Origin of the sequence: Shewanella sp. SW1 (assembly GCF_025653545.1) — a bacterium.
In the GTDB taxonomy this organism is placed as follows: domain Bacteria; phylum Pseudomonadota; class Gammaproteobacteria; order Enterobacterales; family Shewanellaceae; genus Shewanella; species Shewanella oncorhynchi.
In genome coordinates this window covers 1-106,432 of sequence record NZ_JAKKSG010000019.1, presented here as the reverse complement: position 1 = coordinate 106,432, position 106,432 = coordinate 1, and the positions used below count along the sequence as shown (strand labels likewise).

Genomic DNA, 106,432 nt, shown 5'->3' with positions numbered 1-106,432 from the left:
ATAAAGCGTTTGCGTAAGACGTTAAGCATCACGTAAAAGTTTACATGCACTGATGAATAAACGGTCAACCGTACCTATTAGAGCCTGACTTGACCAAGGCATTAAATGCCGATGTAGTGATAAGGTAATAGGTTTCGGATTTACATCATGGCGCGGGTAAAAAGCCTATTTAGACGCCGAATATATGGTAGTGAACCAATCATTCAAAAGTGTTGTAAAAGCTGAGGCGTCCATATATGGTCAAGTAAACTTTCGAGCGAGCCCTGTTTGCTTATTTCAGTCGCTTTTTGTACTTGTGTGGCTTCAGGGAGGATTACCCAGGTTTGGGGGCTTTTTCTTTTTTTCTTTAGTCACCCTCTGCCTTTAATCTGGCGTGTGCAGTGGTCTTAGATAAAAATTGACTCAATACGAACAATCTAGGATCAGTCTTTTGAACAAGTGACTTCCTGGGTAAAGCGGAAACGATTCACCTGCTTGCCTTAACACTCCAGATTCTAACCATGCACCAATGATTTCCTTATAAATTGGAGGCAATTGTTCTATTGGCGTGCTATCAGCGGTTCCCATTCCAGCATAGTAACCTAAGTGTAAGGTGCAATCTTCCTGGGAAATTAACAAGTAAGGGGAGCTAATCTCTTCGTTAGTCCAACTTCTAATTTTATCAATTTCAAATTGACTCATAGACCACTCATCCAACTAAAATTCAATAAAATGTACAAACATTTAAAAACTACGTGTGATGTTTACTTATTGCTACTTTCAACGTCTCGTAAGGTCTTTTGAAACACATCCATGACACTTGGGTTGGTTTTGCCAATGCTGGATAACTTTTGAATGAAAGCTTGAAGTTTGCCAATCTCTGAGCTTGCTACCGCAAGCTGTGCTTCGAGTTGGATCACCTTCTGCGCTAATTCCACGTCTTTCTGTAAATAAGAAATCAGTTCCTTATTATCAGGCGAAACAGGCTTACCCCTTAAACCTTGCTTTTTTTGCTTGTATTCGTGCTTGATATTAGCGTACTTGTCGAGCGTTTGTCTCGTGGTGGCAATACCTAAACTGGATTCAATTTTTGTGACTAAAAAGTCCCAGGTTAATTTACCTTCCCAGCTTCGAATGAGTGCCTGTATGGAAATTTGCTGTTCAGTTTCGAGTGATTTAAGTGCCATATCACCTCCCTAGAGTGAACCTAGAAAGCCTAAGAAATTATTCGTGGCTTCATCTTTGCTTTTAGCGTTTTTGGACTCAAGCGCGGCTTGAATGGCATGCTCGACATCAGGCAGCGCCAACTTGTGTTCTCCCACGGTTTTTGTCTCTAAGTTAGTGATTCTTATGCTGTTTGAACGAGTGAGCAAACGCACCATACTGCCTTTTTCGATGGTGTTATCGGATAGCACTTCAATGAGGTGCTTTAGCATGCACGTGTTGCGATAATGGGTTTTGTACCACATCTGCATGCTTTGACTGGTGACAAAGTTAATGGCTTCCTGAACCCTTTCCAAGTTATGCGTCTGTACTTCTAGATCCTTCATAAGCAAGGCGATTGCCTCACTATCATGAGCGATATGGCAAGACGATGAACACAGCGTACATTGTGTTTCAAACTCCGACATGTAAGTACAAGGTGATAGGGCTAGGTTCTGAGTGCAAAACCCTGTTTCATGAGCAAAAGTCGGCGTTTCATTATCGATTGCATCATTGTATTGGTTCATGGTTCTAATACGAAGGCTTACCTTCTCTTGAATGTAGCTTTCTAGCTCATTAGAGTAAGAGATATCCCCAATCACCGAGGCGTTCTCGGCGTCCGAGGTGTGGATATACGTCAGGGTCTGCTCTGCGCTCTGTCGACCTGACAGCAGGGTAATGAGGTGATGAGGCAACCCTTTTTTCGCAAGATAATCATTTTGCCAATGGCGCAGTTGGTGCGGCTTGAGCGTGAAGTCGGAGGCAAAGCCATGTCGCTCAAAAATAGTCAGTCTGTTTTTTAGGCGTTTAATTATTTCATCAGCAAAGAACTTAGCGAGCGTACCTATCGGAACCAAAAGAAAAGGGTGCGTTAACCTGCCGCCCATTTGCTTTTCTGTATACATAAACAAGGCGTATTCAACATCGACAGACTTCGTTTGATAATAATTATAGCCGCTCAGTTGAGATTGATTTATCTCGATGGTGTGATTTTGAAAGGTTGCCACGGTAAGCGCTTGTTGACCTGCGGTATATTTTTGGTATTGAGATTGTGATGTGAAGCAAGATCCTGTAAGCGCCCGAGCGTAAGGGCAGTGAGACTTAAACACTAGTGTGTCGAACGGCTCAAGTTGGGCGATGGGTTTGATGAACTTCGTTTGATGTGGATTTTGTATACCTGTTTTGTCGGTTGCCCCTTTTGTGTCGGGTGAAACTCGCACGCATTTGTCACTGCCGTCAAAAAAGCCCAGCAGCAAGCCAAGATGCAATAGTTGGGTGGGTTTGTTCATGGATGGCTTTAGCAGGGCGATGTTCTCATCGCTAGGCTTAACGTCACCCAGCACTTCTTTCAGTGGGCGATTTGGCTGTCGATAGAACCGAGCTAGCGCTCTGGCAGGCTCCGTCGCTAGGATGGTGAAGTGCAAGGCCCGGTCTAGACTCTCAACCATTTCGGCATTGATGTGATTTTGATTGTCCTTGTACCCCTTTGAGCCCCGCCAGTTGAGATAATGCACCGTTTTTTCTTGTCCATCGACAACTTCTGTATGTGGCTTTATTCTCTGCACGGTTAAAAGCGGTTGCTCTGCGCCGATCCGATTGGGTGACGCCATGCCTAGCGCTGCCATGGTACAAATAAAGCTGTCTCGCAGCGTTTGAGTCGAAGCGATAAGCGGTTGCCAAGCATCAATATCATTTTGGTCATCATCCATATAGGGGGGGATGACATCATGAAAGATAGCGCCGAGCGCCAACAGCGCTTTTTCCGAAGGCAGTTTGCTTTTCTCCGCCGCCAGTGCTTCATCACCACTTTTCTTTCGTATTGTATCTTGGGTGTTGTTTATGTAGGGCAGGCAGCTTTGGGGCAGCATTTTATGATGGTGTAGCCAGTTGATGAATCCCGTTAGGTAGCCTGAGTATGTCAGCGAGTCGATGGCGTGTTGAATTTTATCAAGGGAGGCAGAGGCGACATTCTCACCTAAGTGGCAAAGGAAGCGTCTTGCAGTTGTGATTTTTTGTCGCTTGTGATGTGTGCCTACGTTTTCCTTTAATACATCAAGCGTATAGGCAAACAATAAATCGTGTGTTTCAGGCGCTAATCGATCATCTTCTGTGAAGAGTGTGCCTATTTTTGGTTTGTGTTTATCCAGATTACAAAAGAGAATGTTTATGGTTTTACTGTCGCTGTCGGTGAATGTCATCGCCATGTCATACCATGAAGCAGGCTCCCCCTGAGCGTTAGTAAAGCCCATTAGTGGCTGCGTTTTCTTTTTGGCTGCATAAGCACGTTGATTATCAATGTAGCGATTTATCGTGCTCATATCTGCGCACCTACTTTCAGGTTTTTTCGCTCTTCACACAGCGCAATCGTCACTCGGATATAGGTGATGATGGTTTGCAGCCGTTTGAGCGTGGCGGGATGCGCTGATTGACTGTTAATCGCCAGTTTACGCTCGGCTTTATCCAAATACGGCTGATGGTTGGCGGTTTCTAGAGGTCGAAAGTTATCACAGGGATAGCACCCCATCGGGGCGGCCCCTTTTGACTGACAACTGGCGCAATTGGCGGGGTTCAGTTTGTGCCCCATTTCCTCATCAAAAGGACTTTTAACCACAAAATCAGGGTGTTGCTGTAACTCTTTCGAAGAGATGCTATCAAAGCGCTGTATAACACTGTTCCCCGCAAAGGCTTGGTCAATTTTGACCCGTTCCGGCGCTTTTAAATCAAGATAGGATTGGATGGACTGCACGGTGACACCGGTAATGGCGGCAACCTGTGCGGGGCTTAATCCCATCCAAGCAGCAAGGGTTAACTGGGTGTGACGCCAGCGATTATTTTTAAAGGCAAGGGGCTGATGGGCGATGCGGTCACTTTTAATGTCGAGCTTTTGATTGAAGAGGTAATCAATATTACTTAGAAGATTCACAGAAGATAGATGAAACGCCTCGGATGTATCGCTCACTGAGCGAAAGAGGCTCGCTTTCGACTCGAATTTTGCTGAAAATAAACTTTGGTCTGGAAGCAGTGGCAGTCGTTGCATTAGTGCTTTGGTGTCACTCTCGGAAAGCGTAATGTTGCACTGGCTTAAGCAGGTACATAGATAGTTTTCATACGCTTGGTAATATTGGAGTAGCAATTCAGACAGGTTTGGAGCGAGTCGATGTGAGCGTGATTCGGCATTGCATCTAAATCCTCCGTCTTTTCCTTTAAAGGTTCGCAAGTGCAATTGCTCCACATCAGAAAAGTGATGCTGTGTCAGAGGCTGCCAATCACGGTTATGCTCCTTGTGTGAGGTAAACGCCTGACCCACTCGCAAGAGGTCACACCATTTGAGTTGAACTAATTGTGTAGGTCTTCTTACTATGGCGACAATCAACTGACAAGCCAGAACATTTCTCAGGCGGATAAAAGGGTGTGTGGTGATGAACTCATTATCGAGAGCATGGAGCGTTTCGATTCTAAGGGCTTCTAGAAGGTTGTCACGCTCGATTTCACTGTACGCACCTATTTTTTCATCAAGGATGCCTTTATGAAAATTGGTTCTCCCTAGGTTTTCTTCCTTAACGAGGTTATAGAGTGGAGTCAGGATAGGGCTACGGTACTCATGGCTTCTCTGACAAAATGCGTATAGCGCATCTCTTGTACTCCTTTTATAGTCCGTCAGTGTTAGCCACCACGCTTCAAAGGTCGCTGGCTCTATATACTGGCAAAGCGTTTTTAAGATGCTGACAAAACCATTTAGACTTGTATAAGCATAATGTTTAGCTGCGTGAGCGATAGCCAATCGCAAGTCGAGAAAAACGTCGCTGTCTAACGTGTGCATCCAGCCAAGGTAAAGGGTTTTCTTGTAACCGAGCACCCACTCATCTGAAAAGAGGTCGAAATCATAGCCCTCAATTTTTGACTGAAAGGTACTTGTTCCTTCAAAACGATTAATTAAATCATTTAATTCAAGGCTGTTCATTGGTCACCTCTCAGGTTGGGCACGGATCGTCTCAGGTTTTTCGATGAGATTTCCGCCACCGTCACGGCTAATTGGAATTCGTTGTAGACGGAGGCCATTTTTGAATCTTCCACCCAACCCATCGCATATTTACGAAGGTCTTCAATTTTATCTGCCGAAAATCCTTTCTCTTTTGCTTTATCTTCAAAGATTTCATTCCATTTATGACGAAGTAAATGGGGGTGCAGTGCTATCTCAGTGGCATCCCCAAAGGTCTTAATGACCTTGTGAATGGCGTTGTAAGATATAGGCTTTCCGATGGTTTTCCCTTTTTCCGAGATGAACACAAAATCATGCTCATGAGCGTTTGGGGTACTATTACGCACGGTTTCAATGTAGAGCTTAATGAGCTTTATCAAGTCGCGAGAGATAGAAACTGAGAGTGCTTTTGTTTTGTTCGCGGCGGGAAGCCGCCTTGTGTCCGTAGGGTCATTAGGTGTTCGGGTCAGTCGGAATCTAGGGGTGCCCCAATCATCCACTAAATCACTCACCTTCAATTTCAATACAGCACCCACACGAACGCCAGTATCAATCAATATTTGGGCGATGATTTGATTTCGAAGCTTGCTCGACTTGAATGGGTTATTTGGCGAGCGCTCTTTAATAATTTCTAATAAATCAAAGAACTTATTCGCTGAAATCACGGATTCAAAGGGATCTTTAACAACTGTGTTGTCTTTTCTAGAGTGAGATATCACCGAGCTTATGTAGAGTTTAAATTTATTAAATTGAGCATCCGTACTGATTTGCTGATCAGTTTCAGCTCTATCGTAGTGATGGCACACATATAGGAATTCAATGTAGGCTTTCAGGCGATTGAGGCGTTGATTAAACGTATGCGCTGACACTTCTGGCTGACTGTTGGATGTCGCATGTATCGCATCTCTGATCCTTTTATCAGTCAGGCTGACTACCGTGCTGTCTTTGTTATCGTCTTTTGTGTCCAAATAGAATTTACCAGCACGAATGTAGTCATCAATTTCCTCGATCGATAAAAACGATCCACATGCTACACGCCCAACAAGGTCAATACCGTTCTCCATGAAGAAGGAATATAAAAACTTCAACTCATAGGCATATTTCTTTCGGGTGTAGAATGAAAGTGACTGTTTTGAGGTGCGTGATCTCGTTTTGGAAAGTGGGGAGTTATGATTGTCGTTTAGGTAAGCATTCAGGTACAAGCAGCATGGGAGGCAGCCGTTCCTAACCACGACTGGAAACGAAGCGCCTTTTATATCCTTATATATCCTAACCTGAACATTATCCTTTAAATTATTCATTACATAATTTAATGTCGATTATACATAAATATACTATGATGGGTCTTTGTGGTTTTGTAAAGATAAAAAACAGATTATCTAAGGAATATGTGATACAAACTAAATCTGATTCTTTACTTTATTTTTGGTGGAGAGTACTCACACAAGTCTTCAATGATACAGCTGCCACAGCGGGGTTTGCGCGCAAGGCAAGTGTAGCGGCCATGCAGGATAAACCAGTGGTGCACATCGACTTTAAATTCTGCCGGCACGACTTTTAGCATTTTCTCTTCCACTTCGACTACGTTCTTGCCGGGCGCGAATTTAGTGCGATTGGCGAGGCGGAAAATATGGGTGTCGACGGCTATGGTTGGCCAACCAAACGCAGTGTTTAGTACCACGTTAGCCGTCTTGCGGCCAACGCCGGGCAGAGACTCTAGGGCTTCGCGGTTTTCTGGTACTTCGCCATTGTACTTTTCAATCAAGATCTCACAGGCTTTGATCACATTGATGGCTTTGTTGTTATATAAGCCTATGGTTTTTATGTATTGCTTTAAACCTTCTACGCCAAGGGCATAAATGCTGTGGGCCGTGTTTGCCACAGGAAAGAGTTTATCCGTTGCCTTGTTGACACTCACATCTGTTGCTTGTGCCGATAACGTCACTGCCACTAGCAGTTCGAAGGGACTTGAGAAATTGAGTTCGGTTTCAGGTTTGGGATTGTTATCGCGAAGACGAGTGAGGATCTGGATACGTTTTTCTTGATTCATGTACGATTCCTGCGCTGTGGTGGGTGTCAACTCTCAACCGTTCATTATCACTATCTTATTAATGATGATTGATGAGTTTACAACCCACGTTCGCTGCTTTTCTTATGCTTTGAGTTTTGCCGCTCATCATGTGCTAGGCACACATTAAACGCGTTAACACGAGCGCCATAATGCCTATCGTTACTTGAAAGCCTAACCTACCTTAGTGATCCGTGCGCGGGTAACGCTCGGTTCTGCGGCGACTTGAGGTTGGCGTTCTTTGACTTTTTTATCAATCACATTTTTCAATGCGATCAATAATCCCATCACAATAAATGCACCGGGTGGCAGCATAGCAAGGAGAAATGGGGTATCGACTTGCCATAGATGCATGGTTAACGATTTAGCCCATGGGCCGAGCAGTTGATCCGCACCATCAAACAGTGTGCCTTGACCTAAGATTTCCCGCGTTGCGCCCAGCACTGTAAGCACTAAAGTAAAACCAAGGCCCATCATTAGACCATCGAAGGCGGCACTAAACGCATTATTACGCGAGGCAAAGGCTTCGGCGCGGCCGATGATGATGCAGTTCGTCACAATTAATGGCAGGAAGATCCCAAGGGATAAATACAGGCCGTAGGCATAGGCATTGATGAGCAGTTGCACTGTGGTGACTAGCGCGGCGATGATCATCACAAACACAGGAATACGAATTTCTTTGGGTACATAGTCGCGCACCAGTGACACCAAAATGTTAGAGCCAATTAGCACCAGCATAGTGGCTAGACCAAGGCCAAGGGCGTTAGTGATCGTTGCAGTAACCGCGAGTAGCGGACATAAACCTAACAGTTGCACTAGGCCTGGGTTGTTTTTCCACAGTCCTTGCCACGCAATTTCGCGATAATTAGTCATGGTTGGCCTCACAATTTAGCGGCTGGCTGAAAATTTGTGCTTGGTTAGTGCTGAAATACCATACCGCGTTTTTGACTGCTTTAACATAAGCGCGCGGGGTGATGGTTGCACCGGTAAATTGGTCAAAATCACCGCCATCTTTTTTAACTAACCATTGCTTATCATCTGCAGAGCCCAGCACTTTACCAACAAACTGAGTGACCCAATTCGATTTACGTAGTTCAATTTTGTCACCCAGCCCAGGGGTTTCTTGGTGGGACAAGGTACGTACGCCTAAGACTTCACCTTGGATATTAATCCCAACAATTAATTTAATATTACCGCTATAGCCATCGGGTGCGATGGCTTCCATGGCGATAGCGACAGGCTTGCCTGCATGGGTAGCAATATAGGCCGGCATTGGACTATCCGTGCCTAATGCTTCTTTGTTTAATAGCAAGGTACACTGAGCGGTAAGCTCGTTATCATGAATTTCATCAGGGATTAATTGTTGCAATACTCGCATCAATTCCTGTTGTTCTTGCTGCTTAATCTTGTCAAAGGTTTGTTGATTGACCGCGGCGACGAGACCCGTGCAAATCAAGGCAAACAGTGCCAATAAAAAACCATTTTTAATCATCGGATTTTTCAACTCTTTTTCCTTAAGCTCTCGTAACCAGCAGAATGACATTATCTTGTAGCATGACTAGTCCGCCCAATGGCCTTAGCTAGCTGAATGACCATAGGTGCGTGGCCGCACATAGTAGTCAATAAAGGGAGCGCAGAGGTTAGCCAATAACACAGCAAAGGCAAAGGCGTCAGGGTAACCGCCTTTAATGCGGATGATATACACCAACACACCAATTAACGCGCCGAAGATAATGCGACCACGGGGGCTGGTTGCAGCTGTGACGGGATCGGTTGCGATAAAAAATGCCGCTAACATGGTCGCGCCAGAAAACAAATGTAATAGGGGACTGCCTTGGGTATCGGGCGACAGTAAGAAACCGATACTCGATGCAACAAAGAGCCCCAATAACACGCCAGTACTGATGTGCCAACGAATGGCTTTCAGTTTAAGTAACACTAAACCGCCAGCCAGATAAGCCAAATTCACCCAGAACCAACCTACGCCTGTGCTGCCATCAAAAATGGCTTTAGTCAGGCTTTCTGTGGTGGTTAATCCAAGGGATAAATCGGTTTTAAGGGTATCGAGTGGCGTCGCCATTGCGATGCCATCTATCCCTAAACGAAACTGTTCCAAGTTAACGTGGGCGTCAATGTTGAAGATAAGTTGCAAGCTCTCAGCTAGGCTAGGTGAATGCAGCGCAACGGTACTCGGTGCTATCCAAGTGGTCATTTGCACTGGGAATGAGATTAACAGCAATACATACGCCGCCATTGCAGGGTTAAACAGGTTATGGCCTAAACCGCCGTAAAGGTGCTTAACGATAACGATCGCAAAGGCGGTGCCCATCACTATCATCCACCAAGGTGCTAGGGGAGGAATGGCGACACCAATCAAGATTGCGGTCAGCATGGCGCTGTTATCGCTAAGGCTGGCTTTGATATTACGATTGCGAAGTTTCATCACCGCGGCCTCACAGCTTAAGGCAACTATAATCGCAAGCAACACTTGAACAAGCGTGCCCCAGCCAAAAAAGGCGCATTGCACCACAAGGCCCGGCAGTAAACATAAAATCACCCTTTGCATCACAGTTGAGGTATGCAAATTACGTGTGACATGGGGTGATGAGGCTATTTTAAACGCCATTGTGTTCCCTTTTTATCATTCTGTTCTTAATCATTAGCAACATTTGAATCGCTCGAAGCTTCGGTTTTTTGAGCGAGTGCCGCTTTTTTGGCTTTTGCCTTGGCAATGGTCGCAGCAATCCGTGCTTTTTTAAGCTCATCGCCTGATAAGGCTGCCGTTTCAATGGGTTCTGCGGATGGTAAAACGGCTTCGGGTTTAGCTGCGACGGTGTCAAGTGCTGCTATCGACGGCGATGCCACGTTCGCTTTAGTTTGAATGTCGTCAACTGACGTGGACTCTGCCTCTAAATCAGACTTAGGCTCAACAATTGACGCCGCTGCTTTTTTCGCTTTGGCACGAGCAACTGCGGCAGCCACTTTCGCCTTTTTAATTGCTTCAGCGTTGTTAACGTCAGTAGCGGCTGCTTCTGTATCATCATTCACATCTGCTTGAACGCTAGCTGCGGAATCAACTGCTGGAGTCGCGGTCTGAGTTAAATCATTGTCAGCATTTGTCTCAGCTTGCTGCGCGGCTTTTTTCGCTTTAGCACGGGCAACCGCGGCGGCTACTTTGGCTTTCTTAATCGCTTCTGAATCATTAACGATAATTTCAGTATTGCTAACTTCAATATCACTAGCGGCGGTCTCTACTTGCAGCGCCGCTTTCTTGGCCTTTGCCCGCGCGACTGCGGCAGCCACTTTGGCCTTTTTATCATCGGCAGCGCTGGCTTCTGGTGTGCTGTCAGCCGTTTCAGTCGTTTCAAGCGGCGCGGTATCGGCTTGCTGAGCCGCCTTTTTAGCTTTGGCGCGAGCAATGGCCGCGGCGACTTTGTCCTTCTGAGATAATGGCGCTTCTTGCGCGATTGCATCTGTTGCTAAGAAGGATTCATCACTGGCATCAACATTCACCACATTGTTTGTGTCTGCGCCATTTGTATCAGCACCATTGGCATTCACTTGGGCGGCTTTCTTCACCTTAGCGCGGGCGATAGCTGCGGCAACGGCAGCTTTACCCTTGGGCGCGTCTGTCGTATCAGTGCTTATTACGTTTGATTGATGATTCAATGATTCTTCAGTCGACAACTCTTCAGTTGCTGATTGTGCCGCTGCGGCTTTTTTCGCGGCGATCCGTGCCATGGCTTCAGCGACGGCATTTTTATCCGTGCCAGTCATAGTCGCTTGTCTGCGCTCTGCGGCTTCTTTGGCTTTAGCTTCACGGGCAAGCTTTTCTTCTTCAAGACGCGCTAAACGGGCATCGAAACGCTGTTTAGCGCGCTCCGCTTGCTGCTTTTCATCGGCGGCTTGTTTAAGTGCGGACTTGGCAATGCGGTAATACTCGACTAAGGGAATATCACTCGGGCAGACGTAACTACAACAACCGCATTCAATACAATCCTTTAGATTGTAACTGGCTGCTTTGTCATATTCTTCGGCCTTGGCGTGCCAAAAGAGTTGCTGTGGCAATAAGAGTGCAGGGCAGGCATTGGCGCATTCGCCGCAGCGGATACAGGCTTTTTCTTCTGGCGTAGTTCCTATTTCTTGGCTGCTTGGCACCAGAATACAGTTAGTACCTTTTAAAATAGGCACTTGGATATTCGCCAATGCATGGCCCATCATAGGCCCGCCAATAATCACCTTTTGTTCAGGCTCTGGCGTGAACTCAGTCGCAGCTAGCACATGCTCAACAGGTGTGCCTATCGGTAACCAGTAGTTCCCCGGTTTACCGACATTTTTGCCCGTCACAGTCACAACGCGCTCAATCAGCGGTTTACCTTGGGTAACCGCTTGATGAATTGCAAAGGCAGTGCCGACGTTATGCACGACGATACCGAGTTTGGCGGGAATAGCGCCCGAGGGCACTTCGCGGCCAGTAATGATTTGAATTAACTGCTTTTCACCACCAGAAGGATATTTTGTCGGAATGACCGTTACCCGAATACTATCCGCTGGGAGCCCACATTGGACGACTGCAGCTTGCATGGCTTTGGCCGCTTCTGGCTTATTATCTTCAATGGCGATAACAATGCGTTTTGGCGTTAATAACCGATGAATAATGCCAATACCCGCGAGGATATCTTGGCTGTATTCGCGCATTAATCTGTCATCGGCGCTGATATAAGGTTCGCACTCGACGCCGTTGATGATGACTAAATCAATTTCACTGACCGGATTAAGCTTAATATGAGTTGGAAACGCCGCGCCGCCCATGCCTGCAATGCCAGCAGCACGGATCTTATCGATCATCTGTTGATGGCTTAAGTCATCAAGATCATTTTGCACCAGCTCACACCAAGTGTCTTTGCCATCGGCCTGGATAACGCAAGTGTTAACTGGCAATGCTGAAGCATGGTTACTGGCCCTTGGCTCAATGGCAACGATAGTGCCTGATGTCGGTGCATGCACAGGTAAATGCCAAATGGAGGTGCCTTGCGTTAACGGCGTGCCTTTTAATACGCTATCGCCGATGTTTACCGCAAGTGTGCAGTTTTCACCGACTTGAGGAATGGGCACTAAGTACGTAGCGGCTAAGGGCAGTTGGCTAATCGGCGTCGCGTTCGAGAGGAATTTGACTTCGGGTGGATGTATACCACCGGGTGAGCGCCAAAGGGTTCCTTTATCTAATTGATCTAATAAAGTTAACACCGCTTTTCCTCTTCTAACTGTGGGTCTTGATTCTGAATCTCTTGAATGAGAGTCACTGGGATGGCATTTAAGCGCCAGTTCCAATTTTTAAGATTCTGGGTGACTGGGATCATATCAATACAATCGACGGGACAAGGCTCAACACAGAGATCGCAACCCGTGCAATCGGTTGTCAGCACAGTATGCATAAGCTTACCTGCACCGATAATCGCATCCACGGGGCAGGCTTGAATACACTTAGTGCAGCCAATACATTCGTCTTCACGTATGTAGGCGACCTTTTTCACTTGAGATTGTGCTTCGGCATTCAGCGGCTCTGGCTCGACGCCCATCAGGGTCGCCAGTTTTTCCATGGTGGCAGTGCCGCCGGGAGGGCATTTGTTGACTTTATCGCCGTTGGCAATCGCTTCAGCATAAGGGCGACAGCCAGGGTAACCACATTGACCACATTGGGTTTGTGGCAGAATCGCTTCGAGTTCATCGACAATCGGATTGCCTTCAACCTTAAATTTAACGGCGGCAAAACCGAGTAATAGTCCAAAGACTAATGCCAATAGGGTCAACAATATGACTGCAATTAAAATTCCGGACATCTTACTTAACCAATCCTGTGAATCCCATAAAGGCGAGGGACATAAGACCTGCGGTGATCATCGCTATGGCGCCGCCTTTGAAAGGTAAGGGGACATCTGCGGCAGCTAAACGTTCGCGCATCGCCGAGAAGAGAATTAACACTAATGAGAAGCCTAACGCAGCACCAAAGCCATAGATAGCCGATTGGATAAAATCGTGCTTCTCGTTAACGTTCAATAGGGCAACACCCAACACAGCACAGTTAGTTGTGATCAGCGGCAGGTAAATCCCTAAAGCCCGATGCAGTGCAGCACTGGTTTTTTGCACCACCATTTCAGTAAATTGCACCACAACCGCAATCACTAAAATGAAGCTCATGGTTCGCAGGTAGCTCAGATCAAAGGGTAATAATAGATACTGGTTGACGAGGTAACTGAGAATAGAGGCTAACGTCAGCACAAAAGTGGTCGCCATAGACATGCCAATAGCGGACTCCAGTTTACTGGAGACCCCCATGAAAGGACACAAGCCTAAGAATTTCACTAAAACGAAATTGTTGACCAGTACTGTACTGATCAACAAGAGGAGATATTCAGTCATCTCAATACTTTTCTAAACGGATCTTGGCCGTATTATCGACTTTTCCGTTTGCATAAACAACATATAGAATGCAGGGTTAACCATCTTTACTGTAAATTTTGGCGACGAATTAACCCGTTAAAGTATTAAATTTGATCTGTAATCGCCATGGCTTGGGGCTGTGCTATGTAATAGCCTTGCAATCCATCAACTAAGAGTTTTTCGAGGGTGAGTTTTTCTTCTTGGCGTTCGACGCTGGTCGCAATAACCCGAATGCCTATCCGTCTTGCAACATCCACCATCATACGGACGAAGAACTTATTATTGCTGTCTTCATCAATGTTCGATGTGTAGCTGCCATCAAGCTTTATGTAGTCTGGGCGCACTTCACTGAAGAATTTGAAGGACGTAAAGCTCATGCCAAAACGCTCTATCGACACCCGTGAACCAACGCTATGTATTTCGCGAACGAACTTATAGCTTGCCCCTAAGTTAGACTGCATACCTGACTCATTGATCTCAAATACTAAGCGCGAGGCGATGTATTTTTGCTTGCCTAAAATGTCCTTTAGCCAAGCGACAAACATATCTTGATGCGCAGAAAATGCGCTGATATTGATGCCAAAGTTACCCGAAATGGTCGGGTTTTCCTTAAGCATTCTTAATGCACTTATCACCACCAGTTTATCTAATTCAGAACTCATACCGTGACGTTCTGCCATAGCGATCACTGTGGTGGTGGGTAAGAACTTGCCTTCGCTATTGTAAAAGCGCGCCAACAACTCACGGTAAACCTCTACATCGGTACGACACGGCTGAATTGGCTGTTGGTAGAATTTTAATGCTTGGCGAGTGACTAAATCATTGATCGCCATTTTCCAGCGATCATCGCCAAACTGCTCGTCACCATTGAGTTTTTCTTGGATATGATAACTATTAGGCCCAAGGGTCTGCGCTATGCTGACTGCGGTATCCGCAATCGTCAGTAAATTAACCGCATCGGTACCTTGGTGATAGGGAACTAAACCGATATGGGCAACAGATTCCGCTTTTGTCATCTGCAAATATTCATCGAGATAAATTTTTAATTGATCTAAAAATTTTGGCGCATCCTTCAGCATGACATCAGGAATAAAGATGGCAAAATCAGCGCTCGATACCCTGAAACATTCTGCATCTGAATACTTACTACAGGCCTTGCGGATACAATTTGCCACCCTTGAAAGATAATCATCCCCCGCTGTTCGCCCTTGTTTTTGATTGATTTGCGAAAGCTCCGTGGCCTTAACCATTGCCATCAGCCCCAATTGAGGAATATCGGGATTACTTATGGTTTCTAATTTTTGGGTAAAGCGCTGGCGACTACCAAAACCCGTCACTGTGTCTTGATAGGCTGCTTTATGCAGCTTTTCATTCTCTTGATTGAGTTTATCGATTTGGGCTTTAAGTTGAAGACGACACTCTTCAAGGGATATTCCAATGGGGTTGAGCTCACCTGTGAGTTTTGATGATGCGACAGCAGAAAACCCTAACTCAGGTATTTTTGAAATATAATCAGCAGCATAATGTATCGCCGCCCTATGTTTTGACATTAACAGAATAAACACTAACAGCAAGATAAGGTAAGCCACCAGTAACATGACACCGAGCTTTTGAGTATGACTAATCGAAGTTTCAATCGCTTGGTTTGCACTGAGTTTGACTTGTAAACGACCGGTTGCCAATTTTTGTGTATGACTGAGCTCGATAGAAAATAAACGGGCTAAAGGATGAGGATGTTGGCTGTCTAAACGACCTTCTGTATGACTCCGTTGGCCATCGGTATCATCAATATATTGGAAAAATTGGAATGGGTAATTTTCAGAAAGCTTTTTGAAGAGTTCGGCGCCATCACCTTGCCATTGTTGGTAGCGGGTTAAACTGGTTTTAAAGCTATCCAGTTCTTGCTGTTGTTGGATTTGTAATTGGCTATTTTCGCTTTGATATACCCAAGCAAAAAGACCTAAGAAAATAAGCAGTAAAAAAATTGGATATGATTTTGACATGGCCATAAAAATCCGCTCTATTTTTTTGGGTGAGCTCAAACAGGATAAGTTTAAGTCAAGAATACTTAACTGCAGCTATCTGTGTGATGACACTCATAAATTTTTATTAATAAGCTGATAACAGTGTAACTGCATTTGCTTAAAAACAAAACGGAAAAGAATAGGGTAACTAGAAGCCGGAAGAGGCAAAGGCACGGGAACAAAACGAAGAATAAATTGGCTCCCCTGACTGGACTTGAACCAGTGACATACGGATTAACAGTCCGCCGTTCTACCGACTGAACTACAGGGGAGTAGAGGGTGCGATATTGCTATCGACTTTACAGAAATAACACTTTTTAAATGGCTCCCCTGACTGGACTTGAACCAGTGACATACGGATTAACAGTCCGCCGTTCTACCGACTGAACTACAGGGGAATCGAGGTGCGATATTACTATCGACTTTTTAGCTTGCTTAAATTGGCTCCCCTGACTGGACTTGAACCAGTGACATACGGATTAACAGTCCGCCGTTCTACCGACTGAACTACAGGGGAATCATTTTAATGCATCAGCTTGATAATGTAATTGGCTCCCCTGACTGGACTTGAACCAGTGACATACGGATTAACAGTCCGCCGTTCTACCGACTGAACTACAGGGGAATTGTTTACAACTTATCTTACTGCTTGTTCTAACTCATTTTTATCATGTGCTTAAAGTGGCTCCCCTGACTGGACTTGAACCAGTGACATACGGATTAACAGTCCGCCGTTCTACCGACTGAACTACAGGGGAATCGTTTCACACAATCGTAGCGACTCGTTGAGAACGGAGCGCATAGTAAAACGCTCTGTTGGATGAGTCAACTCGAGTTACTAAAAAAAGTGTAATTATGCTGTTAAGTGCTCATCTAATGTGCATCGTGGTGCAGAATTCGACATTTTTCGTGAAAAACCACTTAACAATTCGCAATATAGCCATAATTGAGTCCATCGTTTTTAAGCGGTGATTCTATGAAATTGAAATCATTCGCTAAATAATCGACACCGTTTTCGGTACTTGGTCGAGTACTTAAGACTCAAACCACTCAAAAAAGGATCTCAGGTGGGGTAATGTGAATTTACTCAGTTCTTTATGCCGATAGAAAACGTGGGTTATCTTTTCGTCGTTAAAGTCCGTTTTTCTGTTTTAACAAGTTTGCTGTTGTTGATGGAGGTGTTAATTGAGGCTTTATCGAATTAGCGTGAGCTGTTTTTCAAATTAAGTGATGCACTTCACTATAAGTTGTGGCACCAGATGCGCTACTACAGCTCGCGTTAATTACAGTTAGTGAAATTGTGTAACCAGTCAAATGGATTGACAATAAGTGAGAACAGCCGAGATTAGTTGAAACTAGGCGGGAGGCCTTGGTGTACAAGAGTTGTACGAGTGGTGAGTTAAGTCGGAAGTGATTCACTAGGATTGATAAAAACAAAGCTGGCGCCAAAATGGTTCGCCAGCTTTGAAAAATAATCACAGTTCATCAAGATTGATAAACTCGGAACTTTTAAAGATTTAATCGAGGTTTTTACCCATCCAAACGACTTTGCCAATAATTTGCAGCATTGGCAGTTCACCCGCAGAGACAATCTGAGATTTATACTCCTTGTTGTCACTGAGTATCTCTATGCCGCCATCAAATAGTTTCTGTAAGCGCTTGGCGTAAAGATCGTCGCCCAGGCGTAATACGAAGATACAGCCGTCTTCTAGCGTCGTCTTACTGATATCAACCAGTAAGCTATCTCCGCTGTGTATGGCGGGCTCCATCGAATTGCCTTTGGCATAGACGACTTTAAGATTCTCGGGCTTTAAACTACGGTATTTAAGCCAGTTCTTTCTAAACGGCAGCCGTCTGCGTACACCTGTTTCATCATTAAACGCACCATGCCCAGTGCTTACCACCACGTCATAGCCTTCAATCAAGAAATACTCTTCATTGAATTGGTCTTGGTGGACGTAAACAATACCTTCCTGGGAAATTTCATCGCGTTGGCGATTCGGGTATTTAGGGCCATTGCCAGTTGCAAGCCAACGAATGCTCACGCCAGCCTCTTCTGCTATACGTATTGCTGTATCTAACTTAGGTTCACCACCTTTGATTAGATTACGTAGGGTACCTTCAGATACGCCAATTTTAATGGCGAACTCTCTAATACTGTTTTTTCCAATTGCTTCCGAAATACGGTCAGCAAGAGTGCCGACTTCAGTTGTGGAAGTCGGATCTAAAGTTGGATCTGAGTGTAAGGCTTCCGACTTCATTATTTTCCTCGAACCAAAATCTATTTAACGCTCAAGAGAGCAATAGTTATTACTTAAAAACTACCGAATAAGTAATGGTTTACTGAATATTCAACCGAAACTACATCAATCTTTTGCGCACTAAAATAACTTTAGTGCGTAATTTTCTGCGCAAAAAATCAGAAAGCTGTTGATTTGTGCCTAACTCGGATCTATATTCGCAATACGTTACGCACTGCGTAACGTATTGTAGTTAAACTGCGTTCGTTCGCAATGCGAACGTAATCAAAATATTAGCACGGTAATTCTTATGAAGATAGAAAGCGCTCGTCATATACATGCAGCCTTGCTCGCAAATGGACAAAGCTGCCGTGCGTGGGCGATTACGCATGGATATAACCCAAGGACGGTTCAGAAGTGCGTTCAATGGTTTGCACCCAATACAGGTCGTAAACCTAAACGCTTAAAAGCCATCAAGATCATGGCTGCTTTATCTGAATACCTTGGTGTTGATTTAGTGGGAGAGCACCATGACTAAGGAATGGTTTAGCACTGTAGAAATTGCAGAGCTATTGGATGTCGGGGATAGACGCGTCCGTGATAGGGCAAAACATGAAAACTGGCAAAAGCAAAGGCGACAAGGGCTAGGTGGAGGATTTGAATATCACCTAAATAGTTTACCCCTTGAGGCTCGTCAGAAGCTGGCAAAACAGGAAGCGGAGAAGATAGCAAAATCTCCAACGTCCCTGATGCGTGCGGGATCTGCTGTTGCCAAACTGCAAATCCCTGCAGTGAGTCAAACAGAAAAAGCCAAGAGCATTCAGCAGTTTATAAATCTACCTGATAAAGCGCAAAAGCGGGCTGATGCAAAGATGCTGATCGTCAATGCCAAGGCTAAATTCTGCATGCCTTACCTTGAGGTTCGCAAGCTCGTTGATGGTGAAAAAGCATTCTGCAAAGCGTATGCCCAGCGTTCGATTGCACTACCGGACTGGGTATTCTCAATTATTAGCAGTGTTTCTATTGTAACGATCCGCCGTTGGGAAAAGGTCTTAGCAAAAGATGGCGTTAGCGCACTCGCTGGTAAATATAAAATTGAGCGTCCTTGTCTACTGAATGACGAGCCCGACTTAGCCGACTTCCTAAAGGGGCTGATCACCGCTAAACCGCATCTGGCGGGCAAGGCAAAGCAGCTTAAAAAGCTAGCCGAGATCTATGCGATAAAAACCGACATGCCTTGGCAGATCCCAAGCATCTCCAGCATTCGCCGATGGGTGAATAAATGGATAAGTCAGAATCAAGCGGCCTTTACTTTCACTACAAACCCTAAAAAATTCAACGATAAATACCGGACTGCGGTTGAGCAAACCTATCCATGGATGGCAGCGCCAAACGATGTATGGGAATTTGACTCAACCCCAGTCGATGCCATGTTGAAAGAAGGGCGACACACCATTATTGCGGTGATCGATTGCTTCACTCGTCGCGTCAAACTGCTTGTTTCGCCCACTTCATCAAGCGAAGGTATTTGCCTTTTAATGCGTAAAACCTTGCTGGCTTGGGGAGTCCCAAACCAAGGCGGCTTAATGCGTACCGATAACGGCAGCGATTATGTCAGCCAGCGAACCACGAGCATCTATCACTTACTCGACTTAGAACAAAGCCGTGCTAACCCATACTCAGGTTGGGAAAAGCCCTTTATCGAACGTTTCTTTAAGACGCTCAGCCATGATCTTATTGAGTTACTGCCAGGCTACATTGGCCATAACGTCAATGATCGCGAGGCTATCGAGGCTCGAAAAGAATTTGCGGTACGCCTTAAAGAGCGCAACAAGAAAGAGAACGAAAAGGCTGATTACGATCTCCGTATGACGCAACCGGAATTACAACAACTTCTTGATAATTGGGTAGATGCCTATTATCACCTCCGCGCACACGATGGCTTAAAGGGTAAAACACCCAATGAAGTCTATCGCGCAGCTCAATATCAAGTGCGGGCGGTCGAACATCCAGAAGCCTTAGATCTCCTGCTTAACCACGTTGGCGAGTACACCATCCTTAAGGGCTTTATTAAAGCGGGAGGATTGCGTTATACGGCTCCTGAAATGTTGGAGCATGAGTGGAAAGGGCAACGAGTCCGTGTATTTCTCGATCCAACAGATGTCGCTCGTGCGTTTATTTACCCGATCAATAATTGGGAAACCCGAATCGAAGCAGTTGATAGTCGTCTTTTAGGCCAAGAGATCAGCCCTGCGGCTTATCGTCAAACCAAAAAAGAAGAAGCTAAGGCGCTGCGTAGTTTCAGGGCCGAAATGAAGCAACTCGCTAAAACGTTCAACATAGGCGAGATCCATCAAACAGTCATCGAGCACTATGCCAAGCAGGCTAAGTCACTAGTCGAGTTTCCAACCCAGCCAATAGCCCACCAAAACCCCAGTTTAATGGCATTAACTGAGGCTGCAGAGCAGCTCGTTAAAACCAATAAGCCTGCTTATAGCGACCAACAAATTGAGCATTTACGCCAGAAGCGTAAAGCGATTGAAGAACGTAAAAACACCATTAATCAACAGCATGCAACCTTAGTGCGTAATGAGCACGAAAAGGCACGTTTGCTTGCCGCTGAATCTCTCAACCGTGAATTAACGCCAAAGGAGGATGCATTCCTAAAGGATTACAAAAAGCACAACAAGTTAGGGGCAAAACGCATTGATGAAATCATGGGCCATAAGCGCAGAGCGACCAACTGAGCACTTATGACCCACAACGGCCATGAAGGCCATAAAACTAAAGCAAATGGAGTATACAAAATGAAAGCAGTGATCGCACCTGTAAAAAATGTCCTGACAGCCCAAGACGCCTTCGACAACCTTTGTACCCGAGGCATAGGTGTACCAGGTCTCGGTTTGTACCATGGCCCAAGTGGCTTTGGTAAAACAACTGCAACCACTTATCTGTTTAACCAAGTGAACGGTATCTATGTTCGGGCTATGGCCACAGACAGTGCCAGTACGCTAATGAACCGCATTGTCGGCGAACTCGGATCGAGCGGCATGTGGCGCATCAATAAGATGGTCGATTTCACTATTGAGCAAATGAGCATGTACGAACGCCCACTGTTTATTGATGAAGCCGACTACCTAATGTCGGACGTTCGTATGCTTGAAACAGTGCGCGATCTCTACGACAACACCGAAGTCCCTGTGATCCTCATTGGTATGGACCAAATCGCCCGCCGTATCAGCACACGCAAACAGTTCTTTAACCGTATTTCAGAGTGGGTTGAGTTTCGACCAGCCGACTTAGATGACGTCATGGTGATGGCCGATTCCCTCTTAGACAACGACATCAAAGTCGAACCTGAACTCCTTGATGAACTGCGTAAAGCCAGCAGTGGTGAGGCTCGTCGCATTGTCATTGGCCTTAATCAAATCGAACGTCTCGCCAAAATGAACGAACTTGATTACGTCACAGCAGAACACTGGGGGGCACAGCCATTCCATGGTGTTCGACGTCCAAGTCTTGTGGGTTAAGCGTTATGGCACAAGTCAAACGTTCAACCCCGTTAAGGCACAGCGCATGGTTGTTTATGTGCTGCTGTCGCAATCGAAAAGTCAGTTTTAGTGCTGAACAAGTTGGCGATGCATCGGGAATGCCCAAGTGCCTCGCGAATCGCTTTTTGCGTGATTTGTATCGAGAAGGGCGCTTAACACTCGAATGGAAAGGGCGTACAGGGCTGACAAACCGCTACTGGTTAAACGATGACAGCCCGTTAAAGCGCCAGTCTCAGTTCGCCAAGATTAAAGCGAATCAGCGGATCTGGAACAGCTGCCGCATCATGCGCAATTTCTCGATTGAAGAAATCATGGTCACAGCTAGGGTGGCGCGCTCAACGGTAAAGCGTTACCTCAATGCTCTGCAACGGGCAGGCTTGATCCGCATCAGAGCTATCGAAGAGGAAATGGTCATTTATCACCTCAACGTTGACTGTGGCGCTTTAGCACCAGAGCTAATCGATGACGGTATTTATGCACCAACCAAATCGAAGTTTTATCCCTATAGGGAGGCGCTATGAACAAGGACAAATGGTTCCAAGTGCTTGAGTTAAAAGTTAGTGAAAGCAGCCAAGCGCAGATTGCCAGAGAGCTAGGTGTCAGTCCGACCATGCTTAATCAGGTCCTGCTGAATAAATACAAAGGCAATATCGACACCATTAAAAATCGTGTCGAAGGGCGCTATCTACGTCACCACGTGCAGTGCCCCGTTGCAGGACAAATCAGCGTTGATACCTGCCGCGACAACCAAGAACGGCCTTTTAGCTCTACCAATCCGCAACGCGTCCGACTCTATCGCGCCTGTCGCGGTGGCTGCCCACATTCGCAGTTAAAGCAGTCTGCAGTAACACAGAGGATCGATGTGCAATCAGCGACAGACAGTCGTTACAACGTAGAGGAACAGCTCGCGTTCTGTCGCCGACTCGCCCAGGGCGATCAACTACAGCATATCGAACTACTCGAAAGGGAATTGCAAAAGGTGGCTAACCGCCTAAATAGCGCCCTTTGGGATAACAAATGGAAAGGTAAATAACATGCAAAAAAAAGCTATCAATGTGATTGCCGCCTTAAGGCTTCGTGGGATGAAGGTCGTTAGCCAGCATCGCGGTGTTATCCAAATTGACGTTCCAAGCCGTGATTTTAAACGCATGGCAGTTGAGATTATCGAGAACATAAAAGGCATTCGTCGCCGTTGTATGGCGGTGTAATTTCATGGCGTGACAGTGCGCTGGAATGAGGACAAATAAGATGAACACACAAGAACAAACCCACAACCAAGCTGCTATTCCACAGGGCTATCGCAAAAACGCGGTAGGCGATTTAGTGCATGAAGATCGTATCAAGCCCGTGGACAAACTGCGCGATGAAGTCGTGCTGGCTATTGTCAGTTCAGCCAAAGAACTGCGTGCACAGATGTTCAACTTCAAGCTGAGGACGATGGCAAAAATTGATGATTTTGCCGAACTATCTGCCAGTGAATATGGCGTTAAGGTTGGTGGTTGTAAGGGCAATATTTTGCTTACTAGCTTTGATGGCAAGTACCAAGTGCGCCGTGCAGTGGGTGAACACCGCGTATTTGATGAACGCATTCAAACCGCTAAAACCTTGATTGATGATTGCATTAAAAGCTGGAGCGGTGGCGCGGATACTCGCTTGATGGCCATGGTTGAGCATGCCTTTCGGGTAAACCAGCAAGGCCGAATCGACGTTAACCAAGTGCTCAGCCTGCGCCAGCTTGATATCGATGATGCCAACTGGAAACGGGCCATGGACGCCATAGCCGACGCGATTCAAATCACAGGCACTAGCCAGTACCTGCGCCTATATGAGCGTCAGCCTAATGGCAAATACACCCAACTACCACTGGATATCAGCACCCTTTAGGGTGGGCAAGGAGCACATCATGACACTCAGTACACAATCGGGCATTCAACACCTATTCGATGACAACCAAGCCGCACTCGATCGGGTGGCGTTTCAATTACGCCAAGCGACCTTACTTGAAGCTAGCTTTGACAATCTGCGCAGCGAACTCAGTGGCCTAGCTTCTGAAAGGCCGCATTACTGCTTGATGATGTGCGCCGCTCTGCTCAATGCACTTAAGGAGTTAAGCAAAGAGTTTGCGGGCGAGCGCCGCGCTGTGATCGCCTTTTTTATGGAGAAATCACTCAATAATTTAGAACTGCTAGAACCAAAGCCTGCAATGCGTTAACCCTGCGAAACCCGCTCCATTCATTGGGGCGAGGTCTATCCAACGTAGTGGCTGGGTACTGATGAGCAGCTAACAAAAGGAGCAAAGATGAATGACACCCTATGCTAAACGCTTACTCAAATATGCCATTGCGAACTGCCCAGTTAGGCCCGTTCGTAAGGGGAAAATTAAGGCTGAACTGCTCGCCGATCGTGAGCTTTGGGCTGTTAACTTTTTAAATGCAGCAACGCCGAATTGGCAGCAGCTTAAGAGTCAGCCTAAAGCCATCAAGATAGTATCCAGTGCGACAACCGATGAGGATGACGAATGTTAGACACTAATCAAAAAGCCCCTGTGCATGCTAATGCGAAGGCGCACCCAGTCGCTCAGCATAAGAAGCGCCTGATTACTTTAATCAATGTTGCTAAGGGATCATTACAGCTCGATGAAGTCATCTACCGCGCCATGCTGAAAAATGCCACGGGTAAAGACTCCTTGCGGGCAATGAACTTGCCAGAGCTTGAACAGGCGCTAGAAGTGTTTAAACAAAAGGGCTTTAAACCTATAGGCTCTAAACAAGGGACAACCAACAATAAAACAGCGGTTAAACGCCGTTTAAGTCCTGCTGCGGGTAAAAGTAAATTGGCCAGCATAGATAAAATACGTGCCATTTGGATCACCATGGGCCATCACTTAGTTATCCAGGATAACAGTGAGTCAGCGCTCGATGCCTATGTGCGCCGCATGACGCTACGTAGTAAAAGTGAAGGCGTGGATGCCACCGCTTGGATGACAGAACAGCAAGCCTACAAAGTATTAGAAAGCCTGAAAAACTGGCATAAGCGCGTACTTATCGAGCGCATTATTGCCCGAGGTGAGCGGCTAAAGATGAATAGAGTTGGTACACGTCCCGCAAACTATGAAGTGATCGTCGCGCAATACGAGGGGCATGGCCATGAGTAAGCACATCCTAAACGCGGTTAGCATTCCCGAAAACCAGTTGGATTTATTGTCCACCAGCGCCGCCGAGCTGGAACAAGCCCTCGAAACCTTAGCCACGCTTAAGCCCGATGAACGTGAGGACTTCATTCGCCGCTGGCCCTCAACTCTACAAAGCTTGTGCGATGTGATGCGCCAAACCCTAAAGCAATACGATATTGATAACGCAGATAATGTGAGCGAAGCCTTAGCCACTAGTCTAAGCGCCTATCTCGGTGGGCGTGATATCTACATCCCCAATGGCGAACGCCTCAAGGATGCGCTGCGGGATATCCGCATTTGGCGCGAGTTTAAGGGAAATAACCTAGAGCAGTTAAGCCGTGATTATGGTCTTACCGAACGCCGGATCAGTCAGATAGTCGCGGAGCAAAGGGCGGCATTTGTGGCGAGGAAGCAGAGGAGATTGTTTTAGCGGGTAAATTTACGATTCAGCGAACAAAAGTATTTAACAAATTATTTTTGGGGTTATCATGTATGAGTTAATTACTTGGGGAAAAAAATGTCAATACATATAGATAATTGCCCTCGCTGCAAAGCTAAAAAGACCACATTTGATGTGCTCTATGTTGCATTTAGGATAACTTTACAATCATACCCAGAATTATATTTACTTGAGGCGCCACTACAATGCCGAAATTGTAAAGGTATATCTGTTATAGAATTAGTAGCTAGAAAAAAAACAATAGTTAATGATGCTAATGAGTCTAATAGACAGCGTGCTTCACTCTCTGATTTTTTAGAAGTTCGTAATTTTATAACATTAGCAGATATTGAAGTCACTCCACCACCTGAACATTTACCACCGCACGTCCACAGCGCCTTCACAGAGGGGACTAAGTGCTATGCAACTGGTTGCTATAACGCTGCTGGTGCGATGTTCAGATTAAGTTTAGATCTAGCCTCAAAGTCTCAATTACCAACAGACGATACCCTAACAACTCATCGACAAAAGAATATTCTTGCCGAGAGATTGGAGTGGCTTTTTGATAACAAACACTGGCCAGCCTCGTTAAAGGACATGGTGACTTGCATTCGACAAGACGGTAATGATGGTGCGCATGATGGTGAATTAGGTAAAGATGAAGCATACGATATTATGGACTTTAGCTTTATGGTGTTGGAAAAAATTTATACCGAACCAGAACGAATTAGAATCAGTCAAGAACGGCGTTTAAGTCGAAAGCAACAAGCCTAGATATTGTTTCATCGAGTTAGCCACATCTAAGGGTATAAAATGAAATGGATTTTATTTGCTGCTATGTGCTTCGCATGTAGTGCCGAGGCTGAAATGTATAGATGCACAGTAAATGGGGTGGATACCTACAGCCAAGTCCCCTGTGCTGAAGATGCCATACCAATCTTAGTAACTCCTCCACCGAAAATATCTTCTGTTGTCGATACAGCTAACGAATCAATCCTTGTAGAGCAGTGTGTGGCTTACTTTAAACGTGCTGGTGATTTTAAAGATCCTGATTCCATCAAGGTTGAAGGGCATTTCTTTGATTGGCTTCAGGATGACAGTGGGGCTAGGCGTGTTTTACAGATAAAAATTAATGCTAAAAATAGCTATGGTGCTTATGCTGGCGGTGAGTTCTACCCCTGTTTTTTGAACTACATAGGGACGAAACTAAGCGATCACCAGTTCAGGATATTTAAATAATTTTCGTTTAAGTGATACCTCATTTTAAGGAGCATTAATGGCAAGAGAATCTGGATTTAAGGCTCCTACGATAAAATTATTGAAAGAGCGTGTAGCTCATCGGTGTTCAAAACCTGATTGTAGGGTTTCCACTATAGGACCAATTCTTGGGGAACTTAAATCTGGTTGTATCGGTGAAGCTGCACATATTTTCGCTGCTTCTCCTGGTGCTGCGAGATATGATCCTAATATGACTTCTGATGAGAGAATGCATTTCGATAATGGAATTTGGTTATGTACAAATTGCCATACCGAAATTGATAGGGATCCTGCTCTATATCCGGCTAGTCTGCTGCAATCTTGGAAATCAAATGCAGAGGCTCAAGCATTACAAGAACGGGGAGAGAAGCTACCATCAAAAACAGATGCCATAGATCAGCTGTGTATGGCAATGACAAGGCAGCCGCAAGTTTTTATTCCTAATGCTATAGAAAATGTCCATATAGCTAGCGGGTTAGCATTAGAGCAAATTGATCCAAGGTTTTTTGTAGAAACGGGATATGAACGTGGTGTGCAGTCTTACATACTTAATGCTAAAGAAAATATACCTTTGAGCTTAACAATTGAAAACATAGATGAAAACAAGAACCGTTGGCATTCATTTCTTGAGCACGGTGAGGATTTTGTTTCAAGTACACAGGAAATAAGTCTAAAAGGTTCGGATCTTTTCAATGTACTTGTTAATAGTAGAGAAGGACGATTCGAGATCAAGGGGCAGAAAATACCCGCTAGTGTTAGATTAGAGGTTATTGGGCCGACCACTAGTGAGCGTTATTTTTTTTGTGAAGTAAATGGTTCCATCTCTAGTGGGATGAAGACTTTTACATTCACAGGTGAGGCTTGTAATGGCATATTTAGTATGACACTAAGAAAATCACATGACCTCACAGATGTTCAAGCTCAAATAGATTTTTCTGTAAATATGACGAAATGGGAGCAAATAAATATTATTAAACTTCCATATTTTGAACGTGTATATGATTTTTATACGAAACTTTCTAATGGAAAGTTATCGCTCTCGTTAGAGGTGGAAGGTAGAATTGCTTTAAAATCAAAATCCTCTATTAATTGGGGACAGGGTGATATTTATGACACGGCATTTTTGCTCACATACATTGATAAATGTCGAAGGCTTTCTGCGAAACTGAATTTAGAAATTTATTATCCAGTTAAATATAGTTATAGCCAATTAGATCTAAATAATATTGATGAGGCTTTAGATATTTTTGATGGTAAAGCTGTATTTAAGTACAGCCAGTTCACCAAAAGACCATCTATATGCATGTCAATATCGTTGAGTAAAGCAAAACAAACATTAAAGTTGCTGAATAAAAAAAATGGTGTTTTGAGGTGGGAATCTAGCGATGTGAAATCAGTATGTTTGTTTAACGAGAAGATTGAATTACCGAGATTGATGCACGTACTTCAAGGGTATTATTTATCAACAATCAGCAAGTTAGTGATGGATGATGATTCTATTAGTTATGAGTTTGAAATTTTGCCGAAAGATAATTTTAAACTCAGTCATGTATTTGATAGTGATCCGAAGTTACTTACCTAATCCCGAAACCTTTCCAATCCGCTCCAAACCCTTAAGCCGAGACAATGAACCCATGTTCACTGTCTCGGTTTTTTTATGGCCTCTGTCACCCACAATCACTTTCGTAGTAACAAAAGCTGCAGCGGCGTTAACAGTATGCCGATTGCGAATGCGCAGCCCAAACGCATACAAAACCGAGTCTATCGCCAGTGCGCCAAAGACGGTTTTAATGCCCGTATCAAGGCGGAGTTATCAGGCAATGTACCTACCGTCATGCCTTTGTATAGCAACAGTCTCACCCGTCAAAGCTACTTTGAACAAGGCTGGCATGCCGTCACTCACCTCCATGTTTTAAAAGCCAGCGAGCAACGCAAGGCACAAGCTATGGCGGTGCCTAATGAACAGTAAACTCAAGGCGATTTTACTGGCCGCTGGCTTAAGTTCGGCGGCCATCACTGGCGCACAGCTTACCGATAAATGGGAAGGGAATAGCCTGAGCGTCTATGTCGATGCGGTGGGAGTTCTTACCGCCTGTCGTGGCCATACGAGCAAAGACTTAAAGCTTGATCAAACCTTCACCGAGCAGCAATGCATGGAGATCTTTGCTAAGGATATCGCCAAGGAAGATAAGCAGCTGCTCAGTCTCACCGCGCCAGTAACGCTCACCCACAGCGAGCACGCCGCTTACTTATCGTTTTTGCACTGGGCGGGATACGGCAACTTTGCCAGCTCAACCCTGCGTAAAAAGCTGTTAGCGGGCGACAGAGTGGGCGCGTGCAAAGAGCTAACCCAAGCCTGTTCAACCAATAAGCAAACGGGTGAGCGCGTCTGTAATGGCTGGACCTATGGCACCGACCTATTCGGTAACAAGGTGCGCCTAAATGGGCTGATTAAACGCCGCGCCGAAGAGCAAGCGCTATGTCTTAAACAACTGGGCTTAAGCGAACTGGGCCTCTTGCAATCAAAGGGGGGCGCGCAATGAATCCCTCTCAAATCATTAGCACTGTGCAGTGGCTATTTTTGTCATTGGCATTAGTCACCATTGGGCTGATGTACCACCAACAGCAGAGCACTAAGAGCCTGCTCACCCAAGCGTTAACTGACAATGCTGCCCTGCAACAGAGTGCCGACACGCTAGCGGTATGGCTTCAAGACGCCAACCTTGAACGCTTTGCCCTAAAAGACGAAGGCGAAACCCTCGCTCTGCAGGTGCAAACCGTCGAACAGCAAAAGGCCGCGTTAGCCAACCGCAATCAAGATCTTAACCATCAACTCACCCAGTTACTTGAGGACGCCGAGGATGAACAAACACAAACATGGCGTGTGGCTAGCGTGCCTAACGATGTTGTGCGCGTGTACGACAACGCCGCCCGCTGTGCGTTACGTTCCCATTTACAAGACCCAATATGTGTTGCCGCCCGAAGTACTGATGCGCGAGTGCAACGTCACTCAGGTTTCACAACAGGTATTGCAGTGCCTGCAAACCCAGAAGGAACAGTGCCTATCCAACCCGCCGCTCAACAATCAAGAGTTAGCGGGGCTAATGCTCTCGCTACTCACTGACTTAGGGCAATGCAACCTCGACTGGCAAGCGCTGCACGATTGGCGGCAACGCCATCAAACAGACCAAACAAAATAAGCCATAAATAAGGGATAGGCATGGACGAAAACGATTGGGCTAGCAATATGGAAACCCGCGAGCGAGCTGCCTGTGTTGATGCAGTACGGGATGCCGCCAGGCACAAACAACACAGCACTGGCAATGGCATCTGTATTGATTGCTTAGAGCCAAATGAGCCACAGCGGCTTAACGAGTTACGCTGTATCAGTTGCCAAGAAGATGATGATAAGCGCCAGAAGATGCGCTATGGGAAGCGTTTATGATCGAATCGCTATTTGAATATTTTGGTAAGTATTGGGGCTTCATTGGCAGCGTGATTAGCGTTTTGTGTGCACTGCTGATGGCGTGGTTTAGCACGCGATTTACTCCACGGATTGAGCATGAAAAAGTGATCCAAAAGGTGGCGGAAATCGACAAGCGCCTTAGCGAAACTGAAATGCAATTGGAGTACATGCCGACCCGTGACGAACTGCATGCGCTCGATAAAACCCTCACAGGTTTAGGTGAGCGCTTTGGCGCAATGGAACAAGGCATTAGGCGCTTAGAAACCAAGACCGACATGCTTCTCGAAAACGAACTGAAAGGAGGCCACCAATAATGGCGATGCAGCAAATTATCAATGAGCACCAACGCCTTGTGGTGCTTCGATTACTGACAGAGGCGGGAGCCTTCGCACTCAATGAGTCCATCTTACAAGATGGCTTAAATGCCTACGGCCTCGACATTAGCCGCGATGCCTTGCTGGTGCAGCTCGCTTGGCTTAATGAGCAAGGGCTGATTAAAACCGAGTTAGTGGGCAAAGTGACCACGGCAACGCTAACAGGTCGCGGCCAAGATGTGGCGACAGGCCGCGCGGTAGTACCAGGGGTTAAACGCCCAAGAGCGGGAGAATAGCCATGGCCGTTAAACCGTTAACCGCTGGACAAAAAAACGTGCTTTATCACTTAGCTCTCGCTTTGGTTACCGCTGATGTAGAAAACCAAGTCATTAAACCAATGATGAAAAAAGAAGGTAAGCGGTATATCGAAGGTGAGTTCCGCAAGATGTATTTCGCCAAAGTGCCCCAAGTTGCACAGGCCGAAAGAGCTTTGCAAAAAGCCATGGCTCAAGCGCAGAAGGACATTGCTGCGTCGATAAAGTCTTCTAAAGGAGCTGACAATGGCGAGTGAAACCCGAGGCCGCCGCTCTAAGGTGGATTTACTGCCTGATCCTATTCGCAAGAAGCTCGATGCGGGGCTGCGTAATGGCTCGATTCAGCAGATTGATTTGCTCGATGAAATCAATGCGCTGATTAAAGCCGCAGGGCTACCAGAAGAACAGCAGCTTTCCCGCGCAGGCATCAACCGCTATGCAACCAAGATGGAGGCAGTGGGTAAATCCCTGCGAGAAATGCGTGAGATCACCCAAGTGTGGACTGCAGAACTGGGTGACAAGCCCACGGGTGAAGTGACTAAACTCATTCTCGAAATGGCGCGTTCGCAGCTGTTTAAAGCCCTATTAAACCAAGATGAAACGGGTGAAGGTGCCGACGTGGGCATGATTAAAGATGCCATGTTAGCGGTGCAGCGTTTGGAGTCTGCTGCCATGGCCAGCCATAAGCGGGAGAAAGAGATCCGCACTGCGTTCGCGGCCGAAGCAGCTAATGCTGCCGAGAAGGTCGCGAAAACCGCAGGCTTAACCAGTGATGCAGTTGCCTTGCTTAAACGTGAAATCTTGGGGATTGCATGATGAGCTGCCTCATTAAACCCGTCTTTGATCCTGCGCTTGAGGCCAGTTATCTCAGCATCTTTGATCCTAAAGAGGTGCTGCTCGGTTATCAGAAACGCTGGATAGCCGACGAGTCACCGCTGAAAATTGCCGAAAAGTCGCGCCGAACTGGACTCACTTGGGCCGAAGCTGCCGATGCTTCTTTAACTGCAGGCGCTGCCCGTGGCCAAGGCGGAACTAACCATTTTTATGTGGGCAGTAACAAGGAGATGGCGCGGGAATTTATCGACGCTGCGGCCATGTGGGCCAAAGTATTTGATAAGGCCGCAGGCGAAATCCAAGAAGAAGTGTTTGTTGATGAAGGCCAAGACGGTAAAGAGATCCTGACCTTTGCCATTTACTTTGCCTCAGGTTTCAAGGTGCAGGCGCTATCGAGTAATCCCTCGAACCTGCGCGGTATGCAAGGCAATGTGACCATTGATGAAGCCGCGTTTCACGAGCGCTTGGCCGAAGTGCTAAAAGCGGCATTGGCGCTGACCATGTGGGGCGCGAAGGTACGCTTGATCTCCACCCATAATGGCATTGATAACCAGTTCAATGAGCTGATTAATGATTCCCGTGCGGGTAAAAAAGATTACTCCATTCACCGTGTCACCTTAGATGATGCCTGTAATGAGGGGCTGTATAAGCGTATTTGCCAAGTGCGCGGCATCGAATGGAGCCAAGCGGCCGAGGATGACTGGAAAGCAAAATTACTCAAAGCCACTGCCACTGAAGAGGACGCGTTAGAAGAATACTTTTGCGTGCCTAAGTCTGGCGGTGGTTCTTATCTTAACCGCGCGTTAATCGAAGCCCGCATGGCCAGCGTGACAGATAGCGGCCCCGTTATTCGCCTTAAAAAAGACGATGCTTTTGGACAATGGCCAGAGGGTTTACGGGCGGCGGAGATCCTTAAGTGGTGTGAGGATGAACTAAAGCCGGTTCTCGATAGCTTAGACCCTGCACGCCCCCATTGCTTTGGTGAAGACTTTGCCCGTAGTGGTGACTTAACTGTGATTGACGTGGGGGAAATCGCCCAAGATCTCCACATCAAAACCAAGTTACAGGTCGAGCTTAAAAACATTCCCTTTCGCCAGCAAGAGCAGATCCTGTTTTACATTGTGGACCGCTTGCCACGGCTGAGGGGCGGCGCGATGGATGCACGCGGTAACGGCCAAGCGCTAGCTGAATACGCCCAGGATAAATACGGTAGTGAAGTGATCGCCTGCGTGATGCTGTCTGAGTCCTTTTACCGCGAGCAAATGCCACGTTTTAAAAGTCACTTTGAAGACGGCTTAATCACTATCCCAAGGGATGACGACACCAGTACTGACCTGCGGGCCTTAAGCATTAACCGTCGAGGTACGCCATGCCTTGGAGATGTACGCACAGGCCAAGAAAAAGAACGCCATGGGGATGCCGCGATCAGCCTGTTCTTGATGGTATACGCCTCCACCTTAGACGGTGCCCCCATAGAGTTCACCCCCATTCCTAGAAGTGATCACCGTAATCCGAATGCCCATGCAAGTGCCCATGAGGATGATGATCATCAAACGCAGCGAGGTTGCTGGTAATGCAAGAAAAAACAACTGAATCACGTATTTTGGACGCCAGTGGTCGGCCGTTTAAACAGCGTGAAGCCAAAGCACTGCAGACCGACGATGTGCGTTTAATTGGCCTTCAACGTACCTTTAGCCAGCACCCAAGTAGCGGCTTGACGCCCGCCAGTGCAGCCAATATTTTGCAGGCCGCCGAGCAAGGCGATCTCATTGCCCAATGTGAACTGGCTGAAGATATCGAAGAGAAAGACGGCCACCTATATGCCGAGTTAGACAAGCGCAAACGGGCGTTGATCGGCGTGGACTATTACTTAGTGCCACCCCGTAATCCGACGCCACAGGAAAAGGTCGACACTGAATATCTGCAAGAAATGCTTGAGGAAGGTAACTGGATAAAGACGCTCATTAAGTCAATGAGTGATGCCATTCTCAAGGGCTTTAGCATGCACGAGTTAGCCTGGACGCGAGAGCTAGGCGAATGGTTTATTGAAGTGCCAGAGTATCGCGATCCGTCTTGGTTTATGACTAATCCTGAGCGGCGCAACGAACTGCGCCTGCGTGATGCCACGGTCAATGGCGCAGACCTGTGGCCCTTTGGTTGGATCAAACATATTCATCCTGCCAAGTCGGGCTATGTCAGCCGCAGTGGTTTAGTGCGTCAGTTAATCTGGCCGTTTATTTTTAAAAACTACAGTGTGCGCGACTTAGCCGAGTTCCTTGAGATATACGGTTTGCCGCTGCGTATTGGTCAGTATCCAGCGGGTGCCAGCGATGAGGAAAAGCGCGCCCTGTTAAATGCAGTGATGAGCATTGGCCATAACGCGGGTGGCATTATGCCCAAGGGCATGGTGATGGATTTTGAGAGTGCCGCCACAGGTCAAGCCGATCCCTTTGATTTGATGATTAGCTGGGCTGAAAAGACCATGAGCAAGGTGATTTTAGGCGGCACCTTGACCAGCCAAGCCGATGGCAAAAGCTCCACCAATGCATTGGGTAATGTGCATAACGAAGTGCGCCAAGAGCTACGTGATGCCGACCTTAGCCTGATTGCCGAAACCTTAACCCGCGACTTAGTAGCCCCCTTATATGCGCTTAACTGCAAGAGTTATCAAAGCCACCGTCGTCATCCACGTTTAGTCTTTGATACCACAGAGGCCGAAGACTTACGGGCCTTAGCGTATCCGCTGCGTGCGTTCGTCAGCATGGGCATGCAGATCCCACAAAACTGGCTGCATGAAAAGACCCGTATCCCTAAGCCCGCTAATGGCGAAGCCGTGCTGGTGATCCAGCAAGAAGACCCCAATGCCAGCGCTGCAGGCGGTAATGACAATCAGCAGACGGCATTGGCGGCTTTAGCCGCGAAGCAGCCGGATGCCCCGTTGAGTGAACCGAGCAAAACCGCCTTAGATAAGGCATTGGATGCACTCACTCAAGGTCAAATGAGCGAAGTCTATATGGCGATGGTAGAGCCATTACTGGCACAACTGCAGAGCGAGCCGGAGCAGCTGCGTGCGCAACTGGAACAGGACTATCCCGCCATGGATACCGAGCAGCTTACCGAAATGCTCGCGCGGTTAATGTTTGTCGCTGAACTGTGGGGCATGACTAATGCCTAAACCCCAAGTGCTTAAACCCAAAGTGCCTAAAACCGTTGATTTAAGCATTGCCATTAACCAAGCCCCCGCCGATGCGGTGGCCTATTTTCGTGCCAAAGGCTTTGCCATCAGTGACGATTGGCAAGACGTGTGGACTCGCACCCACGCCCGAGCCTTTACTGTGGCCAAGGCGGTACAGATGGATGTGCTCACGGCGATCCGTAATGAAGTGGATGCAGCCCTAAGCCAAGGGTTAACCGCTAAGCAGTTTCAGGCAAACCTTAAACCGCAGCTCGAAAAGCTCGGATGGTGGGGTAAAAAGGACGTCGATGGCCGCGAGGTACAGCTGGGGAGTCCCTACCGCTTAAACACTATCTATCGTCAAAACCTGCAAACCGCTTACATGGCTGGGCGCTATCGGCGCATGTTATCGCGCACTAAAACCCACCCCTATTGGCAGTATGTGGCGATAGATGACGGCCAAACACGGCCAGCCCATGCGCGGCTTAGGGGTAAAGTGTTCCGCTTTGACGATCCAATATGGGACATCATTTATCCTCCCAATGGCTGGGGCTGTCGTTGCCGCGTTCGGGCGCTCACCGAGGCGCAAGTGAAGGCGATGGGGATCACAGTGGAAAATGGCGAAGGTTATATCCAGCGCTTTGACACTGAGACAGTCGCGCGCGGAACGGGTGAAGTGTTAACCGTGCCCCATGCGCGTATCGATCTGCCCGATGGCAGCAGCATGAGCCCCGATTTAGGCTGGGCCTATAGTCCAGGCGAAGCCGCCTTTGGTACCGACGTGGCCGTCGCTAAAAAGCTTGGCACTATTCAATCCCTCGATACCCGCGCGCAGTTTATTCAAGCACTCAATAATAGCCCACTGCGCCACGCCCAGTTTGCCCAATGGACGGATGAAGTCCTTGCCGCCAATCCAGGGCAGAAACGACGACCAGGCTTAGGCGTACAGGCTTTAGGTTTTATGACGCCCTCGATTCAAACCGCAGTGAGAGCGCGTTTAGGGCGAGAACCCAGCGCATTACTTGCGATAAGGGAACGTGAACTGATATCGAAAAGCGCATCGAATAAGTCACTTAGCCGCGAGGCGTTAACCCAATTGCCGCTGATGTTAGCAGAGCCAGAAGCGGTGCTGTGGGACAGCGAGAATCAACACTTGCTGTATGTGTATCCCGCTGTTGATGGCACCGAGGGTAATGGCAGCAAGAATAAAGTAATCATCAATAGCGCATGGCAGCTAACGCGCCAGCCTAATGAGGGCCAAGTGCAGTTGCTGACGTTATCTCTGGCACAATTACAGCAAGCCCAATACCAAGTGCTTGAAGGTAAGTTAAGAGGGTAGGGACATGAGCAAGATTGATATCACCCTCAGCAATGACACAGTCATGAAGGTGCTGACTAGCTTGATGGATAAGCTCGACAACTTAAACGAGCCGATGAACGATATCGCTGCCGTGCTCGAATCGGCCACCGAATCAGCATTTGAAGCAGAGGCCGATCCCACCACAGGTCAAGCTTGGGCATCCTTAAGTGATACTTACCTTAAGACAAACCCTAAACGCCAGGGCGGTAAGATACTGCAAGCCAGTGCTGGCGGGCTAGCTGCCAGCGTGACTGCCGACAGCGGCGAATTTTGGGCAGCCATTGGTAGCAATAAAATCTATGCCGCCATTCACCAGTTCGGCGGCACCGACGATATGCCCGCAGGCCCAGCGGGTATTCCGGCACGACCATACCTCGGCGTAAGCCGTGAAGATGAGCAGTCTATGTTAGGGATCTTGGGCGGGTATTTGGTTTTGAATTAGCGCAGAAAATAATTAGGCCCGGTAACAGGGCCGTTAGAATATCAAAGAAATTTAACTAGTTCAGGTTCAGGTTCAAATTCGAATTCAAAGCCAAGATCATTCATTGTTTGAATCAGCTGTTCGCTTCTTAAGGTTTCACAAAGAGGGGCTAGGTAGTCGTAAGCCTCATAAATGTAAACAGAATTAAATTCATCACTTGGGCTTATTTCATCGTATTTAATAACTAAATTGCAAAAAACAATCACTACCCGCTCTAGTTCACTCCATCCTTGTAGGTTAGGGTTGTGTATAACTTGTTGGAACATACCTTTCTGTTGTTCACGTTGAGAGCATCTAATGTACCAATATTCATTTTTGTATGATGAGGGAAGTTGATTACTTAATATTGTTGCATAAGTCGAAATTTCGTCGGGTAGATTCAGTTCCCTTCCTCCTTTAGCTAAAAAAACATGTGGTACAAATTTTCCTGAGAGTCGATTGTTTATTGTTGTTTTGAGATCATTCAATAGGCGAATTAACTCATTTAGTTTTGCTTCTTTTTGTAGATGTTCAACCTGAGCTTCCATTGCTTTACGACTCAGTGCTGTTTCTTCTTTAGTTTCTTTCAATTCTTGTCGAGTTAAAGCGAGTTGCTGATTAGAAAGTGCCAGCTCTTTGACCTGCATTTTCAGCGACCAGATGAGTAAAAAAACAGTTGCAAAGCCTAAGATAGGATTGAGCACTCCACCTAGAAAGTCACCAAATGTGCCAAAGTCGCCTTGATTACCGAATGATCCATTGAAATTTAAAAAATAAGTGCTTAGTAAAGCTAAGGCAATGCTCGCTATGATCGCAATCATAGTTAAGATCCATTTTGGAAGTTCGTATTTTTCTGTTTGATCATCAAGAATAATAACTTTTTCATGTATGGCTGTTGGGGAAGATATTACCGTAGATTTTGGTCTGTTCATGTGCCTTCCTAAGCGATTAAACTGAGACCGCGATTCTAAGTGAAGGCGCTTTTAACTCAAAGCGCTAAAACGCATTTTAAGCGGCTTGGTTCTCAATTTGTTACAACGGCTTATCTCAAAACCACTTAAACGCTTTAACAATGATTTAAACGGTTTTTAAACTGGGTTATGCTCGAACTTACATTACTTAATGGATCGCCTTCATGGAAAAGGAATTAATCGGATTACTAGGTGTGGTTGTTGGTTTTGTACTGAATCTAGTCTATGGAGCTTGGGTGAAGCGAAGCCAGCGAAAACAAGAGCAGTATTATCTTGCCGTTGTAGTAACGATGCAGCTAGATCGATTTTTTGATGAAGCAGTTTTATTATGTGGTGATAACGGGAAACCTGATCAAGACGGTTTTTATATTTCCATAATCCCTTATCCCAAGTTTGAACTGCCCACTAAGGACGTAGACTGGCGAAGTCTCCCACAGGATTTGATGAGGGATATTTTGTGGTTACCAGAGTGTATACGTAGTGCGCAAGAGTTAATCTCAAGTGTATCTAAATACGTAACAAGCCCTCCATATTTCGAGGAGTACTTTGAAACGAGGCAGTATGAATTTGCTAAGTTGGCACTTACGGCAAACAAGGTATCTATTCGATTGAGGAAAGTGGCTAATTTGCCGATGAGAAAAATTAGTGATCAGTATTATGACCCTATCAGTGATTTGATAACGATAGTGGCCAAGTTTGATAAAATGCGAGATGAAAGACACCTAGATCAACTTAGGATCATGAAAGAGATGCGCGTAAAACAAACGGCACCTAACTAATTCCTATTTTTCCAATACCGAGTTAGCTCTTCCTTGTAATGTGAAACACTCCAATGTGATTTGGTGTGTCATCATGACCGATGAGCTAATCTCAAAATATTAGACATCCGTTCTGTATTGTCTTTGTGCAGATAACCCGCATTTAAAGCAACGTACGTCTAAACTTGTGATAAAGGTTTATTGCAAAACTACTTTAACAATCTAACAAGGATTTAAACGGGTTTTAAACTGGGTTATGCTCAATGCTGCGTTTGTTTATCATAAACTAAGGTGAAACAAGTTGAGTGAGCAATTCAAAAAAACTTTTGTTGAAACGATTCGGGAGTTGGATTTTCCGAAGTTTATGGAGCGTCAGCTTGCCACCAGCAAGATTATAAACGAGATGCTTTCACCTCAGTATATGGAGCGTCAGCTTGCCACCAGCAAGATGATAAACGAGATGCTTTCACCTCAGTATATGGAGCGTCAGCTTGCCACCAGCAAGATGATAAACGAGATGCTTTCACCTCAGTATATGGAGCGTCAGCTTGCCACTAGTAAGATGATAAGTGAGATGCTTTCACCTAAGTTTATGGAGTATCAGCTTGCCACCAGTAAAATGATGAGTGAGATGTCTTCACCTAAGTTTATGGAGCGTCAGCTTGCCACCAGCAAGATGTTCAGTGAGATTTTTTCACCTAAGTTTATGGAGCGTCAGCTTGCCTCCAGCAAGATGTTCAGTGAGATTTTTTCACCTAAGTTTATGGAGCGTCAGCTTAATAATCCTGCTTCGAAAATGATTCAAGAACTGAGTAACTCAGTTAACTTACAGAATTTCGTCGGTCGTCTCACAACAGATAGTTTTTCTCACTTAATGAGACAAGCTGAAATTGTTGATATAACTTTGTTGGATGATTTTGATGAATCAGACATTCAAGCATTTAAAGACTATTCACAAAACGAATTAAGTCAAAAACCTGAGCAATTCATTGCGACCCAAACAACTGAACCATCAAAATATGGGCAGTTAATTATTTCAATTATTTTAGAATTATTGAAAGTTTTTATATACCCTTATTTGTTCGCTATATTGCAGGCTCAAGTAGCTTTACCATTCTTAAGCACTGATAAAACTGCTACGGAGAAACAAGTCATTATTGCTGCAAAGAGAGACTTTTGCGAAGAACAGCTTTCAGTCTGCCGCTTTGTTAAATCTACGAAACTGAATGTCCGAGCTTCAGCTGGACAAAAGTATCAAGTCATAGACACTTTGAATTTTGGCCAAGGTGTAATCATTGATACATTTGAAGTTAACGAAAAAGATAGAGATTGGGTATTTGTCAGTTATTACGATAAGACTAGTGAAAGTTACAAAAACGGCTGGGTATTTAGGCGTTATCTAAGACGCTACGTTCCGTAATCCCGAAACCTTTCCAATCCGCTAGCGAGTCAAGCGAGATCATCATAGGCACTCCAATGTTATTGAGAGTGCCTTTTTTATGCCTGCAACCACCACCGCTTTGGGTTTTGCCGCCTTAAGCAGCCAGTTAAACGTCAATCCAGAAGCCGCCTTTGTGGTGGGTGAAGATGGCTACATTCAGGCGCTGCCTGATGGCCACTTTGCTGCCGTAGATGGTCGCCCTGATGATGTAGCTGGTGGCAAGTGGTTGATGGATAGCGTTGCGTTCGCGGCCCTGCAAGCAAATACCCCCCATAAAGCCGGTGATCTGGTTATTGACTACGAACACCAAACCCTCAACAAAGAGAAGAATGGCCAGCCTGCACCCGCTGCGGGTTGGTTCAACATCGATGACGTGCAATATCGACAAGGGCAGGGCTTGTTCATTAAGCCGCGCTTTACCGATAACGCCATCGCTTATCTTACAGCCAAAGAATACAAGTACTTCAGCCTAGTGTTTGGTTACGACACCAGCACTGGCCGCCCGCAATTTATCCACTCAGCTGCGTTAACTAATCGCCCTGGTGTCGATGGCATGCTTCCACTCGCATCGTTGGCTGCACTGGCTGCTCTTAATACAAGCCTCAATCCACACGAACCTATCCAATCTACCGACACGGAGGAACTCCATGTGAACTCATTACTTAAAAAAATCTTAGCTGCCTTGGGCGTTGAAATTCCCGATGACGTGACAGCTTTAACCGCTGAGCAAGAGGTCGCGGCGCTATCTGCACTTAATACGCTAACCACGGCAGCAAATAGCGCTGATGGCCTAAAGCAACAGCTTACCGCGCTGAGTGCTACATCGCCATCGGTTGATCTAAGCCAGTACGTTCCTGTGGCCACGGTCGCGGCCCTGCGCGCGCAGCTGGTTGCGCTAACTGCTGAAAACGGTGTGCTTACCGTTGAGCAAACCGTGAAGGCGGCGATAGATGAAGGCAAAGCTTTTGAGTGTGAACGTGATTACCTAACCAAGTTAGGCAAGCAATCCATGGCGGCGCTTACAGCCAACTTGGGTGAGCGTGTGGCTATTGCCGCATTAACGGCCAAGCAAACCACCACAGTTCCCGATCCTATCAAGGACAAGGAAACCAAACTCGCGGCACTGACTGCCGACCACATCAAAATGGCCGATTCTTGGGGCATGTCGCACGCTGACTTTGCTAAAGCTATCGCCGCTGATCAGGAGCAAAAATAATGGCTGCTATTAACGCCCCAGTATTACAAGCCCTGCGCACTATGGTGCGTAGCGAGTTTCAAAATGCTTTAGCTAAGACTGAGCCACTGTATTTAAAAATTGCCTCAGTCGTGCCAAGCAATACTAAGTCCAATACTTACGGCTGGTTAGGCTCAATGCCGACCATGCGCGAATGGATTGGTGCGCGGGTGATCAACTCCATCAAAGAGCATGGTTATTCAATCACTAACCGTACCTTTGAAACCACCATTGGTATTAGTCGTGATGATGTGGAAGATGACACTTTAGGGATTTACAAACCTATGGTGCAGGCATTGGCGCAGGAAGGTGAAGAGTTTCCCGACGATCTGGTGTTCGAGCTATTAGCCGAAGGCTTTGGCACTTTGTGTTATGACGGGCAGAACTTTTTCGACACTGACCATCCCGTTAACGAGAAGCACGATGGAACGGGTGCTGACGTATCGGTGGCCAACATGGTGGTTGATGGCGCTTATACGGGGGAACCTTGGTTTTTGCTCGATACCACGCGCCCATTAAAGCCACTCATCTTCCAAGAGCGTCGCAAGCTGGATTTAAACACCCTGTTTAATCCAACTGACCCTGCAGTTTGGACCAATAACGAGTTCCAGTTCGGCACCGATATGCGCTGTGAAGCGGGCTTTGGCTTCTGGCAAATGGCCTTCGCCAACAAGCGTACTCTCAATGCCACCAACCTATGGAGCGCTTACAAAGCCATGCAAGCTTTTACCAGCGATGGCGGTAAGAAGCTCAAGATACGCCCCAATTTGTTGGTGATCCCAGCTTCTCTTGAAGACGTCGCGCTCAAGTTAATGACCCGTGAGCGCATTGATGAAGGTGGCGTGACCGTGGATAACGAACTGAAAGGCAAGTTCGAGATCCTTGTGGTGCCACAGCTTTAGGTGTTCACCCCTTAAGTTTGAGCAGCGAATCGCAGGCACAAGGATGCGCCTGCACCCCAACATCGAGTGAGGTAACAATGAAATGGCGAATCCTTCTAAGAACATTCAAGTCCTGTTGGTTATCTGTCTTGCGCGCACTGGCTACCGCCGTGCGGGCATGGCGCTTACCAAAGGCGAAAACCTTATACCGCTGGCCGAGCTGTCGGATGAGCAAGTTGCAGCGTTTGAAGCTGACCAGCGCCTTAAAGTATCCGTGCGTGATATGGCACCAGCGTCGGGGAGTGTGGACATTCCAGACGGTGATCAGACATTAGGCACCGATATCACAGGCAAGCTCACTGGTGTGAAAGAGCCTAGCGGTGAAGAGAAAGTCTTAAACCAACTGACAGTAGATGAACTGTTAGATCAGCTCACGGTAAAAGATCTTAAGGCGCTAGCAAAAGACTTGGAGATCACCGGCTTTAACTCGATGAATAAACCTGACTTAGTCAATGCTATTCGGGCGGTAAGAGTCACAGTGCCAGGTGCGAGTGAAACGGCTAATCCAAGCGCTGAAACGAAAGACACTGAAACATCGTGCACCGTCACCAACGAAGCAGGTGAATAGCCATGGCCGACTTAGCCATCACAAGAGCCATGTACGCCACCCCTGACAACATGCTGAGTCGCTTTGGTGTACAGGACTTAATGCTGCTCACCGAGCGTGAAGACAGTGTGCCAGGGGAAATAAATACCGTCGTGCTTGAGCAAGCGCTGAGTGATGCGTCGGCCGAGATTGATGGCTATATCGTGGGCCGTTACACCTTGCCGTTAACCACTGTTCCCGCCGTATTGGAGCGTAACTGCTGCGATATCGCCCGTTACTTCTTGTATGGCGATAAAGCCCCTGAACAAGTCGAGAAACGCTATACCGCTGTGGTGAAGTTTTTAACCGCTGTGAGCAAAGGCGATATCAGTTTGGGGCTAGCTGATACGGGAGAAGTCGCTAGCCAAAGTGAGCTAGTAGTCAGTATCGAAAGTGCAGGCAGCGTGTTTGGCCGTGCATCGTCTAAAGGGTTTATCTGATGTTTGAGATTAAAGATAACTACCTTGCTGCAGGTGATGCGCTGACTCAAATACTTGAGCCATTAGTGACGAGCCAGAAGCTGAAAAAGGTCTATCAAGCCAATGAGCTAAGCGAAGTGGATGAGCGCAGCCAAATCACCCCCGCCGCCCATGTGCTGTATATGGGCGATACGCTGGCGGATACCGCGCAAGGCGGCAACACCAGCCAAATTAAGCAGACTTGGCTTGTGGTATTGGCTTGCCGTTTATCTATCCACGAAGGCCAAGCAGGTGAGCTATTAGTCAGCCTGTTAAACGCGATTGTGGGTAAGTCCATTGCGGTGGATGGTCAGATGCTTGGCCCCTTTGTGCGCGTTAACAGTCCCGTTAAACCCCGTTTCACTAAAAGCCACGGTTATTACCCCGTGGCGTTAAGTGTGATTTTGAGATTCAAACCTTAACAACCTAAGAGGAACTCACCATGAGTGGATTATTAGTCGCAGGCAACTTCTTTGTTGACCGCTTAAATGCCCAAGGGCAATCAACGGGGATCATTGGTCCCATCAACACCACTAAGCTCGCCATTAAAACCGATGCCGATGAAAAGGTACGTCCAAGTAAAAAGAAAGACAGCTACGGCCAAGCCTTAAGCGTGGTGAAAATTGCAAAACCTGTTGAGGTGGAATGGTCGTTTGACGATCAACCTGCCGAACTGATTGCTATGGCACTGCTGGGTGATACCCAAGTGCTGAACACGGGCAGCGGCAACTTAACCGATGAAGCCGTGACCTTACCAACCAATCAACGTTGGATACAGCTACCTGAAAGTAACTTTGCCGCCCTCGGTTTTGTGGTGAAGAAAGACGCTACCACCTTAGTGCTGGGCACTGACTATGAGGTGAACTATGCCCTAGGGCTAGTGCGTGCCGTAAAAGGCGGCGCAATTGAAGCGGGCGGCGCGGTGACGGTGACAGGCCAACATAACGCCATTTCCGGCACGCTAGTTCGTGGTGGCATTAGTGCCCAAACCCGCGCGCGGCTCTTCGGTGAAGGTAAAAACCTCGAAACAGGCAAGCCGATTAAGCTCGAAATTTTCGACGCCAGCTTATCGCCAACAGCGGCGCTCGATTTTGCCGCCAGCGAGTTTGTGAGTGCGACCTTAGCAGGCAAAGCACAGTTGGTGACGGGGAAAGATCATCCGTTCGAGTACTTAGAGCTGGATGCGTAAGCGGTTTTGCTTAACCCAAGGGCATTGCCGTACTCAATTGCCATGCCCTTTAATCCCCATTTAACCGCCGTTTAAACACCGATTATTTAGAGACTAACGAGAGCATTAACGAGATAGCCATGGCTGATAAAACCTTAGAACTCGCCCTGCGGATCGTGGCAGAAGCCACGGGCAAGCAACACATTGCGGCTTTAGTCGATGAGCTTAAGCGCATCGGCACTGAGTCTGATGCGGCGAATCCTAAGACGCAGGCGCTCGCTGATAAACTCGATGGCGTGAGTGATGCCAGCCAAGCGGGTGCGAACCAAGTTGATGAACTCAAAAACAGCCTTGACCCGTTAAGCGACCAGTTAGACCAAGTGGCCCAAAGCGGCCGCAACACCAGCAACCAAACAGAGCAGCTCACTAATGACCTCAAGCCTTTAGCAACAGGGCTTGATGACGTAGGCGATAGCAGCCAATCGACCAGCCAAAAAGCCAATACCTTAGCCAATAAGCTCGATGAACTGGCTAACCAGCAAGACCTGATCAACACCTTTAAGCGGTCACGCAATGAGCTTGAACAACAAGAGCTTGCTGTCACTGCTGCCGCCTTAGCTCTGCAGGACTTAAAGCAACGTGCCAGCCAAACGGATGCGCCTTTTGTGCAACTGGCACGCTCTATTGATGTGGCAGAAAAAGAGCTGGAGCAAATGCAGCGCGAGTTAGCGCAGCAATCATCCAGCCACACTAAGCTGCAAAATGCCCTGTCAAAATCGGGCATTGACTACAACAACCTGACTACAGCGCAGCGCAAGTTAAGTGCTGAATTTGACGGCACTGGCCGCAATGTCGATAAGTTTGCTAATCAGTTAGATAAGGGCAATGCCAGCGCCCGTGATCATGCCAGTTCCCTGCGTGGCGTGATCGGCCAAGTGACCGCCTTAGCGGGGGCCTATTTGGGCTTTGACCGCGTGGCCCAAGCGGTGAAAGATATTTTTGCCACGGGCGATCAATTTGAGCGCCTGGGCGTGCAAATGAATGCTGTGATGGGCAGCTTTGAATCCGGTAAACAAGCGACCGCTTGGGTAAAGCAATTCGCCATCGATGTGCCGCTACAACTGAACGAAGTTAATCAAGCGTTTGTGAAGGCCAAAGCCTTTGGCCTCGATCCTATGAACGGCACTATGAAGGCGATTGTGGATCAAGCCTTTAAACTCGGTGGCGGTTTTCAAGAGGTCGAGGGGATCACCTTGGCACTCGGCCAAGCCTGGGCAAAACAAAAGCTACAGGGCGAAGAGATCCTGCAATTGATTGAGCGCGGCGTGCCCGTATGGGACATGCTGGCTAAGGTCACGGGCAAGAACACCACCGAACTGCAAAAACTCAGTGAGCAAGGCAAGCTTGGTCGCGATGTTATCCAAGGCTTGATTGATGAAATGGGGCGAGCCGCTAATGGCAGCGCAGCGGCGCAGATGGCTTTGCTCAGTGGCCAAGTATCAAACCTCAAAGATAACCTTTCATCCTTCTATGATCTCGTGGCTCAGTCCGGTGCACTTGATTGGCTTAAGGGCCAGATCAGTGAGTTGAATCTTGAGTTTGCCGCCATGGCCGCTGATGACCGTTTAAAGGAATGGGCGCAGCAAGTCAGCGACACCATCGTGAGCATAGGCTCAGCGGTGCAAGATGGCGCGGCTATGCTGTACTACTACCGTGATGAAATTGGTTTTGTGGCTAAGGCATTTCTCGCGTTAAAAGTCGGTAGCTATTTTAGTGATGTGATCACCGGAGCCAATGCCGCCATCGGCGTGATGCGCCTATACACTGGCGCGATCACGGGGACTACTGCGGCTAGTGAAGGTGCGGCCTTAGCCGCAGGCAAGCTTAAAACCGCCTTGGCAGCAGCGGCTAAGGCGGGTTTGTACTTAGCCCTGATTAGCGAGTTGATCGAGGTTGCTCGGGTATACCAAGAGTTATTGATCGCTGAAGAAGCACTGGAAAAATCTAAACGCGCTGCCGCGTCTAGCGCCAAACAGTTGGAGTATTCACTTAAGGATCTCAGTGAGCAAACGGGCGTTGCCTTTACCACTATGGCCGAGTTCAACAAGGCGGTAGACGAAGGCAAACTGATTTATGACGACGCCACTGGTAAGTGGAAGAACGCTGCTAAAGCCATGGAAGAAGTTAAACAGGCAGCTGTTGAAGTCGTTGAGCCGATTAAATTAACGGTTGAAGAAGCGCTGCGCCTGACCTTTACCTTAAGCGAACAAACTAAAACGCTCGATGGCGTTAAAGGTGGTATGGGCGGTTTCATTCGCCAAATTGATGCCGCCTTAGTGCCGTTAAAGGCGGCGGGGGATCAATACGAAGGCCACGTTAAGTTACTCACAATATTGCGCGCCAAGTTTGAAGAGCAGCAAACCTATCTTGATGCCACGGCTAAGGGCACAGAGGCATTGGAGCAAGCCTATAAGGACTTAGGGCTGACCAGTAGCCATGCCTTAGAGCAGGTGAATACCAAAGCCGAAGCGGCCTTTAATCTGATTAAGAATAACCGTGAACCGATTGAACAACAAAAGGATGCGTTTTTAGCCTGGGCGAAAGCGGCATTAACGGCCGCCGAAGCAACGGGCGCTGCGGTACCCGAAACCTTGAAAGCGCAAGCCGCCACCCTTGGGCTAACCAAGGAACTGAGCGAGCTGACTGCGAAGCAATACGGCTATACAGACAGCGTGAAGGAACTTTCACCCGAGCAAGCCAAGCTAAGCCGCGCGGTTGCTGACACCGAAGCCCGATTGAAGCAATGCCGCGATGTGATGAACAGCTCGACGGTATCGAGTAAAGCCAAAGCAAAAGCTCAACAAGATCTGATTAGTTTACAGGGCAAGTTAAGTGACCAAACTAAGCAGCTCAGTGAGGTTCAAGCGCTCGAAGCCGCTAACTATGAACAAATAAAAAGCAAGTATGCCGCTGTATCTGACGAGATGTTAAGGCTCGAACAAGCCTATAAAGACGGCGGTATTACGGCGGAAGAATACCTGCGACAAAAAGAGCGCCTGGTCGAAGTGCTCAGAATATTGCAACGCTTAATGGGCGGCTTGGAAGATGGTGAGCAAGAGACTGACGAACAGGTAAAAAAGACCACTAAAACCTTAATTGAGCAACGCCAAGAACTTGAACAGTTAGAGGAAACCACTGGCCGCGCCACTGAGTATGTCAACCTGTTTGCGGGTGCCTATGCCCACTTAAACAAACAGTTCAATTTTAACGAAGATAGCACCGAAAAACTCAACGCCCGCGTCGATCAGTTGACTAACAGCATCATGAACAATATGCGGGTGAATACCGGCTTTTGGGGTGTGCTGGCGCAGCTCAGTAACCAAGCCTTTATCCGCGAAAAGCAGATCATCAATGAAACCTTACTGACCCGTAAATGGACTGAAGAACTCGAAAGCTCAAGCATTAGCCTCGATCGCGTCAATCAAATTAGCCGAGAGGCTAAGTGGAATATACGCGAGCTAGGCGACGAAGATCTTAAGCCACTGCAAGCGGCCATTGATGCTACACGCGATCGTATTCTCGGCCTGCGTGACGATATCAACGCGACCTTGGGCAGTCTCAAAGATGAGATGGATCAGCTTAATAATAACCAAGCCGCTATTGAGAAGCGTCGCTATGAGCAGCAACAGGCTGAGCTTAAGGCGCAGCTCGAAGCTGCCCGCACGGCCCAGGATAAAGAGTCCATCGCCAGTGCCCAAGAAGCACTGCAACTGAGTCAGCAAATCTACAGCACTAAGCTGAAACAAATCGAAGCAGAGGCGGCAGAACGCAGCGCGCAGGCGAACGAGCGCGCATCAAGTAGTACAAGCACTGCGACTAATCCCACTCGCAGTCCCGCAAGACAAACCGCTTCGGCATCGGTGAGTAATCAGAGCACAGGCGGCAGCGTACAAATTTTTCGGCTAGAGCTGGCAATGCCGTCAGGGAATGTGGTGAAAGCCGATTTGCTTGATGAGTTTAAGCAGCTGTTTTTGCACGAACTAGAACAGATTAAGGCCACCTCATGATCACCTTAGACACGCTTCAATTACCGCATTTTATTTGGCTTAACCGCTTTGGTTATACGCCCTTTGTGAGTAGCACTGAGTTTGCACTCGATGGCTCACAGCATGTTGAAGTCGCCGCCAAACAAGCGGGCCGCCCTGTGGTGTTATTCAGCGATGCAGAAGCCTTATCTGTGTTTAACGCCCTTGAGGCCCACGTCAATTCAAAGGGCGCGAACAGCTTTAACCTGGATATCAATGGCACTGCATTAACTGTGATGTGGGACTACAGCGAACAGCCCATTAGCGGCACGCCAGCGATCAATTACAGCGATACCGACCCCGACGAAATCGAGGCTATAACCTTGAAGTTAATCACTGTTTAAAGGCCGTTTAATATGACAATTTCCCGTGTAGATTTAAAAGTATTTAAGCCTGAGTTACTGGGTTCAAGTAATGAGGCTGGCGGCCAACGGACTAAGAACGCTGTGCAGTCAGGTCAGCTTAATGAGCTATTTTCAGCGATATCCGATATCGACCATGCCCAATCCAGTATCGACATTGTAAAAGCGTTCCCTGCGCTCGATACGCCAGACACCAGCACTTTGATTGATGCCCATGTGTTTATCAGTGAGCCACCCATAGACCCATTAGTTAACGTATTCATGATCGAGTCTGCCGCGCTGGATGATGAGTCTCGCATGACAGATATGAAAGAGATCATTGAGTCGTCAGTCACTGCAGGGGAATTAATCCGTGAAGGTGGTCCCGGTTTCCTTGTGAACCAAAACTCGTTTTCCTCAGATTACCTGCAGTCGTCCTATCGCTTTAATGACCGAGACTATTGGAAAACCACTTATTTGCAGGTTGGCCAAGTGATCTGTATTACCGTGGAATATCCTGGCATTGAAAACGTGGCATGGCCACGCAAAACCCATTTTTGCAAAGTCACTCGTACCAGCATAGTGAACGGTGCAGTGGGTACCGTAGTATTCGACCCGCCGATCCCTTTTGCGACACCAGAACCAGGTTTGCAAATCAATGGCCAGAGTAAGTGCACTCGCTTGCGATTATCTAACACTGCATCCCCATTAAAATTCCACGGGGTAACGAAGCTGACTGCCGCAGCCAGCGGGGTAAGTTTAGCTGTGGCGGCAACTCAATTGTCGTTACTGCCTGCGATCACCACCTTAGCGCCAAAGCCAGGTAACACCATCACGGGTGGCAGTGATAACGGCGATGCCACTGTTAGCCAAGTGATCCGCAAAGTAATTAGTCAGCCAAGTGCTGAAGGGACGTACAGCTATACCTTCACCACAGCGGATTTACTTATAGACACTGATGTTGTCACTGCAGTCTCTACCGATCCTTATGGCGTTTTCGGTGGGAGTAATTCATTAGTTCAGTCGATTACTGTTGGAACGGGTAACGTGACCGTTACGCTGCGGCCTGATGTGCACTTTTTCTATAACCCCACAGTCTCGCTCTATTATGTTTCTGCGTATAAATACAGCATTTACTCAAACGTTAATGCATTCCCAGCGAATAAGCAGCTAACGGTCGGCAGTATCAAAGGCCGTGTGGTGTTTGCTGATAGTAACTATGTGCCTCAGGACGTATTTGAAAATGTGAATAGCGGTATCGGTAAGTTGTATGACACCACTGAGTTGCTGGCGACCATTGATTATTTTACTGGGGTGGTGGCTAAGCAAACGGTAAGCCGTGGTGATTTTACACTGACCTATTCAGGTTTAGTTGAATCAACCACTGCAGCGGCAGCAGGCGATACTACGGCTAAATTTGCCCTGAGTGTGGCTAATCCATTGTTAGAGAGCTTTTACGTGCAGGTTGAACGGATATCCGACCATGCCATTATCAGCGCCTCATCTGACAACCAAGGGGTGATAACTGGCAGTGGTATTAGCGGCACTATCGTAGATGGTTTGGTTGAACTGTTATTTACCAATCCGGTTGATTTAACCACGCTGCGCTATGACATTACCGACCAATTGCGCCAGCTACCCCCCGCCGAGATTTACGGGCTAAACCCACTGCGTATCCCCAATGACGGCATTGTCGATATGTTCAGACGATGGGGCACTGTCGCGCTTTCTCATACTCAAGTGCAGCAAGTCACAGGCTCTGTCGGCACTGTGTTTACTATTCGTGAAAATGCCCAGTTTGTTGATATTACCGATGCCAATGGCGCAAGCCTATGGACCACTAATAATGACCATTTTACGGTAAACAAGGTGGCAGGAACGGTCACGATTAGCAGTGATTTTACTGGGTTTGCTGCGCCGTTTGTGCTGAGCGATACCATTATGGAACTCGGTCTAGTTTCATCGTTTTCAGGCAATAGCGTTGTGTTGGCCAAGCCTTTGTCCCGTGAATATCCAGCAGGTACCACATTAGCCAGTGTGCAAATCCTTGGTGACCTGCAGGCGCGTGTTGGCAGAGTGCGGGATATGACGGCATGGGCCAACAATTGGGACCTCGATGGCGACCCAGCTACGGGCAACGTGAATGCGGTTGACTATCCGTTTGAAGTCAAAAACACCACTGCAGTGAATGAAGATTGGGTATTGATTATGACATCAGCTACGGCTTTTCGTTGTGTTGGTCGCCGTCTTGGCCAAATTGCCACAGGTGACACACTCAATGATTTTGCACCGATTAACCCACTGACAAATGCCCCTTATTTCATCATTCGCTCAGGTGCATTTGGTGGCGGTTGGCAGCAAGGCGAAGCGATTCGTTTCGCCACGTTCGCGGCCTCAAATCCGATTATGCTGCTGCGAAATGTGCAGGTTGGCCACAGCCAAATCACTAAAGATAACGCCGTGTTGTCATTTTTTGGCAACGAATCATAGGAGCAATTGCAATGGGCTTACCAGTTACTGTTTATCGTTGGGATGATGCGGGTGCACCGCAACTGTCAAAGGGCATCAAGCCATCAGAATTGATTAACGTACTCAAGAAATGTTTAGTGGATGGTTATGGTTCAAAGCAGGGGGCTGGCTGGTCAGTGCCATTTATGGACTTGGCCTCCAATCAAATTGTTTTTCGTAATTCTACCCTACAGGGTTCGGGCAGTTTTGTTAAGTTTTGGCCAAGGTCTGCAGGGGACGTATTATCAGGAGTTTTCTATTTTCAGTCAGCCCCATTTTTAGCATCACTTAATCCTGATTGGGCGAACACCAATGGTGCTGGATGGCGATGTTTTGCAAGTGGTTCTCCGCATCCTTATAAGTGGATATTGATTGCCACTGCTGCAGCGTTCATTTTTTTTACTTTTGGCGATTCACCTTTCGATAGAACTCAGTTGGGTACTGCTCATTTTCCTAGTTTTTTTATCGGCGATATTGACAGTGTGGTACCTAATGATGCGACACGTTTTATCACTATGGTATATGGCTCAGTTGCAGATTCATCACTGACCGCATCGCCGTCTTGGACTGAAGGTATTACCTATCTATCGCAGAATGCTACTGTGGCTAAAATGCATGAAACTGATGGCAGCCATAATCCTAAGCAAATGGTAGTAAAGATGGCTTGGTCAACATATAACACCACGGCCATTAAAACCTTGCCCATAGATGGGTTGAATATGTTTTTTGCTCCAGTGCAAATAGAACAACAAACCTACGCGCCAAATCAGCCAGCTTCTCAGTACCTTGATTCAGCTGGGAATAATTGCACCAACAGTATGTTGCATCCCGCAGTTAGAGGGACAGTACCTGGATTATTTCAATCCTCATTTACGGGGTTTACTGATGCACTTTTACCCATTACCCGTAATGTGAATGGCACCCTTTTTTATCTTTTACCGACTGGTCATGTGGGTGCTTCAAATCTTTGGATAGGAACAGGGGAATGGTATGCCTGATAAGTTTGCACCACGTTTACGTGAAAAATCGAATTATCCTATGGGTTTGCTTGAAGTTGATATTGACCCTGCTGCCGAGCGTTTCGCCATCTTAGAAAGGGTGAGTTTAAGATTACTATGGCAAAGCGATATTCCAGCAGATAACCAAGTCAAGCATCTTATTCGTAAGGACCACTCATTAGCAGGGGTAATTTTTATTATGTTTGATGCTGATGAGCAGTTTAATGCCAGAATTATCGATGGGTTTAAACTGCCATTGGTTGACAGCCATAGCGTTAATTTAGGCTATTAAAGTGATGACTGAATCCACTTTGACATTGCAGGTGAGATTTAATGAGCCATGGCTAAATGCTGTCTCACCGTTGAGTCTGCGTTTTGAAAATGTGTTAATCCCAGATGTTCCTATTAGGGCCGGAAGTATTGGCATGGCTTGTGGGCTTGTAATGATGACAGGCAAACATATTGAGCAGCAAATTACCCTCAGTACTCGCAGTCAATCGCATGCCGCTAATGCCGTTTTTGCATGGGGTAGCATCAGCTTAAAACAGCAAATCGTAATCGTATGGAATACGCCTCCATTAGCTGGGGAAGTGTTCGCTGTTGAGTGGCGACGAAATGCGTTGGTACCTATTCAACTCGATATGAATTGGTTGGTACCTGAGTCTCATGGTCATCGCGCTGCGAGTCATTGGAACGTGTCAGAATCGCAGCAATATATGCTTGATATACCTTGGTCACAAGCTGCAGCCAAGAGCCAACAAATTGCCGTTAAATTGCATTTAGGTGAACAAATCGCCACAGGGGTTATCCTGAGTTATACCGATATTCACAGCCAAGGCGATAGCAAGTTTGTTGTATGGGCTCCACACGCCGCGCGGTGGGTATGCTCCAGTAAATACTTACCGCCAGTAGGTAAAGTTACACTGCGCTTTAGTGAACCTTGGACGAACGCTATCAGCCCGATACAGCTTAGATTTATGGCCTCGCCGAACGTTTGTTACTGGGATGATGGCGGCGGCTTGATAGGCACAAATCCATCGTTACCTACCATTGATTTTAAGATCCCCATCGAACCGCAAATCAGAAGGAGTTACCTCATGCTGCCTCAAATCAGTTGTGTTCGTGTGAGTGACGGCGTTTCTGTGGTGCTCAAATCAGTATCTATTTCCCAGTCCCGTTCACAATGGGCCAGTAGCGGAAGCTTAGCGTTTTCATCCCGTATTGATGCCGAGCGTGCCGCCAATGAATTACTGAAAATAAGCATTAACGGCTATGACTTTTACCTGCTTTGTGAGTCTCCCAGCGAATCCAAAGCCTTCGGCAAAACCAGTTATAGCGCGACAGGTCGAGGCCGCTTAGCCACACTCGCCAGCCCGAACCGAAAGGCCATCAACTATGTGAATGTGGTAGCCCGCAGCTTTATTGGCTTAATAGCCGATATTGTTGCCAATACTGGGTGGACTGTCGCCAGTAAAATTAGTGATTACCCTGTACCCGCAAACGCCTTTAGCTATGCTGCTAAAACACCCGCCGAAGCGATTAACATGATGGCCAACAGCATTGGGGCCATGCTCGATGTGAACGATGAAACTCAGACTATAACGGTGATCCCACAGTGGCCAGTCGTGCCTTGGAATACCGCAAGCGCAATTCCCGATGTGATTTTGCATGATGGAGTGATCCTCGAATTTAACGAGCGTATCGACATTCGTCCCGATGCTAATGCGGTGTTTATACGTGGTGAACAGCAGGGCGTAGCAGCGAAAGTGAAACGTTTCGGGACCGCTGGTGACAACTTTGCTGCTGATATAGTGGATAAGTTAATCACTGATAATCAAGCTGCGAGAATGCGCGCAACGGCCGAATTAGCCAACGCAGGTAATAAGGTGCAAAACAGCATTCGCGCAAAGGTCATGGCGGATTTACCACCCATGCGCCCAGGCATGTTAATTGGGGTTCGTAAAGGTGCCGAGGTGTTTAAGTCAGTGTGTGAAAGCTTCAGCATTAGTGGCAGCGTTAATGAGTCAACGGGGATGGTTACAGTGAATCAGACCGTGACGCTATTGCGTAATGAGGTGGCAGCATGAGCAACATCTATCAACGCTTAGCGAACTTAAACCCTAAGTCCCAGCGTAGTGTTGCCACTGTGATTAGCGTGACAAATGGCACCACGACAGTACAGCACGCCGATGGCAGTTATCAGACTGTTTTGGGTGACTCAGTTGCAAGCGGGAAAGTGTATATCGTCGATGGTCAGATCCAAGGCCAAGCCGCCGACCTGATATATGTAGAATTAGAGATTTGATAAAAGAGAGCGGTCTAGCAATGCTACCAACACTGCTAGACCGTCAACACACAGGATAAGACCCTGTGAGCCAACCAAGGCTCCCTCACCGCGTCGACACGGCGAACCGAGCCTAGCATAAAAAATCCTAAAAAAGGAGGCTCACATGCCAAAACCGATTATCCCTTGGATGGGCGGTAAGCGTAGATTAGTTAAGCAGATTTTACCGATATTCCCTGAACACCATACCTATGTCGAACCCTTCTGCGGCGGCGCTGCAATGTTCTTTAGCAAGGATGAGGCGAGGGTGGAAGTGGTCAACGATATGAATGGTGATCTCGTTAATCTTTATCGAGTGATTAAACATCATTTAGAAGAGTTTATAAGGCACTTTAAATGGGCTTTAATTAGCCGTGAAGAGTTCCTATGGCAGAAGAATACTAACCCTGAGACCTTAACCGATATTCAACGAGCGAGTCGCTTCTACTATCTTCAAAAGCTGGCGTTTGGCGGGAAAGTATCAGGTCAGAATTTTGGGTGTTCAGCGTCTCGACCAGCTGGTTTGAACTTGTTAAGGATTGAGGAAGATCTCAGCGTTGCTCACCTACGCTTGGCAAGAACCTATATCGAGCGGTTGGACTGGGCAGAGTGCGTAAGACGATACGATAAGCCAGAAACCTTGTTCTATTTAGACCCACCTTACTGGAGTACCGCAGGTTATGGTGTAGATTTTGGACTAGAGCAATATGCCTTGATGGCCGAGCTCGCGAAGACAATCAAAGGCAAGATGGTGATCAGTGTGAATGACATACCAGAGATGCGCGAGGCATTCGCTGGACTACAAATGAAGACGCTTGGAATACGTTACACGGTAGGAGGCTCAAAACGCTCTGGAGAGCAGCAAGAACTGCTCATTTGGAACTGGTAGACCAACGTATTAACTAAGTAGAAAAGACTCAATAGCCCTCGATTTAGGGGGCTTATTGAGAAGTTTATCAAATTGAGTGAACCCATATTTATCAAACTAAGTGAACCAACGAGTAATTGATTAATCACTAATTTTCAATTTAGGTGAATTCGTTTATCAAATCTCGTGGCGCGCTACAAATTGATACAAGTAGCAACATTTATCAAATGTAATTAAATTACTAAATGCCGAGAGACGGTTGTTAAGACACATGACAGCCTCCAATCCCGCGTGGTTTCTAGGTTATTTCGACTTATCAACAAAATCTGTGGATAACCCTGTGAGTTGTCCTGAAAAATGGCCGCCAAAGCCTTGGGGTATGGGCGGCGGACTTAAAATGCACTATTTTGGGGTTCAAAAATAAATTTAAGCATTATCAAATGCATACTAAAAGCAAGTGGTTTTTGTTGAGGGTAAAAACAAGGTTGCAATTTTGTAATCGAACGAAATTGATTTCTTGTGTATTAAATTGGCATTTTTGCTTAGTTTGCGGGTGTTTTGTGAGCAAAAAACGCTGAAAACGCCTTAGTTTAAAAGTTTCATGTTTCTTCCTTTAAATTGTCATCTTGCGGTTTTAGATCGTATTGATATGACGACAGGAAGGATAACTGTGGAGCTTAGTCGGTGACTTGATTAGAATGGGGTGACTCACTAAAAGGATATGTGCGCGTGTCAGAATCTGTTTTTCAGCTTGAATCGCAATTCGCCCCCGCAGGCGACCAACCTACAGCGATTGCCAAATTAGTCGATGGACTCGAAGCGGGTCTGGCCTGCCAAACCTTACTCGGGGTGACGGGCTCAGGTAAAACCTTCACGATTGCCAATGTGATCCAAAAGTTAGGTCGGCCCACGATTATCATGGCGCCTAATAAAACCTTGGCGGCGCAGCTTTATGGCGAGATGAAAGAGTTCTTTCCCCATAATGCGGTCGAGTATTTCGTTTCTTACTACGATTACTACCAGCCCGAAGCCTATGTACCTGCATCAAATACCTTTATCGAAAAGGACGCTTCGGTTAATGCTCACATTGAGCAGATGCGTTTATCCGCCACTAAGGCGCTGTTAGAGCGTAAAGATGTGGTGCTGATTGCTTCGGTGTCGGCCATTTATGGCTTGGGCGATCCCGATTCCTATTTAAAAATGTTGCTGCATCTACGCCAAGGCGATGTGATGGGGCAGCGTGACATCTTAATTCGTCTCAGTGAATTGCAGTACAAGCGCAATGATATTGAGCTACAACGTGGTACTTATCGTGTGCGCGGTGAAGTGATTGATATTTTCCCCGCCGATTCTGAGCGTAATGCCATTCGAGTCGAGTTGTTCGACGATGAGATTGAACGCTTAAGTGAGTTTGACCCGTTAACGGGCCATATTATTAAACGTATCGCCCGTACGACGGTTTACCCTAAGACTCACTATGTCACGCCGCGGGAAAAAATCATCGCTGCCACTGAGTTTATTAAAGAAGAACTGCGTGAGCGTAAGCAATATCTACTCGATAACAACAAGTTAATTGAAGCTCAGCGTATCCATGAGCGGGTGCAATACGATGTGGAAATGATGGTGGAGTTGGGTTACTGCTCTGGCATCGAAAACTACTCGCGCTATTTGTCTGGCCGCGCACCGGGGGAAGGGCCACCAACCTTGCTCGACTATTTGCCTGCCGACGGCTTATTAATTATCGATGAATCCCATGTGACTGTGCCGCAAATCGGCGCTATGTACAAAGGTGACCGTTCCCGTAAAACCACTCTTGTGGAATACGGTTTCCGCTTACCGTCCGCCTTGGATAACCGGCCGCTCAAGTTTGAAGAGTTTGAGCAATTGATGCCGCAAACTATCTATGTGTCGGCAACACCGAGTGCCTACGAGCTGGAAAAGAGCGAAGGCGAGATCGCTGAGCAGGTTGTGCGGCCAACGGGATTGCTCGATCCTGAATTAGAAGTGCGCCCCGTTGGGACCCAAGTGGACGATTTATTGTCTGAAATCGCCAAGCGAGTGGCCGTCAATGAGCGGGTGTTAGTGACGACGCTGACTAAGCGTATGTCGGAGGATTTGACTGAATACCTCGACGAACATGGCGTAAAAGTGCGTTATCTGCATTCGGACATAGACACAGTCGAACGGGTTGAGATCATCCGCGATCTGCGTTTAGGTAAGTTTGATGTGCTGGTTGGGATCAACTTATTGCGCGAAGGCTTAGATATGCCTGAAGTGTCATTGGTGTGTATTTTAGATGCCGATAAAGAGGGCTTCTTGCGCTCTGAACGCTCGCTCATCCAAACGATTGGCCGCGCGGCGCGTAACGTCAATGGTAAAGTGATCCTCTATGCCGATCGCATCACCAATTCGATGGAGAAAGCGATAGGTGAAACTGACCGACGTCGTGAACGTCAGCGGGCGCACAACTTAAAGCACGGTATCACGCCTAAGGGCGTCGTTAAACGGATCACCGATGTGATGGATGTGGATGATGGCCGCGACAGTAAAGCGGTGTATGGCAAAGTGGCTGAGCCTAAGTCCCATTATCATAAAGTCGATGCGGCAGAGTTAAGCCATCAAATTGATCAGCTTGAGAAGAAGATGCATGAACATGCGCGCAACTTAGAGTTTGAACAAGCGGCGGCAATGCGTGATGAAGTCAAGCACCTGCGGGACCTGTTGATCAAAGCCTAGATTTATTCTTGCGCTTAGCATTAAAAAAGCCGTCCAGCAATCATGCTGCGACGGCTTTTTAATATCTTGACTTGGATTAAGCAGGGACTTTTGATTGGCTCATTTTTAGCTTAATAAACACCGCTAAAGCGCAAATCAGCCCGCAGATTAAGCCGACCAAATGCGCCTCGGTTGCTACGCGCGCACCTATCATGGCGGTGACATCACTGCTGGCACCATAAAGCTGTTCGTATCCGACCTTGATGATAACGCCAACGAGCAGCAGATAGCCTGAGCGCAGCTTACGGACAATATCCTGCACTGCGCCGTAGGCGAACAAACCATGCAACATACCGCTTAAGCCGACATAACCAAGCAATTGCGGATAGCCTAAATACAAGCCTATACCTTCAAGTAAACATAACACGAAAAATAGTGCACTTAAGCCTTTGAGATGATAATGAAAATGGTGCAAAAATAGCACCACCCACAGCCCTGCAAGGTTCATCAATAGATGCCATTGATTCGTGTGCAGTAAATTTCCAGTGATTAATCGCCACCATTCACCCTCACTAATGGCACTGCGGCGATAGGCGAGTAGGTTATCGACATCGGGGCTTGCTAAGCCTGCGGCATACAAACCCGCACAGATCAGACTCACCATCAGCGCGACCCAATAGGGACTGCGTGTCATGCTTTAGGCTCGCTGGCGTCAAGCTCAGCCATGACCGCTGCTTTATTCTGTAGATAGTCATCTAATCCACGTTTGCGAAGATGACAGGCAGGGCAATCACCACAGCCATCGCCAATCACGCCGTTATAACAGGTGAGAGTATGGTGGCGAACCAGATCAAGTTGCCGATATTTATCCGCCAGTGCCCAGGTTTGTGCCTTATTGAGCCACATTAAAGGCGTGATGATTTTTAGTTGCTTATCCATGCCTTGAACTAAGGCGGATTCCATCGCTTTGACAAAATCGTTACGACAATCAGGGTAGCCTGAAAAATCGGTTTCACACACGCCTGTGATAATCGCCTGCGCCCCTAATTGATAGGCATAAATACCTGCAAGCGTTAAAAATAAAATATTACGGCCGGGCACGAAGGTATTGGGTAAGCCATTTTCCATCAACTCGTGTGAAACGGGTATCGCATCACGGGTCAGTGCCGATATCGCTAACTCATTGAGTAAGGTGACATCCATGACTTTATGACTGGTGATCTTCAAGCGTTTTGCTAAGGATTTGGCAACTTCAATTTCTTCGCGGTGGCGTTGACCGTAGTCAAAAGTGATCCCATGTACTTCATCGTACTGGGTTAGGGCTTGAATAAGGCAAGTTGTTGAGTCTTGTCCGCCACTGAATACCACCACTGCTTTGGACACCACTGTTTTTGACACTAAGCTCGTTGACATAAAGGATTTCACTTCACCGTAGAACAGGTATAAATAGGGCGTTAGTGTAACTCAGGCCATAGGGCTTGCAAACTCTGACTATAGGGCCGAAATAGGCTTTCTCGGCGCAAAGACTTGCAGCTCAAGCTAAAATCCACTATAAATGCCGCCCCAGAAAAGTGGAACGTCAGTATGAATTACCCTGTCAACGAAGTATTTGAAACCATTCAAGGTGAAGGTGTCTTTACCGGAGTGCCCGCCATATTTGTCCGCCTACAAGGTTGTCCCGTGGGATGTGCTTGGTGCGATACGAAACAGACATGGGATGTGCTTGAAGCCAATAAGGTGTCGCCAGAGCAAGTGATTACCGTAGACGGCACCATTGGTCGCTGGGCTGATCATTCGGCGCAAAGTCTTATCGCTGCCTTTCACGCTAAAGGTTTTACTGCGCGGCATATCGTGATCACCGGCGGTGAGCCTTGTATGTACGATTTACGCGAATTAACCGAGACCTTGCACAGTCAAGGCTTTGCGACTCAAATCGAAACCAGTGGCACCTTCGAAATCAACTGTGCTGATGACACTTGGGTGACAGTATCACCCAAGGTGAACATGAAAGGGGGCTATCAGGTATTAGCACAGGCGCTGAACCGTGCCAATGAGATTAAGCATCCTATCGCCACTGAAAATCACATCGATGAACTTGATGAGTTACTGCAAGACATCGATATTTCAGCGAAAACGATTTGCCTGCAGCCGATTAGTCAAAAGCCTAGAGCGACAGAACTGGCGATGAAAGTGTGTATCGCCCGTAATTGGCGCTTATCGATCCAGACCCATAAGTATTTGAATATTGATTAATGCTAATCTGCAAAGCATAAAAAACGCCTCACAGTTGTGGGGCGTTTTTTATGGTGGATGTTTTGTGGATTCTAAACCTAACGACTTAATACAGTTGCTTAATCAAGCTCACTTAACTGGCCGAAATGATTAAATGCTGCAAGTTGGCGCTGATAGGGCGCAATATCGCCGATGTTAGCTGTAATCCAATCTGTATCGTAATAAGTATCAAGGTAACGCTCACCTGAGTCACAAATGAGGGTCACTATTGAGCCTTGCTCTCCACGCGCTTGCATTTGTACTGCAAGTTGCAATGCGCCGTACAGGTTGGTTCCTGTGGATGCGCCGGTTTTACGGCCAATCAATTGTTCTAACCAATGAATCGTCGCCACTGATGCGGCGTCGGGAATTTGCAGCATAGTATCGACAACTCCAGGAATAAACGATGGCTCGACTCTCGGTCGACCTATGCCTTCAATCTTACTGCCATTGCAACAGGTTAAGCTGGCATCGCCGCTCTGATAGAAATCAAAAAAAACGGAGTTTTGCGGGTCGACCACGCAAAGTTGTGTTGCCAACCTCTGATAGCGAATGTAGCGGCCTATGGTCGCCGATGTGCCGCCAGTGCCTGGGCTCATCACTATCCACCGCGGGATAGTGTGTGGCTCGCGCTCCATCTGATTGAAAATCGAGTTAGCGATATTGTTATTACCGCGCCAGTCGGTTGCACGCTCGGCGTAGGTGAATTGATCCATATAATGGCCGCCAAGCTCTGTGGCAAGGCGCGCCGATTCTGCGTAAATCTCACTGGAATGATCGACAAAATGACATTGACCGCCATAGAAAGTGATCTGCTCAATCTTCTTTTTAGCTGTGCTTTTGGGCATTACGGCAATAAAAGGTAAACCGAGTAAGCGGGCAAAGTAGGCTTCAGAAATCGCCGTACTGCCCGATGAGGATTCGATAATTGGCGTGCCTTGCTTAATCCAGCCGTTACACAGGGCATAGAGGAAGAGTGAGCGGGCGAGGCGATGCTTCAAACTCCCTGTCGGGTGGGTACTTTCATCTTTAAGATAAATATCTATGCCATCGAGCATAGGTAATTCAAGCTTAATCAAGTGGGTATCGGCGCTGCGCTGAAAATCCGCTTCAATCTTGCCTATCGCGTGGGCTTCCCATGTTGGGCAGAGTCTGTGAGCGCTGTGAGAATCCACTGGTGGTTGAATCGTGTTAGAAATCATAGTAGTCACATCGAAAGAGATCATTTTCAGAGCATATCACAGGGACGGGCAAAGCGGTTTTATTGGATGAGCTTGAAGTCATTCGCTTAAAGTAGAGCACGACGTAATTGAAATCAAAAACAAATGTCGTTAACCAAGAGGTTTACTTAACATAGAAATACTAAGAATTTAATCAGATTTAAGCTGGAACAGTCAGATTAAGTTGGAACAGACTAAGCGGAAGTGGAACAAGAAGGATATGCGAGAGTGAAAGAAATGGTGGAGGGAGAAGGATTCGAACCTTCGAAGGCTGAGCCGTCAGATTTACAGTCTGATCCCTTTGGCCACTCGGGAACCCCTCCACAAACTTTCTTTTTAGCTTTACAACTGACTTTTAAAATGTCTTTCAAAACATCATCAATAACGGACTTGTTTATCAAGACAAAACTAAACATTGGCCATGCTTAGTCTTTGAAAATGATTATCTGCGTTAGAGATAAAGATGGTGGAGGGAGAAGGATTCGAACCTTCGAAGGCTGAGCCGTCAGATTTACAGTCTGATCCCTTTGGCCACTCGGGAACCCCTCCACGAATACCTTTAACGCTTTTGTAAAACTCTACATCATTTTTGAACAACACATAAAACTTGCAGTGCAAATGGTGGAGGGAGAAGGATTCGAACCTTCGAAGGCTGAGCCGTCAGATTTACAGTCTGATCCCTTTGGCCACTCGGGAACCCCTCCTCAATTGCGGCCGCCATAGTAGTCAGAAACCTTTTCCATGTAAATACCCAATTTAAAAATATTCCTAAAGTTATGTATCAAATGGTCGATTAACTAACAACGAATTGTTTTGACGATGTTTTTTTATGCAAATTGATGTTCCTTTAGTCAACGAAGCCCAAATTGGCACCCGCTTAAACGCGGCGATAGAAAACGACAGACGGGGCGAATTCGCCCTGTTGCTGTCGTTACTGTCGGTTGACGCTCGGGACATGGCGCAATTCCAATGGCAAAATGAACTTGATATGGCGCAAAAATTACAACGTCAGTTCGAATTGCCACCGCAGCAAAGTTTAATGGCGGATTTATCGTCTGCTGAGCCTGTGGTTGATAACAGCAGTATTTTTATGGCTCAAGGTCCACGTGCGTTTCAATTACAACAAGCATTGCGACCGGAAGCCTTAGTCATCCGTGGCGGCGAGCCAGTCGCAATGGCAGAAGCGTTAAGTAACTGTGACCATGTCACTCAGCTGAGACAAAGGGGCCAATTAACAGCACCCAAAGTCGAGATCATGCACTTTGCTGATCAATTGGCAATCCAACGTAATCTTGTGCCTTTGCTCGCTTCAGCCTAAGGCCGTCTTCCCGCAAGTGATCTTCAATACCCATCGGGTCAATCTGATCCATTTCGATAAATAAGCGTGAGCTAAAGCCAGTTATCTTGAAGCTTAATTACCTATAATTCGTATTAACCTATCGAGTTAAAATTTACCACGTTAAAAATTTAACGAGCATATTTTAGTGATGCCGTTAATCAGTCGCTCTATACATTAAGGAATACAGATGAAAGGCATAATAGAAGCACAGAGCCCGACAGTGAATGACACTTGCACCGATTGCGGCAGCTTTGTCGATATCGGCGCCGTTATTGATGAACACGATACGTTATTGACGTTAAATTTTGTTGGCGATAGCGCTCAAGCGGATGCCGAAAGCATGGCAACACGCGCTCAAACTCGATTTGCTGAAGTGCAAACTGAATTTGTGACTAAGACTGAAGGCGTCGACTTACTGCTGACCTTCAATGTCAGCGCGGAAAAAATGATTTTTCAATTGGAAAACGGCCTGTAATTTTTAAAGCAGCACTTTAGTTTTTAGTCGGTTATGGATATCCGGAAATCGCGCTAATTGCCTAAAAATGCTGCTATTGTTAACCAAATTGTAATAAATTGTGCCACATGTTGCTGTGCTTACAACAGTTAGTGTAATATGCCTCCAAATAAGAATAATTCAATCAGCTTAATTCCACATTTTGAGGTAAGTTTGCTAACAGCAAAGACCTTTAGCCCAACACGAAGTTTTGTAGGGAACCAGCGTGAAGCGACGTCAGCATCAGCATTTATTGGAGTCTTTGGTACAGTCAACTGCAAAACAGCAGGGCGATTTCACAAAGACGGCAGAGTTAACCACAGAGTTGTTGTGCCAGAATTTAGCGGTTTCTTTGGTATCAGTGTGGACTTTTTCATCTGATCAACAAACCCAATCACTCGTCGCACAATTTGGTTCTATGATGTTGCAAGACATTCATAGACCTAAGTTATTACAAGATTGTCCCCGGTATGTACACGAGCTCAAAACTCTGCGCCATATCGATGCAGGCAATGCCCTGACCGATCCACGTTTAAGTGAATTGGCTGAGTGCTATTTTATCCCGCGGCAAATCAACTCGAGTCTTGACATCGCCATTCGTATCAATGGCCATCTCGAAGGTGTGCTCTGCATCGAGCGGGCACAATTGACTCCCCACTGGCATGACAGTGAAATTCACCTCGCGTGCCAGATGGCCGACCAATTAGCCCTGACCTTAGCGACAAAACACAGCTACGATAAAGAAGAAAGCTTGAGTTTATTTCGCTGTGCCACTGAACAATCGCGACAAATCAGTATGTTAATTAATCTGCATACTGAAAAAGTCGAGTATGTGAATCAGGCGCACAGTGAAATCACTGGCATGCCCCGTGAACAGATTATCGGCGCGAATATCCGTGAGTTGGCTTTTTTCAAGCAGCATGCCCAATTAGCCGAGCAAACCCTAGCGCAAATCTTTAGGGGCGAAATTGCCAAAGGCGAAGTGCAGTTTAGTCGTGCCGATGGCAGTCGTTATTGGCTGACATACGTGCTGAGTCAGTTCATTACCGATCGCGGCAATCATTATGCCTTGGTCTCGTGTGAAGAAAATACCGACGAGCATAACTATAAGTCAGAGCTTGAACGGCTTGCTTGGCGTTGTGGATTAACGGGACTCCATAACCGTACTCATTTTAATCGAGTCCTTGAACGTACCACGAAGGGACTGTTGTTATTAGTTGATTTAGTGGGATTTAAGCGTTTTAACGATACCTATGGCCATGAAAATGGCGATAGCTTGTTGATAGAAATTGCCCGCCGTTTGAAACATTTTTCTGAGATTAATAAGGCCACCGAAATTGCCCGCGTCGGCAGCGATGAATTTGCCGTGCTGTTGACCGATGATAATGCGGTTTACGATCTCGATTATTTTAGTACTCGCCTGTATCAACATCTTGCTATGCCTATTTTAATCGGCCGTGAGCAAGTCGAACCTAAGCCTGCTTTAGCTGTGGTTGATATTGCCTCTGTGGCGAGTTTGTTTGCCCCATTAACCTGTGCCGATATTGCAGTGCAGTATGCTAAAAAGAAAAAAGGCACTGCAATCCAAGTATTTAACAGCACGTTATTGAGTGCATTTAAAGAGGATGCGCAGATAGAACGTGATTTACACAGTGCGATCCGTGGCCGTCAGTTTGAGCTTTATTATCAGCCACTGAGGGATCTTGAGCAGAATACCTATATTGGCGCCGAAGCCTTAATCCGTTGGCACCATCCTAAAAGAGGCGTGTTATTTCCAGCTTCCTTTATTGATATTGCAGAGCAGTCGGGGATGATTAATTCTATCGGCAGTTGGGTTTTAGAGGCCGCTTGTCGACAGTTAAACCTATGGCAGCATCATAATGCAGATATGACAATGCATGTGAATGTGTCGGCCCGCCAGTTCTTCAGTGGTAATTTATTTGAGCAAGTGTGGCAGTTGTTGACGCGTTATCGCTTGAAACCTAAGACTTTAATCTTAGAGATCACTGAGACTGAATTGATGGGTGATATTCGTCACGCGACCTTGTTATGCCAAGAATTAGCGGAATTAGGCGTAGGGCTCGCGATTGACGATTTTGGGACGGGTTACTGCTCTATGCGTTATTTGAAGCAGTTTCCGATCAGTAAACTTAAGATTGATCGTTCGTTTATTTCAGATCTTACCGTCAGCCGTGAAAGTCGCGAAATTGTGTCAGCCATTATCGCCATGGCGAATGCATTAAATATATCTTTGACGGCAGAAGGGGTTGAAACCCTTGAGCAAGAAGCGTTTTTAGCGAAAAGTTTTTGCCATCAGGCACAGGGTTATCTCTATAGTCCTGCATTACGGGAGCCTGAGTTTGCACAATTTATCTTGTCGGCTAAAAGCGCTTCGGCCATAACCCACTAAAGTTACATATAACCCACTAAGTCACAATTGTTTCAAATGTGCTGCTCACGATAAAATAAAGGCAACCTAGGTTTGTAATCTAGGTTGCCTTTATTGTTGATCTCTGTACTTGTTCAATCAGCACTATAAACCTTCATCGTAATTTTCCAGTGCAGTTCAGCACTGTATACCTATTAAGATTTTAAGCAGCATTGTTTGAATTTTTTGCCACTATGGCAAATACAGAGATCATTTCTACCGGGTAATTTAGCCGTCATTTGCTGGCCTTGGCTGTAATACCAGCGACTTTCTTGGTAGATAAATTCGGATCGCTCATAGATAGCATCAATTTCACCATCGAGCTTATACCAAGCTTTAAAAGTAACTGTGCCATGTCGTTGTTCAGCTATTGCCGCTTGAGCATTGTGGATTGGTGTTTCAGTGCTGCTCTGTACATCTAATCCTAACCAATGTGGGTGAGGACCAGCATTGAGGCTCGTGAGAGTAAGGCCATTTAGATGGTCAGGGTGATGTGTTTTTAAAATGTAATCAAAATTTTTCAATACAAATGCGCAGTAGCGTGAGCGCATAAGTTGTTCAGGAGTACGGGCAATGATTTGCCCAGAGTCTACATGCGTATGCAGTGGACCACAGCAATCTTGATAGCTTATCCCACTGCCACAGGGGCAGGCTTGCTTAGTTGTAGTCATGTTAGCTAAATCTTTAGTTTAATTATATTTGTTTGAATTTATTCTATTTATATCTAAATGCGTTAGATGTTAGACAATCCATTTAAACGTAATCGGCATTAACATTAGGGTAATTTTTTACCCGCAGGTAAAGGCGGAAATTGGCGACCATAATACAAGTTAGGCACTGGTTTCGCATTCAGATAATAGCTAGGTTCTGCGCGGTTATTGGTATCTAAGCTCACTTTCCATTGGGTGGATGAGACTTTTTCTGTACCAATAGCAAATTTGCCAGCAAATTCACTCACAGGTTCGCCAGTTTCTTGTGCCGGGTAAAATCGAACCAAATAATAGCCTGTATCTATTGCACCATTACCGATAATTTTGCGTTTAGTAATGCGGAAATCCACGTCAATAGTGGCTTTTTTGGCGTGGATTTTATCGAAAAACTTCTTGTAAATGGCGACAATATTGTCTCGTCCATAGTAAATTTCTTTACTTTGACTCTCAGATAAGTAGCTAGCGTCATCAGCGTAAATCTCACGGGTCACCTCAGGGGACAATTGATTAAAAGCGCTAATAAACAAAGGGTAATTAGCGTTGATCAATTGATCATCAGTGGGTTTTGTATGAGTTTTAGCTGGATTGGCTAAGCTTGGTAGTGACAATAAGCACATCAGGACTAGCGGCAAAAATTTCATTACTTTATTCTAATCTGGCAATCATGGCGTCACTATAATGGAGGCGCCCGCTGAACTAAAGCCTTGAATGTTTACAAAGTGTGTTTCTGTACAAGAGTGTGAAGTAAAGGAGCTTGCCATGCTGGATGATGAATCAGCACTGTTTTTTGAGGAAATGGCTGGAGTCGTGCCACTAAAAGGCGATATGCCAGTGGTAAATTTAGCACCGAAAGCGTTGACGGCTGAGCAAATACACAGACGCGATGCTTTACAACGGGAAGCCTTCCTAGCGTGTATGCCACTGGATTTAAAAGCGTTTCCACAGCAAGCGCCAGATGACATTGTGAGCTTTAAGCGTGAGGGGGTACAGGGCGGCGTTTTTAAACGACTCCGAATGGGGCAATACAGCATCAAGATGGAGCTTGATGTGCATGCTTATCGGTTAAACCAAGCTCGTGATGCCGTCCTTAACTATTTACTGGCAGCGCAGGCACATGGTGAACGCTGTGTCATGTTGATCCACGGTAAAGGCTATCAGAGTCAACCCTTTGCGGGATTGCTCAAATCCGCTGTGTGCTATTGGTTATCACAACTCGACATGGTGCTTGCCTATCATTCGGCGAAAACCGAGCAGGGCGGTGCTGGAGCACTTTATGTGATGTTAACTAAGTCAGAACAGCTTAAGCTTGAAAACCGTGAAGCCAATCGCAAAGGAATGGGATGGCGTTAGATTAAACAGATAAGTATTGAATAAAAATGCCCAATTTTATTGGGCATTTTGTTTTATGTTATTGGGTAATGATTTAACGAACCCTTACCAACCACACTGGCGGTTTGCGGTGGTATTTTGCTCATCTAACCATGTTTTAAGTGGGGCGAAGTAATCGAGCACCGCTTTTGCATCCATCGTTTCTTTGCCGGTGACTTCTTTCAATGCTTCTGGCCAAGGTTTACTTAAGCCTAACTCGAGCATCTTATTGAGTTTCTCTCCCGCGGCTTGATTGCCATAAATACTGCATCTGTGTGCCGGACCTTTATCGCCTGCAGTTTCACACAGCGCTTGATGGAATTGGAATTGCAAAATATGCGCTAGGAAGTAACGGGTGTAGGGTACATTGCCTGGTACATGGTATTTAGCACCCGGATCAAAATCTGCTTCACTACGTTCAGTCGGTGCTTTGACGCCTTGGTATTTTTCCCTCAGATCCCACCAAGCTTGGTTATATTGGGCGGGCGTGATTTCGCCGCTAAACACTTTCCAGCGCCACTGATCTATCATCAGGCCAAAGGGCAAGAAAGCAATTTTGTCTAAGGCTTGTTTTAGTAAGAGGCCGATATCCTTAGATGCATCAGGTACTTCTTCTAATAAGCCGATTTGCTTTAAATAGCTTGGCGTAATCGACAGTGCAATCGTGTCACCAATGGCTTCATGGAAACCATCGTTGGCGCTGTTTTTAAATAGGAAGGGTTGTTGCTTATAAGCGCGTTGATAGAAGTTATGCCCAAGTTCGTGGTGGATAACGCTAAAATCTTCGGCAGTTTTTTGGATACACATTTTAATGCGGATATCGTCGAGATTATCGAGATCCCACGCCGAAGCGTGACAAACCACATCACGGTCCTTTGGTTGTACGAATAGAGAACGCGCCCAAAAACTTTCTGGCAATGGTGCGAACCCTAATGATGTGAAGAAGCCTTCGGCTTGTTTCACCATTTTATGCTCGTCATAGCCTTTCTTTGCCAGTAACTCAGTGACATCGTAACCCGGATCGGCATTGTCAGGGGCGACGAGATCATACACATTGCCCCATTGCTGGGCCCACATGTTGCCAAGTAAGTGTGCAGGGATGGGGCCAGTGGTCGGTGCGACGGTATCGCCGTACTCTTTATTCAATTCTCCCCGCACGTAGCAGTGCAAGGACTCATAAAGTGGCTTAACTTGGCCCCAAAGACGGTCGAGTTCCTGTGAAAAGTCATCGGGCTTCATATCGTATTGACTGCGCCATAGTTCAGACAGGTTGGCATAACCGAGATCCTTTGCGCCTTCATTGGCCAGTTCAACTTCGCGTTGAAACAAGGGGCGCATGGGTTTAGCTATTTCACGCCAGCCTTTCCACGCTTCCAGTAATTTTACGGGATCACGTGATTCGGCCATTAAGCTCGATAGCTCAGGCTGAGTCATACACTTGCCGTCGGCAAAACAGTATTTTCCTTTGCCGTACAAGCCATTTAATTCTGAACTAATTTGCGCCAGCTCGGTATTCTTCGCAGGATCGAGCGGCGCGGGTAACACTAATGCACTGCGCAGTATATTGAGCTTGCGGGCATTTACGGGATCGAGTTGCACATTGGCATACTTAGCCGCCTCAGTTGCAAATTTTACCGACGCGGCACTGACCTTTTCGCCGACTGCGGCAGACAGGGCCGCGGTATCATCAGTAATAAAGTTGCTGTAAATCCACTCGGCGCGATTAGATTCAATCGATAATTCGGCCATCTTGGCTTCAGCATCGTTAATAAAAGCAATGGCTTGTGCTTTATCTGGGGCGGTATTGATGACAACTGCTTCTACTGTAGCTGTTTTGTCTGTTTTACTTTGTGCATCATTACAGGCCGTTAATCCCAGCGCGAGTGCCACTGTGAGGGCGATTTTACTGCGACGATTCAATGAAATAACCATGTCTAGTTGTCCTTGTTGTTTTTGTGTTACACAGTTTACCTAAACCACAGGGTTATTGCACAAGGGTTAATTGACTTGTTTTTAACACTTATTCGGACATGTACGACATACCGCTTATATCACAGACTAGAAAGCGGTGAATTTGTCCAATTTTAGTTTGACATCCGTGGTGCCAATGTTTAATTTAAACGAGTGTTTTAAATTAATTCAAGGTCACGGAATGGCAAGTCGATCCGATACAAAAACTAGAATACTTGATGCCGCAGAAAAACTGTTCGCCGAACGGGGCTTTTCTGAGACTTCCTTGCGACTCATTACCAGCAAAGCTGAGGTGAATTTAGCATCGGTCAATTATCACTTTGGTTCTAAAAAAGAGCTGATCCGTGCAGTGTTAGCCCGCTATTTAGACGTATTTATGCCTGCTGCTTCAAGCCAAATTCACCGTTTAAATGCCGCTCCAGCACAAGCAACACTCGAAGAGATCCTGTCTTCTTTGGTCGATCCTTTATTGGATTTAAACGCGCTACGTACAGAAGGCACCACGATCTTCCTGCAGCTTTTAGGCCGTGGCTATATCGAAAGCCAAGGGCATTTACGTTGGTTTATCACTACCCATTACGGCCAGCATCTGGATGCTTTTGTTAAAGCCGTTTCGGCCAGTGCACCACATATTCCACCCGCTGAAATGTTTTGGCGCTTACACTTTACCTTAGGCACTATCGTGTTCACTATGGCGTCCGCTGATGCCCTAAATGACATTGCTGCTGCTGAGTTTGGTGAGCATAACGACATCGAAGCCGTGATCCGTAAAGTGATCCCCTACATGGCGGCTGGCGTATCAGTCCCAGTTTCTTCTTAATTAAAAGGTCTTGATAATGTTGACGATTATAATTCTTGCCCTGATAGCCATTGTCGTGTTGTTTGCGGTGAAAAATATCCGGATGCAGTTTATTACCCGCCCAGTTTTTAGTTTTTTCAAGAAGGTCTTGCCGCCACTTTCAGATACCGAGCGCGAAGCGATGGAAGCCGGTGATGTCTGGTGGGAAGGGGAGTTATTTCGCGGAAATCCTAACTGGAATACCTTGCATAGCTATGGCAAACCCACGCTAACTGCTGAAGAAAAAGACTTTATTGATAATCAAGTAATGACAGCACTGACGATGATCGATGATTTCGACATAGTGCATAACCGCAAGGATTTACCGCCGGAGCTGTGGGAATACTTTAAGAAAGAAGGTTTCTTCGCACTGATCATTCCGAAGAAATTTGGTGGTAAAGCTTTCTCTGCCTATGCAAACTCGACCATTGTCAGCAAATTAGCCAGCCGTAGCGTAAGCGCCGCTGTGACTGTGATGGTGCCGAACTCTTTAGGTCCTGGTGAGTTGCTGACCCACTATGGTACGAGCGAGCAGAAAGAACGTTGGTTACCTGCTTTGGCTAAAGGCGATGAAATTCCTTGTTTTGCGTTAACTGGTCCAGAAGCGGGCAGCGATGCCGGCGCTATCCCCGATGTCGGTATTGTGTGTCGTGATACTTTCAACGGCGAAGAAATGCTTGGGCTTAAACTAACATGGGATAAGCGTTATATCACGCTGGCGCCTGTAGCAACAGTTCTGGGGTTAGCGTTCCAAATGCGCGATCCTGAAGGTCTGCTTGGCGATAAGAAAAACTTAGGCATTACCTGTGCGTTGATCCCAACGGATCATCCTGGTGTGGTGATTGGTCGTCGTCATAATCCGCTGGGTATGGCGTTTATGAACGGTACTACTCAAGGTAAAGAAGTGTTTATCCCGCTCGATTGGATTATCGGTGGCCCTGAGTTTGCAGGTAAAGGCTGGCGTATGCTGGTTGAGTGTTTGTCAGCGGGCCGCGGTATTTCATTGCCAGCATTGGCAACGGCTTCTGGTCACATGGCGACGAAGACGACAACGGCTTACAGCTATGTGCGTCACCAGTTTGGTATGGCAATTGGTCAGTTTGAAGGGGTGCAAGAAGCGCTGGCGCGTATTATTGCCAACACTTATCAGTTAGAAGCCGCACGCCGTTTAACAACCACGGGTATCGATCTTAAAGTCAAACCTTCGGTCGTGACCGCGATAGCTAAGTACCACATGACTGAATTAGGCCGTTCTGTGATGAACGATGCCATGGATATTCAATCGGGTAAGGGCATTCAATTAGGACCTAAAAACTATTTAGGCCACCCTTATATGTCGAATCCAATTTCGATCACTGTGGAAGGCGCGAATATTCTAACCCGCTCATTGATGATTTTTGGTCAAGGTGCGACTCGCTGCCATCCTTACGTACTTGCCGAAATGGAAGCCGCAGCGATGGAAAACCAACATGAAGCCTTAGAGCGTTTTGATGCGCTATTAATGGGTCACATGGGTTATGCCACGCGTAATGCTTTCAGTGCGTTGTTTAGCGCGTTAAGCGGTAGCCGTTTTGGCAGTGCGCCAGTGAGCGGTGAAACTAAGCAGTACTATAAAGATATGTCGCGTATTTCGTCTGCATTAGCCTTAATGACAGATTTATCAATGCTGATCATGGGCGGCGATTTAAAACGTAAAGAAATGCTGTCGGCACGTATGGGTGATGTGCTCAGCCAGTTGTATTTAGGCTCAGCGACCTTGAAGTTATTTGAAGATAATGGCCGTCAACAGGACGATTTGCCTGCGGTACGTTATGTAATGGCCAATCGTTTGCACTTGGCGGCTAAAGCGTTGGAAGACACGATTCGTAACTTCCCGAGCCGTCCTGTGGCCTGGTTACTGCGCGGCTTAATTTTTCCACTGGGTAATCACTTCACTGCACCGAGCGACAAAATGGCGACCGATTTAGTTAGCGGTATGTTGAAGCCTGGCCCTGCTCGTGAACGTATTACTTTCTTATGTCCTGAATTTGAAGGGGATAAGGGTGGTATTGCTGAAGTTGAGCAAGCATTTATCGCGCAATATGCCTGTAAAGATATCTATAAAAAACTGAAGAAAGCGCAGCGTGCCGGTGAGTTGCCAGCAAAAGTGCCGAATCTAGTCTTGTTTGCAAAAGCACTCGAGACTGGCGTTATCACTGCCGACGAAGAACAAAAGTTACAGCATGCTGATAAGCTGCGCTTAGCGGCAATTAATGTGAATGATTTCGAAGCGTTATAGTGATTGCTAATGTTTGATGTTAGCGTTTAATGTTAGCGTTTAATGTTAGTGCAGTTTGGTCTAAGCGGTGTTAAGTTCGATAGCTAGCCGCTTAGGCCGTTTGGATTTCCCTCTGAAATGAGAGACCAACAAATCTTCACCAACAGAAATCTGCACTTACAGAAAACAGTCAATATAAAAAAACCACCTTCATGAGGTGGTTTTTTATTGGCTTTTTTCTAACGCGCTTGAGTTGTTAGAAGAAGCTTAAGCAACCTAAGCTACGATCAACACTTTACAGGTGTTAGTGCCGCCAATCGTTTCCATTGCATCGCCTTTGGTCATTAATACCATATCACCGCTATTCAAATAACCAGCCGCAGTTAATGCTTCTAACGCTTTTTGCGCTAGCTCATCGGCTGGGTGGATAGTTGAATCGAAGTAAATTGGCAACACGCCGCGGTACAAGGCCATTTTGGCTAAGGTTGTTGCGTGACGTGATAAACCTAAGATTGGCAGTGAAGAACTGATACGAGACATCAACTGTGGTGTTGCACCCGATTCAGTCAGAGCGATAATCGCCTTAACGCCTTCTAGGTGGTTTGCTGCATACATAGTTGATAGTGCAATGGTTTCTTCAACTGAAGTGAAACGCACATCTAATCTATGCTTAGACACAATCACACTTGGGTGAGATTCAGCGCCAACACACACGTTTGCCATTGCCTTAACGGTTTCTTCTGGGAAGTCACCGGCAGCAGTTTCAGCAGATAACATCACAGCATCGGTACCATCAAGCACAGCGTTCGCCACGTCCATCACTTCGGCGCGGGTTGGCATTGGGCTTGAAATCATCGATTCCATCATCTGGGTGGCAGTGATGACGACTTTATTCAGTTGGCGTGAACGGGCGATTAACTTCTTCTGCACTGCAACGAGTGCAGCATCACCAATTTCAACACCTAAGTCACCACGGGCAACCATAACAACGTCAGACGCTAAGATAACATCATCCATCGCGGCATCGGTCGCAACCGCTTCAGCACGTTCAACTTTAGCAACGATCAACGCATTACAACCTGCTTGACGGGCAAGATCGCGTGCATAGTCCAAGTCTGCACCACTGCGCGGGAAAGACACGGCTAAATAATCCACTTGGATCATTGCTGCAGTGAGAATGTCAGCCTTGTCTTTTTCGGTCAGCGCAGCAGCAGAAAGTCCGCCGCCTTGTTTGTTAATACCTTTGTTGTTAGATAAAGGGCCTGCCACAGTCACTGTGGTATGCACTTTACGGCCTTCAACACGCTCAACGCGTAATTGAACACGGCCATCATCTAACATCAGGATATCACCAACAGTCACATCGTCTGGCAATTGCTTGTAATCGATACCCACTTGGGTCTCGTCGCCTTCACCTTTGGCTAACTCGGCATCAAGTACATAGGCTTGACCTAATACGAGTTGTACTTTCTTATTGTCTTTGAAAGTAGAAACGCGGATTTTAGGGCCTTGTAAGTCACCAAGAATGGCCACATGAACGCCTAACTCTTTAGCGATTTCGCGCGCTTGAGTTGCTCGTTTTAGATGATCTTCGGGGGAACCGTGGGAGAAATTAAGACGTACAACGTTTGCACCTGCCGCGATGATGCGGCGTAGGTTATCATCACGATCGGTAGCGGGACCTAGAGTGGTGACGATTTTGGTTCTGCGGAACATAAGGATACTCCGTTAAAGTTAAAAAAAATCTTGGGACTATATTACCATGCAATTCCAAATTTTGTAGTAAAGTTACAATCAAATTGATCTAAAGTTATGTATGAAAATTGTGAGGTATCGCTGATATTTGCACGATAAATGGCTAGGTTAAGGATCAACACTAGCCATTTTTAGAAAAGGAAGTGAGTTACAGTATCGGATCTTTATTGATGCGAGACTCTTTTAACACTTCTTTCACTCGTTTCAAATTATCGCGGAAACGTGGGCCTCTACGTAAGGTAAAACCCGTTGCCAATACATCTATAGTGACTAATTGGGCTAAACGCGAGGCCATAGGTAAATACATGTCAGTATCTTCTGGCACTTCCATTGTCACGGGCAGTGTACATTCCATTGACAAAGGCGAGTTGCGGGCGGTAATACCAATCACAGCTGCACCATTTTCTCTCGCTAAACGCGCGATTTCAATCAATGACTTAGTGCGGCCAGTGTGGGAAATCAATACCACCACATCGCCCTCATTACTGTTGATACAGCTCATGCGTTGCATTAGAACATCGTCAAAACAGATGACAGGGACATTAAAGCGGAAGAATTTATTTTGCGCGTCATGGGCAACTGAAGCGGATGCGCCTAGGCCAAAAAAGGAAATAGTCTTAGCTTGAGTGAGAATATCAACGGCTTTATTAATGGCTGAAATGTCTAGGCTTTGACGTGCGGTATCGAGCGAAGCCATTGAAGATTCGAATATTTTTGTCGTGTAAGACTCAGTTGAATCATCTTCTTCAACGTGGCGGCTCACATAAGGTGTACCGTTCGCAAGACTTTGCGCTAGATGTAACTTAAAATCAGGGAAACCTTTAGTATCTAAGCGGCGGCAGAAACGATTCACAGTAGGTTCACTGACATCTGCCATCTTAGCCAGTGTGGCGATGCTAGAATGTATAGCTGTCTGTGGTGATGCTAAGATCACCTCTGCAACTTTGCGTTCTGATTTACTAAAATGGGTGAGGCTTTTTTGAACCTTTTCTAGGGTATTCATACGCGTATGTCCGCTAAATTGAGAATGTAATTTTATTTATTTTTATTTCGTGGGCGCAGATCAAGACTGGCAGCCCACTAATAGACTCTATGTAGTAACTTTTCAGTACAATTTTGAAATAAGACTTTACTACCTTCAGTAATTTAAGCACAAAAAGCATATCAGATTTATGCAGCAAGTGACTAGTTAGCAAGAATGTTAATATTTATAAAAATAGATGCATTTAACAAATTCTGTTGTTATATTACAACAAAAGTGTGGATTTCTTCATCGACATGAAGGGACACGACATACAAAGGAGATCGTAACGCAATGGGCAAAACAACATCAGGCGCCAAAGCTTGTGACTTCGTACTCTTTGGTACTAAAGGCGATTTGGCACGACGCAAGTTGTTACCTTCTTTATACCAGCTAGATAAAGCTGAACTTCTCGATAAAGATACGAAAGTGATCGGTGTCGCGAAAGACGAGTTTACTCAAGATGAGTTTATCGAATTAGTCACGCTTGCATTAAACACCTTCGTGAAAGAGCCTTTGTGCGAAGAGACTCTCCAACGTTTCCTGTCCCGCTGCCACTATATTGGCACTAACTTTACCGATTCAGCGGGCTACAGTGCCTTCCATGATCTGCTCAAACCAGAAGAGCGCGTTATGGTCAGTTACTTTGCTACGCCACCTGCAATATTCGGCGACATTTGCCGTTGTTTGCATGAACAAGATCTTATCCACCCAGATTCACGCGTGGTGCTCGAAAAGCCCATCGGCTCAGATTTAGACTCTTCTCGTGTTATCAATGACCAAGTTTCCGCTTACTTCAAAGAACGTCAGGTTTACCGTATCGACCATTACTTAGGTAAAGAAACCGTACAGAACTTGATTGCCCTGCGTTTTGCGAACTCTTTATTTGCTTCTAAGTGGGACAACCGTACGATTGACCACGTCCAGATCACAGTCGCAGAAGAAGTAGGCATCGAAGGCCGTTGGGGTTACTTCGACAAAGCGGGTCAAATGCGTGACATGATCCAAAACCATTTGCTGCAAGTGTTAACGCTCGTTGCCATGGACCCACCTGTTAACTTAGACGCTGATAGCATCCGTGATGAAAAAGTTAAAGTACTTAAATCACTGCGTCCGATTAATTCTGACAATGTGTATGAAAATACCGTACGCGGTCAGTACAGCGCAGGCTTCTTAAAGGGCAGTCCAGTACCGGGTTATTTAGAAGAAGAAGGCGCCAACCTTCAATCACACACAGAAACCTTCGTGGCGATCCGCGTGGATATAGACAACTGGCGTTGGGCGGGCGTGCCTTTCTATTTACGTAGCGGTAAACGTATGCCGTTTAAGAGCTCTGAAATTGTGGTGTATTTCAAAAACCCACCGCATAACTTATATCGCTCCAGCTACCGTAATCTGCCACCGAACAAGCTGACAATCCGTTTGCAGCCCCATGAAGGGGTTGAAATCCAGATGATGAACAAAGTGCCAGGTTTGGAGCAAAAACAACGTCTACAAACCACTAAACTCGATTTGAGCTTCTCCGATACCTTTAAAAATGAACGCATCGCCGATGCCTACGAGCGTCTATTACTCGAAGCTATGCTCGGTAATCAAGCGCTGTTCGTGCGCCGTGACGAAGTCGAGCAGGCATGGACTTGGGTGGATGGCATTATCCAATCGTGGGAACAAAGCAACGAAAAACCAAAACCTTATCCTGCGGGTACTTGGGGTCCAGTTGCGTCAGTTGCTTTGATCACCAAAGATGGCCGTTCGTGGGACGAGTAGGAGACTTTGATGATTAAAGAAACCGTATTCAAATCTTTCGATACGCCAAGTGCGTTAGAACAACAGCTTGCTAATAGAATTGCGAGCCAGTTGCAGGAAGCCGTTGATGCCCGCGGAAAAGCGAGCTTAGTGGTTTCCGGTGGTTCGACGCCGCTTAAGTTATTTCAACTATTGAGCATGAAATCCATCGATTGGAGTGATGTTTATATCACGCTTGCCGATGAGCGCTGGGTTGAAGCCGACGCCAATGCTTCTAATGAGCGTCTCGTGCGTGAACATTTATTACAAAACCGTGCGGCGAATGCCAAATTCCGCGGTTTAAAAAACATGTTTTCGACCGCAGAAGCGGGCGCCGATATGGCCGCCGAGTCCTTGTCTAACTTCCCACGTCCTTTTGATGTGGTGGTGTTAGGCATGGGTAACGATGGTCATACCTGCTCTTGGTTTCCCTGCAGTGCTGAGCTTGAACATGCGCTCACAACCCAAGCCTTGTGTGTGGCGACGAACCCCACCACAGCGCCCCACGGCAGGATCACGCTCTCTAAGAGTGCGATTCTGAACAGCAGACAAATTTATCTGCACTTGGTCGGGGAACAGAAATTATCCGTATATCGTCAAGCGTTAGAAAGTGATGATGTCCATGCTATGCCTATCAGAGCCGTATTAGCGCAGCGTAAAACGCCCGTTGATGTGTTCTGGAGCGCTTAAGGAGTCACTATGCACTCAGTAGAAATACACTCAGTAGTTCAAGCTGTTACCGACAGAATTATTGCCCGTAGCAAAGCGCCACGTGAAGGTTATCTCGCCGCATTGAATGATGCCCGTAACCATGGTGTACACCGCAGCTCATTGAGCTGTGGCAATTTAGCCCATGGTTTTGCCGCCTGTAATCCAGACGACAAAAATGCATTGCGTCAATTGAATAAGGCGAACATCGGCATAGTGACGGCATTTAACGATATGTTATCTGCGCACCAACCCTATGAAAGCTATCCTGAATTGCTTAAAAAAGCCTGTCAGGAAGTCGGCAGTGTTGCACAAGTGGCGGGTGGTGTTCCGGCCATGTGTGACGGTGTGACTCAAGGTCAACCCGGTATGGAATTGAGCTTACTGAGTCGTGAAGTGATTGCGATGGCAACGGCTGTGGGTTTGTCTCACAACATGTTCGATGGCGCTTTACTGCTCGGCATTTGCGATAAAATTGTTCCAGGTTTACTTATCGGCGCCTTAAGTTTTGGTCACTTACCTATGTTATTCGTGCCGGCAGGGCCGATGAAATCAGGTATCCCGAACAAAGAAAAAGCCCGTATCCGTCAACAATTTGCCCAAGGTAAAGTAGACCGTGCACAGCTATTAGAAGCTGAAGCTCAGTCTTACCACAGTGCAGGAACCTGTACTTTCTACGGCACGGCAAACTCGAATCAGTTGATGCTTGAAGTGATGGGTCTGCAGTTACCGGGATCATCTTTTGTGAATCCTGATGATCCACTGCGCGAAGCGTTAAATAAGATGGCGGCTAAGCAAGTGTGCCGTTTAACTGAAATGGGGACTCAATATACCCCAATCGGTGAAGTGGTTAGCGAAAAGTCTGTGGTTAACGGCATTGTGGCACTTTTGGCTACTGGTGGTTCTACTAACTTGACGATGCATATTGTCGCCGCGGCTCGTGCTGCCGGTATTATTGTGAACTGGGATGATTTTTCAGAATTATCCGATGCTGTCCCATTAGTGGCGCGCGTCTATCCAAACGGTCATGCCGATATTAATCATTTCCATGCAGCCGGTGGCATGGCGTACTTAATCAAAGAATTGCTCGATGCGGGTCTATTGCATGAAGATGTGAATACCGTTGCGGGTTTTGGTTTACGCCGTTATACCCAAGAGCCAAGGCTGCTCGACGGTGAACTGCGCTGGGTCGATGGTCCAACGACTAGCTTAGATACTGAAGTGTTAACGTCAGTCGCATCACCTTTCCAAGGCAACGGTGGCTTAAAATTACTCAAAGGTAACTTAGGCCGCGCTGTGATCAAAGTGTCAGCAGTACAAGAACAACATCGTGTCGTTGAAGCGCCCGCAGTGGTGATTGACGATCAAAACAAACTCGATGCCTTGTTCCAAGCCGGTGCTCTGGATAGAGATTGTGTTGTGGTGGTTAAAGGTCAAGGCCCGAAAGCCAACGGTATGCCAGAACTGCACAAGTTAACCCCACTATTGGGAACGCTTCAGGACAAAGGCTTTAAAGTCGCGCTGCTGACCGACGGTCGTATGTCTGGCGCGTCGGGTAAAGTCCCTGCGGCCATTCACTTGACGCCAGAAGCCTTAGATGGCGGTTTAATTGCCAAAGTCCAAGATGGCGACTTGATCCGTGTCGATGCGTTAACTGGCGAACTGAGCTTGCTTGTATCTGAAGCTGAACTTGCCACCAGAGCCGCGGGAATTGTGGATTTACATCGCTCACGTTATGGCATGGGCCGCGAGTTATTTAGTGCGCTACGTTCAAATCTAAGTAGTCCAGAAACTGGTGCGCGTTGTACTAATGCCATCGATGAACTTTATTAATACAAAGGAAGAATAACGCAATGCTTGAGAATAACTGGTCACTACAGCCACAAGATATTTTTAAACGCAGCCCTATTGTTCCTGTTATGGTGATTAACAAGATTGAACATGCGGTGCCATTAGCGCGAGCACTGGTTGCCGGCGGCATTAGCGTGTTAGAAGTGACTTTGCGTACGCCTTGTGCACTCGAAGCTATCACTAAAATCGCCAAAGAAGTGCCTGAGGCCTTAGTGGGCGCGGGTACTATTTTAAACGAAGCTCAGCTTGATCTTGCGATTGCCGCGGGTGCGCAGTTTATTATTACCCCAGGTGCAACGGTTGAACTGCTCAAAGCGGGTATGCATGGTCCAATCCCTTTAATTCCAGGGGTTGCGAGCATTTCAGAAGTGATGACGGGGATGGCGCTCGGTTACACCCACTTTAAATTCTTCCCAGCTGAAGCTTCGGGTGGTGTTGATGCTCTTAAAGCCTTCTCGGGTCCGCTAGCGGATATTCGCTTCTGCCCAACAGGTGGCATTACGCCAAGCAGCTATAAAGATTATTTAGCGCTGAAAAACGTCGATTGTATTGGTGGTAGTTGGATTGCGCCAACGGATGCAATGGAACACGGCGATTGGGATCGTATCACTCAACTTTGTAAAGATGCCATTGGCGCTTTATAAATCGAGCTTGAAATAGTGACAAAATAAAAAACCACCGCGAGGTGGTTTTTTGTCTTTTATTTTTTGCATTTTGATAAAGAACGGCGGCGATAGCTGACTCTGTAGAAAGTCTGGTTTTTACAGTAACTCGCACATTTACAAACGGTCTGGATTTATAGCAAGTCGGCCGTGCAATGTCTGCTTGCCTACATTTCATTACTCAGCTCCACATTCGAGCCCGCTTTGGGGCTAAATAGCTGTTGATACAGTCGCCCCGCAAACTCATCTGTCATCCCTGAAATATAGTCCGCCAACACTCTGTGACTGTTTAAGCCTTGTTGCTCACTTTCGCGCCAGCGCTCCTGGGTGTTCAGTGGCAGCAAACGCTCGGGATCGGAAGCGAAGGCTTCGAATAAACCCATCACAATTTGCTGGCCTTTATATTCGAGCATTTGGATCTCAGGTTTACGAATAACGTATTTATAAACCAGTTGCTTGAGCACATTGAGCGCAATGGCAAATTCTGGCTCTAACATCGCATTAAAGCGCAATAATGGCTCTTCGAACACGTCATCTTCTGAGATAACAATAGCGGTGACAAAGCCATTAACGAGTGTGCCTATGGCATCTTTACGCAGGTGATGCTCATGGGAAAACAGCTTGTTGCCAATATCGGCAAGCTCTTGTCGTATCCACGCATCACTGCTGTTCGTCAGTGTCGGCGCCACATCTTGATGCCACTGGGACGCTGTGACTATGCCCATCACAATCGCATCTTCGAGATCGTGTACCGCATAGGCGATGTCATCAGCCAGTTCCATGATCGAGCAATCGAAGGATTTAAACTGGGTTCGCAAATGCGGATAGTGGTGCAGGGCTGGGTGTGAACCTTGCTGAGTTGATGTAAAACGACGGCTATCCGCCTCAGACAAAGGCTCAAGCACCCAAGCGAAGATGTCGTTATCATCGTCGAAAATGCCCTTAACCGGCGGCCATTGTGACGGTTTTAACTGTCTGTGGTTGGTGATTTCATTATGTTCACCCGCGACAAATAGCTTCGAGTGCGGCGCTGGGTATTTTAAAATCCCGAGCATGGTACGCCGACACAAGTTCATCCCAAAATCTAAGGTGTAGGGCTCAAGCTTAGAGAGAATTCGAAAAGTTTGGCCGTTACCTTCAAAACCGCCGTGGTCGCGCATCATGTAATTCAATGCGACTTCGCCGCCATGGCCGAAGGGAGGATGACCAATATCGTGGGCTAAACATAAGGACTCTAATAAGCTCATAGAGCAAAGCAGCTGTTTATGTTGTGGATATTTACGTCTGAGCTGCGCGGCTATGCCGGTGCCAATTTGCGAGACTTCGAGTGAGTGGGTTAATCGGGTGCGATAGAAGTCATTCATGCCAACGCCGAGCACTTGCGTTTTGGCCTGGAGGCGGCGAAAGGCGGCCGAGTGGAGAATACGCGCCCTATCTCTTTGGTAGGGGCTGCGGTGATCGTTACGCCGTTGTTTATCTTCACCATGACGGCGTTCTTGCCAAACACTTGAAGTCATATGCATTCCTAGCGAGAGTGGAAAATCAAAGCATCTTGTTAATTTCGTCTAAATTCAAAGTGAAACTGGGTACAAAGCAGCTCATAAAATACTGTACTGAGGGATCAGGATTCGTCGACAGCATGTCTTCTAGACGCTTACGGGCGGTATTGAATTCACTGTTGCCAGCGCGGTTTTCCTCAAGGCATTTAAGATAGGCACACAGAGTATCAGCCGATTTCACTATGGTCTTGTAAACGGGATCGGCGTAATCGCTGATGAACAGACTGCGATAATCCTCTTTAAATTCCTCAGGTACCATATCTAACATGCGCTGCTCGGCAATCGCCTCAATCTTTTTATACTCGGCTTCAATTTCTTTATTGAAGTATTTCACCGGCGTCGGTAAGTCACCCGTGAGAATTTCACTGGCATCGTGAAAAATCGCCAGACTCGTGGCTTGATGGGGATCGAGCGTCGTGCCGAATTTCTTATTACTGATGATCACCAGTGCATGGGCCACCATGGCAACTTGCAGCGAGTGTTCTTGAACATTTTCAGTGCGAACGTTGTACATCAAAGGCCAGCGTTGGATAAGTTTCATGCGAGCTAAATGCGCAAATAAATGACTCATAGTTTTCCTGCTAAAGAGTGAAATCGGAAGGCGACAAGCTGCAATGGAAGACATGAAACGAGTGAGTAGGCAGTATTGACGCTAGTGAAGTCTTAGATTATCACAGCCTTGGATGACACGTGAGCATGAGCGTAGAGGATTTAAAGAAATAGCTAAAAATAAAGCGACCGCTAGGATCGCTTTATGTCTCAAACCGTTAAAGGGATATTTTACTGTCGATAGTTTTCGAGGAAGGCGCCAAACTCAGTAAATGCTTTCTTCAGATCTTCTTTATAGGGCAAGAAAACCACTCGTAAATGGTCAGGCTCAGGCCAGTTAAAGGCCGTGCCGTGCACTAACAGAATTTTCTTTTCTCTGAGCAAATCCAGCACTAAACGCTCATCATCCCTTAGGTTGAATTTCTTCATATCCAGTTTAGGGAAGGCATAGAGTGCGCCCTTTGGTTTTTTAACGCTCACACCTGGAATTTGGTTAAGTAATTCATAACAGGCATCCCTTTGAACTGTGAGGCGGCCATTAGGCAAAATAAGCTCGTTAATACTCTGATAACCGCCGAGCGCGGTTTGAATTGCATGTTGATTGGGCACGTTTGCACAGAGGCGCATCGAGGACAGCATCTCTAAGCCTTCGATGTAACTTTTAGCAGCCTTAAGATTGCCAGATAACATCATCCAACCAACACGAAATCCTGCTGCACGATAAGCCTTTGATAAACCGTTAAAAGTAACAGTTAAAATATCATCTGATAGACCCGCAGCAGGAATATGCTTGGCTTCATCGTATAAAATTTTATCGTAAATTTCATCGGCAAAAAGGATCAGATCATGTTGACGACACAGTTCAACCACTTGCAGCAGTAATTCTCTGCTGTATACCGCTCCGGTTGGGTTGTTCGGGTTAATCAGCACTATGCCGCGGGTACGTGATGAAATTTTACTTTTAATGTCGTTGAGATCGGGGAACCAGTCCGCTTCTTCATCGCAGCGATAATGCACAGCCTTGCCGCCCGCGAGATTCGCCGCTGCTGTCCACAGGGGATAGTCTGGTGAGGGGATTAAGATCTCATCATCGGTATTTAGCAAGCCTTGCATTGCCATCATAATGAGTTCTGAAACGCCGTTACCTATATAGATATCTTCAATATCGACACCAAAAATCCCTTGGGCTTGATAATGCTGCACTATGGCCTTACGGGCAGAGAATAATCCTTTTGACTCACAGTAGCCTTGGGCACTGGGTAAATTGAGGATCACATCGCGCACAATTTCTTCAGGCGCTTCGAAACCGAAGGGGGCCGGATTACCAATGTTGAGTTTGAGGATTCGATGCCCCTCGTCTTCTAAACGTCTGGCTTCCTTGTGCACTGGGCCGCGGATGTCATAGCAAACGGTATCCAGCTTGTTGGATTTGATGATAGGGCGCATTTACACCTCGGAACATGCATAAAGTTTTGGCTTAAGTTAGCGCACCATAACGAAATTTCATTGCAGATGAAAGGGGGGATAAGCACAGAATTGCGCTTTTTTTATAAATATCCCTCAGTTAAATATGCTTTAACAGTCGATTAAAGAAATCTGAACAAGTTTTATGTTCTGATATTGGCATGATTTTAAGATTTTTTATCTATTGGGTTGGTAGGGGAATCTTGTTTATGTTTTTTCATTTCGAAAGATGAAAATGCGTTTTCATTAGCTGACTCATATTTGATTTCTCTATATTAGCCATATTAATCGTGACAGAAGAAAATGTATTTTAGCTGATACTTAATGGTTGATTTTTAATCAGATGTTTTTGATAAGGTAAACTTATGCCGCGGCATTTTATCTTGTGATAATTAGGCATATTTATTGAATGCTTATTAAGCTAAGAAGATCATAAATGTTTAAGTTACAATGGCGTTAAAAGTCTTCTAGATTATACGGTTATGTAAAATTGTCTCGCGGGAAATAAATTTATTTCCTATCAAGTTAAATTTATAGTTGACTCAATATTCGATGCGTTTTATTTTCTGCGCGATGTTTTTGGCAAGGCACCTTAGATAGCAAGCAATTCGCGGGTTTTATCTTCAGGGTTAGTCATCATGAAGCAGCTGTGTTGACGTTCTGAATCGTGTTGATTTCAGACGTTATTCTAAAACCATTTGCCTTTTAGGCGATTTATTTAGAGGACCTAAGTGCATGTCTGAACCGACAGCGTTAAGTCTCATTCCACCTTTGGTGGTATTGGTGTTAGCTATTTGGTTACGCCGTCCTATTTTATCTTTGATCATAGGTGCGGTAACCGGTTTCCTGTTACTCGATCCCAGTCAAGTCTTAAACAATTTCGCTAGTGTGTCATTGAAGGTTATGGCCGATGAAACCATAGGTTGGTTGATTCTGGTGTGTGGTGGTTTTGGTGCGCTCATCGCACTTTTAGTACGAACTGGCGGCGCCTTAGCGTTTGGCCGCAATGCACTTAAATTGGCGAAAGGACCTAAATCTTCCCTATTAATGACTTTTATCCTTGGGATCGTGATTTTTATCGACGACTATCTCAATGCGTTGACCGTGGGTGAAACCATGAAGCGTGTAACGGATAAATTTAAAGTGTCCCGTGAAATGCTCGCCTATGTCGTGGACTCCACCGCCGCGCCCGTGTGCGTGTTAGTGCCATTATCGACTTGGGCGGTATTTTTTGGTGGATTACTGGTGGATAACGGTGTGGCAGCCGAAGGTCAAGGCATTGCAGTGTATATGCAAGCCATTCCTTACATGCTTTATGCTTGGTTAGCTGTGGCTATGGTGCTACTTGTCGCATTAGGTATTGTGCCCGCCATTGGTCCAATGAAGACTGCGCAGCTGCGCGCTGCCCAAGGTGAACCCGCGGAAGCGCAAGTGGATTTCGACCAAGTTCAAACTTCGGATGAATATGCGGTTAAAGCCATAGAAGAGGAATTTAAGCACGCCGATAATCAGGGCAAACTGCATAACTTTTTAGTGCCTATTGGTTTGTTAGTTGCCTTTACCGTGTACTTTGATATCGACGTGTGGAAAGGCTTGCTGGCGACCTTAGTTATCACGATTCCTTATTATGCAGTGCAGCGTTTGATGCCATTTTCAGAGATGATGGACCAAATGATCGATGGCTTTAAAAGCATGCTACCGGCCATTAGCACTGTGATTGCGGCGTTTGTGTTTAAGGATGTGTGCGATCAGTTGTTACTGCCGCAGTATGTCATTGAGTCATTAAGCCCATTTATGACACCTAAATTGCTGCCTGCGGTAGTGTTCTTATCTATGGCTATACTCGCATTTGCCACAGGTTCGAGCTGGGGTATATTTGCCGTGACGATTCCTATCGTGATGCCATTAGCGCAAGCGGTTGGGGCGGACATCCCATTAGTCATTGGGGCCTTATTGTCTGCATCATCATTTGGTAGCCAAGCGTGCTTCTACTCAGATTCAACCGTATTGGCCGCCCAAGGCTCAGGTTGTAACTTAGTGAGCCATGCTGTGACTCAGTTACCTTATGCACTTATCGCAGCAGTAATAGCATTTATCGGCTTTATTGTGATTGCATAACTTTTGTCACGATTAATATAAAAAACCAGCTACGGCTGGTTTTTTTATGTCTGCCGTAATGGGGTTAGGCGGCTAGAATGAGTAAAAGGTGAGTAAAGAGTGAGGAGGCTTGAACTAGGATAAACACGATTACACTGTTAAATGAATATTTTCAACTGATGTCAAATTATATTTTACGGAATTGTCATTTATATTTTACATATTTCATCGTCGCCATGTAGCTTTTCAAATCAAAGCCTGATTATACTTTGCATCCTTCAGGGCATTATTTTCAACATTAGTGGCAAACGAATCAAATGGACTCAACTCTTCTTACTGCGTTTTTCGAGCACGGCACAATACGTGATGTCGAGTGTTTATTCCCTGATATTTCAGGCTATCCAAGGGGAAAGCTTATGCCAGCCCGAAGTTTTGCTCAGGGTGCTGAATTACGTATTGCCCAAGCGATTTCGATGCAAGCGATTACCGGTGAGTATTCCTACGATCCTGTTTTCCCTGATGCTGATCCTGATCTTTTACTCGTCCCCGATTACAGCACCCTCAAGATGATCCCATGGAGCACAGTGCCGCGCGCATTTGCCATCCATGACTGCGTATTACTGGATGGTAATTTATGTCCATTTGCGCCGCGCTCTATGTTAAAAAATGTGTTGGCCCGTTACCAAGCCTTGGGGTTAACCCCTGTGGTGGCACCCGAGATTGAATTTTATCTTACGGAGGCGAATACCGATCCGAGTGTGCCGTATCAGGCGCCCATTTCAAAAAGTGGCCGAGCTGAAAATGGTCAATCCGCGTTTAGCATGAATATGCTCAATGAACTCGCGCCATTTTGGGATGAGTTTAATGCCGCCATCGATGCGATTGGGATTAAAGGTGATACTTGGATCCATGAGATGGGGCTATCGCAATATGAAATTAACTTAGTGCATGGCGATCCGCTGGCCTTAGCGGATCAAGCCTTTATGTTTAAATACGCGGCGAAAGAAATCGCCATAAAACATGGTTTGAATGCGATTTTTATGGCAAAACCCATAGCGGGTCAACCCGGCAGTTCTATGCATTTACATCAAAGTGTGGTGGATGATAAAGGCAATAATATTTTCAGTCATGCTGGTGGTAGCGACACTGACCATTTTCACCACTACATCGGCGGATTACAAAAGTATCTACCGGATTTAATGTTGTTATTCGCACCCAATATCAATTCATTTAGACGTTACATTTCCGGCAGTCAAGCGCCGATTAATTTAAGTTGGGGCGTTGATAATCGCACCACTGGCCTACGTGTGCCATTAAGTGCTCCGGTGGCGAGACGGGTAGAGAACCGTATTGCGGGCGCCGATGCCAATCCGTACCTGATGATTGCCGCATCTTTGGCAGCGGGCCTTGCCGGAATGGAAGAAAAATTATCGCCAAGTGCACCAGAAACCGGGAGCGCCTACGATAGCAGCCATGACCTAGCACAGACATTTTTAGCTGCGTTAACGCAAATGCGCCAAAGTGATTCGGCACGACGCTTACTCGGGGATGATTTTGTCACTGGCTTTGTATCGGTGAAGGAAATTGAATTCCAAAGTTATTTGAGTGAGATAGGGGCTTGGGAGCGACGTTTCTTAGGGCCGCAATGCTAACGCTTTTATGAATAAGGGAATTATTACTTATAAAAGTTTTAACCCCTTAAATGACTCAAGAGTCTTAAAAATAGCAACAAAAAAGCCAGTGCAAGCACTGGCTTTTCTTCGTCTGGAAACGAGAAGGGCGATTAAACGCGCTTCTTGAATTCACCAGTACGAGTGTCGATTTCAATTTTGTCGCCTACTTTCACGAAGTCAGCAACACTCACTGTGCCACCGCCAGTGATAGTCGCTGGCTTCATCACTTTACCAGAAGTATCGCCACGAGCTGAAGGCTCAGTGTAGATCACTTCACGTACGATAGTGGTTGGCATTTCAACAGAGATAGCTTTGCCATCATAGAAAGTCACTTGGCAAGTTTCTTCCATACCGTCAACGATATAAGCCGCTGCATCACCTAGGTTTTCAGCTTCTACGTCGTATTGGTTGTATTCTGCATCCATGAATACAAACATAGGATCTGCAAAGTAAGAATATGTGCAGTCAAGACGATCTAGGATGATGTCTTCTAACTTATCTTCACCTTTGAAAGTCGTTTCAGTACCAGAGTTAAGCAGTAAGTTTTTCAACTTTAACTTAACGATAGCAGCGTTACGGCCAGAACGAGTTGTTTCAGTTTTCTGCACAACCCATGGGCTGCCATCTAACATGATCACGTTACCAGGACGGATTTCATGAGCAGTTTTCATTACACTATTTCCTATATTTAGATTTTTCTGTTTTCGCGCAGTATCTTAGCTGTTTTTAACGAACTGAACTAGTCGAGTAGCGAGATCTGCAGCATTTAATGCATTAATTGGCCATTGTTTAGCATGGTGATGCAACAAGGGCAAATTAACAGGATTAAGGTTTTGCCAGTGAAGGCTCACGGCTGATTGCAGTGCTTGGTTGAACGCGAGATTCAATTCAGACCAATAACAAGCAATTTTAGGTGGCAGATTATCGCAGTAAAGTTTGAGAAAAGCTTCTAATTTTACGAGGTGATAATCATCTTCTTGGGGATAAATGTGCCAAATGAAGGGTTTTGCGGCCCATTGGGCACGTAAAAAAGAATCTTCGCCGCGCACAATATTAAAATCACAGCTCCAGAGCAGGCGATCAAAGCCTTGTTGACCTGTCATAGGCAAAATGTGCAGAGTCAAATTGCCATGATTTATCTGTTGGCCCGGAACGAGTGCGGTAATATCACAGGGCAGTAAATGCGTCAGACTGTTTAAGCTACGCCCCTTGGGGATTAGCGCATGGATTTTTTCTGCCGATTGCTGCCATAACTCACATAATGCGGGTAGCGCCTCGGTCTCATAGCTAAAAACGCTAATCACTGTGTCTTGTGCCTGAATGTCCTTAAGACCTAGATCAGTAAAAAGCTGCAATTTATTGGCAGTATCAGCTTGCCAAGCATCACGCTCTGCAAACAAATTTTGCTCGCAAATGAGTCCACCCGTTTTGGCGCTAAAACCGGGAAAGTAGAAATACTTTTTCAAACCATTGGCTTGTAACGATGGCAGACCATGGCAGCCTTCAACCCAATCCTCTGCGCTTAAATACTCTAAATTCAGCCAAACAGGTACAGATTTTGGAGCGTTCTGATATAAATAAATCAGATGCTCTTTTACCTGTTCGGGTAATTCACAGGCAAAGGCTTCGATGAGCACAGATCCTGCAAAAAACGCTATAGGCAAAGGCTCTGTCCAATGAATAATATTCACACCATTGAAGGTTTGAGTGGCTTTTAGTGGATCGAGTGTCGGTAAGATATGCGAGAAGCTTGCGAGGTCGTCGACCCACAGATTAACAGGGATCTGATACTCATTGGCTATTTGTTTTGCTAAACGCCAAGTGACGCCAATATCGCCATAATTATCGACGATGGTACAAAAGATATCCCAATGGGTGGAGCTGGGTGTGTTGGTCATGAGTGTGGTATGTCGTTATTCTAAGTTACAACAAGTAGATAGTTGCAACAAGTAGAAATATATGCATAAAAAAAGCGGCGTTAAGCCGCTTTAATCAAATGGTTAACAGAATTAATCTTCTAATTCAGCTAAACACATTTCTTCGTAAATTTGCTTAACCCAAGCATCAACACGTTCTTCAGTCAGCTCTGGTTGGCGATCTTCATCGATACCTAAACCAATAAAGTGGTCGTCATCGACTTGACCTTTAGAGGCTTCAAAATTGTAGCTTGCAGTTGGCCAATGGCCGATGATGATGCCACCACGGGCCTGAACAATATCGCCAACCATGCCCATGGCATCAAGGAAATACTCAGCGTAGTCTTCTTGATCACCACAACCAAAAATAGCGACAAGTTTGTCAGTAAAATCAATTTGCTCTAATTCAGGGAAGAAATCATCCCAGTCACATTGCGCTTCACCGTAATACCAGGTCGGGATGCCGAACAGCAGCAAGTCATACTCTGCAATCTGTTCTTTGGTACTTTTGGCGATATCTTTCACCTCAACCATTTTTTTACCCAGTTTTTTCTGGATCATCTTGGCTACAGCTTCGGTGTTACCTGTGTCGCTACCGAAAAAAAGACCTACAGTTGCCATTGTCTATCCTTTAATGTCTAGTTCACTTATTAGGTTAATCTTGCTGGTACTCGTTCAGCACTCAACTTGTTGCTGAAGAATTAATTCGATTAACTGGCTACGGCTGATGTTACTGGCCAATGCCTGCTCATTCAAGGCGTCATACAAATCTTGTGACACCTTTAACTCTATTCGCTTTAATCCGTTGGCTTTATCGCGCTGGATTTGATTGCGTTTGTTGACCTTAAGCTGTTGGCTACGGGACAAAGGATTGCTACGTGGTCGGCCCCGGCGCTTTTCGTTGGCAAAAAGGTCAATGGTGGTTCTGTCAGTTGCTTCTTTTGCCATGTTCTTATTGTTAACCGATCCCTGAGCCTTCCCAAGTGATCTGGATAATACCTTTTACAATAAACCCGGCGCAGCCGAGAAATAACACTAACCAAACAATAAATCGACCAAATTTTGGCACGTTACCTTGTTTAAGCACATCGTGGATGGCCATGCCGATAAAGAAAAATATCGAGGCAAAAAACAGGTTCAGGCCGATGGTTTCAATTTGTTCCATGTACTGAGATAACATACTTTCTTAGTCCTTGAGAGTGTTCTAAGGCCAAAAGAGGCGCGAATATATCACAACAAGATGGCGGCTGCCATATGCTTTCGGTCGAGTTTGCTGCTGATTTACATTGAATGTTTGTCAATAAATTCAGACACGATCCGGTTAAAAATGGCGGGTTTTTGTGCATGCAACCAATGACCACATCCCTCAAGTGTTTTTGCCTGTGCCGCGGGGAATTGCGCCATGATAGCGCTTCTGTGCTCGCTAGTGACATAATTTGAGTCGCCGCCGCGAATAAACAGACTTGGTCCAGCATAGCTTTGTACTGGATTTGGCATCTGATTTTGCCAGCCAATAATATTAAGATAACAAGCCTTTAGGCCACTTAAGTTCATTTTCCAACGAAAGCCAGTATCCGTGCGTTGTAGATTTTTGAGTAAAAATTGTGCCGTTGCTTCGTCAATACCATTGTCAATTAAGTGGTTTAGGGCAAAGCGTCTGTCGGTATGGCCTTCTAAGGGCAGGCTTTCTAATGCCGCAAACACTGTGTCGTGTCTTGGCTCATAGGCGACGGGGGCGATATCGGCTGCCACCATGCTGATAATGCGCTCTGGATGAGCTAACGCTGTCGCCATGGCGATTTTACCGCCCATGGAGTGACCCACTATATGGGCGCGTTCAATAGCCAGTTCGTCGAGTAATTCAACCATGGCCGTGGCGAGGCGAGGGTAATCCATCTCATCCCAATGCTCACTTAAACCATGATTGGGCACATCGACACGAATAACCTGATACTGGCTTTCTAATACTTGCCCTAGGCCTTTGAGGTTATCTAGGTTGCCGAACAAGCCGTGGATCAAGAGCACTGCGGGTCCTTGGCCTGTAGAAACAAAGTTCATGGTGATTCCTGTTGGATATGTTTAGCTTAACGTGGCGCGAATTGTGCCCTTAATGCCGTTGGCTTGACAAGTCAGTTGCTACTTTGGCGTGTATGCGGCGATTAACTTGGGCGCTTTTTCGGCAATTGTCGATTATCTGCTAGTTTGCTGTGCTATTTCACGCATTTTTAGAATAATGGCGCTTTATCAGATTGATAGACATGGATACACTGGTAACCGATCGCAATGATCTGCCTCGATCGCTGTGATACACTTTTTTCGGTTAAGCCTGTCGAATAACAAAGGATAATTAAGGTTATGAAATATATCGAAGTTGATGAAGAGCTCTATCGTCATATTGCCAGCAAAACAGAACGTATTGGTGAGAGCGCCTCTGACATTCTTCGTCGATTACTCGGCCTGTCCGTCGATGCGGTCGAACCACCTCAGCCTTTGGCGATAAGCCAACCAAGTTTAGAGGCTGAGCCGATTCAAGCTGTTGCGGTGCAAGCGGCACCTGCTGTGAATGACTTCAGTCGCTTAGTCGATGAACATCTGTTATCGCAACAAAAAGGCGCGGTAGGGCGTTTCCTCTTTTTGCTCGAAAGTCTGTATCAATTAGCCCCAGAGCAGTTCTCGCAAATTCTGCAGATCCAAGGGCGCGATCGTTTGTATTTTGCCCGCTCGAAAGAGCAATTACTGGAAGCGAGCGCATCGGCGAATCCTAAAGAGATCGGTACCAGTGGTTTCTGGGTAACAAGCAACAACAATACCGCCAAGAAACGCACCATTTTATCCGAAGTCTTAGTGCAATTTGGCTGTGATGCAACGGTTGCTGCGGGCATCGCCGAGCGCGTTTAATCTGCCAGTGAGCCGTTTCATCAGTTGTTGAGCTAAGTTTAGTCATTGTTTTTAATTGTAATTAAGTGCAGGAGAGCCAAAGGTGGCAATACATCAAAGGGCAGGACAAATCGCTAATCAGACGGATCTGGTTAATATTCCAAAACTGATGAGCCATTATTATAGCATCACGCCAAATATGGATGACGTACAACAACGCGTCACCTTTGGCACTTCTGGGCACAGAGGCTGCGCTTTCAATGGCAGTTTTAACCAACAACACATTTGGGCGATTACCCAAGCTGTGGTGGATTATCGCCAATCGGTGAATATTAATGGGCCGTTGATCCTCGGTATTGACACCCATGCGTTATCCTACGCCGCTTATTTATCGGCAATTGAAGTGCTGGCGGCAAATAAAGTCACAGTGAAAATCCAACAGAACGACGGATTTACGCCAACGCCAGTGGTGTCCCATGGGGTGATTTGCGCCAATCGCGAAGCCAATATTACGGGTGCGGCATTGTCCGATGGTTTGATCATTACGCCTTCCCATAATCCTCCTCAGGACGGTGGCATCAAGTACAATCCACCCCATGGTGGACCGGCCGAAGGTAATATCACGGCTTGGATTGAATCGCGAGCCAATGATTACTTGCGCCAAGCATTAGTTGGCGTGCAAAAATTAGCGTATGCCGAAGCGCTGGCATCAGGCTATGTCAACGCCATTGATTTGATTACACCCTATGTGGCTGATTTAGATAATGTCATCGACATGCAGGCGATTGCTAAGGCTAAGCTGCGTATCGGTGTTGATCCACTCGGTGGTTCGGGTATTTTCTACTGGGCACCGATTGCCGCGCGTTATGGGCTCGATATCACGTTAGTTAATGATAAAGTTGACCCAAGCTTTAGCTTTATGCCGCTGGATAAAGACGGCAAAATCCGCATGGATTGCTCGTCTCCCTATGCGATGGCAGGTTTACTCGCCCATAAAGAATCCTTTGATTTATGCCTTGGTAATGATCCCGATTATGACCGTCACGGCATAGTTTGCCCTGGTACGGGTTTGATGGATCCGAATCATTATCTTGCGGTCGCTATCGATTATTTACTGACACACAGACCAGATTGGAGCGATACCTTAGCCATAGGTAAAACCTTAGTATCGAGTGCGCTTATCGATAAAATCTGTGCTTTCCACGGCAAAAAGTTACTCGAAGTGCCAGTGGGCTTTAAGTGGTTTGTCGACGGTTTAGCCGAAGCCACAATCGCCTTTGGCGGTGAAGAGAGTGCTGGCGCGGCATTTTTACGCCGTGATGGCAGTACATGGTGCACAGATAAAGACGGCTTCATTTTAGGGTTACTTGCCGCAGAGATCCTTGCGGTGACAGGTAAAACCCCAGGTCAACGCCATCAAGAGCTAGTAAAACAATTTGGCCAAAGTTTCTATAAGCGTATCGATAGCCCAATCAGCCTTGAAAACAAAGCCAAGTTTGCTTTGCTCAATGCCGATACTTTAAATGCCACTGTGCTTGCAGGTGAGACAATCGAAAACGTGTTAACCCATGCGCCAGGCAATAATGCGGCGATTGGCGGCATCAAAGTTACCACAGCTAATGGGTGGTTTGCGGCGCGTCCATCGGGCACTGAAGCGTTATTTAAAATCTACGGCGAAAGTTTTATCAGTGAGCAGCATTTGGCTGAGATCATCAAAGATGCGCAGGCATTAATTGATAAGGCGCTAAACGCTTAATGCAGTAGTAGGTTTAGCTAACGTCTCAAAATAAAAAACGCACTCAGATTTGAGTGCGTTTTTGTTTGTGTCTAATTCAGCTGTGAGTAGTTGATCTAATACTGATTTGACCGTATTTAGTACTCGATATGACAACTCGGTAAGTTATTCTTATCGATGTAATTTTGATGATATTCCTCAGCCACATGGAACTGTTGAAGTGGCACTATTTCAGTAACGATATGGCGTAATCCCCAACGGCCCGAGCGGGCAAAAGCTAACTTTGAGGCTTCTGCGGCCGCTTTTTGCTCACGGTCGTGGAAGAAAATGGTGCTGCGATATTGAGTGCCAATATCTCCGCCTTGCATGTTCAGACTCGTAGGATTATGGTTTTTCCAAAATACATCGAGCAAGTCTTCATAACTGACAAGGGCAGGGTCAAATTCCACTTGCACCACTTCGGCATGGCCCGTTTTGCCTTTTTTGACTTCTTCATAGCTCGTCGCCGCATTATTGCCGCCCATATAGCCGCAGGTGGCATTGGATACGCCGTTCACTTGTCTAAAAAAATACTCTACGCCCCAGAAACAGCCGGCACCAAAGGTTGCTAACGCCATAATTAAATCCAATAGAAGTCTAGATGGCTAAGGATTGTGATAAAACTTGAGTGCAAAAGCAAGCCTCAAGCTGGAATATTTATCATGGGAAATTCTTAGGGAATGTCCTAAGAATTTAACAATCAGCTTAGTTGAATGTCATTCCGCTTAAAACTGGGTCCTACGGCAATAAATGTCTGAGAACAGCACTAAAAACATGTGTTAGTATTGAAGCCGTTTTTTAGGTGCGAGTGAGACTAACCGCAGTGAGATAAATGCTTAAGTGGTTATTACTGCCTGTACTTATGCTATTGCGCCAATACTGTTACACATCATTATAAGGAGAATTCTGTGTTACAAGCTCTGTTAGATTCAAAGGATTTTTTAGCGCTCACCTTAGCCCATCCTGAACAGTTCGATGGCGAATTTTCATTTAACTTAGGCGATCATACTCAAGTGGAAGTGTGGGATACCGGTGTTATTGTTTTCGAACCAATACAGAATGAAGGAAAAGATATTGTGCTTTCCTGCGGTGTTCACGGTAACGAGACCGCGCCCATTGAACTCTGCAATAGCTTAATTAAACAACTTCTACAGCAAAAGATCATCGCAAAGCAGCGCACTTTATTTCTCATTGGTAACCCATTAGCGATTAATAACGGCACGCGGATTATTGACGAAAACATGAATCGTCTCTTTAGTGGTGAGCATTCCAATCCACCAGGGTTAGTGAACCCTGAGCGAGTACGCGCGAAAAAACTCGAAGCCTATGTCGATCGTTTTTATACTGCGGTTGCCGATGAACGTCAGCGCATCCATTATGATCTGCACACGGCGATGCGCGCCTCGAAGCATGAAAAGTTCGCTATCTATCCCTATCGTCCTGGGCGCGCCTTTAGCGGCGAGCAAATTATGCTTTTAGCCGCAAGCGGCGTCGATACAGTACTTTTCCACCATGAACCGACCACGACCTTCAGCTATTTTTCCTCTGAACGCTACGGTGCCGATGCCTTTACCATTGAGCTTGGCAAAGTGTATCCCATGGGGCAGAACGACATGACGCGTTTTATCGCCACCCATGAAATGTTCATGCGCTTGATCACCGCTAAGCCGTTGGAGCTGGATGCATTTGATGCCGATAAGGTTAACTTGTACCAAGTGTGCCGCGTCATCAATAAACATTTCGATGATTTTGAATTTACCTTCGCAACTGATGTCGAAAACTTCAGATCTTTCCCGAAGGGCTTTGTTTTAGCGCGGGAAGGTGGGCAAGAAATTAAAGTGGAACATGAGTTTGAGTCTGTCGTGTTCCCTAATGCCAAAGTGCCTATTGGCAATCGCACTGTGATTTGCCTGATCCCTGCGGTGAATGCGGACGTGCGTTAGGCTTGTAAAGCAATATATACATGCGTGGCAGGGATAACTTGTGGTTTGAGCTATGCCAATGGTTGATAGGTAGTTTACGTTAACGTAATGTTCGTCGGGCATATTCGTATAAACAGACGCATCAAAACGCTTTGATGCGTAATGAGATAACAAGAGCACAATATGAGCAAAGCAACACTCAACACTGATACAGTGCACCGTGTCGGCTTCTTGGATAAGGCATCGCTACACATTCCTATCCTTCGAATTCTACAAGCCGACGGCACCACTTATGAAACCGCGGTTTTGCCTGTGATAGATGAAACCTTAGCCACTAAAATTTACGATACCTGTGTATTCACTCGGGTACTTGATGAACGTATGCTTGGCGCCCAGCGTCAAGGACGCATCAGCTTCTACATGACCTGTACGGGTGAAGAAGCGGCGATTGTCGGCAGTGTGGCCGCACTCGATCAAGAAGATGTGATCCTCGCACAATATCGTGAGCATGCGGCGCTGCGTTATCGCGGCTTTACCACTGAACAGTTTATGAATCAGATGTTCAGTAACGAGAAAGATCTTGGTAAAGGTCGCCAAATGCCAATCCATTACGGCAGTGCGGCATTGCATTATCAAACGATTTCGTCACCGTTAGCCACGCAAATCCCGCAGGCGACTGGTGTGGGCTACAGCTTAAAAATGCAAGGTAAGCGCAAAGTCGCGGTTTGTTATTTTGGCGAAGGCGCTGCATCGGAAGGGGACTTCCATGCCGGTCTAAACATGGCCGCGGTACTGAAATGCCCAGTGATTTTCTTCTGTCGTAACAATGGCTACGCGATTTCTACCCCCACTGAAGAGCAGTTTGCCGGTAACGGTATTGCCAGCCGTGGTGTCGGTTATGGCATGCACACCATTCGTGTTGATGGTAATGACATGTTGGCCGTGTTAGCCGCAACTCAGCAAGCCCGCGCCTATGCGATTGAGCATAATGCACCTGTGCTGATTGAAGCCATGACTTACCGTCTCGGCGCGCACTCTTCTTCAGACGATCCCTCTGGTTATCGCTCGAAAGATGAAGAAGCCAAGTGGCAGCAACACGATCCGGTTAAACGCTTCAAATTATGGCTTATCAACAAAGGTTGGTTGGCTGAAGCGGATGATGTGAAACTGCATGAGAAATATCGTGAAGAAGTATTGGCTGCGGTAAAAGTGGCTGAAAAAATTCCTGTGCCTATGCTGGATGAAATTATTGAAGATGTGTACGACAAGCCGACGCCAGTGCTGAAAAAGCAACTTGCCGATCTTAAAGAACATATCAAGAAATATCCGCAAGCCTATCCAAAAAGTGCAGGGAGACTATAAGCCGTGGCTGAAATGAATATGTTACAGGCCGTCAATGAGGCCTTGTCGATCGCCATGCAAGCCGATGAGCGCATGGTGGTTTTTGGTGAAGATGTGGGCCACTTTGGCGGGGTATTTCGCGCCACCTCCGGTCTTCAAGAAAAATTCGGTCGCGCTCGCTGCTTTAATACGCCGCTGACAGAGCAAGGTATTGCCGGTTTTGCCAATGGTTTAGCCTCAAATGGCATGACCGCCGTGGCTGAAATTCAATTCGCCGATTATATCTTTCCGGCGTTTGATCAAATCGTTAACGAGTCGGCTAAGTTCCGTTACCGTAGCGGTAATGAGTTCGATGTAGGTGGATTAGTGTTCCGTACGCCCTATGGCGGCGGTATTGCGGGTGGCCATTATCACTCGCAATCACCTGAAGCCTATTTTACCCAGACGCCGGGATTAAAAGTCGTTGTGCCACGCAACCCTGAGCAAGCCAAAGGCCTGCTGTTGGCGTCAATCCGTGACAAAAACCCGGTGATCTTCTTTGAGCCTAAGCGTTTATATCGCGCATCGGTTGGCGAAGTGCCCGCGGGCGATTATGAAATTGAACTGGGTAAGGCTGAAGTGGTTCGCGAAGGTAAAGACATCACCTTAGTGGCGTGGGGCGCGCAAATGGAAATCCTTGAAAAAGCCGCCGATATGGCCGCTAAAGAAGGGATCTCCTGTGAAGTTATCGATTTACGCACCTTGTCACCCTGGGATATCGATACCGTTGCCGATTCAGTCAAAAAGACCGGACGTTTACTGGTTAACCATGAAGCGCCATTAACCGGTGGTTTTGCTGGTGAGATAGCGGCGACGATTCAGCAAGAATGCTTCTTGTATCTAGAGTCGCCCATCAGCCGCGTTTGTGGTTTAGATACCCCGTACCCACTCATTCATGAAAAAGAATACATGCCAGATGCATTCAAAACGTTTGAAGCCATCAAAGCATCAGTGACCTTCTAGGAGTCCGGTATGATTAAAGATTTTATTTTGCCGGATATTGGCGAAGGTGTAGTGGAGTGTGAGTTGGTTGAATGGTTGGTCAAAGAAGGCGACACAGTCGTTGAAGATCAACCGATTGCCGATGTCATGACAGACAAAGCACTCGTTCAAATCCCTGCGCCTTTTGCGGGTGTGGTCACTAAACTGTATTACGCCAAAGGCGATATTGCGAAAGTGCATGCGCCGCTTTATGCCGTACAAATTGAAGGTGCCGTTGAAATCGCAGGTGAAGAATCTGCGACTGAACCTGCTGCGACGACTGCAAAAGTGACTGAGCCTGTGGCTGCAACAACTGCCAATACGTCATCTAGTTCATCCGTCAGCATTGAAGAATTCTTGCTACCGGATATCGGCGAAGGCATTGTTGAATGTGAACTCGTTGAATGGTTAGTGAGCGAAGGTGATTGGGTTGAGGAAGATCAACCGATTGCCGACGTGATGACAGATAAAGCGCTGGTGCAAATTCCTGCCATTAAAGCGGGTAAAATTGCCAAACTGCATTATCGCAAAGGTCAGCTAGCTAAAGTACATGCGCCTTTATTTGCTATTGAAGTTGAGCATGCGGCATCTGTACCTACGGCGACAACAAATACTGATACTGTGGTCAATGCGGCACCAACAGCACAGATTGTGAGTGCAGAACCTGCTCGCCAAGGTAAAGCTTTAGCCAGCCCTGCGGTTCGTCGGATGGCGCGGTCATTAGATATCGATTTGGGCCAAGTACCTGGCACAGGAAAGCATGGCCGTGTTTATAAGGAAGACATCACTCGCTTCCAACAAGGCGCGAGCAATATTCCTGCTCCAAGTACGACTCAGGTAAAAGAGGCGTCAGTTCAAGCGACTCAAACATCTCAAACCCAAGTTCCAACATCGACAGTGACTCAACGCGCTGACACGGTTGAGCCGATTCGCGGCGTAAAAGCTGTGATGGCACGCATGATGGTGGAATCTGTATCGAGCATTCCGCACTTTACCTATTGCGAAGAGTTTGATTTAACAGACTTAGTTGCACTGCGTGAAAGCATGAAAGTGAAGTATTCGTCAGATGAAGTGAAGCTGACCATGATGCCTTTCTTCATGAAGTCGATGTCGCTCGCGTTAAGTCAGTTCCCTGTGATGAATAGCCAAGTGAATGCGGATTGTACTGAGCTGACTTACAAGGCGCGCCACAATATCGGCATGGCGGTGGATTCTAAAGTCGGTCTCTTAGTGCCTAACATCAAAGATGTGCAGGACAAGAGTATTTTAGAAGTGGCGGCAGAAATCACCCGTCTGACCCAAGCAGCCCGCAGCGGCCGCGTGGCGCCAGCGGATCTGAAAGACGGCACGATTTCCATCTCTAACATTGGCGCCTTAGGTGGCACAGTGGCGACGCCTATTATCAACAAACCTGAGGTGGCGATTGTGGCCTTAGGTAAGTTGCAAACCCTACCGCGCTTTAACGCGAAAGGGGAAGTCGAAGCTCGCCAAATCATGCAAGTGAGCTGGTCAGGTGACCATAGAGTGATCGATGGCGGTACGATTGCTCGCTTCTGTAATCTGTGGAAACAGTATCTTGAGCAGCCTCAAGAGATGTTATTAGCGATGCGCTAAGCCGCTGGCACGAATAACTGACACTAAAAGGACGCTAAAAGCGTCCTTTTTTATTTGCTTTGCACAAATGGGTTAATCTTTTGATCCCGATTACGTATAATTCCCGAACGTAGTTATCCTGATGGATGTGTTATGAGTCAGTTAGCCCCCAGCCCATTTGCTCCAACAATAGAAACCATTGATTACCCGTTTCCGCCTAAACCAGTGCCTTTGTCCGATGCGCAAAAAGCCGATTACAAGGCGCGTATCAAGCAACTGCTCATTGAAAAAGATGCCGTTCTGGTTGCCCACTATTATACCGATCCTGAAATCCAAGCCCTTGCCGAAGAGACTGGCGGCTGCGTTTCAGACTCCTTAGAAATGGCGCGCTTTGGCCGCGATCACCCAGCAAAAACCTTGATCGTTGCTGGGGTCAAGTTTATGGGCGAAACCGCCAAGATTTTGAGCCCTGAAAAAACTATCCTAATGCCGACCCTTGAAGCGACCTGTTCATTGGATTTAGGTTGTCCGATTGATAAGTTCAGCGCTTTCTGCGACGCGCACCCAGATCATACTGTGGTGGTTTACGCCAATACCTCGGCTGCGGTTAAAGCGCGCGCCGATTGGGTGGTGACCTCAAGCATTGCTCTCGAAATCGTTGAGCACTTAGACAGCGAAGGCAAAAAGATCATTTGGGGACCAGACCGTCATTTAGGCAGCTATATTGCCAAGCAGACGGGCGCCGACATGTTGATGTGGCAGGGCGATTGTATCGTTCACGACGAGTTTAAATCGAACGCGTTGCGCGATATGAAAAGCGTTTACCCAGATGCGGCGATTCTTGTGCACCCTGAGTCGCCAGCCAGTGTGGTGGCAATGGCCGATGCGGTTGGCTCAACCAGTCAGCTGATCAAAGCGGCGCAGACAATGCCAAATGAGCGTTTTATCGTGGCAACCGATCGCGGCATTTTTTATAAAATGCAGCAGGCGGCGCCAGGTAAAATTTTAATTGAAGCGCCAACGGGCGGAAATGGCGCAACCTGTAAGAGCTGTGCCCACTGTCCTTGGATGGCGATGAACGGTTTGCAGGCAATTGAAGCGTCACTCGCCGACAGCGATAAAACCACCCATGAGATTTTTGTGGATGAAGACTTAAGAGTTAAGGCGCTTATTCCGCTGACGCGTATGCTGGATTTTGCCAAGACACTGAATATGAAAGTGAAGGGTAATGCCTAAGCGCATTATTTAGCTTTTCTTCAGCCTAATAAAAATCCCTACCATAGCGTGGGGATTTTTTATGTCTGTTGTTTCATCAAATTTAAGACAATAAAAAGCCCCGCAAATGCGAGGCTTAATTGAGTAACGCGGAATCTAGTGACTAGATTACTTTGCGTTCATCAGTGCAACCGCGTTATCTAACATACGGTTACTGAATCCCCACTCGTTATCATACCAAGACATCACTTTCACTAAACGACCGTTCACACGGGTTTGAGTGGCGTCAAAGTTTGAAGAAAACGCATTGTGGTTAAAGTCAATAGACACCAATGGCTCCTTGTTTACTGCTAACACTTCGCTCAATGGCGCAACGCTGGCAGCACGTTCAATAATGGCATTCACTTCTTCAACTGTCGTATCACGGGCAGCGATGAAAGATAAATCCACGAGTGATACGTTAACTGTAGGTACACGAACCGCTAAACCGTCGAATTTACCTTGTAATTCAGGTACAACCAAACCTACAGCAGCTGCTGCGCCAGTTTTAGTTGGGATCATTGACAGTGCCGCAGCACGGGCACGACGTAAATCTGTGTGGTACACGTCAGATAAACGTTGATCGTTGGTATAAGCGTGAATGGTGGTCATCAGGCCTGATTCGATACCAATCTCGTCATTTAGCGGCTTAGCAAAAGGGGCTAAACAGTTTGTTGTACAAGAAGCATTTGAAATCACTGTCATGTCTGACGTCAGCACGTTGTTGTTCACACCGTAAACAACTGTGGCATCGACGTTTTTGCCTGGAGCAGAAATAATCACTTTCTTCGCGCCAGCGGTTAAATGTGGTTGAACGGTTTCTTTAGAAGTGAAGATACCGGTACATTCGAAAACCACGTCAACTTGCAACTCAGCCCATGGCAGTTTTGCAGGATCACGTTCTTGGAAAGTGAGGATCTTATCGCCATTCACATAAATGGCTTCGGCATCATGGTCAACCTTGGCATTGAAACGACCGTGAACAGAATCGTATTTTGTCAGGTGGGCGTTGATTGAAGCGTCGCCTAAATCATTAATAGCGACAATCTTGATTGGATAAGCTTTTTCGCTTTCGTACAAGGCGCGTAATACGTTTCTACCGATACGGCCATAGCCATTTATTGCTACACGGATAGTCATCTCATATCCCTCTGGTGATTATAAAATTCAACTGGTAGTAAAATTACCAAACTGACAGCTATCGTCAAGTTAAATCGGCATTTTACCGCTGTCTTGATTAACAAATTAGGTATTTTTTTTACATCGGTCGCGAAATCGCCATTTTTCATGCGTTAATTGGGTAAAAAATTACAAGATGGCAAACATTTTGCCATCGATTGCTTAGTCTGTTTTTTCGACAGGCGCAGGCGGCACCACCTCAGTTTCAGTTGGCGCTTGGGCAACCGCTTGAGGATCAAGCCATTGTCTTACTGGACTCATAGAATAAGTGCCTTTTTTTAGCGTATCGATAAGGGCTTGGGCTTTTAAATCGAGTTCAGTTGCCAACGTCTTATTGCCACCGAGCAAGGCTAGCATTTTTTCCTCAGAATACTTCTGCTGCGTAAGTAGTAAATTTGCTTTCGTCAGCATATAGGATTTATCTAAAACTTGTTGCTGGCGATAGGCAGATGCGAGCCCAAGTAACCAGTTAACGTCGAAATCATCGTAATGGATCTCCGCAAAGACTTTAAGATAGAGTTGTTGCGCTTTGATGGCATTTCGATTGCTGTAATAGGTTGCGACTTGGGCAAGTAGAAAGGGGTCGGTCACTTCGCCGGCGTTTTCCTGTTCTAATAATCTATTTAACGCTGCGGTATCGCCAAAGCGAGTCCATTGGTAATAGGACATAAAAGGGTCTTGCCGTTCACGGGTTTGATCTTGTAGTAAACTTAAATTTTGAGTGCTTAGTCTAAAGGCTCTGGCTCTATCAGCTGTGCGATTGGTGTGGATGATATGCTGAACGCCAGAGGCGAGTTCAATGCAACGGCTGTAATCCTCAAGGTAGGTTAATTGTGAGTAGAGCTGCTTACCTGTGAGGTTTTCGTTGTCTTTTAACATGTAGCGGTTTTGGATAAGTTTGGTCTTTTCAGTCAAACACCAGCTATCCTTATGCAAATCGGCACAAATTTCAGGATTATTTTTACAAATTGCTGAGATATTTCGGTCATTATCACAACCGAAAAGACCGAAAAAGCTCATCCCTAAGGTAAATGATGTAATTATTACTAGATTTTGTCTCAAAACACTCTCCAAACGATAATTTCTCTAATAAAATTACAGATTTACAGAAAATATCTTACTGGCAACAAAGCGCGACTTTCATTACAATGGCGCCGACCAAAACAGGGTTTTCCCTAAAACCCGCATTAGATTATTGGTCTTTTCGTCATGTTACTCAAACCTTTCAGTACATTTTATTGAAAAGTGAGATAAAGGATCTGTAAATGAGCGCTGATAAACACCTACAAAGTTGGCAAGAACGTTTTGAAATGGCAGAGGCGATGCAGCCTTTGTTAGGCAAGTTGTACCGTAACCAAGGCGTTGAAGTCGTGGTCTACGGCAAGCCGTTACTCAATGCTTCTACGATTGAAATCATTAAAGCGCACCGTTTAGTTCGTCGTCATGTCGGTGAAAAATTACGTTTACGCGAGAGTTTCCCCTTCGTTCAAGCTTTGAGCAAACTCGCAGTTAAACAATGTAAAGTGGATATTGGTAAACTCGCAGTTAATTACTGGCGCGACCATACTGATGTCAGCGAAATTGAAAGCTATATGGCAAAAGAATTGGCCGATGCCATCGACCATGCCGATGATGTCGCGCCGCGTGACGTCGTGCTTTATGGTTTTGGCCGTATCGGTCGCTTATTGGCACGCTTGCTGATTGAACGCACAGGTCGCAGCAATAAGTTAAGGTTACGCGCTATCGTTTTACGTGGCGGTAAGAAAGGCGATTTAGAAAAACGCGCGAGTTTACTGCGTCGTGACTCAGTCCATGGTCCTTTCAATGGCTCTGTTGAAGTTGACGAAGAGAACAACGCCATCATAGCCAACGGCACTTATATCCAAGTGATCTATGCTAATTCACCCGACGAAGTGGATTACACTAAATACGACATCAATGATGCATTGATTGTTGATAACACAGGTATTTGGAAAGATGAAGCGGGTCTTGGTTTACACCTTAAGAGCCCAGGTGCCAGCAAAGTATTACTGACGGCTCCTGCAAAAGGCGCGATTAAGAACATCGTTTACGGTGTGAACGAAGGTGATATTACCCCAGAAGACATTATCGTTTCTGCGGCGAGTTGTACCACCAATGCTATTACGCCAGTACTGAAAGCTGTGAATGATAAATATGGTATCGAGAATGGTCACGTTGAAACGATTCATTCTTATACTAACGATCAAAACCTGATTGATAACTATCATACTGCTGACCGTCGTGGCCGTAGTGCACCATTAAACATGGTGATCACTGAAACGGGTGCAGCAAAAGCGGTTGCTAAAGCTTTACCTGCATTAGCTGGTAAGTTAACAGGTAACGCGATTCGTGTGCCGACGCCTAACGTCTCTATGGCGATCATCAGCATGAACCTGAATGCTGAAACCAGTAAAGATGAGCTTAACGAGTATCTGAAAGATACGGCGCTACAATCACCACTGCAAAATCAAATTGACTACACAGACTCTACTGAGATTGTATCGAGCGATTTAGTGGGTTCTCGCTACGCGGGTGTGGTTGATTCACAAGCGACTATTGCAGAAGGCAAGCGTGCCATTCTTTATGTATGGTATGACAACGAATTTGGTTACAGTTGCCAAGTGGTTGGCGTAATGCAAACTATGTTAGGTTTAACGACGCTATCACTACCTGCGTAAATTGCCCACGTAGTTTTTGCTTGAGTGATTAATAACTTTGCCTAACCTTTGAATAAAGCGCCCAATAGGGCGCTTTTGTTTTTCTATACTTCTACAATTTTATTGGACTCGACTCCATAACTCACCATGATCCCCTGTTTATCTGCCGCGTTTAATTAGCGGTAGCATCGGCATTAGTATCGGTAAAAAGCCTAAATTGATGAATGAAACATCAACTTTACTGAGGTGTGGCGGTTTATTGGGCAAACGATGCGGCTTAGATCATTTTTTAAAAATTGTTGATTGACTCTGAGGTCTAAATCGGTAGAATGCCAATCCGCAGTCAGGGGAAAGCATGCCGAGCATGAGTTCAAATGATTAAGCGCAATGATAGGCGACATTAGCTCAGTTGGTAGAGCGATACCTTGCCAAGGTATAGGTCATCGGTTCGAACCCGATATGTCGCTCCAAATTTTAATAAATTTGGCAGTTTGGGCGCGATGGCAGAATGGCTATGCTGCGGATTGCAAATCCGTCGATCTCGGTTCGACTCCGGGTCGCGCCTCCATAGATTAAAGTATTAATGACACGATTCCCGTCGTTAATATAAAGAGTTTGCCCGAGTGGTGGAATCGGTAGACACAAGGGATTTAAAATCCCTCGCTGGTAACAGCGTGCCAGTTCAAGTCTGGCCTCGGGTACCAAAAAACAGAAAAGCCCTGACTGATGTCAGGGCTTTTTTGCTTTATAACTTCTACACCCACATTTCATGATTCTTAATCTAGTATCACTACAGCTATAGATTGGTCAGGCCCAAGCCTACTATTTTACTCATTCAGTATTGCGACTTCTGACCTGTTTCTTTTCTACAATACAAAACTGAGTGATTTTGTGATCTAGATGTTGTAAATCGCTTTATTTAAATAATGTCACTATTTGGCTAGGGTCTGTTGATCTTTGCTGTACAAATGTTGTTCAGCAATACATCGGCAGCCACATTAACATAAACGCCAGTGACACCATACTGGCGTAATTTCTTGCTAGCTTGTCATATCTTGTTGATATTGCTCGATAGTGCTTAATTCTTCCAAAAGCATTCTCCACTAAATGTCGATACCGATATAAGCACCAATCGACTCTTTCTTGAGGTGTATTCTTATAGCGGCGCCTTGGAATAACAGATTTCCC

Annotated in this window: 101 protein-coding genes, 11 tRNA genes and 1 other RNA gene; 69 read left to right on the top strand and 44 right to left on the bottom strand. The window is 46.3% G+C overall.

What is annotated here, in order from left to right:
• Window positions 1-402: 402 nt before the first annotated feature.
• From L5M71_RS17190 to L5M71_RS17100, 19 genes are all read right to left on the bottom strand, one after another.
• Window positions 403-681, bottom strand: a complete 279-nt coding sequence (locus tag L5M71_RS17190; RefSeq protein ID WP_263171474.1) for a hypothetical protein — start codon at window positions 679-681, stop codon at window positions 403-405.
• Between the two features lie 62 nt (window positions 682-743).
• Window positions 744-1,166 (bottom strand): hypothetical protein, encoded by a 423-nt coding sequence (locus L5M71_RS17185; protein WP_263203807.1) that lies wholly within the window; start codon window positions 1,164-1,166, stop codon window positions 744-746.
• A 9-nt stretch (window positions 1,167-1,175) separates the two neighbouring features.
• The gene (locus tag L5M71_RS17180; protein WP_263203806.1) at window positions 1,176-3,500 is read right to left on the bottom strand and encodes a hypothetical protein; all 2,325 of its coding nucleotides are present in this window, start codon (window positions 3,498-3,500) and stop codon (window positions 1,176-1,178) included.
• Window positions 3,497-5,143 carry a hypothetical protein gene (locus tag L5M71_RS17175; RefSeq protein ID WP_263209900.1) on the bottom strand — a complete coding sequence of 549 codons (1,647 nt, stop codon included), beginning with the start codon at window positions 5,141-5,143 and terminating at the stop codon, window positions 3,497-3,499. The genes L5M71_RS17180 and L5M71_RS17175 overlap by 4 nt, the downstream gene beginning before the upstream one ends.
• Complete coding sequence (locus tag L5M71_RS17170; RefSeq protein WP_263203803.1) at window positions 5,140-6,249, bottom strand: tyrosine-type recombinase/integrase; 1,110 nt, start codon at window positions 6,247-6,249, stop codon at window positions 5,140-5,142. Before L5M71_RS17170 ends, L5M71_RS17175 begins: the two co-directional genes overlap by 4 nt.
• 326 nt (window positions 6,250-6,575) lie before the next feature.
• A complete protein-coding gene (gene nth / locus L5M71_RS17165) occupies window positions 6,576-7,211 on the bottom strand; it encodes an endonuclease III (protein WP_219233611.1) in 636 nt (211 codons plus the stop codon).
• A 192-nt stretch (window positions 7,212-7,403) separates the two neighbouring features.
• Entirely contained in the window at window positions 7,404-8,102 is a 699-nt protein-coding gene (locus L5M71_RS17160; protein WP_028760019.1) for an electron transport complex subunit E, read from the bottom strand.
• Complete coding sequence (rsxG, locus tag L5M71_RS17155; protein ID WP_105252444.1) at window positions 8,095-8,733, bottom strand: electron transport complex subunit RsxG; 639 nt, start codon at window positions 8,731-8,733, stop codon at window positions 8,095-8,097. The genes L5M71_RS17160 and rsxG overlap by 8 nt, the downstream gene beginning before the upstream one ends.
• Before the next feature lie 72 nt (window positions 8,734-8,805).
• Window positions 8,806-9,855: an electron transport complex subunit RsxD gene (gene rsxD, locus L5M71_RS17150; RefSeq protein WP_263209898.1), complete on the bottom strand. Its 1,050-nt coding sequence runs from the start codon at window positions 9,853-9,855 to the stop codon at window positions 8,806-8,808.
• A 26-nt stretch (window positions 9,856-9,881) separates the two neighbouring features.
• A complete protein-coding gene (gene rsxC / locus L5M71_RS17145) occupies window positions 9,882-12,476 on the bottom strand; it encodes an electron transport complex subunit RsxC (protein ID WP_263209895.1) in 2,595 nt (864 codons plus the stop codon).
• The gene (gene rsxB / locus L5M71_RS17140) at window positions 12,470-13,069 is read right to left on the bottom strand and encodes an electron transport complex subunit RsxB (protein WP_063884360.1); all 600 of its coding nucleotides are present in this window, start codon (window positions 13,067-13,069) and stop codon (window positions 12,470-12,472) included. The genes rsxC and rsxB overlap by 7 nt, the downstream gene beginning before the upstream one ends.
• Before the next feature lies 1 nt (window position 13,070).
• Entirely contained in the window at window positions 13,071-13,649 is a 579-nt protein-coding gene (rsxA, locus tag L5M71_RS17135; protein WP_006081543.1) for an electron transport complex subunit RsxA, read from the bottom strand.
• Between the two features lie 125 nt (window positions 13,650-13,774).
• Window positions 13,775-15,679 (bottom strand): GGDEF domain-containing protein, encoded by a 1,905-nt coding sequence (locus L5M71_RS17130; protein WP_263209892.1) that lies wholly within the window; start codon window positions 15,677-15,679, stop codon window positions 13,775-13,777.
• Between the two features lie 211 nt (window positions 15,680-15,890).
• A tRNA-Asn gene (locus L5M71_RS17125) sits at window positions 15,891-15,966 on the bottom strand.
• 50 nt (window positions 15,967-16,016) lie between these two features.
• Window positions 16,017-16,092: transfer RNA gene (locus tag L5M71_RS17120), tRNA-Asn, on the bottom strand.
• Window positions 16,093-16,135: 43 nt separating this feature from the next.
• A tRNA-Asn gene (locus L5M71_RS17115) sits at window positions 16,136-16,211 on the bottom strand.
• Between the two features lie 32 nt (window positions 16,212-16,243).
• Window positions 16,244-16,319, bottom strand: a tRNA-Asn gene (locus L5M71_RS17110).
• Window positions 16,320-16,376: 57 nt separating this feature from the next.
• Window positions 16,377-16,452, bottom strand: a tRNA-Asn gene (locus tag L5M71_RS17105).
• A gap of 759 nt (window positions 16,453-17,211) precedes the next feature.
• On the bottom strand, window positions 17,212-17,955 hold the full coding sequence (locus tag L5M71_RS17100) for a S24 family peptidase (protein WP_063884362.1): 744 nt from the start codon (window positions 17,953-17,955) through the stop codon (window positions 17,212-17,214).
• A gap of 289 nt (window positions 17,956-18,244) precedes the next feature.
• Here L5M71_RS17100 and L5M71_RS17095 point away from each other — a divergent pair, with 289 nt between their 5' ends.
• The 27 genes from L5M71_RS17095 (at window position 18,245) to L5M71_RS16965 (ending at window position 36,258) form a co-directional block, all read left to right on the top strand.
• Entirely contained in the window at window positions 18,245-18,472 is a 228-nt protein-coding gene (locus tag L5M71_RS17095; RefSeq protein WP_041411143.1) for a hypothetical protein, read from the top strand.
• Complete coding sequence (locus L5M71_RS17090) at window positions 18,465-20,681, top strand: DNA-binding protein (protein ID WP_263209889.1); 2,217 nt, start codon at window positions 18,465-18,467, stop codon at window positions 20,679-20,681. Before L5M71_RS17095 ends, L5M71_RS17090 begins: the two co-directional genes overlap by 8 nt.
• 60 nt (window positions 20,682-20,741) lie before the next feature.
• Window positions 20,742-21,464 carry an AAA family ATPase gene (locus L5M71_RS17085; RefSeq protein ID WP_012089134.1) on the top strand — a complete coding sequence of 241 codons (723 nt, stop codon included), beginning with the start codon at window positions 20,742-20,744 and terminating at the stop codon, window positions 21,462-21,464.
• 5 nt (window positions 21,465-21,469) lie between these two features.
• On the top strand, window positions 21,470-22,006 hold the full coding sequence (locus tag L5M71_RS17080; protein WP_063884364.1) for a hypothetical protein: 537 nt from the start codon (window positions 21,470-21,472) through the stop codon (window positions 22,004-22,006).
• Entirely contained in the window at window positions 22,003-22,518 is a 516-nt protein-coding gene (locus L5M71_RS17075) for a hypothetical protein (protein WP_263209884.1), read from the top strand. Before L5M71_RS17080 ends, L5M71_RS17075 begins: the two co-directional genes overlap by 4 nt.
• Before the next feature lies 1 nt (window position 22,519).
• Window positions 22,520-22,693: a hypothetical protein gene (locus L5M71_RS17070; RefSeq protein WP_263209882.1), complete on the top strand. Its 174-nt coding sequence runs from the start codon at window positions 22,520-22,522 to the stop codon at window positions 22,691-22,693.
• 40 nt (window positions 22,694-22,733) lie between these two features.
• Complete coding sequence (locus tag L5M71_RS17065; RefSeq protein WP_263209880.1) at window positions 22,734-23,369, top strand: DUF3164 family protein; 636 nt, start codon at window positions 22,734-22,736, stop codon at window positions 23,367-23,369.
• A gap of 19 nt (window positions 23,370-23,388) precedes the next feature.
• Window positions 23,389-23,697 carry a hypothetical protein gene (locus L5M71_RS17060; protein WP_173497585.1) on the top strand — a complete coding sequence of 103 codons (309 nt, stop codon included), beginning with the start codon at window positions 23,389-23,391 and terminating at the stop codon, window positions 23,695-23,697.
• Between the two features lie 2 nt (window positions 23,698-23,699).
• Window positions 23,700-23,772, top strand: an RNA gene (locus L5M71_RS17055) — hammerhead ribozyme type II.
• Window positions 23,773-23,788: 16 nt separating this feature from the next.
• On the top strand, window positions 23,789-24,010 hold the full coding sequence (locus L5M71_RS17050) for a hypothetical protein (RefSeq protein WP_263209875.1): 222 nt from the start codon (window positions 23,789-23,791) through the stop codon (window positions 24,008-24,010).
• Window positions 24,004-24,639, top strand: coding sequence for a gp16 family protein (locus L5M71_RS17045; protein WP_263209873.1), 636 nt, complete (start codon window positions 24,004-24,006; stop codon window positions 24,637-24,639). Before L5M71_RS17050 ends, L5M71_RS17045 begins: the two co-directional genes overlap by 7 nt.
• A complete protein-coding gene (locus L5M71_RS17040; protein ID WP_219233598.1) occupies window positions 24,632-25,087 on the top strand; it encodes a Mor transcription activator family protein in 456 nt (151 codons plus the stop codon). Before L5M71_RS17045 ends, L5M71_RS17040 begins: the two co-directional genes overlap by 8 nt.
• An 87-nt stretch (window positions 25,088-25,174) precedes the next feature.
• Window positions 25,175-25,870 (top strand): DUF4145 domain-containing protein, encoded by a 696-nt coding sequence (locus L5M71_RS17035; protein ID WP_263209870.1) that lies wholly within the window; start codon window positions 25,175-25,177, stop codon window positions 25,868-25,870.
• Window positions 25,871-25,909: 39 nt separating this feature from the next.
• The gene (locus tag L5M71_RS17030; protein ID WP_263209868.1) at window positions 25,910-26,335 is read left to right on the top strand and encodes a DUF4124 domain-containing protein; all 426 of its coding nucleotides are present in this window, start codon (window positions 25,910-25,912) and stop codon (window positions 26,333-26,335) included.
• 37 nt (window positions 26,336-26,372) lie between these two features.
• The gene (locus tag L5M71_RS17025; RefSeq protein ID WP_263209866.1) at window positions 26,373-27,935 is read left to right on the top strand and encodes an HNH endonuclease; all 1,563 of its coding nucleotides are present in this window, start codon (window positions 26,373-26,375) and stop codon (window positions 27,933-27,935) included.
• A gap of 135 nt (window positions 27,936-28,070) precedes the next feature.
• Window positions 28,071-28,322, top strand: coding sequence for a hypothetical protein (locus L5M71_RS17020; protein ID WP_263220672.1), 252 nt, complete (start codon window positions 28,071-28,073; stop codon window positions 28,320-28,322).
• Entirely contained in the window at window positions 28,312-28,896 is a 585-nt protein-coding gene (locus L5M71_RS17015) for a lysozyme (protein ID WP_263209860.1), read from the top strand. The genes L5M71_RS17020 and L5M71_RS17015 overlap by 11 nt, the downstream gene beginning before the upstream one ends.
• Entirely contained in the window at window positions 28,893-29,477 is a 585-nt protein-coding gene (locus L5M71_RS17010; RefSeq protein ID WP_263209857.1) for a hypothetical protein, read from the top strand. The genes L5M71_RS17015 and L5M71_RS17010 overlap by 4 nt, the downstream gene beginning before the upstream one ends.
• A 96-nt stretch (window positions 29,478-29,573) precedes the next feature.
• Complete coding sequence (locus L5M71_RS17005; protein WP_263209853.1) at window positions 29,574-29,798, top strand: hypothetical protein; 225 nt, start codon at window positions 29,574-29,576, stop codon at window positions 29,796-29,798.
• A complete protein-coding gene (locus tag L5M71_RS17000; RefSeq protein WP_006087225.1) occupies window positions 29,795-30,133 on the top strand; it encodes a DUF2730 domain-containing protein in 339 nt (112 codons plus the stop codon). The genes L5M71_RS17005 and L5M71_RS17000 overlap by 4 nt, the downstream gene beginning before the upstream one ends.
• A complete protein-coding gene (locus L5M71_RS16995) occupies window positions 30,133-30,429 on the top strand; it encodes a hypothetical protein (protein WP_006087224.1) in 297 nt (98 codons plus the stop codon). The genes L5M71_RS17000 and L5M71_RS16995 overlap by 1 nt, the downstream gene beginning before the upstream one ends.
• A gap of 2 nt (window positions 30,430-30,431) precedes the next feature.
• Window positions 30,432-30,704 carry a hypothetical protein gene (locus tag L5M71_RS16990; RefSeq protein WP_168825184.1) on the top strand — a complete coding sequence of 91 codons (273 nt, stop codon included), beginning with the start codon at window positions 30,432-30,434 and terminating at the stop codon, window positions 30,702-30,704.
• Window positions 30,694-31,263: a DUF3486 family protein gene (locus L5M71_RS16985; protein WP_006087223.1), complete on the top strand. Its 570-nt coding sequence runs from the start codon at window positions 30,694-30,696 to the stop codon at window positions 31,261-31,263. The genes L5M71_RS16990 and L5M71_RS16985 overlap by 11 nt, the downstream gene beginning before the upstream one ends.
• On the top strand, window positions 31,263-32,855 hold the full coding sequence (locus tag L5M71_RS16980) for a hypothetical protein (protein WP_263254549.1): 1,593 nt from the start codon (window positions 31,263-31,265) through the stop codon (window positions 32,853-32,855). The genes L5M71_RS16985 and L5M71_RS16980 overlap by 1 nt, the downstream gene beginning before the upstream one ends.
• Window positions 32,855-34,456: a DUF935 domain-containing protein gene (locus L5M71_RS16975; protein ID WP_263209846.1), complete on the top strand. Its 1,602-nt coding sequence runs from the start codon at window positions 32,855-32,857 to the stop codon at window positions 34,454-34,456. The genes L5M71_RS16980 and L5M71_RS16975 overlap by 1 nt, the downstream gene beginning before the upstream one ends.
• Before the next feature lie 7 nt (window positions 34,457-34,463).
• Window positions 34,464-35,795: a phage minor head protein gene (locus L5M71_RS16970; protein WP_263220673.1), complete on the top strand. Its 1,332-nt coding sequence runs from the start codon at window positions 34,464-34,466 to the stop codon at window positions 35,793-35,795.
• Window positions 35,796-35,799: 4 nt separating this feature from the next.
• Window positions 35,800-36,258 carry a phage virion morphogenesis protein gene (locus L5M71_RS16965; protein ID WP_263209348.1) on the top strand — a complete coding sequence of 153 codons (459 nt, stop codon included), beginning with the start codon at window positions 35,800-35,802 and terminating at the stop codon, window positions 36,256-36,258.
• A 41-nt stretch (window positions 36,259-36,299) separates the two neighbouring features.
• On the opposite strand, the gene L5M71_RS16960 is transcribed toward L5M71_RS16965, so the two are convergent.
• Entirely contained in the window at window positions 36,300-37,208 is a 909-nt protein-coding gene (locus L5M71_RS16960) for a hypothetical protein (protein ID WP_263209350.1), read from the bottom strand.
• 203 nt (window positions 37,209-37,411) lie between these two features.
• Between L5M71_RS16960 and L5M71_RS16955 the strand changes: the two genes are divergently transcribed.
• The 18 genes from L5M71_RS16955 to uvrB all read left to right on the top strand — a co-directional run bounded on the left by L5M71_RS16955 (window position 37,412) and on the right by uvrB (window position 57,692).
• Window positions 37,412-38,026, top strand: a complete 615-nt coding sequence (locus L5M71_RS16955) for a hypothetical protein (RefSeq protein WP_263209352.1) — start codon at window positions 37,412-37,414, stop codon at window positions 38,024-38,026.
• A 280-nt stretch (window positions 38,027-38,306) separates the two neighbouring features.
• Window positions 38,307-39,425: an SH3 domain-containing protein gene (locus L5M71_RS16950; RefSeq protein WP_263209354.1), complete on the top strand. Its 1,119-nt coding sequence runs from the start codon at window positions 38,307-38,309 to the stop codon at window positions 39,423-39,425.
• A 79-nt stretch (window positions 39,426-39,504) separates the two neighbouring features.
• Window positions 39,505-40,662: a phage protease gene (locus L5M71_RS16945; RefSeq protein ID WP_263209356.1), complete on the top strand. Its 1,158-nt coding sequence runs from the start codon at window positions 39,505-39,507 to the stop codon at window positions 40,660-40,662.
• Window positions 40,662-41,582 (top strand): Mu-like prophage major head subunit gpT family protein, encoded by a 921-nt coding sequence (locus L5M71_RS16940; RefSeq protein ID WP_113939668.1) that lies wholly within the window; start codon window positions 40,662-40,664, stop codon window positions 41,580-41,582. Before L5M71_RS16945 ends, L5M71_RS16940 begins: the two co-directional genes overlap by 1 nt.
• 82 nt (window positions 41,583-41,664) lie before the next feature.
• Complete coding sequence (locus L5M71_RS16935) at window positions 41,665-42,189, top strand: HI1506-related protein (RefSeq protein WP_263209360.1); 525 nt, start codon at window positions 41,665-41,667, stop codon at window positions 42,187-42,189.
• Between the two features lie 2 nt (window positions 42,190-42,191).
• A complete protein-coding gene (locus L5M71_RS16930; RefSeq protein ID WP_263209362.1) occupies window positions 42,192-42,647 on the top strand; it encodes a gp436 family protein in 456 nt (151 codons plus the stop codon).
• Window positions 42,647-43,087: a hypothetical protein gene (locus L5M71_RS16925; RefSeq protein ID WP_173497609.1), complete on the top strand. Its 441-nt coding sequence runs from the start codon at window positions 42,647-42,649 to the stop codon at window positions 43,085-43,087. Before L5M71_RS16930 ends, L5M71_RS16925 begins: the two co-directional genes overlap by 1 nt.
• A 20-nt stretch (window positions 43,088-43,107) precedes the next feature.
• Entirely contained in the window at window positions 43,108-43,854 is a 747-nt protein-coding gene (locus L5M71_RS16920; RefSeq protein WP_263209364.1) for a hypothetical protein, read from the top strand.
• A gap of 119 nt (window positions 43,855-43,973) precedes the next feature.
• A complete protein-coding gene (locus L5M71_RS16915; protein ID WP_263209366.1) occupies window positions 43,974-47,900 on the top strand; it encodes a tape measure protein in 3,927 nt (1,308 codons plus the stop codon).
• A complete protein-coding gene (locus L5M71_RS16910) occupies window positions 47,897-48,262 on the top strand; it encodes a hypothetical protein (protein ID WP_263209368.1) in 366 nt (121 codons plus the stop codon). The genes L5M71_RS16915 and L5M71_RS16910 overlap by 4 nt, the downstream gene beginning before the upstream one ends.
• 12 nt (window positions 48,263-48,274) lie before the next feature.
• Window positions 48,275-50,749 (top strand): hypothetical protein, encoded by a 2,475-nt coding sequence (locus L5M71_RS16905; protein ID WP_263209370.1) that lies wholly within the window; start codon window positions 48,275-48,277, stop codon window positions 50,747-50,749.
• An 11-nt stretch (window positions 50,750-50,760) separates the two neighbouring features.
• Window positions 50,761-51,765, top strand: coding sequence for a hypothetical protein (locus L5M71_RS16900; protein ID WP_263209372.1), 1,005 nt, complete (start codon window positions 50,761-50,763; stop codon window positions 51,763-51,765).
• The gene (locus tag L5M71_RS16895; protein ID WP_263209374.1) at window positions 51,758-52,057 is read left to right on the top strand and encodes a hypothetical protein; all 300 of its coding nucleotides are present in this window, start codon (window positions 51,758-51,760) and stop codon (window positions 52,055-52,057) included. The genes L5M71_RS16900 and L5M71_RS16895 overlap by 8 nt, the downstream gene beginning before the upstream one ends.
• Window positions 52,058-52,208: 151 nt before the next feature.
• The gene (locus L5M71_RS16890; protein ID WP_263220671.1) at window positions 52,209-53,852 is read left to right on the top strand and encodes a hypothetical protein; all 1,644 of its coding nucleotides are present in this window, start codon (window positions 52,209-52,211) and stop codon (window positions 53,850-53,852) included.
• Complete coding sequence (locus L5M71_RS16885; protein ID WP_263209378.1) at window positions 53,849-54,070, top strand: hypothetical protein; 222 nt, start codon at window positions 53,849-53,851, stop codon at window positions 54,068-54,070. Before L5M71_RS16890 ends, L5M71_RS16885 begins: the two co-directional genes overlap by 4 nt.
• A 145-nt stretch (window positions 54,071-54,215) precedes the next feature.
• Window positions 54,216-54,977 (top strand): DNA adenine methylase, encoded by a 762-nt coding sequence (locus L5M71_RS16880; protein ID WP_173244974.1) that lies wholly within the window; start codon window positions 54,216-54,218, stop codon window positions 54,975-54,977.
• A gap of 250 nt (window positions 54,978-55,227) precedes the next feature.
• On the top strand, window positions 55,228-55,380 hold the full coding sequence (locus tag L5M71_RS16875; protein ID WP_158497640.1) for a hypothetical protein: 153 nt from the start codon (window positions 55,228-55,230) through the stop codon (window positions 55,378-55,380).
• Window positions 55,381-55,685: 305 nt separating this feature from the next.
• Window positions 55,686-57,692 (top strand): excinuclease ABC subunit UvrB, encoded by a 2,007-nt coding sequence (uvrB, locus tag L5M71_RS16870; RefSeq protein ID WP_263191975.1) that lies wholly within the window; start codon window positions 55,686-55,688, stop codon window positions 57,690-57,692.
• A gap of 76 nt (window positions 57,693-57,768) precedes the next feature.
• Here uvrB and rrtA read toward each other — a convergent pair whose 3' ends face one another.
• Together rrtA and queC are read right to left on the bottom strand one after the other, a co-directional pair.
• Window positions 57,769-58,365 (bottom strand): rhombosortase, encoded by a 597-nt coding sequence (rrtA, locus tag L5M71_RS16865; RefSeq protein ID WP_263209381.1) that lies wholly within the window; start codon window positions 58,363-58,365, stop codon window positions 57,769-57,771.
• Window positions 58,362-59,084, bottom strand: coding sequence for a 7-cyano-7-deazaguanine synthase QueC (gene queC, locus L5M71_RS16860; RefSeq protein ID WP_263141931.1), 723 nt, complete (start codon window positions 59,082-59,084; stop codon window positions 58,362-58,364). The genes rrtA and queC overlap by 4 nt, the downstream gene beginning before the upstream one ends.
• 171 nt (window positions 59,085-59,255) lie before the next feature.
• Here queC and queE point away from each other — a divergent pair, with 171 nt between their 5' ends.
• On the top strand, window positions 59,256-59,924 hold the full coding sequence (gene queE, locus L5M71_RS16855; protein WP_028760010.1) for a 7-carboxy-7-deazaguanine synthase QueE: 669 nt from the start codon (window positions 59,256-59,258) through the stop codon (window positions 59,922-59,924).
• A 98-nt stretch (window positions 59,925-60,022) separates the two neighbouring features.
• Here the strand turns inward: queE and L5M71_RS16850 are convergent, their stop codons facing one another.
• The 4 genes from L5M71_RS16850 to L5M71_RS16835 all read right to left on the bottom strand — a co-directional run bounded on the left by L5M71_RS16850 (window position 60,023) and on the right by L5M71_RS16835 (window position 61,866).
• Entirely contained in the window at window positions 60,023-61,168 is a 1,146-nt protein-coding gene (locus L5M71_RS16850) for a PLP-dependent cysteine synthase family protein (RefSeq protein ID WP_263209383.1), read from the bottom strand.
• A 232-nt stretch (window positions 61,169-61,400) separates the two neighbouring features.
• A tRNA-Tyr gene (locus L5M71_RS16845) sits at window positions 61,401-61,485 on the bottom strand.
• A gap of 141 nt (window positions 61,486-61,626) precedes the next feature.
• Window positions 61,627-61,711, bottom strand: a tRNA-Tyr gene (locus L5M71_RS16840).
• Between the two features lie 70 nt (window positions 61,712-61,781).
• A tRNA-Tyr gene (locus L5M71_RS16835) sits at window positions 61,782-61,866 on the bottom strand.
• A 125-nt stretch (window positions 61,867-61,991) separates the two neighbouring features.
• Between L5M71_RS16835 and L5M71_RS16830 the strand changes: the two genes are divergently transcribed.
• From L5M71_RS16830 to L5M71_RS16820, 3 genes are all read left to right on the top strand, one after another.
• Complete coding sequence (locus L5M71_RS16830) at window positions 61,992-62,480, top strand: VC2046/SO_2500 family protein (protein WP_028760008.1); 489 nt, start codon at window positions 61,992-61,994, stop codon at window positions 62,478-62,480.
• A gap of 208 nt (window positions 62,481-62,688) precedes the next feature.
• On the top strand, window positions 62,689-62,976 hold the full coding sequence (locus tag L5M71_RS16825; protein WP_113939682.1) for a DUF406 family protein: 288 nt from the start codon (window positions 62,689-62,691) through the stop codon (window positions 62,974-62,976).
• Between the two features lie 244 nt (window positions 62,977-63,220).
• Window positions 63,221-65,404: a putative bifunctional diguanylate cyclase/phosphodiesterase gene (locus L5M71_RS16820; RefSeq protein WP_263209386.1), complete on the top strand. Its 2,184-nt coding sequence runs from the start codon at window positions 63,221-63,223 to the stop codon at window positions 65,402-65,404.
• Window positions 65,405-65,577: 173 nt separating this feature from the next.
• On the opposite strand, the gene L5M71_RS16815 is transcribed toward L5M71_RS16820, so the two are convergent.
• Together L5M71_RS16815 and L5M71_RS16810 are read right to left on the bottom strand one after the other, a co-directional pair.
• Entirely contained in the window at window positions 65,578-66,093 is a 516-nt protein-coding gene (locus tag L5M71_RS16815) for a YchJ family protein (RefSeq protein ID WP_263209388.1), read from the bottom strand.
• A gap of 104 nt (window positions 66,094-66,197) precedes the next feature.
• Window positions 66,198-66,773, bottom strand: coding sequence for a nuclear transport factor 2 family protein (locus tag L5M71_RS16810; RefSeq protein WP_263178418.1), 576 nt, complete (start codon window positions 66,771-66,773; stop codon window positions 66,198-66,200).
• Between the two features lie 118 nt (window positions 66,774-66,891).
• Here L5M71_RS16810 and smrA point away from each other — a divergent pair, with 118 nt between their 5' ends.
• A complete protein-coding gene (smrA, locus tag L5M71_RS16805) occupies window positions 66,892-67,482 on the top strand; it encodes a DNA endonuclease SmrA (protein WP_198573474.1) in 591 nt (196 codons plus the stop codon).
• An 84-nt stretch (window positions 67,483-67,566) separates the two neighbouring features.
• Here smrA and L5M71_RS16800 read toward each other — a convergent pair whose 3' ends face one another.
• Window positions 67,567-69,432, bottom strand: coding sequence for a M2 family metallopeptidase (locus L5M71_RS16800; RefSeq protein ID WP_263178417.1), 1,866 nt, complete (start codon window positions 69,430-69,432; stop codon window positions 67,567-67,569).
• Between the two features lie 220 nt (window positions 69,433-69,652).
• On the opposite strand from L5M71_RS16800, the gene L5M71_RS16795 reads away from it, so the two are divergent.
• Both L5M71_RS16795 and L5M71_RS16790 read left to right on the top strand, forming a co-directional pair.
• Complete coding sequence (locus tag L5M71_RS16795) at window positions 69,653-70,291, top strand: TetR/AcrR family transcriptional regulator (RefSeq protein ID WP_028760001.1); 639 nt, start codon at window positions 69,653-69,655, stop codon at window positions 70,289-70,291.
• A 16-nt stretch (window positions 70,292-70,307) separates the two neighbouring features.
• On the top strand, window positions 70,308-72,587 hold the full coding sequence (locus L5M71_RS16790) for an acyl-CoA dehydrogenase (RefSeq protein WP_168825236.1): 2,280 nt from the start codon (window positions 70,308-70,310) through the stop codon (window positions 72,585-72,587).
• A 255-nt stretch (window positions 72,588-72,842) separates the two neighbouring features.
• Here the strand turns inward: L5M71_RS16790 and pyk are convergent, their stop codons facing one another.
• On the bottom strand, window positions 72,843-74,282 hold the full coding sequence (gene pyk / locus L5M71_RS16785; protein ID WP_105252459.1) for a pyruvate kinase: 1,440 nt from the start codon (window positions 74,280-74,282) through the stop codon (window positions 72,843-72,845).
• A gap of 187 nt (window positions 74,283-74,469) precedes the next feature.
• Window positions 74,470-75,324 carry a MurR/RpiR family transcriptional regulator gene (locus L5M71_RS16780; RefSeq protein ID WP_006081563.1) on the bottom strand — a complete coding sequence of 285 codons (855 nt, stop codon included), beginning with the start codon at window positions 75,322-75,324 and terminating at the stop codon, window positions 74,470-74,472.
• A 312-nt stretch (window positions 75,325-75,636) separates the two neighbouring features.
• Here L5M71_RS16780 and zwf point away from each other — a divergent pair, with 312 nt between their 5' ends.
• The 4 genes from zwf to L5M71_RS16760 are packed head-to-tail and all read left to right on the top strand — an operon-like array spanning window position 75,637 to window position 80,330.
• Window positions 75,637-77,109 (top strand): glucose-6-phosphate dehydrogenase, encoded by a 1,473-nt coding sequence (gene zwf / locus L5M71_RS16775; protein ID WP_028759998.1) that lies wholly within the window; start codon window positions 75,637-75,639, stop codon window positions 77,107-77,109.
• 9 nt (window positions 77,110-77,118) lie between these two features.
• Window positions 77,119-77,817 (top strand): 6-phosphogluconolactonase, encoded by a 699-nt coding sequence (gene pgl / locus L5M71_RS16770; protein WP_263209391.1) that lies wholly within the window; start codon window positions 77,119-77,121, stop codon window positions 77,815-77,817.
• A 24-nt stretch (window positions 77,818-77,841) separates the two neighbouring features.
• Window positions 77,842-79,668, top strand: a complete 1,827-nt coding sequence (gene edd, locus L5M71_RS16765) for a phosphogluconate dehydratase (RefSeq protein ID WP_263209406.1) — start codon at window positions 77,842-77,844, stop codon at window positions 79,666-79,668.
• 20 nt (window positions 79,669-79,688) lie between these two features.
• Window positions 79,689-80,330 (top strand): bifunctional 4-hydroxy-2-oxoglutarate aldolase/2-dehydro-3-deoxy-phosphogluconate aldolase, encoded by a 642-nt coding sequence (locus tag L5M71_RS16760; RefSeq protein WP_028759995.1) that lies wholly within the window; start codon window positions 79,689-79,691, stop codon window positions 80,328-80,330.
• Window positions 80,331-80,515: 185 nt separating this feature from the next.
• On the opposite strand, the gene L5M71_RS16755 is transcribed toward L5M71_RS16760, so the two are convergent.
• From L5M71_RS16755 to L5M71_RS16745, 3 genes are all read right to left on the bottom strand, one after another.
• Complete coding sequence (locus L5M71_RS16755) at window positions 80,516-81,865, bottom strand: anti-phage deoxyguanosine triphosphatase (protein ID WP_263209393.1); 1,350 nt, start codon at window positions 81,863-81,865, stop codon at window positions 80,516-80,518.
• A 25-nt stretch (window positions 81,866-81,890) separates the two neighbouring features.
• Entirely contained in the window at window positions 81,891-82,478 is a 588-nt protein-coding gene (yfbR, locus tag L5M71_RS16750; protein WP_168825242.1) for a 5'-deoxynucleotidase, read from the bottom strand.
• Between the two features lie 209 nt (window positions 82,479-82,687).
• Window positions 82,688-83,902 (bottom strand): pyridoxal phosphate-dependent aminotransferase, encoded by a 1,215-nt coding sequence (locus L5M71_RS16745; RefSeq protein ID WP_105252462.1) that lies wholly within the window; start codon window positions 83,900-83,902, stop codon window positions 82,688-82,690.
• A 753-nt stretch (window positions 83,903-84,655) separates the two neighbouring features.
• Between L5M71_RS16745 and L5M71_RS16740 the strand changes: the two genes are divergently transcribed.
• Window positions 84,656-86,038 (top strand): Na+/H+ antiporter NhaC family protein, encoded by a 1,383-nt coding sequence (locus L5M71_RS16740; RefSeq protein ID WP_113939692.1) that lies wholly within the window; start codon window positions 84,656-84,658, stop codon window positions 86,036-86,038.
• Between the two features lie 296 nt (window positions 86,039-86,334).
• Window positions 86,335-87,669, top strand: a complete 1,335-nt coding sequence (locus L5M71_RS16735; protein WP_263212435.1) for a glutamine synthetase family protein — start codon at window positions 86,335-86,337, stop codon at window positions 87,667-87,669.
• Between the two features lie 131 nt (window positions 87,670-87,800).
• On the opposite strand, the gene efp is transcribed toward L5M71_RS16735, so the two are convergent.
• The 6 genes from efp to L5M71_RS16705 form a co-directional block, all read right to left on the bottom strand.
• Window positions 87,801-88,361, bottom strand: coding sequence for an elongation factor P (gene efp / locus L5M71_RS16730; protein WP_105252465.1), 561 nt, complete (start codon window positions 88,359-88,361; stop codon window positions 87,801-87,803).
• 45 nt (window positions 88,362-88,406) lie between these two features.
• Complete coding sequence (gene earP, locus L5M71_RS16725; protein ID WP_263209398.1) at window positions 88,407-89,588, bottom strand: elongation factor P maturation arginine rhamnosyltransferase EarP; 1,182 nt, start codon at window positions 89,586-89,588, stop codon at window positions 88,407-88,409.
• Between the two features lie 111 nt (window positions 89,589-89,699).
• Window positions 89,700-90,227, bottom strand: a complete 528-nt coding sequence (gene fldA / locus L5M71_RS16720) for a flavodoxin FldA (RefSeq protein WP_006081576.1) — start codon at window positions 90,225-90,227, stop codon at window positions 89,700-89,702.
• 54 nt (window positions 90,228-90,281) lie between these two features.
• Window positions 90,282-90,554 (bottom strand): LexA regulated protein, encoded by a 273-nt coding sequence (gene ybfE, locus L5M71_RS16715; RefSeq protein WP_006081577.1) that lies wholly within the window; start codon window positions 90,552-90,554, stop codon window positions 90,282-90,284.
• A 10-nt stretch (window positions 90,555-90,564) separates the two neighbouring features.
• On the bottom strand, window positions 90,565-90,786 hold the full coding sequence (locus L5M71_RS16710) for a DUF2788 domain-containing protein (RefSeq protein ID WP_006081578.1): 222 nt from the start codon (window positions 90,784-90,786) through the stop codon (window positions 90,565-90,567).
• Between the two features lie 101 nt (window positions 90,787-90,887).
• Complete coding sequence (locus L5M71_RS16705) at window positions 90,888-91,664, bottom strand: alpha/beta fold hydrolase (protein ID WP_263209400.1); 777 nt, start codon at window positions 91,662-91,664, stop codon at window positions 90,888-90,890.
• Between the two features lie 297 nt (window positions 91,665-91,961).
• On the opposite strand from L5M71_RS16705, the gene seqA reads away from it, so the two are divergent.
• Complete coding sequence (gene seqA, locus L5M71_RS16700) at window positions 91,962-92,504, top strand: replication initiation negative regulator SeqA (RefSeq protein WP_006087176.1); 543 nt, start codon at window positions 91,962-91,964, stop codon at window positions 92,502-92,504.
• Window positions 92,505-92,586: 82 nt separating this feature from the next.
• Window positions 92,587-94,239 carry a phosphoglucomutase (alpha-D-glucose-1,6-bisphosphate-dependent) gene (gene pgm, locus L5M71_RS16695; protein ID WP_263209402.1) on the top strand — a complete coding sequence of 551 codons (1,653 nt, stop codon included), beginning with the start codon at window positions 92,587-92,589 and terminating at the stop codon, window positions 94,237-94,239.
• A 116-nt stretch (window positions 94,240-94,355) separates the two neighbouring features.
• Here the strand turns inward: pgm and msrA are convergent, their stop codons facing one another.
• Complete coding sequence (gene msrA / locus L5M71_RS16690) at window positions 94,356-94,835, bottom strand: peptide-methionine (S)-S-oxide reductase MsrA (protein WP_105252470.1); 480 nt, start codon at window positions 94,833-94,835, stop codon at window positions 94,356-94,358.
• 330 nt (window positions 94,836-95,165) lie between these two features.
• Here msrA and astE point away from each other — a divergent pair, with 330 nt between their 5' ends.
• From astE to nadA, 5 genes are all read left to right on the top strand, one after another.
• A complete protein-coding gene (gene astE / locus L5M71_RS16685) occupies window positions 95,166-96,200 on the top strand; it encodes a succinylglutamate desuccinylase (protein WP_263209403.1) in 1,035 nt (344 codons plus the stop codon).
• 162 nt (window positions 96,201-96,362) lie between these two features.
• Window positions 96,363-97,541, top strand: coding sequence for a thiamine pyrophosphate-dependent dehydrogenase E1 component subunit alpha (locus L5M71_RS16680; protein WP_006081586.1), 1,179 nt, complete (start codon window positions 96,363-96,365; stop codon window positions 97,539-97,541).
• 3 nt (window positions 97,542-97,544) lie between these two features.
• On the top strand, window positions 97,545-98,522 hold the full coding sequence (locus L5M71_RS16675; RefSeq protein ID WP_028759982.1) for an alpha-ketoacid dehydrogenase subunit beta: 978 nt from the start codon (window positions 97,545-97,547) through the stop codon (window positions 98,520-98,522).
• A 9-nt stretch (window positions 98,523-98,531) separates the two neighbouring features.
• Complete coding sequence (locus L5M71_RS16670; protein ID WP_263209404.1) at window positions 98,532-100,154, top strand: dihydrolipoyllysine-residue acetyltransferase; 1,623 nt, start codon at window positions 98,532-98,534, stop codon at window positions 100,152-100,154.
• Window positions 100,155-100,286: 132 nt separating this feature from the next.
• The gene (gene nadA, locus L5M71_RS16665; protein WP_028759980.1) at window positions 100,287-101,369 is read left to right on the top strand and encodes a quinolinate synthase NadA; all 1,083 of its coding nucleotides are present in this window, start codon (window positions 100,287-100,289) and stop codon (window positions 101,367-101,369) included.
• Between the two features lie 147 nt (window positions 101,370-101,516).
• On the opposite strand, the gene gap is transcribed toward nadA, so the two are convergent.
• Window positions 101,517-102,527, bottom strand: coding sequence for a type I glyceraldehyde-3-phosphate dehydrogenase (gap, locus tag L5M71_RS16660; protein ID WP_006081590.1), 1,011 nt, complete (start codon window positions 102,525-102,527; stop codon window positions 101,517-101,519).
• A gap of 201 nt (window positions 102,528-102,728) precedes the next feature.
• Window positions 102,729-103,628, bottom strand: a complete 900-nt coding sequence (locus L5M71_RS16655; protein WP_263209405.1) for a DUF2989 domain-containing protein — start codon at window positions 103,626-103,628, stop codon at window positions 102,729-102,731.
• 203 nt (window positions 103,629-103,831) lie between these two features.
• Here L5M71_RS16655 and L5M71_RS16650 point away from each other — a divergent pair, with 203 nt between their 5' ends.
• The 4 genes from L5M71_RS16650 (at window position 103,832) to L5M71_RS16635 (ending at window position 105,948) form a co-directional block, all read left to right on the top strand.
• Window positions 103,832-105,265, top strand: coding sequence for a glyceraldehyde-3-phosphate dehydrogenase (locus tag L5M71_RS16650; protein WP_028759978.1), 1,434 nt, complete (start codon window positions 103,832-103,834; stop codon window positions 105,263-105,265).
• A gap of 373 nt (window positions 105,266-105,638) precedes the next feature.
• Window positions 105,639-105,714 (top strand) — tRNA-Gly (locus L5M71_RS16645).
• A 24-nt stretch (window positions 105,715-105,738) separates the two neighbouring features.
• A tRNA-Cys gene (locus L5M71_RS16640) sits at window positions 105,739-105,812 on the top strand.
• Between the two features lie 49 nt (window positions 105,813-105,861).
• A tRNA-Leu gene (locus L5M71_RS16635) sits at window positions 105,862-105,948 on the top strand.
• Window positions 105,949-106,219: 271 nt separating this feature from the next.
• On the opposite strand, the gene L5M71_RS16630 is transcribed toward L5M71_RS16635, so the two are convergent.
• The coding region (locus L5M71_RS16630; protein ID WP_248943622.1) for a transposase at window positions 106,220-106,432 on the bottom strand (213 nt) is incomplete at its 5' end.

Excerpts from the sequence above, each read along its gene's own strand:
- L5M71_RS17190 (WP_263171474.1), bottom strand. The coding sequence starts at position 681 with ATGAGTCAATTTGAAATTGATAAAATTAGAAGTTGGACTAACGAAGAG.
- L5M71_RS17185 (WP_263203807.1), bottom strand. The coding sequence starts at position 1,166 with ATGGCACTTAAATCACTCGAAACTGAACAGCAAATTTCCATACAGGCA.
- L5M71_RS17180 (WP_263203806.1), bottom strand. The coding sequence starts at position 3,500 with ATGAGCACGATAAATCGCTACATTGATAATCAACGTGCTTATGCAGCC.
- L5M71_RS17175 (WP_263209900.1), bottom strand. The coding sequence starts at position 5,143 with ATGAACAGCCTTGAATTAAATGATTTAATTAATCGTTTTGAAGGAACA.
- nth (WP_219233611.1), bottom strand. The coding sequence starts at position 7,211 with ATGAATCAAGAAAAACGTATCCAGATCCTCACTCGTCTTCGCGATAAC.
- L5M71_RS17160 (WP_028760019.1), bottom strand. The coding sequence starts at position 8,102 with ATGACTAATTATCGCGAAATTGCGTGGCAAGGACTGTGGAAAAACAAC.
- rsxD (WP_263209898.1), bottom strand. The coding sequence starts at position 9,855 with ATGGCGTTTAAAATAGCCTCATCACCCCATGTCACACGTAATTTGCAT.
- rsxB (WP_063884360.1), bottom strand. The coding sequence starts at position 13,069 with ATGTCCGGAATTTTAATTGCAGTCATATTGTTGACCCTATTGGCATTA.
- rsxA (WP_006081543.1), bottom strand. The coding sequence starts at position 13,649 with ATGACTGAATATCTCCTCTTGTTGATCAGTACAGTACTGGTCAACAAT.
- L5M71_RS17130 (WP_263209892.1), bottom strand. The coding sequence starts at position 15,679 with ATGGCCATGTCAAAATCATATCCAATTTTTTTACTGCTTATTTTCTTA.
- L5M71_RS17100 (WP_063884362.1), bottom strand. The coding sequence starts at position 17,955 with ATGAAGTCGGAAGCCTTACACTCAGATCCAACTTTAGATCCGACTTCC.
- L5M71_RS17095 (WP_041411143.1), top strand. The coding sequence starts at position 18,245 with ATGAAGATAGAAAGCGCTCGTCATATACATGCAGCCTTGCTCGCAAAT.
- L5M71_RS17090 (WP_263209889.1), top strand. The coding sequence starts at position 18,465 with ATGACTAAGGAATGGTTTAGCACTGTAGAAATTGCAGAGCTATTGGAT.
- L5M71_RS17085 (WP_012089134.1), top strand. The coding sequence starts at position 20,742 with ATGAAAGCAGTGATCGCACCTGTAAAAAATGTCCTGACAGCCCAAGAC.
- L5M71_RS17080 (WP_063884364.1), top strand. The coding sequence starts at position 21,470 with ATGGCACAAGTCAAACGTTCAACCCCGTTAAGGCACAGCGCATGGTTG.
- L5M71_RS17075 (WP_263209884.1), top strand. The coding sequence starts at position 22,003 with ATGAACAAGGACAAATGGTTCCAAGTGCTTGAGTTAAAAGTTAGTGAA.
- L5M71_RS17070 (WP_263209882.1), top strand. The coding sequence starts at position 22,520 with ATGCAAAAAAAAGCTATCAATGTGATTGCCGCCTTAAGGCTTCGTGGG.
- L5M71_RS17065 (WP_263209880.1), top strand. The coding sequence starts at position 22,734 with ATGAACACACAAGAACAAACCCACAACCAAGCTGCTATTCCACAGGGC.
- L5M71_RS17060 (WP_173497585.1), top strand. The coding sequence starts at position 23,389 with ATGACACTCAGTACACAATCGGGCATTCAACACCTATTCGATGACAAC.
- L5M71_RS17050 (WP_263209875.1), top strand. The coding sequence starts at position 23,789 with ATGACACCCTATGCTAAACGCTTACTCAAATATGCCATTGCGAACTGC.
- L5M71_RS17045 (WP_263209873.1), top strand. The coding sequence starts at position 24,004 with ATGTTAGACACTAATCAAAAAGCCCCTGTGCATGCTAATGCGAAGGCG.
- L5M71_RS17040 (WP_219233598.1), top strand. The coding sequence starts at position 24,632 with ATGAGTAAGCACATCCTAAACGCGGTTAGCATTCCCGAAAACCAGTTG.
- L5M71_RS17035 (WP_263209870.1), top strand. The coding sequence starts at position 25,175 with ATGTCAATACATATAGATAATTGCCCTCGCTGCAAAGCTAAAAAGACC.
- L5M71_RS17030 (WP_263209868.1), top strand. The coding sequence starts at position 25,910 with ATGAAATGGATTTTATTTGCTGCTATGTGCTTCGCATGTAGTGCCGAG.
- L5M71_RS17025 (WP_263209866.1), top strand. The coding sequence starts at position 26,373 with ATGGCAAGAGAATCTGGATTTAAGGCTCCTACGATAAAATTATTGAAA.
- L5M71_RS17020 (WP_263220672.1), top strand. The coding sequence starts at position 28,071 with ATGCCGATTGCGAATGCGCAGCCCAAACGCATACAAAACCGAGTCTAT.
- L5M71_RS17015 (WP_263209860.1), top strand. The coding sequence starts at position 28,312 with ATGAACAGTAAACTCAAGGCGATTTTACTGGCCGCTGGCTTAAGTTCG.
- L5M71_RS17010 (WP_263209857.1), top strand. The coding sequence starts at position 28,893 with ATGAATCCCTCTCAAATCATTAGCACTGTGCAGTGGCTATTTTTGTCA.
- L5M71_RS17005 (WP_263209853.1), top strand. The coding sequence starts at position 29,574 with ATGGACGAAAACGATTGGGCTAGCAATATGGAAACCCGCGAGCGAGCT.
- L5M71_RS17000 (WP_006087225.1), top strand. The coding sequence starts at position 29,795 with ATGATCGAATCGCTATTTGAATATTTTGGTAAGTATTGGGGCTTCATT.
- L5M71_RS16995 (WP_006087224.1), top strand. The coding sequence starts at position 30,133 with ATGGCGATGCAGCAAATTATCAATGAGCACCAACGCCTTGTGGTGCTT.
- L5M71_RS16990 (WP_168825184.1), top strand. The coding sequence starts at position 30,432 with ATGGCCGTTAAACCGTTAACCGCTGGACAAAAAAACGTGCTTTATCAC.
- L5M71_RS16985 (WP_006087223.1), top strand. The coding sequence starts at position 30,694 with ATGGCGAGTGAAACCCGAGGCCGCCGCTCTAAGGTGGATTTACTGCCT.
- L5M71_RS16980 (WP_263254549.1), top strand. The coding sequence starts at position 31,263 with ATGAGCTGCCTCATTAAACCCGTCTTTGATCCTGCGCTTGAGGCCAGT.
- L5M71_RS16975 (WP_263209846.1), top strand. The coding sequence starts at position 32,855 with ATGCAAGAAAAAACAACTGAATCACGTATTTTGGACGCCAGTGGTCGG.
- L5M71_RS16965 (WP_263209348.1), top strand. The coding sequence starts at position 35,800 with ATGAGCAAGATTGATATCACCCTCAGCAATGACACAGTCATGAAGGTG.
- L5M71_RS16960 (WP_263209350.1), bottom strand. The coding sequence starts at position 37,208 with ATGAACAGACCAAAATCTACGGTAATATCTTCCCCAACAGCCATACAT.
- L5M71_RS16955 (WP_263209352.1), top strand. The coding sequence starts at position 37,412 with ATGGAAAAGGAATTAATCGGATTACTAGGTGTGGTTGTTGGTTTTGTA.
- L5M71_RS16945 (WP_263209356.1), top strand. The coding sequence starts at position 39,505 with ATGCCTGCAACCACCACCGCTTTGGGTTTTGCCGCCTTAAGCAGCCAG.
- L5M71_RS16940 (WP_113939668.1), top strand. The coding sequence starts at position 40,662 with ATGGCTGCTATTAACGCCCCAGTATTACAAGCCCTGCGCACTATGGTG.
- L5M71_RS16935 (WP_263209360.1), top strand. The coding sequence starts at position 41,665 with ATGGCGAATCCTTCTAAGAACATTCAAGTCCTGTTGGTTATCTGTCTT.
- L5M71_RS16930 (WP_263209362.1), top strand. The coding sequence starts at position 42,192 with ATGGCCGACTTAGCCATCACAAGAGCCATGTACGCCACCCCTGACAAC.
- L5M71_RS16925 (WP_173497609.1), top strand. The coding sequence starts at position 42,647 with ATGTTTGAGATTAAAGATAACTACCTTGCTGCAGGTGATGCGCTGACT.
- L5M71_RS16920 (WP_263209364.1), top strand. The coding sequence starts at position 43,108 with ATGAGTGGATTATTAGTCGCAGGCAACTTCTTTGTTGACCGCTTAAAT.
- L5M71_RS16915 (WP_263209366.1), top strand. The coding sequence starts at position 43,974 with ATGGCTGATAAAACCTTAGAACTCGCCCTGCGGATCGTGGCAGAAGCC.
- L5M71_RS16910 (WP_263209368.1), top strand. The coding sequence starts at position 47,897 with ATGATCACCTTAGACACGCTTCAATTACCGCATTTTATTTGGCTTAAC.
- L5M71_RS16905 (WP_263209370.1), top strand. The coding sequence starts at position 48,275 with ATGACAATTTCCCGTGTAGATTTAAAAGTATTTAAGCCTGAGTTACTG.
- L5M71_RS16900 (WP_263209372.1), top strand. The coding sequence starts at position 50,761 with ATGGGCTTACCAGTTACTGTTTATCGTTGGGATGATGCGGGTGCACCG.
- L5M71_RS16895 (WP_263209374.1), top strand. The coding sequence starts at position 51,758 with ATGCCTGATAAGTTTGCACCACGTTTACGTGAAAAATCGAATTATCCT.
- L5M71_RS16890 (WP_263220671.1), top strand. The coding sequence starts at position 52,209 with ATGATGACAGGCAAACATATTGAGCAGCAAATTACCCTCAGTACTCGC.
- L5M71_RS16885 (WP_263209378.1), top strand. The coding sequence starts at position 53,849 with ATGAGCAACATCTATCAACGCTTAGCGAACTTAAACCCTAAGTCCCAG.
- L5M71_RS16880 (WP_173244974.1), top strand. The coding sequence starts at position 54,216 with ATGCCAAAACCGATTATCCCTTGGATGGGCGGTAAGCGTAGATTAGTT.
- L5M71_RS16875 (WP_158497640.1), top strand. The coding sequence starts at position 55,228 with ATGACAGCCTCCAATCCCGCGTGGTTTCTAGGTTATTTCGACTTATCA.
- rrtA (WP_263209381.1), bottom strand. The coding sequence starts at position 58,365 with ATGACACGCAGTCCCTATTGGGTCGCGCTGATGGTGAGTCTGATCTGT.
- queC (WP_263141931.1), bottom strand. The coding sequence starts at position 59,084 with ATGTCAACGAGCTTAGTGTCAAAAACAGTGGTGTCCAAAGCAGTGGTG.
- queE (WP_028760010.1), top strand. The coding sequence starts at position 59,256 with ATGAATTACCCTGTCAACGAAGTATTTGAAACCATTCAAGGTGAAGGT.
- L5M71_RS16850 (WP_263209383.1), bottom strand. The coding sequence starts at position 61,168 with ATGATCTCTTTCGATGTGACTACTATGATTTCTAACACGATTCAACCA.
- L5M71_RS16830 (WP_028760008.1), top strand. The coding sequence starts at position 61,992 with ATGCAAATTGATGTTCCTTTAGTCAACGAAGCCCAAATTGGCACCCGC.
- L5M71_RS16825 (WP_113939682.1), top strand. The coding sequence starts at position 62,689 with ATGAAAGGCATAATAGAAGCACAGAGCCCGACAGTGAATGACACTTGC.
- L5M71_RS16815 (WP_263209388.1), bottom strand. The coding sequence starts at position 66,093 with ATGACTACAACTAAGCAAGCCTGCCCCTGTGGCAGTGGGATAAGCTAT.
- L5M71_RS16810 (WP_263178418.1), bottom strand. The coding sequence starts at position 66,773 with ATGAAATTTTTGCCGCTAGTCCTGATGTGCTTATTGTCACTACCAAGC.
- smrA (WP_198573474.1), top strand. The coding sequence starts at position 66,892 with ATGCTGGATGATGAATCAGCACTGTTTTTTGAGGAAATGGCTGGAGTC.
- L5M71_RS16800 (WP_263178417.1), bottom strand. The coding sequence starts at position 69,432 with ATGGTTATTTCATTGAATCGTCGCAGTAAAATCGCCCTCACAGTGGCA.
- L5M71_RS16795 (WP_028760001.1), top strand. The coding sequence starts at position 69,653 with ATGGCAAGTCGATCCGATACAAAAACTAGAATACTTGATGCCGCAGAA.
- L5M71_RS16790 (WP_168825236.1), top strand. The coding sequence starts at position 70,308 with ATGTTGACGATTATAATTCTTGCCCTGATAGCCATTGTCGTGTTGTTT.
- pyk (WP_105252459.1), bottom strand. The coding sequence starts at position 74,282 with ATGTTCCGCAGAACCAAAATCGTCACCACTCTAGGTCCCGCTACCGAT.
- L5M71_RS16780 (WP_006081563.1), bottom strand. The coding sequence starts at position 75,324 with ATGAATACCCTAGAAAAGGTTCAAAAAAGCCTCACCCATTTTAGTAAA.
- zwf (WP_028759998.1), top strand. The coding sequence starts at position 75,637 with ATGGGCAAAACAACATCAGGCGCCAAAGCTTGTGACTTCGTACTCTTT.
- pgl (WP_263209391.1), top strand. The coding sequence starts at position 77,119 with ATGATTAAAGAAACCGTATTCAAATCTTTCGATACGCCAAGTGCGTTA.
- L5M71_RS16760 (WP_028759995.1), top strand. The coding sequence starts at position 79,689 with ATGCTTGAGAATAACTGGTCACTACAGCCACAAGATATTTTTAAACGC.
- L5M71_RS16755 (WP_263209393.1), bottom strand. The coding sequence starts at position 81,865 with ATGACTTCAAGTGTTTGGCAAGAACGCCGTCATGGTGAAGATAAACAA.
- yfbR (WP_168825242.1), bottom strand. The coding sequence starts at position 82,478 with ATGAGTCATTTATTTGCGCATTTAGCTCGCATGAAACTTATCCAACGC.
- L5M71_RS16745 (WP_105252462.1), bottom strand. The coding sequence starts at position 83,902 with ATGCGCCCTATCATCAAATCCAACAAGCTGGATACCGTTTGCTATGAC.
- L5M71_RS16740 (WP_113939692.1), top strand. The coding sequence starts at position 84,656 with ATGTCTGAACCGACAGCGTTAAGTCTCATTCCACCTTTGGTGGTATTG.
- L5M71_RS16735 (WP_263212435.1), top strand. The coding sequence starts at position 86,335 with ATGGACTCAACTCTTCTTACTGCGTTTTTCGAGCACGGCACAATACGT.
- efp (WP_105252465.1), bottom strand. The coding sequence starts at position 88,361 with ATGAAAACTGCTCATGAAATCCGTCCTGGTAACGTGATCATGTTAGAT.
- earP (WP_263209398.1), bottom strand. The coding sequence starts at position 89,588 with ATGACCAACACACCCAGCTCCACCCATTGGGATATCTTTTGTACCATC.
- fldA (WP_006081576.1), bottom strand. The coding sequence starts at position 90,227 with ATGGCAACTGTAGGTCTTTTTTTCGGTAGCGACACAGGTAACACCGAA.
- ybfE (WP_006081577.1), bottom strand. The coding sequence starts at position 90,554 with ATGGCAAAAGAAGCAACTGACAGAACCACCATTGACCTTTTTGCCAAC.
- L5M71_RS16710 (WP_006081578.1), bottom strand. The coding sequence starts at position 90,786 with ATGTTATCTCAGTACATGGAACAAATTGAAACCATCGGCCTGAACCTG.
- L5M71_RS16705 (WP_263209400.1), bottom strand. The coding sequence starts at position 91,664 with ATGAACTTTGTTTCTACAGGCCAAGGACCCGCAGTGCTCTTGATCCAC.
- seqA (WP_006087176.1), top strand. The coding sequence starts at position 91,962 with ATGAAATATATCGAAGTTGATGAAGAGCTCTATCGTCATATTGCCAGC.
- msrA (WP_105252470.1), bottom strand. The coding sequence starts at position 94,835 with ATGGCGTTAGCAACCTTTGGTGCCGGCTGTTTCTGGGGCGTAGAGTAT.
- L5M71_RS16680 (WP_006081586.1), top strand. The coding sequence starts at position 96,363 with ATGAGCAAAGCAACACTCAACACTGATACAGTGCACCGTGTCGGCTTC.
- L5M71_RS16670 (WP_263209404.1), top strand. The coding sequence starts at position 98,532 with ATGATTAAAGATTTTATTTTGCCGGATATTGGCGAAGGTGTAGTGGAG.
- nadA (WP_028759980.1), top strand. The coding sequence starts at position 100,287 with ATGAGTCAGTTAGCCCCCAGCCCATTTGCTCCAACAATAGAAACCATT.
- gap (WP_006081590.1), bottom strand. The coding sequence starts at position 102,527 with ATGACTATCCGTGTAGCAATAAATGGCTATGGCCGTATCGGTAGAAAC.
- L5M71_RS16650 (WP_028759978.1), top strand. The coding sequence starts at position 103,832 with ATGAGCGCTGATAAACACCTACAAAGTTGGCAAGAACGTTTTGAAATG.